This window comes from Planctomycetota bacterium, from assembly GCA_016235865.1.
Classification (GTDB): Bacteria; Planctomycetota; MHYJ01; order JACQXL01; family JACQXL01; genus JACRIK01.
The window spans coordinates 173,015-288,357 of sequence record JACRIK010000003.1; the positions used below are offsets into that span (position 1 = coordinate 173,015).

Annotated in this window: 105 protein-coding genes, 4 tRNA genes and 3 rRNA genes (2 of these 112 running past the window's edge); 70 read left to right on the plus strand and 42 right to left on the minus strand. The window is 50.4% G+C overall.

Translation table 11 applies throughout. From position 1 onward, the window contains the following. A protein-coding gene (locus HZA49_02200) for an anthranilate synthase component I family protein (protein MBI5778253.1) crosses the window boundary here: on the minus strand, nucleotides 1-533 show its start. The gene continues 790 nt to the left of window position 1, outside the view; the window shows 533 of its 1,323 coding nt (coding positions 1-533); the start codon lies at nucleotides 531-533; the stop codon falls past the left edge of the window. Nucleotides 534-905: 372 nt separating this feature from the next. Here HZA49_02200 and HZA49_02205 point away from each other — a divergent pair, with 372 nt between their 5' ends. Continuing rightward, complete coding sequence (locus HZA49_02205; protein MBI5778254.1) at nucleotides 906-1,889, plus strand: D-glycerate dehydrogenase; 984 nt, start codon at nucleotides 906-908, stop codon at nucleotides 1,887-1,889. A 32-nt stretch (nucleotides 1,890-1,921) separates the two neighbouring features. After that, nucleotides 1,922-2,236, plus strand: a complete 315-nt coding sequence (locus HZA49_02210) for a helix-hairpin-helix domain-containing protein (protein ID MBI5778255.1) — start codon at nucleotides 1,922-1,924, stop codon at nucleotides 2,234-2,236. Here the strand turns inward: HZA49_02210 and HZA49_02215 are convergent. From HZA49_02215 to yajC, 4 genes are all read right to left on the minus strand, one after another. Further along, entirely contained in the window at nucleotides 2,233-3,702 is a 1,470-nt protein-coding gene (locus HZA49_02215) for an acetyl-CoA carboxylase biotin carboxylase subunit (GenBank protein MBI5778256.1), read from the minus strand. The genes HZA49_02210 and HZA49_02215 overlap by 4 nt on opposite strands. A 93-nt stretch (nucleotides 3,703-3,795) precedes the next feature. Then, nucleotides 3,796-4,626 carry a LysM peptidoglycan-binding domain-containing protein gene (locus tag HZA49_02220; GenBank protein MBI5778257.1) on the minus strand — a complete coding sequence of 277 codons (831 nt, stop codon included), beginning with the start codon at nucleotides 4,624-4,626 and terminating at the stop codon, nucleotides 3,796-3,798. A gap of 66 nt (nucleotides 4,627-4,692) precedes the next feature. Further along, entirely contained in the window at nucleotides 4,693-7,404 is a 2,712-nt protein-coding gene (gene secD / locus HZA49_02225; protein MBI5778258.1) for a protein translocase subunit SecD, read from the minus strand. A gap of 189 nt (nucleotides 7,405-7,593) precedes the next feature. Next, nucleotides 7,594-7,866, minus strand: a complete 273-nt coding sequence (yajC, locus tag HZA49_02230) for a preprotein translocase subunit YajC (GenBank protein MBI5778259.1) — start codon at nucleotides 7,864-7,866, stop codon at nucleotides 7,594-7,596. 459 nt (nucleotides 7,867-8,325) lie between these two features. Here yajC and HZA49_02235 point away from each other — a divergent pair, with 459 nt between their 5' ends. From HZA49_02235 to HZA49_02260, 6 genes are all read left to right on the plus strand, one after another. Beyond that, complete coding sequence (locus HZA49_02235; GenBank protein ID MBI5778260.1) at nucleotides 8,326-8,739, plus strand: prepilin-type N-terminal cleavage/methylation domain-containing protein; 414 nt, start codon at nucleotides 8,326-8,328, stop codon at nucleotides 8,737-8,739. Between the two features lie 48 nt (nucleotides 8,740-8,787). After that, a complete protein-coding gene (locus HZA49_02240) occupies nucleotides 8,788-9,591 on the plus strand; it encodes a prepilin-type N-terminal cleavage/methylation domain-containing protein (GenBank protein MBI5778261.1) in 804 nt (267 codons plus the stop codon). A gap of 15 nt (nucleotides 9,592-9,606) precedes the next feature. After that, nucleotides 9,607-10,992, plus strand: coding sequence for a polymer-forming cytoskeletal protein (locus tag HZA49_02245; GenBank protein MBI5778262.1), 1,386 nt, complete (start codon nucleotides 9,607-9,609; stop codon nucleotides 10,990-10,992). A 146-nt stretch (nucleotides 10,993-11,138) separates the two neighbouring features. Beyond that, nucleotides 11,139-12,641, plus strand: coding sequence for a hypothetical protein (locus tag HZA49_02250; protein ID MBI5778263.1), 1,503 nt, complete (start codon nucleotides 11,139-11,141; stop codon nucleotides 12,639-12,641). 6 nt (nucleotides 12,642-12,647) lie between these two features. Next, nucleotides 12,648-13,982 (plus strand): HEAT repeat domain-containing protein, encoded by a 1,335-nt coding sequence (locus tag HZA49_02255; GenBank protein ID MBI5778264.1) that lies wholly within the window; start codon nucleotides 12,648-12,650, stop codon nucleotides 13,980-13,982. Nucleotides 13,983-14,041: 59 nt separating this feature from the next. Next, nucleotides 14,042-14,251, plus strand: a complete 210-nt coding sequence (locus tag HZA49_02260; GenBank protein ID MBI5778265.1) for a hypothetical protein — start codon at nucleotides 14,042-14,044, stop codon at nucleotides 14,249-14,251. A gap of 463 nt (nucleotides 14,252-14,714) precedes the next feature. On the opposite strand, the gene HZA49_02265 is transcribed toward HZA49_02260, so the two are convergent. The 5 genes from HZA49_02265 to HZA49_02285 form a co-directional block, all read right to left on the minus strand. Beyond that, nucleotides 14,715-14,933 (minus strand): helix-turn-helix domain-containing protein, encoded by a 219-nt coding sequence (locus HZA49_02265; protein ID MBI5778266.1) that lies wholly within the window; start codon nucleotides 14,931-14,933, stop codon nucleotides 14,715-14,717. Between the two features lie 82 nt (nucleotides 14,934-15,015). Next, nucleotides 15,016-15,720 carry a 16S rRNA (cytidine(1402)-2'-O)-methyltransferase gene (gene rsmI, locus HZA49_02270; GenBank protein ID MBI5778267.1) on the minus strand — a complete coding sequence of 235 codons (705 nt, stop codon included), beginning with the start codon at nucleotides 15,718-15,720 and terminating at the stop codon, nucleotides 15,016-15,018. A gap of 111 nt (nucleotides 15,721-15,831) precedes the next feature. Then, on the minus strand, nucleotides 15,832-16,113 hold the full coding sequence (gene rpsT, locus HZA49_02275) for a 30S ribosomal protein S20 (protein ID MBI5778268.1): 282 nt from the start codon (nucleotides 16,111-16,113) through the stop codon (nucleotides 15,832-15,834). Nucleotides 16,114-16,210: 97 nt separating this feature from the next. After that, complete coding sequence (locus tag HZA49_02280; GenBank protein MBI5778269.1) at nucleotides 16,211-17,182, minus strand: hypothetical protein; 972 nt, start codon at nucleotides 17,180-17,182, stop codon at nucleotides 16,211-16,213. 110 nt (nucleotides 17,183-17,292) lie between these two features. Then, entirely contained in the window at nucleotides 17,293-17,769 is a 477-nt protein-coding gene (locus HZA49_02285) for a hypothetical protein (protein ID MBI5778270.1), read from the minus strand. Nucleotides 17,770-17,949: 180 nt separating this feature from the next. On the opposite strand from HZA49_02285, the gene mutL reads away from it, so the two are divergent. Together mutL and HZA49_02295 are read left to right on the plus strand one after the other, a co-directional pair. Beyond that, nucleotides 17,950-19,872: a DNA mismatch repair endonuclease MutL gene (gene mutL, locus HZA49_02290; GenBank protein MBI5778271.1), complete on the plus strand. Its 1,923-nt coding sequence runs from the start codon at nucleotides 17,950-17,952 to the stop codon at nucleotides 19,870-19,872. Beyond that, nucleotides 19,873-21,150: an insulinase family protein gene (locus HZA49_02295; protein ID MBI5778272.1), complete on the plus strand. Its 1,278-nt coding sequence runs from the start codon at nucleotides 19,873-19,875 to the stop codon at nucleotides 21,148-21,150. Nucleotides 21,151-21,305: 155 nt separating this feature from the next. On the opposite strand, the gene HZA49_02300 is transcribed toward HZA49_02295, so the two are convergent. Together HZA49_02300 and HZA49_02305 are read right to left on the minus strand one after the other, a co-directional pair. After that, nucleotides 21,306-21,989: a flavodoxin family protein gene (locus tag HZA49_02300; GenBank protein MBI5778273.1), complete on the minus strand. Its 684-nt coding sequence runs from the start codon at nucleotides 21,987-21,989 to the stop codon at nucleotides 21,306-21,308. Between the two features lie 24 nt (nucleotides 21,990-22,013). Beyond that, a complete protein-coding gene (locus tag HZA49_02305; protein ID MBI5778274.1) occupies nucleotides 22,014-23,324 on the minus strand; it encodes an MFS transporter in 1,311 nt (436 codons plus the stop codon). Between the two features lie 166 nt (nucleotides 23,325-23,490). Between HZA49_02305 and ftcD the strand changes: the two genes are divergently transcribed. The 6 genes from ftcD to HZA49_02335 all read left to right on the plus strand — a co-directional run bounded on the left by ftcD (nucleotide 23,491) and on the right by HZA49_02335 (nucleotide 30,692). Beyond that, on the plus strand, nucleotides 23,491-24,387 hold the full coding sequence (gene ftcD / locus HZA49_02310) for a glutamate formimidoyltransferase (protein ID MBI5778275.1): 897 nt from the start codon (nucleotides 23,491-23,493) through the stop codon (nucleotides 24,385-24,387). 13 nt (nucleotides 24,388-24,400) lie between these two features. Then, nucleotides 24,401-25,786: a hypothetical protein gene (locus HZA49_02315; protein ID MBI5778276.1), complete on the plus strand. Its 1,386-nt coding sequence runs from the start codon at nucleotides 24,401-24,403 to the stop codon at nucleotides 25,784-25,786. A 1,093-nt stretch (nucleotides 25,787-26,879) separates the two neighbouring features. Then, the gene (locus tag HZA49_02320) at nucleotides 26,880-27,863 is read left to right on the plus strand and encodes a KpsF/GutQ family sugar-phosphate isomerase (GenBank protein MBI5778277.1); all 984 of its coding nucleotides are present in this window, start codon (nucleotides 26,880-26,882) and stop codon (nucleotides 27,861-27,863) included. Between the two features lie 25 nt (nucleotides 27,864-27,888). Further along, nucleotides 27,889-28,410 (plus strand): HAD hydrolase family protein, encoded by a 522-nt coding sequence (locus tag HZA49_02325; GenBank protein MBI5778278.1) that lies wholly within the window; start codon nucleotides 27,889-27,891, stop codon nucleotides 28,408-28,410. Between the two features lie 44 nt (nucleotides 28,411-28,454). Next, a complete protein-coding gene (gene lptC, locus HZA49_02330) occupies nucleotides 28,455-30,134 on the plus strand; it encodes an LPS export ABC transporter periplasmic protein LptC (protein ID MBI5778279.1) in 1,680 nt (559 codons plus the stop codon). A 15-nt stretch (nucleotides 30,135-30,149) separates the two neighbouring features. Beyond that, nucleotides 30,150-30,692, plus strand: a complete 543-nt coding sequence (locus tag HZA49_02335; GenBank protein ID MBI5778280.1) for an HDIG domain-containing protein — start codon at nucleotides 30,150-30,152, stop codon at nucleotides 30,690-30,692. Nucleotides 30,693-30,975: 283 nt separating this feature from the next. Here HZA49_02335 and rrf read toward each other — a convergent pair. The 9 genes from rrf to HZA49_02380 form a co-directional block, all read right to left on the minus strand. Next, nucleotides 30,976-31,095 (minus strand): 5S ribosomal RNA (gene rrf, locus HZA49_02340). Between the two features lie 100 nt (nucleotides 31,096-31,195). Next, nucleotides 31,196-34,228, minus strand: a 23S ribosomal RNA gene (locus tag HZA49_02345). Nucleotides 34,229-34,429: 201 nt separating this feature from the next. Continuing rightward, nucleotides 34,430-34,505, minus strand: a tRNA-Ala gene (locus tag HZA49_02350). A gap of 71 nt (nucleotides 34,506-34,576) precedes the next feature. Further along, a tRNA-Ile gene (locus tag HZA49_02355) sits at nucleotides 34,577-34,650 on the minus strand. Between the two features lie 187 nt (nucleotides 34,651-34,837). Continuing rightward, nucleotides 34,838-36,392 (minus strand): 16S ribosomal RNA (locus tag HZA49_02360). Together the 16S, 23S and 5S rRNA genes with 2 tRNA genes alongside form the textbook arrangement of a ribosomal RNA operon. A 509-nt stretch (nucleotides 36,393-36,901) precedes the next feature. Next, complete coding sequence (locus HZA49_02365; GenBank protein ID MBI5778281.1) at nucleotides 36,902-37,993, minus strand: aminotransferase class I/II-fold pyridoxal phosphate-dependent enzyme; 1,092 nt, start codon at nucleotides 37,991-37,993, stop codon at nucleotides 36,902-36,904. 67 nt (nucleotides 37,994-38,060) lie between these two features. Beyond that, nucleotides 38,061-38,138 (minus strand) — tRNA-Asp (locus HZA49_02370). Nucleotides 38,139-38,201: 63 nt separating this feature from the next. Beyond that, the gene (gene rsmD, locus HZA49_02375) at nucleotides 38,202-38,789 is read right to left on the minus strand and encodes a 16S rRNA (guanine(966)-N(2))-methyltransferase RsmD (GenBank protein MBI5778282.1); all 588 of its coding nucleotides are present in this window, start codon (nucleotides 38,787-38,789) and stop codon (nucleotides 38,202-38,204) included. Continuing rightward, nucleotides 38,786-40,066, minus strand: a complete 1,281-nt coding sequence (locus tag HZA49_02380) for a UvrB/UvrC motif-containing protein (GenBank protein MBI5778283.1) — start codon at nucleotides 40,064-40,066, stop codon at nucleotides 38,786-38,788. The genes rsmD and HZA49_02380 overlap by 4 nt, the downstream gene beginning before the upstream one ends. 185 nt (nucleotides 40,067-40,251) lie before the next feature. On the opposite strand from HZA49_02380, the gene HZA49_02385 reads away from it, so the two are divergent. Both HZA49_02385 and HZA49_02390 read left to right on the plus strand, forming a co-directional pair. Further along, nucleotides 40,252-41,703 carry a diguanylate cyclase gene (locus tag HZA49_02385; protein ID MBI5778284.1) on the plus strand — a complete coding sequence of 484 codons (1,452 nt, stop codon included), beginning with the start codon at nucleotides 40,252-40,254 and terminating at the stop codon, nucleotides 41,701-41,703. Then, a complete protein-coding gene (locus tag HZA49_02390; GenBank protein ID MBI5778285.1) occupies nucleotides 41,657-42,529 on the plus strand; it encodes a radical SAM protein in 873 nt (290 codons plus the stop codon). Before HZA49_02385 ends, HZA49_02390 begins: the two co-directional genes overlap by 47 nt. A 13-nt stretch (nucleotides 42,530-42,542) precedes the next feature. On the opposite strand, the gene aroC is transcribed toward HZA49_02390, so the two are convergent. Next, nucleotides 42,543-43,667, minus strand: a complete 1,125-nt coding sequence (aroC, locus tag HZA49_02395; GenBank protein ID MBI5778286.1) for a chorismate synthase — start codon at nucleotides 43,665-43,667, stop codon at nucleotides 42,543-42,545. Between the two features lie 3 nt (nucleotides 43,668-43,670). Further along, nucleotides 43,671-45,938 (minus strand): HEAT repeat domain-containing protein, encoded by a 2,268-nt coding sequence (locus tag HZA49_02400; protein MBI5778287.1) that lies wholly within the window; start codon nucleotides 45,936-45,938, stop codon nucleotides 43,671-43,673. A 307-nt stretch (nucleotides 45,939-46,245) separates the two neighbouring features. Here HZA49_02400 and HZA49_02405 point away from each other — a divergent pair, with 307 nt between their 5' ends. From HZA49_02405 to HZA49_02420, 4 genes are all read left to right on the plus strand, one after another. Further along, nucleotides 46,246-47,208: a GGDEF domain-containing protein gene (locus tag HZA49_02405; GenBank protein MBI5778288.1), complete on the plus strand. Its 963-nt coding sequence runs from the start codon at nucleotides 46,246-46,248 to the stop codon at nucleotides 47,206-47,208. Between the two features lie 22 nt (nucleotides 47,209-47,230). Next, the gene (locus tag HZA49_02410; GenBank protein MBI5778289.1) at nucleotides 47,231-48,409 is read left to right on the plus strand and encodes a phosphoglycerate kinase; all 1,179 of its coding nucleotides are present in this window, start codon (nucleotides 47,231-47,233) and stop codon (nucleotides 48,407-48,409) included. 158 nt (nucleotides 48,410-48,567) lie between these two features. Further along, nucleotides 48,568-49,224 carry a hypothetical protein gene (locus HZA49_02415; protein MBI5778290.1) on the plus strand — a complete coding sequence of 219 codons (657 nt, stop codon included), beginning with the start codon at nucleotides 48,568-48,570 and terminating at the stop codon, nucleotides 49,222-49,224. A gap of 168 nt (nucleotides 49,225-49,392) precedes the next feature. After that, nucleotides 49,393-49,965, plus strand: coding sequence for a hypothetical protein (locus HZA49_02420; protein ID MBI5778291.1), 573 nt, complete (start codon nucleotides 49,393-49,395; stop codon nucleotides 49,963-49,965). Between the two features lie 131 nt (nucleotides 49,966-50,096). On the opposite strand, the gene HZA49_02425 is transcribed toward HZA49_02420, so the two are convergent. Then, nucleotides 50,097-50,864: a hypothetical protein gene (locus HZA49_02425; protein MBI5778292.1), complete on the minus strand. Its 768-nt coding sequence runs from the start codon at nucleotides 50,862-50,864 to the stop codon at nucleotides 50,097-50,099. A gap of 503 nt (nucleotides 50,865-51,367) precedes the next feature. Here HZA49_02425 and HZA49_02430 point away from each other — a divergent pair. From HZA49_02430 to HZA49_02455, 6 genes are all read left to right on the plus strand, one after another. Further along, nucleotides 51,368-52,945: a terpene cyclase/mutase family protein gene (locus HZA49_02430; GenBank protein MBI5778293.1), complete on the plus strand. Its 1,578-nt coding sequence runs from the start codon at nucleotides 51,368-51,370 to the stop codon at nucleotides 52,943-52,945. 44 nt (nucleotides 52,946-52,989) lie between these two features. Further along, nucleotides 52,990-55,152 (plus strand): chromosome condensation regulator RCC1, encoded by a 2,163-nt coding sequence (locus HZA49_02435; protein MBI5778294.1) that lies wholly within the window; start codon nucleotides 52,990-52,992, stop codon nucleotides 55,150-55,152. Nucleotides 55,153-55,590: 438 nt separating this feature from the next. Continuing rightward, nucleotides 55,591-55,752 carry a hypothetical protein gene (locus HZA49_02440; GenBank protein ID MBI5778295.1) on the plus strand — a complete coding sequence of 54 codons (162 nt, stop codon included), beginning with the start codon at nucleotides 55,591-55,593 and terminating at the stop codon, nucleotides 55,750-55,752. Further along, nucleotides 55,749-56,165 (plus strand): hypothetical protein, encoded by a 417-nt coding sequence (locus HZA49_02445; protein MBI5778296.1) that lies wholly within the window; start codon nucleotides 55,749-55,751, stop codon nucleotides 56,163-56,165. Before HZA49_02440 ends, HZA49_02445 begins: the two co-directional genes overlap by 4 nt. A 45-nt stretch (nucleotides 56,166-56,210) precedes the next feature. Continuing rightward, on the plus strand, nucleotides 56,211-56,906 hold the full coding sequence (locus HZA49_02450; protein ID MBI5778297.1) for a DUF3800 domain-containing protein: 696 nt from the start codon (nucleotides 56,211-56,213) through the stop codon (nucleotides 56,904-56,906). A 435-nt stretch (nucleotides 56,907-57,341) separates the two neighbouring features. After that, nucleotides 57,342-58,346 carry a DUF1016 domain-containing protein gene (locus tag HZA49_02455; GenBank protein ID MBI5778298.1) on the plus strand — a complete coding sequence of 335 codons (1,005 nt, stop codon included), beginning with the start codon at nucleotides 57,342-57,344 and terminating at the stop codon, nucleotides 58,344-58,346. Nucleotides 58,347-58,523: 177 nt separating this feature from the next. On the opposite strand, the gene HZA49_02460 is transcribed toward HZA49_02455, so the two are convergent. From HZA49_02460 to HZA49_02485, 6 genes are all read right to left on the minus strand, one after another. After that, nucleotides 58,524-59,504 (minus strand): hypothetical protein, encoded by a 981-nt coding sequence (locus HZA49_02460; protein MBI5778299.1) that lies wholly within the window; start codon nucleotides 59,502-59,504, stop codon nucleotides 58,524-58,526. Beyond that, the gene (locus HZA49_02465) at nucleotides 59,483-60,328 is read right to left on the minus strand and encodes a ThiF family adenylyltransferase (protein ID MBI5778300.1); all 846 of its coding nucleotides are present in this window, start codon (nucleotides 60,326-60,328) and stop codon (nucleotides 59,483-59,485) included. The genes HZA49_02460 and HZA49_02465 overlap by 22 nt, the downstream gene beginning before the upstream one ends. 23 nt (nucleotides 60,329-60,351) lie before the next feature. Next, nucleotides 60,352-60,858 (minus strand): hypothetical protein, encoded by a 507-nt coding sequence (locus HZA49_02470; GenBank protein MBI5778301.1) that lies wholly within the window; start codon nucleotides 60,856-60,858, stop codon nucleotides 60,352-60,354. A gap of 9 nt (nucleotides 60,859-60,867) precedes the next feature. Next, the gene (locus tag HZA49_02475; protein ID MBI5778302.1) at nucleotides 60,868-61,242 is read right to left on the minus strand and encodes a hypothetical protein; all 375 of its coding nucleotides are present in this window, start codon (nucleotides 61,240-61,242) and stop codon (nucleotides 60,868-60,870) included. 2 nt (nucleotides 61,243-61,244) lie between these two features. Further along, nucleotides 61,245-61,427 carry a hypothetical protein gene (locus tag HZA49_02480; protein ID MBI5778303.1) on the minus strand — a complete coding sequence of 61 codons (183 nt, stop codon included), beginning with the start codon at nucleotides 61,425-61,427 and terminating at the stop codon, nucleotides 61,245-61,247. 148 nt (nucleotides 61,428-61,575) lie between these two features. Continuing rightward, nucleotides 61,576-64,437: a hypothetical protein gene (locus HZA49_02485; protein MBI5778304.1), complete on the minus strand. Its 2,862-nt coding sequence runs from the start codon at nucleotides 64,435-64,437 to the stop codon at nucleotides 61,576-61,578. Between the two features lie 771 nt (nucleotides 64,438-65,208). On the opposite strand from HZA49_02485, the gene HZA49_02490 reads away from it, so the two are divergent. The 4 genes from HZA49_02490 to HZA49_02505 all read left to right on the plus strand — a co-directional run bounded on the left by HZA49_02490 (nucleotide 65,209) and on the right by HZA49_02505 (nucleotide 68,741). Next, a complete protein-coding gene (locus HZA49_02490) occupies nucleotides 65,209-66,081 on the plus strand; it encodes a trypsin-like peptidase domain-containing protein (GenBank protein ID MBI5778305.1) in 873 nt (290 codons plus the stop codon). 51 nt (nucleotides 66,082-66,132) lie between these two features. Continuing rightward, a complete protein-coding gene (locus HZA49_02495) occupies nucleotides 66,133-66,522 on the plus strand; it encodes a hypothetical protein (protein ID MBI5778306.1) in 390 nt (129 codons plus the stop codon). 271 nt (nucleotides 66,523-66,793) lie between these two features. Further along, entirely contained in the window at nucleotides 66,794-67,597 is an 804-nt protein-coding gene (locus HZA49_02500) for a hypothetical protein (protein ID MBI5778307.1), read from the plus strand. 157 nt (nucleotides 67,598-67,754) lie between these two features. After that, nucleotides 67,755-68,741 (plus strand): hypothetical protein, encoded by a 987-nt coding sequence (locus HZA49_02505; protein ID MBI5778308.1) that lies wholly within the window; start codon nucleotides 67,755-67,757, stop codon nucleotides 68,739-68,741. Between the two features lie 303 nt (nucleotides 68,742-69,044). Here HZA49_02505 and HZA49_02510 read toward each other — a convergent pair whose 3' ends face one another. From HZA49_02510 to HZA49_02525, 4 genes are all read right to left on the minus strand, one after another. After that, nucleotides 69,045-70,598, minus strand: coding sequence for a tetratricopeptide repeat protein (locus HZA49_02510; protein ID MBI5778309.1), 1,554 nt, complete (start codon nucleotides 70,596-70,598; stop codon nucleotides 69,045-69,047). After that, nucleotides 70,595-71,422: a trypsin-like peptidase domain-containing protein gene (locus tag HZA49_02515; protein MBI5778310.1), complete on the minus strand. Its 828-nt coding sequence runs from the start codon at nucleotides 71,420-71,422 to the stop codon at nucleotides 70,595-70,597. The genes HZA49_02510 and HZA49_02515 overlap by 4 nt, the downstream gene beginning before the upstream one ends. A 4-nt stretch (nucleotides 71,423-71,426) precedes the next feature. Further along, the gene (locus tag HZA49_02520; GenBank protein ID MBI5778311.1) at nucleotides 71,427-72,356 is read right to left on the minus strand and encodes a DUF2007 domain-containing protein; all 930 of its coding nucleotides are present in this window, start codon (nucleotides 72,354-72,356) and stop codon (nucleotides 71,427-71,429) included. Nucleotides 72,357-72,461: 105 nt separating this feature from the next. Continuing rightward, nucleotides 72,462-73,034, minus strand: coding sequence for an adenine phosphoribosyltransferase (locus HZA49_02525; protein MBI5778312.1), 573 nt, complete (start codon nucleotides 73,032-73,034; stop codon nucleotides 72,462-72,464). A gap of 249 nt (nucleotides 73,035-73,283) precedes the next feature. Between HZA49_02525 and HZA49_02530 the strand changes: the two genes are divergently transcribed. From HZA49_02530 to HZA49_02580, 11 genes are all read left to right on the plus strand, one after another. Further along, on the plus strand, nucleotides 73,284-74,711 hold the full coding sequence (locus HZA49_02530; protein MBI5778313.1) for a TolC family protein: 1,428 nt from the start codon (nucleotides 73,284-73,286) through the stop codon (nucleotides 74,709-74,711). A 4-nt stretch (nucleotides 74,712-74,715) separates the two neighbouring features. Continuing rightward, a complete protein-coding gene (locus HZA49_02535) occupies nucleotides 74,716-76,029 on the plus strand; it encodes an efflux RND transporter periplasmic adaptor subunit (protein ID MBI5778314.1) in 1,314 nt (437 codons plus the stop codon). 130 nt (nucleotides 76,030-76,159) lie between these two features. Next, nucleotides 76,160-76,831: an ABC transporter ATP-binding protein gene (locus HZA49_02540; protein ID MBI5778315.1), complete on the plus strand. Its 672-nt coding sequence runs from the start codon at nucleotides 76,160-76,162 to the stop codon at nucleotides 76,829-76,831. Next, the gene (locus HZA49_02545; GenBank protein MBI5778316.1) at nucleotides 76,828-78,069 is read left to right on the plus strand and encodes an ABC transporter permease; all 1,242 of its coding nucleotides are present in this window, start codon (nucleotides 76,828-76,830) and stop codon (nucleotides 78,067-78,069) included. The genes HZA49_02540 and HZA49_02545 overlap by 4 nt, the downstream gene beginning before the upstream one ends. Further along, a complete protein-coding gene (locus HZA49_02550) occupies nucleotides 78,062-78,943 on the plus strand; it encodes a hypothetical protein (GenBank protein MBI5778317.1) in 882 nt (293 codons plus the stop codon). Before HZA49_02545 ends, HZA49_02550 begins: the two co-directional genes overlap by 8 nt. 3 nt (nucleotides 78,944-78,946) lie before the next feature. Beyond that, on the plus strand, nucleotides 78,947-79,279 hold the full coding sequence (locus tag HZA49_02555; protein MBI5778318.1) for a hypothetical protein: 333 nt from the start codon (nucleotides 78,947-78,949) through the stop codon (nucleotides 79,277-79,279). A gap of 60 nt (nucleotides 79,280-79,339) precedes the next feature. After that, nucleotides 79,340-80,257 carry a hypothetical protein gene (locus HZA49_02560; GenBank protein ID MBI5778319.1) on the plus strand — a complete coding sequence of 306 codons (918 nt, stop codon included), beginning with the start codon at nucleotides 79,340-79,342 and terminating at the stop codon, nucleotides 80,255-80,257. Nucleotides 80,258-80,483: 226 nt separating this feature from the next. Continuing rightward, nucleotides 80,484-81,230 (plus strand): nucleoside phosphorylase, encoded by a 747-nt coding sequence (locus HZA49_02565; GenBank protein MBI5778320.1) that lies wholly within the window; start codon nucleotides 80,484-80,486, stop codon nucleotides 81,228-81,230. A gap of 12 nt (nucleotides 81,231-81,242) precedes the next feature. Next, nucleotides 81,243-81,314 (plus strand) — tRNA-Phe (locus HZA49_02570). Between the two features lie 103 nt (nucleotides 81,315-81,417). Further along, nucleotides 81,418-82,245 (plus strand): transketolase, encoded by an 828-nt coding sequence (locus HZA49_02575; protein ID MBI5778321.1) that lies wholly within the window; start codon nucleotides 81,418-81,420, stop codon nucleotides 82,243-82,245. A 12-nt stretch (nucleotides 82,246-82,257) separates the two neighbouring features. Continuing rightward, the gene (locus HZA49_02580; protein ID MBI5778322.1) at nucleotides 82,258-83,196 is read left to right on the plus strand and encodes a transketolase family protein; all 939 of its coding nucleotides are present in this window, start codon (nucleotides 82,258-82,260) and stop codon (nucleotides 83,194-83,196) included. 42 nt (nucleotides 83,197-83,238) lie between these two features. On the opposite strand, the gene HZA49_02585 is transcribed toward HZA49_02580, so the two are convergent. Next, nucleotides 83,239-84,297 (minus strand): hypothetical protein, encoded by a 1,059-nt coding sequence (locus HZA49_02585; protein MBI5778323.1) that lies wholly within the window; start codon nucleotides 84,295-84,297, stop codon nucleotides 83,239-83,241. 225 nt (nucleotides 84,298-84,522) lie between these two features. Here HZA49_02585 and rpsJ point away from each other — a divergent pair, with 225 nt between their 5' ends. From rpsJ to HZA49_02650, 13 genes are all read left to right on the plus strand, one after another. After that, nucleotides 84,523-84,825 carry a 30S ribosomal protein S10 gene (gene rpsJ, locus HZA49_02590; GenBank protein MBI5778324.1) on the plus strand — a complete coding sequence of 101 codons (303 nt, stop codon included), beginning with the start codon at nucleotides 84,523-84,525 and terminating at the stop codon, nucleotides 84,823-84,825. A 90-nt stretch (nucleotides 84,826-84,915) separates the two neighbouring features. Then, complete coding sequence (gene rplC / locus HZA49_02595; GenBank protein MBI5778325.1) at nucleotides 84,916-85,629, plus strand: 50S ribosomal protein L3; 714 nt, start codon at nucleotides 84,916-84,918, stop codon at nucleotides 85,627-85,629. A 2-nt stretch (nucleotides 85,630-85,631) separates the two neighbouring features. Further along, the gene (gene rplD / locus HZA49_02600; protein MBI5778326.1) at nucleotides 85,632-86,276 is read left to right on the plus strand and encodes a 50S ribosomal protein L4; all 645 of its coding nucleotides are present in this window, start codon (nucleotides 85,632-85,634) and stop codon (nucleotides 86,274-86,276) included. Between the two features lie 2 nt (nucleotides 86,277-86,278). Next, on the plus strand, nucleotides 86,279-86,557 hold the full coding sequence (gene rplW / locus HZA49_02605) for a 50S ribosomal protein L23 (protein MBI5778327.1): 279 nt from the start codon (nucleotides 86,279-86,281) through the stop codon (nucleotides 86,555-86,557). 3 nt (nucleotides 86,558-86,560) lie between these two features. Continuing rightward, the gene (gene rplB / locus HZA49_02610; GenBank protein ID MBI5778328.1) at nucleotides 86,561-87,385 is read left to right on the plus strand and encodes a 50S ribosomal protein L2; all 825 of its coding nucleotides are present in this window, start codon (nucleotides 86,561-86,563) and stop codon (nucleotides 87,383-87,385) included. A gap of 8 nt (nucleotides 87,386-87,393) precedes the next feature. Beyond that, on the plus strand, nucleotides 87,394-87,675 hold the full coding sequence (gene rpsS, locus HZA49_02615; protein ID MBI5778329.1) for a 30S ribosomal protein S19: 282 nt from the start codon (nucleotides 87,394-87,396) through the stop codon (nucleotides 87,673-87,675). Next, nucleotides 87,675-88,130: a 50S ribosomal protein L22 gene (rplV, locus tag HZA49_02620; GenBank protein ID MBI5778330.1), complete on the plus strand. Its 456-nt coding sequence runs from the start codon at nucleotides 87,675-87,677 to the stop codon at nucleotides 88,128-88,130. Before rpsS ends, rplV begins: the two co-directional genes overlap by 1 nt. Before the next feature lie 2 nt (nucleotides 88,131-88,132). Continuing rightward, nucleotides 88,133-88,918 carry a 30S ribosomal protein S3 gene (gene rpsC / locus HZA49_02625; protein MBI5778331.1) on the plus strand — a complete coding sequence of 262 codons (786 nt, stop codon included), beginning with the start codon at nucleotides 88,133-88,135 and terminating at the stop codon, nucleotides 88,916-88,918. Between the two features lie 12 nt (nucleotides 88,919-88,930). Then, complete coding sequence (gene rplP / locus HZA49_02630) at nucleotides 88,931-89,341, plus strand: 50S ribosomal protein L16 (protein ID MBI5778332.1); 411 nt, start codon at nucleotides 88,931-88,933, stop codon at nucleotides 89,339-89,341. Between the two features lie 32 nt (nucleotides 89,342-89,373). Further along, a complete protein-coding gene (gene rpmC / locus HZA49_02635) occupies nucleotides 89,374-89,589 on the plus strand; it encodes a 50S ribosomal protein L29 (GenBank protein ID MBI5778333.1) in 216 nt (71 codons plus the stop codon). After that, the gene (locus HZA49_02640; GenBank protein ID MBI5778334.1) at nucleotides 89,564-90,052 is read left to right on the plus strand and encodes a TraR/DksA C4-type zinc finger protein; all 489 of its coding nucleotides are present in this window, start codon (nucleotides 89,564-89,566) and stop codon (nucleotides 90,050-90,052) included. The genes rpmC and HZA49_02640 overlap by 26 nt, the downstream gene beginning before the upstream one ends. Before the next feature lie 203 nt (nucleotides 90,053-90,255). Then, entirely contained in the window at nucleotides 90,256-90,831 is a 576-nt protein-coding gene (lspA, locus tag HZA49_02645) for a signal peptidase II (GenBank protein ID MBI5778335.1), read from the plus strand. Continuing rightward, the gene (locus tag HZA49_02650; GenBank protein MBI5778336.1) at nucleotides 90,828-91,799 is read left to right on the plus strand and encodes a hypothetical protein; all 972 of its coding nucleotides are present in this window, start codon (nucleotides 90,828-90,830) and stop codon (nucleotides 91,797-91,799) included. The genes lspA and HZA49_02650 overlap by 4 nt, the downstream gene beginning before the upstream one ends. Here the strand turns inward: HZA49_02650 and bioA are convergent. Beyond that, nucleotides 91,784-93,151 (minus strand): adenosylmethionine--8-amino-7-oxononanoate transaminase, encoded by a 1,368-nt coding sequence (gene bioA, locus HZA49_02655; protein ID MBI5778337.1) that lies wholly within the window; start codon nucleotides 93,149-93,151, stop codon nucleotides 91,784-91,786. The two genes, HZA49_02650 and bioA, sit on opposite strands and share 16 nt — an antisense overlap. Nucleotides 93,152-93,233: 82 nt before the next feature. Here bioA and HZA49_02660 point away from each other — a divergent pair, with 82 nt between their 5' ends. Together HZA49_02660 and guaB are read left to right on the plus strand one after the other, a co-directional pair. Further along, nucleotides 93,234-94,022 carry a hypothetical protein gene (locus HZA49_02660; protein MBI5778338.1) on the plus strand — a complete coding sequence of 263 codons (789 nt, stop codon included), beginning with the start codon at nucleotides 93,234-93,236 and terminating at the stop codon, nucleotides 94,020-94,022. 39 nt (nucleotides 94,023-94,061) lie between these two features. Continuing rightward, nucleotides 94,062-95,567 (plus strand): IMP dehydrogenase, encoded by a 1,506-nt coding sequence (guaB, locus tag HZA49_02665; GenBank protein ID MBI5778339.1) that lies wholly within the window; start codon nucleotides 94,062-94,064, stop codon nucleotides 95,565-95,567. A gap of 138 nt (nucleotides 95,568-95,705) precedes the next feature. On the opposite strand, the gene HZA49_02670 is transcribed toward guaB, so the two are convergent. Beyond that, nucleotides 95,706-96,554, minus strand: a complete 849-nt coding sequence (locus HZA49_02670) for a hypothetical protein (protein MBI5778340.1) — start codon at nucleotides 96,552-96,554, stop codon at nucleotides 95,706-95,708. Between the two features lie 1,068 nt (nucleotides 96,555-97,622). Between HZA49_02670 and HZA49_02675 the strand changes: the two genes are divergently transcribed. Then, the gene (locus HZA49_02675; protein ID MBI5778341.1) at nucleotides 97,623-98,009 is read left to right on the plus strand and encodes a hypothetical protein; all 387 of its coding nucleotides are present in this window, start codon (nucleotides 97,623-97,625) and stop codon (nucleotides 98,007-98,009) included. Between the two features lie 245 nt (nucleotides 98,010-98,254). Here HZA49_02675 and HZA49_02680 read toward each other — a convergent pair whose 3' ends face one another. Both HZA49_02680 and HZA49_02685 read right to left on the minus strand, forming a co-directional pair. Continuing rightward, the gene (locus tag HZA49_02680) at nucleotides 98,255-99,169 is read right to left on the minus strand and encodes a hypothetical protein (protein ID MBI5778342.1); all 915 of its coding nucleotides are present in this window, start codon (nucleotides 99,167-99,169) and stop codon (nucleotides 98,255-98,257) included. Nucleotides 99,170-99,172: 3 nt separating this feature from the next. Then, the gene (locus tag HZA49_02685) at nucleotides 99,173-99,610 is read right to left on the minus strand and encodes a MerR family transcriptional regulator (protein MBI5778343.1); all 438 of its coding nucleotides are present in this window, start codon (nucleotides 99,608-99,610) and stop codon (nucleotides 99,173-99,175) included. A gap of 109 nt (nucleotides 99,611-99,719) precedes the next feature. Here HZA49_02685 and HZA49_02690 point away from each other — a divergent pair, with 109 nt between their 5' ends. The 4 genes from HZA49_02690 (at nucleotide 99,720) to HZA49_02705 (ending at nucleotide 104,793) form a co-directional block, all read left to right on the plus strand. Further along, nucleotides 99,720-101,159, plus strand: coding sequence for an HD domain-containing protein (locus HZA49_02690; protein ID MBI5778344.1), 1,440 nt, complete (start codon nucleotides 99,720-99,722; stop codon nucleotides 101,157-101,159). Between the two features lie 147 nt (nucleotides 101,160-101,306). Further along, a complete protein-coding gene (gene der / locus HZA49_02695; protein MBI5778345.1) occupies nucleotides 101,307-102,656 on the plus strand; it encodes a ribosome biogenesis GTPase Der in 1,350 nt (449 codons plus the stop codon). Between the two features lie 90 nt (nucleotides 102,657-102,746). Further along, on the plus strand, nucleotides 102,747-103,634 hold the full coding sequence (locus HZA49_02700; protein ID MBI5778346.1) for a decaprenyl-phosphate phosphoribosyltransferase: 888 nt from the start codon (nucleotides 102,747-102,749) through the stop codon (nucleotides 103,632-103,634). An 85-nt stretch (nucleotides 103,635-103,719) separates the two neighbouring features. Then, on the plus strand, nucleotides 103,720-104,793 hold the full coding sequence (locus tag HZA49_02705; protein MBI5778347.1) for a DUF362 domain-containing protein: 1,074 nt from the start codon (nucleotides 103,720-103,722) through the stop codon (nucleotides 104,791-104,793). Between the two features lie 81 nt (nucleotides 104,794-104,874). On the opposite strand, the gene murJ is transcribed toward HZA49_02705, so the two are convergent. Further along, nucleotides 104,875-106,470, minus strand: a complete 1,596-nt coding sequence (murJ, locus tag HZA49_02710; GenBank protein MBI5778348.1) for a murein biosynthesis integral membrane protein MurJ — start codon at nucleotides 106,468-106,470, stop codon at nucleotides 104,875-104,877. A gap of 152 nt (nucleotides 106,471-106,622) precedes the next feature. Between murJ and HZA49_02715 the strand changes: the two genes are divergently transcribed. Next, on the plus strand, nucleotides 106,623-107,264 hold the full coding sequence (locus HZA49_02715; GenBank protein ID MBI5778349.1) for a hypothetical protein: 642 nt from the start codon (nucleotides 106,623-106,625) through the stop codon (nucleotides 107,262-107,264). A 5-nt stretch (nucleotides 107,265-107,269) separates the two neighbouring features. On the opposite strand, the gene HZA49_02720 is transcribed toward HZA49_02715, so the two are convergent. Beyond that, nucleotides 107,270-109,483 carry a cation-translocating P-type ATPase gene (locus tag HZA49_02720; protein ID MBI5778350.1) on the minus strand — a complete coding sequence of 738 codons (2,214 nt, stop codon included), beginning with the start codon at nucleotides 109,481-109,483 and terminating at the stop codon, nucleotides 107,270-107,272. Nucleotides 109,484-109,522: 39 nt separating this feature from the next. Beyond that, entirely contained in the window at nucleotides 109,523-110,182 is a 660-nt protein-coding gene (locus tag HZA49_02725; protein MBI5778351.1) for a DUF3786 domain-containing protein, read from the minus strand. A 124-nt stretch (nucleotides 110,183-110,306) separates the two neighbouring features. On the opposite strand from HZA49_02725, the gene HZA49_02730 reads away from it, so the two are divergent. The 6 genes from HZA49_02730 to HZA49_02755 form a co-directional block, all read left to right on the plus strand. Then, nucleotides 110,307-110,933, plus strand: coding sequence for an RluA family pseudouridine synthase (locus tag HZA49_02730; protein ID MBI5778352.1), 627 nt, complete (start codon nucleotides 110,307-110,309; stop codon nucleotides 110,931-110,933). Further along, a complete protein-coding gene (locus HZA49_02735; GenBank protein ID MBI5778353.1) occupies nucleotides 110,930-112,039 on the plus strand; it encodes an LptF/LptG family permease in 1,110 nt (369 codons plus the stop codon). Before HZA49_02730 ends, HZA49_02735 begins: the two co-directional genes overlap by 4 nt. Next, the gene (locus HZA49_02740) at nucleotides 112,029-113,171 is read left to right on the plus strand and encodes an LptF/LptG family permease (protein ID MBI5778354.1); all 1,143 of its coding nucleotides are present in this window, start codon (nucleotides 112,029-112,031) and stop codon (nucleotides 113,169-113,171) included. The genes HZA49_02735 and HZA49_02740 overlap by 11 nt, the downstream gene beginning before the upstream one ends. A 48-nt stretch (nucleotides 113,172-113,219) precedes the next feature. Continuing rightward, nucleotides 113,220-114,068, plus strand: a complete 849-nt coding sequence (locus HZA49_02745) for a HesA/MoeB/ThiF family protein (protein ID MBI5778355.1) — start codon at nucleotides 113,220-113,222, stop codon at nucleotides 114,066-114,068. A 39-nt stretch (nucleotides 114,069-114,107) separates the two neighbouring features. Continuing rightward, the gene (locus HZA49_02750; GenBank protein ID MBI5778356.1) at nucleotides 114,108-115,079 is read left to right on the plus strand and encodes a histone deacetylase; all 972 of its coding nucleotides are present in this window, start codon (nucleotides 114,108-114,110) and stop codon (nucleotides 115,077-115,079) included. Nucleotides 115,080-115,201: 122 nt separating this feature from the next. Beyond that, a protein-coding gene (locus HZA49_02755; protein MBI5778357.1) for an ABC transporter permease crosses the window boundary here: on the plus strand, nucleotides 115,202-115,343 show its 5' portion. It continues 713 nt past the right edge of the window; 142 of the gene's 855 nt are visible here — the first part of the coding sequence; the start codon lies at nucleotides 115,202-115,204; its stop codon lies beyond the right edge, outside the window.

Sequence of the window (115,343 nt, forward strand, 5' to 3'; positions counted from 1 at the left end):
ATCTGCCGGTATTTTGCCGCGGATACGTTTACCACCGGCTTGACTGATAACTTGTTTTTCTTATTATTTCCAGCTGGCAAGGCAGCCCGCAGGGCATAATTTATTTCAGCAAGCCGGCCAGCGGAAATACTGGATACCCTGATTTTACGCTGATAGTGGTCAAAATCTATCAGGGTTTCAGGCCGTATCATATAGACATCGGGCAGGCCGGTATAATTATGGATTAGGGGCTTGAGCCCTTCAAACGAATTCGCCACTTCATAACTGATATAACCCACCAATCCGCCCAGTAGGGCGTGGATATTCTTGGGCTGGGGCTTGACCACACTCCGCAAGCGGGCCAGACAATCCGGCTTATCATCCAACCGGACTGTCAGGACTGGATTAAGCCCGATGAATGAATGCCGGCCTAGGCGTTCATTGTTCTCAGCGCTTTCCAGCAGAAAACAGGCGCCCAGCCGTTTCAGTTTCAGGTATGCCGAGACCGGCGTTTCTAGGTCAGCCGGTATCTCAACGGAAAATATCTTGGACATAAATTAACTCTTTCTGGTTGCGACTTTAACCCCGCCCCGATGGTATATCGAGGCGGGGTAAGTGCCAGTAAGTCGCGGAGTTTATCCCGCTTAAGCGGGGCTCCTAACTGACACTAATAAAAAAACCCACCCCGATTTCAGGTCGGGATGGGTTTATCAGCTTTATAGCAGTCGGCAGAATATATCACCCACCCCGACCATTGATGTAATACCACCACCAATGGTTGAGACGGGTAAATCCATTAAACCGACTGCTATTAATATTCATACCATCATATTATCAACCAATAATATATTGTCAATAAAAATTTATCTATTTAGCAAAATATGTATATTCAGAACCAACCAGAGGTCAACCAGTAAAGGTGTCATATGAAACCACTCGTATATCTTACCCGCCGGATACCGGAACCAGGAATAAGCATCCTGCGTCAACAGGATTATAAACTGGTAATCAATACTCTTGACAAACCGGCTGCCCGCCAAACTTTGCTGCGTGAAGTAGCACAGGCGGATGCGTTATTATGCATGCTCTCGGACCGGATTGACCGTGAGGTAATAGATGCCGGAAAACGCTTAAAGGTCATTTCCACTTACGCAGTCGGGGTTGATAATATTGATGTAGCCTATGCCACTAAAAAGTGTATCATCGTCACTAATACGCCGGGCGTCTTAACCGAGGCCACGGCCGAGGTAACCTGGGCTCTGCTCTTTGCCTGCGCCCGCCGGGTGGCTGAAGCAGACCGCTATGTCCGGGCCGGCAGATTCGCTGGACGCAGTCCCTTCGGGTTCAAGGGTTGGGGCCCGACCCTCTTGCTGGGACGGCTGATGGGCGGCAAAACATTGGGCATCATCGGAGCCGGCAGAATCGGCCAGTCCGTGGCCAGAAAGGCCCGCGCCTTCGGGATGAAGGTTCTGTATTTCAACCGCTCTAAAGAGCCATCCTTTGAGCGAGCCACCTCAGCCCAAAAGGTATCGCTTAAAACACTGCTCAGGAAATCTGATTTCATCACCCTGCACCTGCCATTAACCAAGTATACCAGATACTTTATCGGGCTGAAGGAATTGCGGCAGATGAAACAGACGGCATACTTTGTCAACGTGGCCCGAGGGCCGATTGTCCGGGAGGCGGATTTGGTCTATGCCCTGAAGCATAATCTCATTGCCGGCGCTGGTCTGGATGTCTATGAGCACGAGCCCAAGGTCCATCCGGGCCTGCTCAAGCTGGATAATGTGACTCTGCTGCCCCATCTGGGCAGCGCCACCGTGGAATCGCGCACCAGGATGGCCGAGATTGCGGCAGATAATATCGTAGCGGTACTAAAGGGCAGAAAACCGCTGTTCAGGGTTAAATAGCAACCACAGATTACGCAGATTTCACAGATTAAATGTATAGTTATTCAGAAAAGGTCGTTTTGGGATTGGTGATAACTATCCTGTTTATTGTCGGGCTGTTATTTAGTTTAAGCAACAAACCGGTATCAGGGATTCTGGCGCAGGAGCGCAAGTTTTTCCTGATAAACATCAACCAGGCCAGCGCAGAGGAATTACGCCTGCTTCCTTATGTCTCGGACAGTATGGCCGAAGAGATTATCAGATACCGCACGGAAAAAGGATTATTCGAAAACATAGACGAGTTGTCTGAAATAAATGGAATCGGCCCGATCAAACTGAAACGGATGAAGAAATACCTGCGCCTCTAACCATCCATTCTTGATGTATCAAATGCCACGTTAGAAGCGGCAGTAGTCTTGTCAACATCATCCCGGATTTTGTCTTCCAGAAGTATCTTCTTGTCTTTTATCTGCTTAGTTTCACCGATGAGATATTCCAATTTCTTCTGGATAAATGTGGTGTCATATTTACCGTCCTGGAAATCCCGGTCGTTCATCATGGCTAAATGGAAAGGGATATTGGAATTGATGCCCACGATGACATATTCATAAAGCGCCCGTTTCATCCGCTCCAACGCCTCGTTCCGGTCCCGGCCCCAGGCAATGACCTTGGAAACCAGCGAGTCGTAATCCGTGGTAATAAGCGAATTGCTGTAGATACCGCTGTCAATTCGGACGCCGATGCCGCCCGGCGCCCGGTAGGCCTTTAAGCGCCCCACGCTGGGATAGAAATTATTGAGCGGGTCCTCGGCATTTATCCGGCATTCAATCGCCCAGCCCCGGTGATTGATCTCCGATTGCTTGAAACTCAAAGGATTGCCGGCGGCCACCAGAATTTGTTCCTTAACCAGGTCTATCCGGGTATGAATTTCGGTGATGGTATGTTCCACCTGCAGACGGGTATTTATCTCGATGAAGTAAAATTCGCCGTTGTGATACAGGAATTCGGCTGTGCCGGTGTTCTGATAGCCCACCTGTTTGGCCATCGCCTGGATAAGATTGACCATTTTATCCCGTTCCGGCTCGGTTATGGCCGGCGAAGGCGACTCCTCAATGAGCTTGCGGTGCCTCATCTGAATGGAACATTCGCGCTCGTCAAAGCAAACCACGTTACCAAATTTATCAGCCATGAACTGGAATTCAATGTGCTTGGGGCCGGCAATAAATTTCTCTATAAATATTTCATTATTCCCAAAGGTTGATTGGGCGGTTGACTGCGCCAGTTCAAACATCCGGGTCATCTGATTTTCCTCTTCCACGATATACATGCCCCGGCCGCCGCCGCCGCCCGCCGCCTTAAGGATGACCGGATAACCTATCAGTGATGCGGCCTTGATCGCATCCGGCGGATTCTGAATTGCGCCTTCGCTGGTAGGAATGATATTCACCCCGCACTTTTTGACGATGAACTTGGCGTTGATTTTATTGCCCAGCATCTCCATTACGATGCTCTGGGGCCCGATGAAGGCGATACCGGCCGATTCGCAAGCCGCGGCGAATTTGGGATTCTCGGACAGAAATCCGTAGCCCGGATGAATCGCATCGACCCCAGCCTTACCGGCCACTTCCATAATCTTGCCAATATTGAGGTAACTCTGGGATACCTCAGCCGGTCCAAGAAAGTAACTTTCATCGGCGTATTTGGTGAAAAGCGAGTCCCGATCTGCTTCGGAATAGACGGCCACGCTCCTGATGCCCAGTTCCCGGCAGGCCCGCATCACCCGGATGGCAATCTCGCCGCGATTGGCCACCAAAATCTTCTTGAATAAATTCATGTATTTTCAGATTGCCTGCTGACAGGCAAACAATGAACAGATTCCCGCCTTCGCGGGAATGACATCACTAAGGGGATTTTTCAACAGTATCACCTAGTCGCCAACGCCGGTCGGGGTATTGTCCCCGCTTGAGGGGATAGCGGGTGTCGGGGTTGTCGGGACAGTAGCCGGCGCCGGTGTAGTATTGCTGCTTGACTCGCTTGGCGTCGTCGTGGTTTTCTTGGGCGCTGTCTTCTTGGTGCTGGTCTTGGGTTTAGATTCCTTTTTGGGCGCGTCGGGAATAAGGAGTTTCCAGCCCGGCTGCAAGCTTGTTTCACGGGTGGCCATCTTATCGCGGTTGGCCTCGAATATCAAATCGGTCTTGGTATTATCGTTGTAATACTTACGGGCCAGTTTCCAGAGCGTATCACCCTTGACCACCTTGTGGTATTTAGTTCCGGTGGTTGCCGGGGTATAAGTGCCGGTCATGGTATCAGTGGCCGCCGGCGCGGTAGTCCGGTAGGACGTGTCAGAGGCATCCGGAATGGTCAGCACCATGCCGACTTTGAGTTTACTGGGATTCTGGAGTTTGTTGGCATCCTGAATCATCTTCCATTTGGTGCCATCGTTGTAGAAATGCTGGGCGATTATCCAGAGGGTATCGCCCGGCTTTACGGTATACGAGGTTGAAGTGGGCTGGACCGGCGTCATCGCGGTATAAAACGGGTCCAATCCGCCGGTTGAAGAAATCGAATCGTAATAGGTCGGAACGCCGGCCAGACCGGTGGATGTTAGGCCAGCCAGATCGGTCGGGCTAATGGGTTCAATAAGAGAGGATGTGGTCTCAGGCGTGGTGCCGTTAAATAATCCCAGTTGCCAGAAGACAATGCCCAGGATGACCAAAAAGACAACAACGATGACTGCTAAAGCGGTTACTGGTTTCATATTTACTCCTTTTCATATAGCGTAGAGTGTAGAGCGTAAATCAACATCGGCTTTACGCTCCAGGCTCTATGCCTGCTTTACTTCTACTTTATCCCTGTCCCGCTTGCCGATCAGCAAGGCGGAGGCGATAAAGATACTGGAATAGGTTCCGACCACCGCGCCGATCATCATCGGGAAGGCGAAGGAAGCAATGCCCCCACCGCTACGCGCCGTGATGCCAAAGAGTATCGTCACGGTCAGGAACACGGTCAACGAGGTCCAGATAGTCCGGCCCAGGGTCTCGTTGATACTCCGGTTTACGATATTAAAAAGCGTCTCCCCTTTCAATAGTTTAATGTTCTCCCGGATGCGGTCAAAAACCACGATGGTATCATTAACAGAATAACCGATGATTGTCAAGAAAGCGGCCACGGACGAAAGATTTATTTCCAGCGACATTCCGGCTGATTTGGGCACCAGCATATTAAAGACGATAATCGCGCCCAGGGAAATCAGGACGTCGTGCACCAGGGCAATAACCGCGGCCAGGCCGAACTTGAATTCGAACCTTACCGCTAAATAAAGAATCATCCCCAGCCAGGACAGGATGATGGCAATGACCGCATTGCGCTGGATTTCCCGGGCCACCATGCCGCCGATATTCTCCACCCGGGAGAACGGGCCGGCCGAAAAACCCATTTCCTCGCGGACAATCTTTTCCAAGGCCATATCGTTATCTTCCTTAAAATAGATGTAGTGTTTCTTGGTTTCTGCGGTGGCGGTCGGCGTAACGCCGAGCGCCGACTCTTCTTCCGCCACCATAGACGGCTCAGAGAACCCGTCTTTGACGCAGCGGTTTTTAAGCTTTTCCTTAACGGCATTAATATCACTGTTAGCCGGCAGCTCCACGGTTATCCGATAGCGGTAGTCCCTGATTTTGGTAACCGAGGTTGATGAGACGATGCGGTCCGGGGCAATCTTGTCAGCGAATGATTTCTGCAGGTCGGCCTTAAATTCCTGGACCTTATCCGCCGTAGTGACAAACTTGGTCCGAATCTGGAATTCATTGGAGGAGTACTGGGCCTGGTTAAAGACGGACGTGACTGACGACTTGACATCGCCCTTGATCTGGGTCAAGACGCTCTGGACCTCGGCATCCGGGTATTTAGATACTTTGGCGTTGGTGGCCGGGTCAAGCGCGGTAATCCCGCGGATGGTATCCCGAATCTGGCCGATATCAGCCGACTTGGCAAGATTAATATTCACCACCGTCCCGCCGGTAAAGTCAATACCGTAATTCTCCTGTCCTTTTGAGAAAAAGAGCGCCACCGCTAATATAACCAGAATGATGGAAACGACTTTGAATATTCCGGCCTTCTGCATAAACGGCACATTGGCCTTGGCGAATATCTGCAACATGGAGAAATTCTTGAGCAAACCGGCTTCAATAAACGCCTTAAGCATTACCTTGGAGGCGAAATAGCCGGTGAACAGCGTGGTGATGATGCCGACGCACAGAACGATGGCAAAACCCTTAAGCGGCCCGGTGCCGAAGTAATAAAGGATAATACCGGCCAAAAGCGTGGTCAGGTTGGCGTCAAAGACGGTGACCAAGGCCCGGTTAAAACCGGATTCAAAGGCGGCATTGGTGTCTTTGCCTTTCTTGACCTCCTCCCTAATACGCTCATAGAAAATGATATTGGAATCAACCGCCATGCCCAAGGTCAGGACCAGGGCGGCAATGCCCGGCAGGGTCATGGTGGCGCTGAAGAATGAAAGAATGCCCACCAGCAGGATAAAGTTCATGGCCATGGCCATAATGGCGATGAGCCCGGAAAGGTGATAGTAAATCAGCATAAAGAGAATCACCGCGCCGACCGCCAGGATGAATGAAATGATGCCCCGATTGACCGCGTCCTCGCCCAACGACGGACCGACGTAATTCTCGCTGACAATCTCCAGGGAGGCCGGCAAACTGCCGGAACGAAGAACGGTGGCCAGGTCCAGCGACTGCTGGGCCGTGAAGCGCCCGGTGATGATGCCCTCGCCGCCGGTAATCGGGGTGTTTATCAGGGGCGCCGAAACCAGTTTATTATCCAGGATAATGGCCAGGCGCCGGGCATTGTCCTCGCCCACCACACTCTTGGCGTGATCCTGGGTGACCTTGCCAAATACCCTGGTCCCATATTGGTCAAACTTGAATTCGACCACCAGCCCTTCCATCTGGACAAAGCGGGTGCCGGCGCTGACAATATGCTCGCCGGTCAACTCGACCTTACTGCTGACCAGAACCCGCATGCCGTGTTCTGACGAATCCTTGGCATCCTCTTTTTCATACCAGGCATATCCCGGAGGCGCGGTCGGGAATTTTTCCTTGTAATCATCGACGATTTTGGGGTCGGCCTCTAATTTGAATTCCAGCCGCCCGCTGGAACTGACAATCTTCTTGACCCGTTCCGCCTCGGCCATATCCATCCCGGGCAGCTGAATCAGGATCTGGTCGGTGCCGTATTTCTGGATGCGCGGCTCTTTTAAGCCGTAAAGATTGATACGGCGTTCAATGATTTCCTTGGCCTTATCGGTATATTCGCCGATCTTTCCCTCGGGCACCCCCTCCTTTTTAAGGGCCAGGCGCAGTTCCGAACCGCCCCGGAGGTCAAGCCCGGGCTGGATCTGCTTGCCCTCAAACATCTCGCCCGGCCCGAAGAGCGGTTTTTCATTGCTGGGATAGGCAATATAGCCGGCAATGCCGACAATAATCAGAATCAGGAATAATTGCCATTTTGATGTTTCACTCATTGATAAATCTCCTTAAACACGAATCACACGAATAAAAGCGAATATAACGAATGATAACCACATCCGCGTCGCTCGTGGCGCCAGCAGGCGCTATATTTTTCTCCCATGTTATTTTATTCAAGCCTTAAAATCCGGGTAATCTGTTTACCCCGCACATAAATTATGTGCGGGGCGGGTCTGCGTCCTATATTATTCAGCTGGAGCTGTTTTTTCCACGCCGATAATGGCGCTCTTGGCCAGTTTTACCCTGGTATTATTGGAATCGTCTATCTTCAGGGTGACCTCGTTATCCTTGACCCCTATCACGGTGCCATAGATGCCACCGGTGGTCAGGACATAATCGTTCTTCTTGACATTCTGAATCATACCCAACCGTTCCTGTTCCTTCTTTCTCTGCGGGCGGAGCACTAGAAAATAAAATATGACCATTATCGGAAGTATAAAGAAAAGAAACATTGACATGATATCGCCACCAGGACTTTTAGTTGCCTGGGCTATTTGTTCACAGTGAACGTAGTGAACCTGAAAGACATTCATCCTAAATCCTTTCGCTTGCGTTCAGCCGCTGGCTGAGCCGCGCGGTCACGCAGTAGCGTGTTCGCTTCATTATGATAGTACGGCTGTTAGAAGCCGGCTCTAACGGGCAGTAATAACACTGTCCGTATAAAACGATGTATTATATACACCAACGGCAGGCAGGCAAGAAATTTATATAAAATTGCGAGATTATTTATTTTTGCCTTGACCCGGCATATAAATAATGTTTTAATGTCCTCCGACAGACTCACTCACCCTCTGTGCGCAGGAGAAGGATTTACCCAGCCCTTACACGCAGGGGCTGAGTTTACCTAATATTTTTATGCTTGGGGTTGACAAAAGCGGTTTAATGTGTATATTATATAGGGAGAAGATATGAAGCCAATGCCTGTACAAAAAGCTGGGTTTACCCTAATAGAAGTGGTTATCGCCATGATTCTGCTATCCGTGGGATTATTAACCCTGCTCTCGGTGACGATGAGCGGGATGCTCCAGCGGGAGGTCACCAGGGAATACGACGTGGCCCGCGAAGCCGCCTTTGCCAAGATAGAGGAAATCAGGACCCAGGATTTTCCTGATTTACTTTCCGCTCCTTACAGCGGCACCTATTTTGCGGTGGCCGGCTTAATTACACCAACTGGCTGGGCAAACCCGGGTTTTATATCCGTTAATAATACCACCTCCAGCCTGTACGATATCACCGTTACCATCAGATGGCAAATCCAGGGCAATACCAGCGCTTTGGTCTATAATGAATATGTAACCAGGACCCTTATGACCAGGAGGTCAAAGGAGTGATTATAAGTTATGAATTATAAATCAAATTTGGGGTTTACCCCCACACCTATGCATCGGTGTGAAGGGTTTACCCTGGTTGAGGTCATTATCGTGATGTCCATACTGACAGTCATGATAGGCGGGGCAATGTATGTCCTGTTCAGCGGCCAGGAAATCTTTGACGAGGGTTCAACGACCTCCTTCCTGGAATCCCAGGCGGCCCGCCTGATAGATAAAATAAAGGATGATATCAGCGAGGGACTGGTTATTACCACCAGCAAGACCATTAATCCAATGTTTGGTGATTGGGAGATTTTTCCCTGTATCACCACTTCTTATGTAAGTCTTGCCATACGCGTCCCTGTCCAGGTTGGCGGGAATTACTGGGACCCGGCCACCGGCGCGGTTTACTGGGGCGCCTATGACAGTATTAACACCCCCCAGCAAAATTATTTTGTGTGGTATACTTTTTGGTTAAGAACACCTCTCAACGAATCAATTGACCGGAAGGACTACAATCAAGACGGAGACCTGAATGATACCTTTTTTCTGTGCGACCTGTATGAAACGTTATATACCGAATGGTGGGGGTGGCCGGCTAATCCTCGTTGGAACTGTATAATGAGTAATATTATAATAACCTGGTGGCCGGACCCAAAACCTTATTATGGCGATATCAACGGCGACGGGATAGACGACCCGGTCTTTACCCTGCTGGATAAAGACGGCAATGTTATCCAAGACCTCGCTACTACCGGCTCTGCTAAACGGCTCCGGCTCAATTTCTGGTTGGGCGGCAAGCTCGGCGCCAAGGGTAATCCAATACTGGTCAATACAAAAACCGAGATAACCCTGATAAATCCGCAACAGTAAACGAAAAGGCAAAAGATGCTATCTAACAGATTGTCCAAAAAAGACGGGTCGGCCATATTGGCCATACTTTTTATCATCGCCATTATCGCCGGACTGGGCATTGCGTATATAACCATTACCAGCGGCCAGCAAAGACAGGTGCAATCATCTATTGAAGACATAGAATATAACCAGGCCGTAGCCAGCGGTTTTGAGGTATCAAAGGCATTTCTGCTGGCCAAATATACCGCCGGCACGACCGGCTGGGACAATGAACTGGCTGCGAGCATCGCTAATTATTCCACTTATACGCCGGCCGCGTCTTCTATCATACCGCCGTCGCCATATACGCCCAATTACCAGTCCTGGTTTCAGTGGTGCCGGAACATTGATTATCATGGCAATACCTATTTTGTCCGGCTGGAAAACAATAATGACGGCGGCGGCCCGGCCAATGATGCGGATAACATCCTGAAGGTCACGGCTGAGGGCTGGGGCCAGGGAAACGACCCGCAGGACCGTTCGCAGCAAATAGTTCTGGAGGCAATGGTTACTTACCGGACCGACCCCTACAGGCCGACCAGCGCGGTGGTGGTGGGCGGCTCGCTCCAGATTTCCGGCAATGCCGCTATCAACGGAACCAACGGCTCGGTCCAGGCAAATGGCCCGGTCACCCTGACCGGCAGCGCCACGGTCGCCGGCGACGTCACCTCAACCGGCTCAATCTCAGCCCCGGGCGGAAGTATCGGCGGCTCAAGCAATCCCAATTCAGAAGAAACCGAAATACCCCCCATCAACCCAACCCAATATTCTTATCTGGCCACCCATACATTCAAGACCGACGGCAAGGTGTATGATAATTTAGGAGTTCAGATAGCCACCCCGGCCGGCTGGTCATACAGCGCCGGAACCCCCGTTTCCAGCGCGGCGCTGGGCGTCTGGACCAAGACCGGTAATGACACCTCGACTGCCGGCGTATTCTTCTTTGAGAACAGCGCGGTAAATATATCCGGCTCGCCCGGTTCGGCGGCCAGCCCCTGGCCGGTGACAATGATAGCCACCGGATATATCGACGTCTCGGGTACCCCTTCGCTGAAGCCAAATGCCGGCGGCGGCGGGATTGCCCTGATGTCCGGAGAGGATCTGAAGATGCGGGGCGGCGGAGGTAATCTCTACGATGTCGGACTCTATGCGGCCCACGAACAGATAAGCCTGAGGGGAACTCCGACCATTAAAGGGGTCGTGCTGGCTGAGGATTTCACAGATAGTTGTTCCCTGATTTCCACCACCAGCCAGGTGGATGTGGATATCAGCGGCAATACCGAGATTACCTATAACGGCGATTTGACCACTGTCCTGATTGACGGTAACCCGTATATTAAGGTGCTGGGGTTAAAGAAAAGTATCAAGGCAAAATATTAATAGATGATAAGTAGATAAAATGATAAGTTGATGGCGCCAGAAGCGCCATCAACTTATTAACACGCTACTGCGTGACCGTGAGCAATCGTCCGGTGGACGATGCGGAGCGAACTTATCACCTTATAAGCCAAATAAGGAGGTGTGTTATGAAATACCTAAATAATAAAGTGACTCCCGCCATTGGCGCCGAAGCGCCATGGCGCCCTAATGGCACTCATCGGCGGGACATAAGAGCCAGTAACGCTCCTCCGTCGCTAACTGGCTCTAATGACGGCACGGTAATGGTCCTGGTGATGATTATCACGGCAATAATAGCCGGATTGGGGGTGGCCTACATTACTACCACCACCGCGCAGCAAGAAATGGTTCATTCTTCCATTGACAATATCGGCTATGAAGAGGCCGCTTTCAGCGGTTTTGAGATTGCCAAGGCCTATTTGATATCCAAATACTCTTCGGGTTGGGATACCCAACTTGGCAACAGCAACACCTACTCGGGCACGTATACTGCCAATTCTGCATCCATCCAAAATGGGGCTTCTATTACTTACACCACCAATTATACCACCTGGTTTCAATGGTGCCGCAATGTTGATTACTACGGCAATACATATTTCGCTAAAATAGAAAATAATAACGATGGGGGCGGGGCAACGAATGATACGGATGGCATCCTGAAACTAACGGTTGAGGCCTGGGGCAACGGGAACAACCCCGATAACCGTTCACAGCAAATACTTCTGGAAGGAATGGTGAATTACACAGCCGAGATGATACCATACGAGCCGACCAGCGCCTTGGTGGTGGGCGGTTCATTAGAAATGACCGGAAACCCCACGATTACCGGGACTATGGGGTCTGTCCAGTCAAACGGTTCGGTTACTGTTACCGGCAGTTCCTACATCAACGGCGATGTCACGGCCGTGGGTTCGGTCTCTGCCCCGCCTGGCACTGTCAACGGAAGCAGCAATCCGAATTCAGAAGAAACAAACATACCGCCTATCAATCCTCCTGATTATAAGTATCTGGCAAACTATATATTTAAATCGGACGGCAATGTTTATGATGCCTCCAATAATCCCATAGCGACTCCGGCCGGCTGGGCTTACACGGCCGGCACCCCGGTTACCAGCACCGCGTCAGGCGTCTGGAAAAAGACCGGCAATACTAAAAACGACGGCGTATTTTACTTTGAGGATACCGCGGTAGATGTATCCAGTTCCCCGGGCTCAGCCGCTGACCCCTGGCTAGTAACCATGATAGCCACAGGGTATATTGACGTATCCGGCAGCCCGTCTATAAGCCCCAATCCGGCTGGCGGCGGAATCGGACTGCTGACCGGAGAAGACCTGAAGATGCGCGGTTCCGGCGGCAGTGTCTATGGCACCGGGCTTTATGCAGCGCACGAACAGGTATCACTGGTTGGCACCCCAAAAATTATCGGCACCGTATTGGCTGAAGACGCCATAGACACCTGCCAAAAGGTTTCCAGCGTAAATAATATCGACCTTTTTGGCACGATAACAGAAATAGCCGGAAACACTCTCCTTACCTATAACGGTGATTTAATCACCGTCTTGCAAACAATAGACGGCCATCCATATATCAAGGTGCTGGGGTTTAAGAAAAGGATTAAAGCGAGGTATTAAATAATTATGAAGTTAGAAATTAGAACTAAGCGAAGTGTGGGCAGCAAAGGAGCGGAACGAAGCTGGCAGTTAATTATTCTTTGTGCCCTTTGTGTCTTTGTGGTTAATTCTCTGCTCCTGCCTGCCGATGCGATTTATCTCAAAAACGGCCGGACCGTGGAAGGCAAAATCATCAGCGAGAACGATAAAGGGGTTACCCTGGAAATCGGCTACGGAACCGTCACCATAAACCGCGAATACATAAAAGAGGTGGTGGCCGAGGAATGGGTTCCGCCACAAGTGGCGCCGAAGCGCCATGGCGACCTTATGGCGCCACCGTCACCCGGGGAGGCAAAGCCGGCTACTAATACGCCGGTCAGCAATATCCAGGCGCTACTGGATTCATACGCCAAAACCCCTAAACAGAAAGAGCTTAACAAGGTTCTCGCGCAAATAATAAACCTGCCGGAAGACAAGGAACCCTGGGCGCTGTTTGAGGAACTGACCACCCAGAGCACCGATGAAACCGAATACCTCTTGCTCATCCTGAAAGAAGTCAAGGAACCGGTTATACTTAAATGGGTAATATTGTTATCAGGCAAACTCCAGATTCTGGCTGCGGTCAAGCCCTTATTTGAGTTATTGAACGGAAACAATGAGATGTTAAAGCTGGCCGTGCTGGACGCCCTGCGCTATATGAAAGACGTATCCACCGTTCATCTTTTGCGCGCTCAATTAGCCAAGGAAAAGTCGCCTAAAGTCAAGACCGCGATTATAAACAGCTTGTTTACGTCCGAAGACAAGGAATCACTCTCAATACTGGCGGATTATCTTGACGATACTGATAACGGGGTGCGCAAGGCCACGACCAATGCCATTGTTACTATTACCCGGAAATGCACGCCGGATGAATTGCGCTCGTATGATTTGCTGGGCCGGCTTAAGGACAAAGTATTATTTACCAGGCAAAAAGAAACCCGGCAGGAGATAATCAATATCTTCGGGCAACTCAAGAGCCCTGAAGCCGTGGAAACCCTGATGTCTTTCCTGACGGATGAGAACGCCGAGATCCGCAGCGAGTCAGCCATGGCGCTGGGCAGCATCGGCGACAAGAAAGCCACGGCCTTCCTGGTAGAACGTCTCCAGAAAGAGGAAGACGAATGGACCAAGATGCAGCTTATCGGCGCCTTGCAGAAGACCAATGACCAGTTGGCTATCCCGGCGATTATTGAAATGCTCCGCGACGACAAGGAAAAGGTCCGGCTCTGCGCCGCCCGGGCCCTGCGTAACATCACCCCTCATAACTTCGCCGAGGACTATAATAAATGGAAGGAATGGTGGGAGAAGGAACAGAAAAAATAGCTATTTTTCTTGACCCGGTATATAAATCTGGTATGTTGCGGACTAAAAGGAGTTCAGCTATGCTAAAAAAAATGTTATTCGTTTTAATCGCCCTGATCGGCTTGAGCGGTTGTATCGGCTACAATTACAAATGGGAACCGTCCTATACCGACGGCATGGAACACGAGAAATCGCATTTCCGCGCCTGGTGGCAGGATATGGGCAGTATCCACAAATTCTTTGACAAGCACCTGTTCAATCTGGACGAAGACGACCCGACCAGGTATTAGTGTGGTTCGCGGGATAGTCACCGGTTTTATAACTCATTTTCTGCAGTGTAGGTCCAATATCAAATTTTCCGTTTTCACCATTCCATCTCTCTTCCATAATGGACTTCAGGAGATTCCAACCAAAGGCAAGGATGGTTTTATATAAGCCCCATTCTGGTTTTATATAGCCCCAACCACAGAAGGAAGCCGCCCCGGCTTCCCGTCGTGCCAGCCCGAGAGGTCAAAAGACATAGCCGCATAGTAATCCGAAGATACTCCGAACCAAGAAAGCAAATAGGAGCCAAGAAGTTATCTGATAGGCGGATAGTTGCGGGATGTGCAACCGGAAGATCAAAGGGGTGGGAGGGCAGGGTAATGGGGGGTAGACCTATTGATTTATAATGAGTTATAGAAACGAAGGTGTGCATTTATGGGGTTTTTAGGGGTATCAAAAACAGGTCAAAAAGTGCATATATGCACACCTTCAGGGTCTCTTCCCTTTTCCGAAACCAGGTCGATTTAGCCATCTAATAAAGCCCTCTAATCCATCTTTTCGGTAGCGATAGACCCATCGGCGCACCGTGTCAAATGATTTACCCAAACAGTTGGCGATATCTTTAAAGGTTTTCTTCTGGTCAGAGAGCCAGAGTACCTGGAGTGGTTTACGTTTCTGGTACTTACCGGCTAATAGTAATCGTTTCAACTCCTTGCTTATCTGTTCTCTTTCCTCAGTTGTAAGATGGATGTAAACGTGCGGATAAGGCATAAGATTGATAAAGCTCTAATTAATCGTGTTCTGCTCCCTGGATAACCAGCGTGAATTCTCCCTTTATTTTCTTGTTCCCAAGCTGTTTTATTACACCTTCAATATCTCCCCTAATTACCTCCTCGTAGAACTTGGTCAACTCACGGGATAGGACAATCTTGCGGTTTCCCAGGGTGTCCTTTAATTCCGATAATGTCTTGAAAATACGATAAGGTGACTCATATATGACAATCGTACGGGAGTCCGAGGCGATTTCCTGGAGGCGCTTTCGCCGCTTGGACGGTTTCTTGGGCAGAAAGCCCTCAAAGATAAATTTATCAGATGGCAATCCGGCCAGCGCCAAGGCCGAAACAAACGCCGAGGCGCCCGGTACAACCTTTACCGGAATGTCATTGTCAACGCACAGGTTAACCAATTCATAGCCCGGGTCTGAAATCAGCGGAGTACCGGCATTGCTGACCAGCGCAATATTACTGCCGGCCAGAAGCCTGTCAATTATAACCCTGGCTTGCTTGTTCTTGTTATAACTGCCCCGCTGCCAGGCCGGCTCAAAATATCTGGCCAGCGGCTTTTTAACCTGGTAATGATTCAGCAGATTTGCGGTAACTCGCGTGTCCTCGCAGGCAATCAGGTCAACCTCTTTAAGAACCCGCAATGCCCTTAAGGTGATATCCTCTAAATTGCCGATAGGCGTGGATACCAGATAAAGTGTTCCTGTATTCATTGAGAATGAGGGGATTAATTTTACTCCCCCTTAGTAAAGGGGGCAGCGGGGTTGTTACAACCTCTTTATCCTCCTTTGTTAAAGGGGACTTCAGACGGTTAAATAATCACCTTATTTCTGTCCGACCTTATTAGCCGCCCTGGTCAGCCGCGATTTAAGCCGGGCTGCCTTGTTTTTATGGATTACGCCTTTGCTGACGGCCTGGTCAATCAGCTTGTAAGACTCTTTAATCTTGCCTGTTAAATTGTCTTTATCCGTTTTCTTATCCGTTGCGGTTAACATCAACCGTAACTTTTTGACATGCGTCTTTATCTGCGACTTAACCGTTTGGTTCCTTATCTTCCTTTTAACGCCCTGCCGGGCCCTTTTCCGGGCTGATAAACTATGCGCCATTATTAATCCTCCTCTTAGAGGCTGTTAGCAACGCAGGATCGTTACAGCCTCTTATCCCGACGAACGTCGGGATTTCTTCATCTATTAATCTTTTTATCTATTTCTTAAGCGTCACCCGGGATTTTATTTTCAGGTTCCCGCTGGCAGACGATAATATCTTTTTTTCGTCATGGGTAACCGACGGCTTGGTTATCGTAAACGGCCCGGCGATTTCCAGTTCCAAGGAAGGATTGTCGCCGCCGGCCACCAGCTTGCAGAAACCGATTAGTTCCACGCTTGATTCGGTGTCTTTTGTCTTCTGTTTAATTTTAACGTTAATCAATATCCTGGAGGACAGTGTTTTTCTTGATTTGATTACCTCTTCCAGCACACCGTTGCCGATAACCACGCATGATTTTTCGTTATAATACTCTTTAAAAATCACCCTGGCTAATTCGTTGCTTTTTATCGGGTAAGACGATCCAATCGCGACCGCATTTTCGACTCCGGGCAGGCAGGTATAAAACCAATTCAAAGAATTAACATAGGTGTAGTCATCACTGATAATGACGGCTTCCTTAGGCGCTGTCTTTTCGTATGAGATAATCTGGTAGTTCTTGGACTCCAGTGCCAGTGTCTTGCCCTCAAGCGAGGTGGTCATTGTCTTTTTACCGTCATCAGGCATATTGGACTTTATAACCGACGATAAATAAGCGCGTTCGGACTTGAAACTGAGCTGGTCGGTCGTAATAAGGGCTATTTTCTCCGTGTATTGCTGGGATATCACCTTGGAATAAGGATATGACTGCGGCGTTTCATCAGTCCTTATGACCACGACCCCGTCCCATTTTTGCTCTTCCTCTATCTTTAATTCATCGCCCATCTTGAAAATCGGCAATACCTGATGGGTCGGTGTAATTATTTCCACCGGTAATGTTTCGGGGTCTGAATTACTGCTTTTTCCCGTGGGAGTCGGAGTAGCGATATCCGCCGGATCCTGGTTTATCGGCTTTCCTTGCGCCCAGGATAAAACCGCCCCGAACGCAAACAACAATAACAAAACTACCGCTAACTTATATTCTTTTTTCATAATCACCTCCCTGCTTATTTGCTCCCGGACGGGTCTTCGCGGCGAGCATCCAATCCGTTTTCTCCATTAAAATAAAGAGGCTGCCGCTAATCAAGGCCATCCTCATAATCTTACCGGCCATCCGACGGAGCAGGCATCTGCGTGCCGCTATCCATGACCCCTGCCGGACCTCTTAAGTAATTAATCTTCCAATCGCCGTCTTCTTTGCTGAATTCTAAAAGAGCGCTCTCGTCGGTTCCCCAAACTACTAAGGCTGACGCCTTCTTCTCTTCCGGCGCAATATGCTTGAGGACCGCTCCGTTAAATAGTTCCAGCCAGGATTTTCTGTTCGCCTCGTATTCACCGGCAAACTCTTCATAGGTCTGGAGCTTTTGGGCGCCCCGGCTCAGATACCGGTCATAAACTGTTTTGGCGTCGCCATTCAGCATCAATTTACAGATGCTGTTGAAAGCCACATTAATGGAATTCTGCTCTCTAATAACAGCGCTGCCAAGCACCGGAGTACCCTGCTGGACCTCGGATGATACGCATCCGGCCAGGCAGCCCATCGCGCAGACACCTATTAATAAGATAAAACGCTGTAACATATCCGTCTTATTGCCGATAACTGCCACTCCCGCATATAAAAGTATTTATAGTCCCGGAACAATTCGCGGCAATCAATATTGACTTATAGCATTTTTTATATGCGGGGTCAATTTATTTGATGCCTTTCTATAGTAAATTTTTATTAGACAAGTCGTGAAACTTTGGTAAACTCCGCCTATATGAATAGTCCTCCCCAAATCCGGATACGGACCCTGCCGGCCTGGCTGGTGAACAAGATAGCGGCCGGTGAAGTCATCGAACGCCCGGCAGCCTGCGTCAAGGAACTGATTGAAAACGGACTTGATGCCGGCGCGACCGATATCCAGGTTACGGTCAAGGAGGGCGGTAAGAAACTCATCCGGGTGGTGGATAACGGACACGGCATCCTGCCGGCTGACCTGCCCCTGGTCTTCAAAAGCCATTCCACCAGTAAACTAACCGAGGAAAAAGACCTGTATGATATAAACACCTTTGGATTCCGGGGCGAGGCGCTGGCCAGTATGGCATCCGTGGCCCAGGTCCGGCTTATTTCCAAAACCGCCGCCCAATCGGATGGCTACGCCATCTCGGTTGATAACGACAAAATAACGTCGCCCCAGCCGGTGGCCGGAGTCAACGGCACGACCATTGAGATAGCCAATCTCTTTTACCGGACACCGGCCCGCCGGAAATTCCTCAAGAGCGACGGCGTGGAGCTCTCTCATATCACCGAAACCGTCACCCGTTTTGCCATCGCCTATCCGGAGATTTCATTCAAACTTGCTAATCTGACGGACAATTTATCAGACAAGGATGCGCCAGCTTCCGCCAGGCAACCCCTGATTAACCTTGCCTCTGTTAAAGACGATTCATCGCAGGGCATTCTCCAGCGGCTGGAATTCTTCTACAGCCCCGCTGTCTCCAGTGAACTGCTCTGGGCCACCGAGGAAAAAGACAATCTCAAACTAAGCGCCTATTTTTCGGTTCCGACCCAGACCAGGCCGAATTCAAAACAGCAGTTCTTTTATCTCAATCGCCGTTTTATCCGCGACCGCGTCCTGAGCCGGGCCATTTATCAAGCCTACCATAATCTGATTCCCTCAGGCCGGTATCCCTTTGTGGCGCTCTTTATCCGGATGCCGACCAGCGCATTTGATGTTAATGTCCATCCGACCAAGATCGAGGTCAGGTTCCGCGATGCCTGGCGGGTCCACGACCGGATTGTCTCGCTTATTCGGGGCGCGCTGGCCCAAAAGGTATTAAGCGAGCCGGCCGCTATGCCGGAATTATCCCCGAATCAACCCGAGACGCCTGAAAACCAGCGGGTCATGCAGGCGCTGGTGGATTTCTTTGCCAATCAGGGTAATGCGGCCCAATTTAGCCCCAGCGCTCAGCGGCCGGGTCATTTTACCAGCCATTATTCAGACGGCGCATCGGCTCCGGCAAATACCGGCGCGCCAGCCGCAGCTCTTGCGCCGGCGCCCGGGGATTTACACCCGAATATCCACCGGCCAACCGGCCGAATCTTTCAGATACACAACAGTTATATTATTGAAGAAGTGGCTGACGGCATCCTGATGATAGACCAACACGCCCTGCATGAGCGGATTCTTTACAACCGTTTCAGCCAACAGCTCGCCTCGTCCGAAATATACCGCCAAAAGTTCCTCATCCCGACCGTGGTTGAAATACCCAAATCTAAGTCAATGATTTTACCCGAGGTCATTCCCTACCTAAAAAAAGTCGGGATAGAGGCGGAGGAATTCGGTGAAAACACCCTGGCAATCCAATCCGCTCCGTCACTGTTAAATAACGTCAACTTCAACGAATTCATCCTGGAATTCATAGACGCCTTCGCGGACTTGCCTGCCGAAACCCCTGTTCAGGCAGGTGACTTACCGGCCGGCTCTCAAATAAATGAAACTAACATCAAGCCTATCGATAAACTGATAAAAATGATGGCCTGCAAGGCGGCCATCAAGGCCGGCCAGCCGTTAACCCCGGAGGAAATAAAGTCCTTGCTGGCTGATGCCGGTGAAACGGATTTCGTCACCTGCCCGCATGGCCGGCCGGCGGTTCGTAAAATAACGCTCTCGGAACTGGAGGGATATTTTCAAAGATAAATGATAAACAATGTAGAAACCATCACGCTCTATCCGGGTTTGCGCCTGCACCTGTTCCAAACCGACGCTTTCAAGACCACGACCATCAAGGCATTTATCCACCTGCCGCTGGATAAAAACGCCACGGCAAATGCCCTACTGGTGCGCGTCCTGGCCCGGGGCTGCCGGAAATACCCGACCATGCGGAAAATCAGCTCCTTCCTTGATTCGCTCTACGGCGCCATATTCGGAGCCGATATCACCAAAATCGGCGAACGCCATGTCATAGAACTCTATTTCGAATTCATCAGCCGCCGGTTCCTGCCCAAGAATGCTGATAACACCCGCTACGCCCTTAATTTCCTCCAGCAGATTATCTTCAACCCGCTCCTGCCCAAAGGTTCTTTCCGGCCAGATTACTTCTCCCAGGAACAGGCCAAACTCAAGGACATGATTAAAAGCGTCTATGACGACAAGATTTCCTATGCCGACGAACGCTGCACCCAGGAAATGTGTCAGGGCGAACCCTATCGCATCTATGAATACGGCGAAATCGAACGGGTGGATAAACTCTCGCCAGAAGAAGTCCTGAATCAATACCGCAATACAGTCCTCAGGTCGCCCATAGATATCTTTATCTGCGGACCAAGCGGGGTTGACCGGATAAAACGGACGGTGTCCGATATCTTCAAGCCGCGACTGGGCAAAACGAAGCTCCAGCCGCCGGTTATTCCCGAAACCATCATTAATAAAAAAGTGGTCAAGGAACGGCTGGTCCGGGAAGCAGAACAGATTGACCAGGCCAAACTGGTCATGGGCTACCGCACCTATACGTCCTGGAGCAACAAGGAGATTTTCGGATTGATGATGGCATCCGGCATCCTGGGCGGATTCCCGCATTCCAAACTATTCCGCTATGTCCGGGAAAAGGCCGGACTGGCTTACTATGCCGGTTCCCTGCTGGAGAAAAGCAAGGGGCTGATGTTCATCCGGGCCGGTATCAATCACGACAAGTTCGACGACGCCCTGAAGATTATCAAGAAACAAGTGGCGGCCATCCAAGCAGGCGATATCACCGATTCGGAAATCAATGACACGCGTTCCGGCATCCTCAACCGGCTCAGGGCGATTGAAGACAATGCCTCATCCTTCATAGACTATAGCCTGGAATTGAGCATCAATAACCGGACCGATTCGCTTAAGGAGCTAAAACGGCAATTCCTGGCGGTCAGGAAAGAAGACGTCGTCCGGGCCGCGCAGAAACTGAAACTGGATACGATCTATTTCCTGACGAAGTAAAACAACCACAGATTTCGCTAACGCGGTCTCTGCGGAGTTCACAGATAAACACAAATTATATTTACTGTTAGCCAAGAATTATCATAGTGCAAATAAAATCCCCCTATTTCCCCCTTTGCCAAAGGGGGATTTATAAGAACTTTCTGGTAATAATTCTATAGGTAACCCTTGGATTTGTAATACTCGTGCAGGAACGGATACTTGGATTTGTTATTCTCCACCATCCTGGCCACCTGCGGATAAATGAATTGCTTTCTGATAAAATGCTGCCATTGGAATTTCTCCTTGTTCTGAATGGTTGAATACAGTTTTTCAGCCAGTTGTCCGGCCTTTTTAATCATCTGGACTTCATTTTGCAGGGCCAGTTCATCGCGGTTGACCGAGGCGACTCCCAAGAAACCCGCATAATACCCGCCGCAGAGCCAGATGCCCTGGGCCACGGTCTTGGCAATCTTGCCGGTCATGTACGGATGCCCGCCCACACAAACACCCAGTGCGTATTTACCAACCAACCGGCGGGTATAATATAGAAGAGAGTGGCTCCGGTCATAAATCGCCTTGAGTTGCGCCGACATCTGGAAGGCGTAATTGGGCGTGCCTAAAATCACCCCGTCGGCCTTGAGCATCTTCTGCCTGATTTCCTCGTAATCATCCTTGATTACACAGGTATCTTCCCGCATACAATGTTCGCAGGCGCGGCAGAATTCTATCCTCTTATTGCCGGTCCAGATGAATTCGGTCTGAGCGCCCAAAGAGGATATTTCATCCAGCATTATCTTGAGAATCCGGCTGGTATTGCCATTAAGACGCCCGGATGTGCTAATGCCTATAATATTCATTTGCTCTTGGCTATCTGCTCTACGCTATTTCCTCGGCAGCACGAATATGGCCGCAACCGGAAACAGAGCCATAACAAATAATGCCGCTCCGCTTCCTATCGCGCTCCAGATTCCGCCGAATATTACCGGGCAGAGGAATGAAGTAAGCCCGTAGAGGGCCGAAAAATTACCCAAGGTTGCCCCAAGCGTTTCCTCCCTGGCTAAATCAGCGACCGCGGCCCGGCGGTTGGCTATCCAGATGGATTCAAAGGTGGCGTATAATACCAGAGGAATTATCAGGAACATAGGCGTCCGGGCAAAAATGGTTATCAGCAGGGCCAGAACCAACAGCCCGTTGGCAACCGCCTGCGCCCTGAATCTGCCCAGCCGGTCCGAAAGCCAGCCGGCCGAATACGAGGTGGCAAAATGGGTGGTGGCGTAACAAATAAACAGGATTATCGCATCTACAGGGCCGGCTTTAAGTTTTTGGGTTCCATAAAGCAGTATCATTGACACAGGAACACACCCAATAGCCAGTATCATATGAGATAAAGTGGTCCAACCTAATTTCCTTAACGGAGACCCCGGCTTTAGGGAAGACATAAAAGTCGCTATGGAAAAACCCGGATGTTTCGGCTTGGGCGTCTTGGCGAATAACGGGGTCGGCATACGGGTTTCAAAAAGGAAGAAATAGATAATCCAGGCGCTGATAATGGTCGGCAAACCGGCCCACAAGAAAAGCCAGATGTATGATTCCCTGGGAAATTCGGTCTTGATTCCCATCCAAACCTTTTTCGTTATTCCCTCTGAAAGTGATGCTCCAACTATAGACGAAGCGGCAATATAAAGAATAAGCAGCCCGATAGCCGGTCCCAATATCGAGCCGATGGTATCAACCGCATTAAGAATCCCGAAAGCCCGGCCGCGCTTGGCCGATGGAAATGATTCGGCAATGGACGCCTCGCGGGCCGGATCGCGCATGGCCCGGCCTACCTGACGCAGGCCCCGGAACGGAAGAAATCCGGCCCAGCCGGCAACCAGCGGAAGCCCTAACCTGGACAGGGAAATAAGAATATATGACAATATCACCGGCACCTTGCGGCCCACTTTATCCGTGAAATAGCCGGTAAATAACTTCAGAATGCGGTTAACCGCCTCACTGAAACTATCAATAAAACCATATTGCCACGGGGTAATCCCTAAAAACGTTGTAGCAAAATAAGGCAGTAACGGCGCATACATCTCCTCGCCGATGTCGTTCAAGGCCGCGCCGGCGCAGAATGTCTTCAGGTTACGCCTACCGACAGATTCATCCTGACTGTTCTGCATCGGCAGGGATTCGGTATCATTATTCATACGCTAATTTGATAACTTTTATCTTTACCCCGTTAGAGGTATTTAGTATCAAAATAGATAGTAGCAGTCAATTTATATAAGAGGCAATAAATAGGGGTTGTGATTGTTATCACGGTCGTCAGAAAAGGACGACCTACCTCTAACGGGGTTTACCCAGTCAATTCATATGAAGTTAATAGAATGCGTTCCGAATTTCAGCGAAGGCAAACGGCCCGAGGTCATTGACCAAATCGTATCAGCCATCACCTCTGTAAAAGGCATCAAATTATTGGGCCAGGAAAGCGATGCCAGCCATAACCGCTCGGTCATCACCTTTATCGGCCCGGCCGAATCAGTCGGACAGGCCGCATTCAAGGCAATTGAAAAGGCCGGCCAGTTGATTGATATGACCAAACATAAGGGCGAGCATCCGCGCATCGGCGCCACTGATGTCGTTCCTTTCATCCCCTTAAGAGGCGCGACAATGGATGACTGCATTCGGCTAGCCAAAGAGGTCGGCAAGCAGGTCGGCGAGCAACTCAAGATACCGGTTTATTTATACGAGAACGCGGCGACCCGGCCCGAATGCCGGAATCTGGCTGATGTGCGCAAGGGACAGTTCGAGGGACTGTGCGAGGAATTAGGCCAGAACCCTGCCCGCAACCCTGACTTTGGCCCGAATAAGATTCATCCTACAGCCGGCGCTACGGTCATCGGCGCCCGGGAAATCCTCATTGCCTATAACGTCAATCTGGATACTGATTATCTGGACGTGGCCAAACGGATTGCCAAGAAGATACGGCAATCCAGCGGCGGAATGCCCTTTGTCAAGGCACTGGGCATCCTGATTAATAAATACAATCGCCAGATTGCCCAGGTCTCAATGAATCTGACCAACTACAAGGTCACTCCTGTAAAGAAGGTCTTTGACGCTATCAAGGAATTAGCTCTATGTGAGAATATCCGTGTCCTGGAAAGCGAGTTGATTGGCCTGGCGCCCCAGGATGCCTTTGAAGATACCTCACCCAAAGAACTCCAGATTGCCGGCTTCAGTTCGGAACAGATTATTGAAAATAGGTTGTAGAAACTATTATCAAATGAAAAAAATATTATGTTTAGGGCTGGGACTGTGGATATTAGGTATTATTGGGTGTGATAAATTTGCAACAGACGAAGAAATTTCGTGTGCCATAAAAGAAATTGAGAAAGAAAATACCGTTATGGGAGAACGGGTTGGGCTGGGAGATGAAGAACCACCTCAAGCATACCTGACTTTCAGAAATAAAATATCTAACAATAAACTAAAAGAACTTACTAAACATCCAAATGCAGTTGTTCGCTGTTGCGCCATCCAAGCATTATCCGCCAAGGACAAAATAAACCTCCTTCCCCTTATTTTAGAGCATTTGGACGATACCACTACAGTTACAACATTCTTCGGATGTATTCGAGACAAGCAAAAAGTCGGCGATTTATTTATTGACATGTCTTGGAACAAACTCGATAAAAAGCAATGCGAGAAACTAATACACACTCTTTTATTTACACCTAATGAACTAAACGCCGCATCTTGGGTATTATTAGTGGTAGAACCCAAAGAAGGTTACTACCCAAGAATCAAGGAATTGGTTGCGAAAAACCAATATCAAACAGCTATTGTTGCCCTAGCCAAATTTAAGAGGGAACAGGACTTAAAAACTATATTAGATAATCAGAAAAACTCTTTACTTTACACCTATGGAGCTATTTATTATTTTCCTCATCCATTTTTTATGGGTTTTTTAAAAGAACAATTGCCGAAACATTTGGCAGAAGAAAGATGGGACCAGGAAATACGGCAATATTACAAGGCCGTTGCTGCTTACCAAAACACAGGATCATTAGATATCCTTCGCGCACCACTAACCCAGCTTATACCTATGAGGCAGTATCATATCGACTTCGTTTTCGAAGCCGTATCAGAATACCAAATTGATTTATACGACCCTCTACTTTTCGATATATGGAATTCAGAAAATAAGATTAACCTGAAAGCCTTTGATTACTTATGGAAAAAGTATCCGGATAAAAGTTTAAAGATATTGCCCTCAAGCCTACGCAAAGCTGATTTATTGCAACCTTATATTCATCGTACTGATGTGATTGAAAAAATGTTGGACATGCTGGCAGAAAAAGACAAGAAATCAGCAATCGGAATAATTAATCAGAATTTATTGGATGTTAACGTTAACGTCTTTCCTGTCTTTTCCCAAAAAGCCGCATTAATCCAAGATAAAAGTTTCATAGAACCATTATTCGAAAGATTAGAAAAAGAATGGAATGCCCATGTTTATCTTGAAGTAGTTAAAACAATTTTATCGTATAACAGAAAAGATTTAAACGAACGAATCCTTCAAATAATGGAGAAAAATCAATCTCTCAAAAATGACTGGGGCGGAAAAGAATTAGATAAGTTGCTGCGCGAAAAAGGCGTCTTAAAATAATCCCGGGTTCCAGGGACGTAATACATAGTTATTTTAAATAGTCACCGGTAGGCAATGACCAACGGACGTTTTACTGAGGGCAACGAAGGATTCGTAGAGGGCAATGAACGGTTCACTGACGTCTCTGAACGGTTCGTTCAGAGTAAATGAAGCAGTAATGCATGTATTCCTAGCCCACTTCCGGTAATCTCTAAAACTCAAAATCGCCAAAAAACCGACCCCACTATTCGGATGGCCACTCCCCACTTCGGCACTTTGGCCTACCCTCTAAGACGCCAAGAGCCACCGGTTCAGGCGCCAAGGGCTACCCATTAAGACGTCAAGAGCCACCCCTTAATATTCTTTTCACCACTCATTGATAGATAATTAACCGCCCGTTTATAGCCCTTTCACCACCCAGTGCCAGTAGTTTAGCCACTCCCTGAGACGCCAAGAGCCAGCCATTCAGACGCCAAAAGCCACCCATTCAGACGCCAAAACCCCCTCATCGCCATTATGGCAAGGGGGGAGGGGGTAGTACCCCCTGGGTGGGGGGTAGTAGGGTCTGAGCGTTTTTGGGCCGACCAGTGTTGGATTTTACGACATTTTCACCGATTTCGCATGATCCGACCGGATAAAGTATGGCTATTTAAGGAATTTTCACCAATTTATGCCTTAAGAGGATGGGAGATGATATTATATGTATTTTATGCTTAATTATGCAGTAAATATGACAATCAGAGTTGACAGTCAACCCTGTTTGTCATAATATAATGCCGAATTTGAGTAGTAATAACTATGTCAAAATGCCAGATTTTTATCAAAATCAACCCATAGGATAAATGAGTGGTCTCGCCATAGACGGGAAGAAAAGACCGCAAATAAGACGAATACGGCAAATCCCACTAATCTGAATGAACCACGCATAGCGAATAATTAGTGCTATTCGTTCCATTCGTATGATTCGTGTTTATCTTAAGTATATAATTTAAGGCATTATTTATTTGTGTCTTAATGCCTTGCGTAGCCGCAGCGGAGTCCCGATTATTTCGGGAGTGTCTTCATGGCTACTCTTTTTCTTGACTCCCTAAGGCAAATGAAATATACTTCCTGCATGCAAAACTATGCCAAACAGGTCCTGGATGCCGAAATCTGCGCCTTAAAATCGCTCAAGACCAGAATCAACGGCGATTTCCAGAAGGCCTTCTCCGAAATCCTGAAATGCCAAGGTCGGCTGGTGGTCACCGGCATGGGCAAGGCCGGCATCATCGGAGAGAAAATATCCGCCACATTCGCCTCGACCGGCACGCCCTCGCTGTTCCTGCATCCGGCTGAGGCATACCACGGCGACCTGGGCCGGGTAGCCAGGAATGACGTCATCCTGATGCTCTCCAACAGCGGCGAGACCGAGGAAATCGTCCGGCTTCTGCCCAAACTCAAGGAAATCGGTATCAAGATAATATCCATCACCGCCTCCAGAAAATCCACGCTGGGTAAATACAGCGATATCGTGCTGGAGATAGGTAAAATCAAAGAGCCCTGCCCTTTCGGCATCGTGCCTTCGGCATCAACTACGGCTATGCTGGCCCTGGGAGATTGCCTGGCGTTATCCGTATTTAAGAAACACTCGTTCACCAGAGAGCAATTCGCATTCTATCATCCGGGCGGAGACCTGGGCCAAAAGCTGCTCAAGATAAAAGAGGTGATGCGCATTGGTTCGGCTAATCCGATTATCACTGAGAATAAAACGGTCCGGGAGGCATTGATGGTGATTACCAAATGCCGGGCCGGGGCGGTCAATATCGTGGATAAGAAACGGCGGCTGGTCGGCATCTTTACGGACGGCGACCTGAGGCGCCATATGCGCGAGGATATCCGCATACTGTCCGAACCCATCAGAAACTATATGACCAGGAATCCGCGCACCATCTCTCCGGACAGTTTGGTGGCCGAGGGCCTGAGAATCCTGCGCGATAAGAAGATAGACGAATTGCCGGTGGTGGATAAAAATCGTCGCCCGGTCGGAATGCTTGATGTCCAGGATATACTGGATATTGCTTCGGATATTAATCCATACCGTAAAGGCGCAAAGAAATAATTACTTCTCTGTGGCTAAACTTATTATGACCGAGATGCAAAGATTAAAGAAGCTCAAGATGGTGATAATGGACGTGGACGGCGTGCTGTCGGATGGCGGCATCATTCTGGACAGCAGAGGCAACGAGAATAAGGTTTTCAATGTCTACGACGGCGCGGCTATTGCCTATCTCCATTATGCCGGCATCAAGACGGCTATCATCACCGGCCGGCTGTCCAAGACCGTCACCTACCGGGCTAAAGAACTTGGTATCTTAGAAGTGCACCAGGACACCCTGCAGAAGGTTAAATCCCTGAATAAGATTCTCATCAAGTATGAACTCTCGCCGGACGAGATTTGTTATATCGGCGACGACCTGCCTGATATCCCGGTTATGAAGCAGGCCGGCTGGGCCGTGGCCGTGCGTAACGCCCGGCCTGAGGTGCTGAAATACGCCCATTATGTCACCCGCACCAACGGCGGCAATGGCGCTGTCCGGGAAGTGGCTGAAAAGATTCTCAAAGCCCAGAACAAGTGGAAACTGATTCTGGAAAAATACGATACGTAGCCATAAATTACACGGGCTGAAAAACCAGAAGAAATATTGCTGCTATGAAACTATCAACGGTTTATATTTTATTTATTATCATTGCGATTGTATCAACTGCATACTCCGAAGGGAAAACCATCATAAACTGGTCATATCCGCATTATGACCAAAATAATCTTTTAGACTGGGAGGCTAAAGGCGAAACTGCCGTGATTCGCGAAGACGAAATTATTGTCACCCTGATAGAATTAACATATTATCTGCAACCCGTATCAAATACCGATTCAGTGGGGCCGGGCAAAAAAGTAATCGTTCATATAAAAGCCAATTCAGGAACTCTCAACGAAAAGCAAAATACAGTTTTACTACACGATAGGATTATTATTAACAAGGTTTCTGAGCCGCCTGATGAATTTGACGAAACAATGCAGACAGATCTGCTCTATATAAATCTGGCCGACCGGACGTTTTCCACCGAATCCCTGATAACCCTCAACCGGAGCGATATCACCATTAAAAGCAAGGGTTGCAAGGGCGGGCTGGACTTTGCGAATGTTGCATTCCTAGGCAATGTGGAAACCATCATCCAGGGCTGTAATTCCAAATCAATCTGCCTGGGAGACATCTTCTCTCCCAAGCCCAATATTGACGATGAAGAAGTGAACAAAACACCGTCGGTCATCACCATTACCTCCGAAGGGCCGATGAGCATAGAAAAGATTAACGGCAATCCGGCCAAGAGAATCTCCCAGCAGATTTCCTTCCGAGGCAAGGTTGCGTTCACCTCATACTCCCGGCCGCCCAATCTGCCGCCCCGGCAAACCAATCTCCGGGCAGAGAATCTCGATATCCTTTTAGAGCGCAGAGAAAATCCGGTCACCAAGCGCAACAATTTCTATCTGGCCAGGGCTTCGGCAACCGTCAACGTCAGGATAGACGATACCTTCCACCGCGCCGCCTGTTCCGCCTTGACCGCGGATGAAACCACCGGGATTATCACCCTTAAAGGCGACGAGAAATCATTGGCCGCCATCACCCGGCCACTGAAATCCAATAACGGACACTCGCAGGCAAAGACCGATTCTTATATCAATATCGCGGCCCAGACCTTGAAAGTCCAGGCCGAAAAGGACAACCTCCTGCTTTTGGGCCGGAAAGAAATCACCTTTTCCAACGGAAGCATCTATACTTCCGGGCCAATTTCATCATCCGATTCAATAAGCCCGACCGAAATAGCACCGCCGGCAAACCAAACACCCGACCTTTCAACTAAAATACAAATTACGGCTGATAACGATGGACTGGTCTCTCTGCGGGAAAACCAGATTTACCTGGAAAACAATGTCCGGATTACACAGATGGCAAAAACAATCACGGCTTCAACCCAGACGGAATTAACCTCAGAAATTAAATGCAGCAAGCTGACCATCGGCTGGAATTCGACCAAAAACCTATTAGAAAAAATGCGGGCTGAAAATGACGTGCTGATTTCAACCACTGATGGCGGCCAGGCCTGGTGCGAAATACTGGAATGGACTCCAATCCTCTCGCAGATAAACCTGAAATCACCCCGAAAGGTTATAATATTTGATAAGAACAGCAAGATTGATGGAGATGAAATCGTGATTACCACCAATCCGCAAACCGCCGGATATATCGGCAGTTGGTCTAAAATAGAGATAAAAAACAAAAGCAACGGCTCTATTCAAATATCTCCTAAAGAAAAAGAGGAGCCAAAATAAAAGGGGGAACCGGCAATGACAAGAACTGAAGCAGTAGAGATGATGCAGACGAGAATAAACAACGTCAACCTGCGCAAGCATATCCTGGCGGTTGAGACGGTGATGAAACACCTGGCCCGCGAGCTAAAAGCAGACGAGGAGAAATGGGGACTGGTCGGGCTGTTGCACGACCTGGATTACGAGGAAACCAAGGATGCTCCGGACCGACACACCCTGGTTACCGCTGAACTACTTAAGGACAAGGTTACGCCGGAAATCATCGACGGCATCAAAGCGCACACGGACAAGAAGGAACGCGTTTCGTTAATGGAGCACGCTATCTATTGCGCCGACCCGGTGACCGGATTCCTGGTGGCCTGCGCCTTAATCCGTCCGGAAAAGAAATTATCCGTCGTGGATGTAGCATTTGCCAAGAGCCGGATGAAGGAAAAACGCTTTGCCGCCGGAGCCAATCGCGATGCCATAAACAGTTGCACCAACCTGGGCCTGGATTTGGACAAGTTCCTGCAAATCTCACTTGATGCGATGAAATCAATCAGCGGGGAATTGGGATTGTAACCAACCACTGATTACACCGATTCCTAACCATCCACAATCCCGACATTCGTCGGGATAACGGGCTGTAACGGTCAGAATTCAAATAGCCATAAATCCAGCAATTCTGCGGGATAACGCCCAGTAAATCGCGGAGTTTACACTGAGTGCAACGAATGTGTTCCTAACTGGTCAACCCCTCCGCTATGCTACGGGATAAGTGGCAGTAATTCGCTACACTTAAACTGCCACTAATAAAAAAATCCCGCACCTGCCCTTTTGGGACAAGTGCGGGATGGTGTTTTAAGCCCGGCAATAACCTACTTTCCCGCCGAACATATCGCCAGCAGTATCATGGGCCTCAAGGGCTTAACGGCCGTATTCGGAATGGGAACGGGTGTTACACCTTGAGAATTAGGTCACCGGGCATTTTTATAGATTAGCGTGTTATCCCGCCTGTGGCGGGATTTAAGAGCCAGTAAGTCGTTGCACTCCAACTGGCTCTAAAAGAGGCGATAGAATAAAAAGTGGCCAAGCCGCCCGACCGATTAGTATCCCTCGGCTGAAACCCTTACGGGTCTTACACCTGGGACCTATCAACCTGGTAGTCTACCAGGGGTCTTCGTATCCCTTACGGGATGGGAGGTCTTATCTTGAGAGGGGTTTCCCACTTAGATGCTTTCAGCGGTTACCCCCCCGGACATAGATACCCAGCAAATACCCCTAGCGGGATAACTGGTACACCAGAGGTCCGTCCATCCTGATCCTCTCGTACTAAGGACAGCGTCTCTCAAACCTCCTACGCCCACACTAGATAGGGACCGACCTGGCTCACGCCGGTCTGAACCCAGCTCACGTACCGCTTTAATCGGCGAACAGCCGAACCCTTGGGACCTTCTCCAGCCCCAGGATGCGATGAGCCGACATCGAGGTGCCAAACGGCGTCGTCGATATGGACTCTTGGACGCCATAAGCCTGTTATCCCTAGAGTACCTTTTATCTGATGAGCGATGGCCCTTCCATTCGGTACCACCGGATCACTAGGTCCTGCTTTCACACCGGCTCGACTTATATGTCTTGCCGTCAAGCATCCTTATACCCTTATGCTCGTCGCGCGATTGCCAAACGCGCTGAGGATGCCTTGGAACTCCTCCGTTACTCTTTCGGAGGAAACCGCCCCAGTTAAACTGCCCGCCTCACAATGTCTCCCGGCTTGCACAGCCGGAATTAGAGTTCTAATTTAATCAGAGTGGTATTTCACTGTTGACTCAGCCCGACCCGGAAGCCGGACTTCAAAGTCTCCCACCTATGCTACGCAAATTAAAACAAAATCCAATATGAGGTTACAGTAAAGGTTCATAGGGTCTTTCCGTCTTAGTGCGGGCAGGCGGTATCTTCACCGCCGCTGCAATTTCGCCGAGTCCCTCGTTGAGACACCGGCCAAGTGATTACGCTATTCATGCGCGTCGGAACTTACCCGACAAGGAACTTCGCTACCTTAGGACCGTCATAGTTACGGCCGCCTTTTACTGGGGCTTCGGTTAGGAGCTACACAGCCTTGCGGCCGATGACTCCACCCCTTAACCTTCCAGCACTGGGCAAGCGTCGGTCTGTATACAGCGTCTTACGGCTTAGCACAGACCTGTGTTTTTGCTAAACAGTTCCCCGGCCCGCTTTACTGAGATCCCAAAATGCTTCGCCCGGTAAACGGACTAACAAATCAGGACACACCTTGTCCCGAAGTTACGGTGCCATTTTGCCTAGTTCCTTAACGAGGGGTCTCTCGAGCGCCTTAGGATTCTCTCCTCACCTACCTGTGTTGGTTTTAGTACGGTTACCTTACATACTCCTAAACGAAGATTTTCTCGCGAGCATGGCGTTTGTCACTTCACCCTTGCGGGCTCCCCTTATCTCCTCAGAGTTAACGGAATCGCGGATTTACCTACGACTCCCTCCTAAAGACAGGCCCTATAGTTCTAATCACAGGGATGACATAGCCTCCTCTACCTCTCCGGATAGTTCTTAATCGCATATAAGGCAGTAGCCGAATATTAACGGCATTCCCATCAGTTACGCCTTTCGGCCTCACCTTAGGGGCCGACTAACCCTGGGCGGAGTTACCTTCCCCAGGAAACCTTAGGTTTTCGGCGAACCGACTTCTCATCGGTTTTAGCGCGCTACTTATGTCCGGATAATCACTTCTAAACAGTCCATCACAGCTCACGCCATAACTTCTGTCCGTTTAGAACGCTTCCCTACCACTCCTCTCCCGCCGAAGCGGGAAAAGAATCCACGGCGTCGGTAATAGACTTAGGCCCGATCATTTTCGGCGCAAAAATACTCGGCCAGTAAGCTGTTACGCACTTTTTAAATGGTGGCTGCTTCTAAGCCAACATCCTGGCTGTCTTAGTATCCTTACTTCCTTTTACACTTAGTCTATTTTAGGGACCTTAGCCGATGGTCTGGGCTGTTTCCCTCTTGACGACGAAGCTTATCCCCCGCCGTCTGACTCCCGTGCTTTACCACAACGGTATTCGGAGTTTGATTGGATTAGGTAGCCTGGTGGGCCCCTTAAATCCATTCAGTGTCTCTACCCCCGCTGTTTACACACGAGGCTAGCCCCAAAGCTATTTCGGGAAGAACCAGCTATTAGCCAGTTTGATTAGCCTTTTACTCCTACCCTCAGATCACGGGATAACTTTTCAACGTTATACCCTAACGGACCTCCATGTCGATATTATCAACACTTCATCCTGCCCAAGGGTAGATCACTGGCTTTCGGGTCTACTCCGATGAACTTATCGCCCTTTTAAGACTTGGTTTCCCTTCGCCTATTCCCGACACTTTCATGCCGGACTTAAGCTTGCTCATCAGAATAACTCCCGGACTCATTATCCAAAAGGCACGCGGTCACCCAATCCCAATTACTCAGGACCAGGCTTCCACAGTTTGTAAGTACATAGTTTCAGGTTCTATTTCACTCCCCTTCCGGGGTTCTTTTCAACGTTCGCTCGCGCTACTTGTTCACTATCGGTTATCAGAGAGTTTTTAGTCTTAGGCCATGGTCGGCCCGGATTCGCACTCGTTTTCCCGTGGCGGGTGCTACTTGGCAAATACCCAGAAAAGAGTTTACCCTTTCACCTACAGGACTATCACCTTCTATGGCCCGCTGTTCCAAGACGGTTTGGTTAAGATAAACTTTTGTAACTTTTCCTCCTGTCCGTACAACAGAAACGGATATTTCCCGCAACCTCGCATAAGCAACGGCATACGGCCTTGGCACCTATGCGATTTAGACTGTTTCCCGTTCGCTCGCCGCTACTGAGGAAATCAATGGCTTTTTCTTTTCCTGGAGGTACTGAGATGTTTCACTTCCCTCCGTTTGCTCTCCGGCTTGCGCCGGAATATCCTGCCTCACGGCAGGATGGGTTACCCCATTCGGAAATCCCCGGATCGAAACCTGCTTGGCGGCTCCCCGGGGCTTATCGCAGCCTGCTACGTCCTTCGTCGCCTTCTGATACCAGGTCATTCACTATGTACCCTTAGTAGCTTGACCACATTTTTATCCTAAAGCCTCTTTTTGTCTACACTATCTACACTAATCTTATTTATCAAAGAACAACCAGGAGCTGCCAGACCCAATGGGACCGGCAGTTTTACACTTTCTTATCCCGTCAGGAATTAGAAAGCGCGATTTATCAGTATGCCAAAAATAATTTATCCTGTCAAGGATTTCACCAAAATTATCAGTAAATATTTAATGGTGGACTCGACCGGATTCGAACCGGTGACCTCCTGCTTGCAAAGCAGGCGTTCTCCCAATTGAACTACGAGCCCAGCACCCCGATGTAACATCGGGGTGCTGGGCACGCCCGAAAAACAAATACAGGATAAAACCAGTTTCTAAATGGGCGTGGACAGACTCGAACTGTCGACCACACGCTTATCAAGCGTGTGCTCTAACCAACTGAGCTACACGCCCATGTTACAGACGCTAAACTACTCCAAAAGGATATATTATATCGGTATTATAATAAAGTAAAATTAGCCCTAAAAATTGCTTCTAACCGGATACGTCCTTCTTAAATGTTCTGCAACAGAGAAAAAAAAAGACAGGGCCAAGGAAGTGAGGACTGGAAGAAAATTAGCCATTTAGAAAAAGTCACCTTAGAAAGGAGGTGATCCAGCCGCAGATTCCCCTACGGCTACCTTGTTACGACTTAGCCCTCCTCACGCGTTTTACCTTGGGTGTTGCCATCCCTTGCGGGTTAAGCAAACAACTTCAGGTACCCCACGCTTGGCTGGCTTGACGGGCGGTGTGTACAAGGCTCGGGAACATATTCACCGCGGCATAGCTGATCCGCGATTACTAGCGATTCCGACTTCACGAGGGCGAATTGCAGCCCTCGATCTGAACTGGGGCCGGCTTTAAGGGATTAGCTCCGCCTTACGGCTTGGCAACCCTCTGTACCGGCCATTGTAGCACGTGTGTGGCCCAGGGCATAAAGGCCATGATGACTTGACGTCATCCCCACCTTCCTCCTCGTTACCGAGGCAGTCTCTTTAGAGGGCCCCTTGCGGGGCAACTAAAGACAAGGGTTTCGCTCGTTAAAGGACTTAACCTGACACCTCACGGCACGAGCTGACGACAGCCATGCAACACCTGTGCTGGCTTTCCCTTACGGGACTCGTTGCGCTTTCGCACTTCTACTACCAGCATGTCAAACCCTGGTAAGGTTCTTCGCGTTGCATCGAATTGAACCACATGCTCCACCGCTTGTGCGAGCCCCCGTCAATTCCTTTGAGTTTTAGCCTTGCGACCGTACTCCCCAGGCGGGATACTTAACGCGTTTGCTACATCACGGACTTCTTAACGAAGCCCACGACTAGTATCCATCGTTTACGGCTAGGACTACCAGGGTATCTAATCCTGTTTGATCCCCTAGCTTTCGTTCCTCAGCGTCAGTAATGAACTAGAGAGCCGCCTTCGCCTCCGGTATTCTGGTAGATATCTACGCATTTCACCGCTCCACCTACCATTCTACTCTCCCCTTTCATACTCAAGTCGGGTAATATTAGATGCAATTCTTTGGGTAAGCCAAAGTATTTCACGTCTAATTAATCCCAACCGCCTACGAACTCTTTACGCCCAGTAAATCCGAACAACGTTTGCAGCCTCCGTATTACCGCCGCTGCTGGCACGGAGTTAGCGGCTGCTTCCTTTGAAGGTTAAGTCATCTCCCGTGATTAGCGGGAGAGTTCGTCCCCTCTGACAGTGGTTTACAACCCGAAGGCCTTCATCCCACACGCGGCGTCGCTGCGTCAGGGTTTCCCCCATTGCGCAATATTCCCTACTGCTGCCTCCCGTAGGAGTCTGGACAGTGTCTCAGTTCCAGTGTGGCCGTACACCCGCTAAGGCCGGCTACCCGTCAAAGCCTTGGTGGGCCGTTACCCCGCCAACTAGCTGATAGGAAATAGACCTCTCCCAGAGTGTCACCTCTTGCGAAGCAACTTTCATCGCAACACCTTATGGCACTGCGATAATATCCGGTATTAGCCCCGCTTTCGCGGGGTTATCCCAAACTCAGGGGTAAGTTATCTATTCATTACTCACCCTTACGCCACTGTACTGTTCCGTATTGCTACGAAATTTCTCGTTCGACTTGCATGTATTAGGCACGCCGCCAACGTTCGTTCTGAACCAGGATCAAATTCTCCAATCAAAATTTAATTTAATTTTCAAATCTGACCTGAATGTAAATTGTGTGGCTAAAATCTCAATTCTCAGCCTCACTCCTTGGCTGTCTATTTTTCAAAGAACATGCGAAGCATGACCGGGAGCGCCAACCGGCGCGCACCGAACACGCAGTAATCGCAACCCAAAACGGGGCTTCCCCATCGGAATAGAAAACTAAACCAAATAGGGTTTGTTACTATATTAAATATATTTCATCCTGTCAAGCATTTTGGAAAAATTGTGTGAAATAATTACTTACAGTTAAGTGTTCAGACACGAAGTGGCTAAAGACCGCATGAGCTATCCAGCAAGGGTAACAATGGTTACTCAAACACAAAAATTATTTTGCCACAAATATACCAACTAACTTTTATCACCTGAGTAAAACTAAAAACCTCGTAATAATTATATTCTTCTCATACGGTTCAGAACGACGTCTTAGCGCTTTAACGGCTAATTCCTTATCAAGCGAAACAATTCACGAAATGGGGCAAAGTCAAACTATATTAAGGAGGATCTCCAGTCCCTTTCGGAGTTTCGGCTCGGTCACGGCATATGAAATTCTGAAGTGGGTATTCTGCTCTGAAAACGCTAGGCCGGGAACAATCAGGACGTTATTCTGGGCGGCCTTCTTGACGAATTCCGAGGCGTTGTTTCCCGGCGCCTCGGGAAATATGTAAAAAGCGCCCTGGGGTTTAACCATCTTAAACTTGGGCTTCAGGGTTTCGTAAACGATGTCACGGCGCCGGTGGAATTCCCTGATAATCGGCGACATATCCGTGTCCAGGGCAACCACCCCGGCCTTCTGGAACGGTCCGGGCGCGCAGATAAACGACCACTGCTGGAGGATGGCCATCCGCTCTATCAATTCAGCCGGTCCGGCCGCATAGCCCATGCGCCAGCCGGGCATTCCGTAGGACTTGGAGAACCCATCGGCCAGGAGCACTTTGTCGTAATACTTCACCGCGCTGGCCACCTCGGTGTCAAAGACAAAGGTCCGATAAACCTCATCCGAGATGAGGAGAAGATTATTCTTTTTGCAGATATCCACCACCATCATTATTTCTTCCCTGGAATAAATTATGCCGGTGGGATTGCAGGGCGTGGTGATAATGATGGCCTTGGTGCGGGGCGTAATGACCTTTTCAAAGGCCTCGCGCTTGAGTTTAAAGTCCGGATAGGTATTGGCATACCGGGCCAGGCCGCCGGTGATGTGGATGATGTGCTTATACATGGCAAAGTACGGGTCGGTAATAATCACCTCATCGCCGTCTTCCAGGATGACCATCAGGCAGAGCACAATGGCGCCGGCCACGCCTGAGGTGACCATCAGCCCGCCGGGCGCGAATCCGAACCGTTGGGTGAATTTCTGGATAAGTTTGTCGCGCAGTTCAGGGATGCCCTGGGTGGTGACATAGCGGTTAAATCCCTGCTTGATGGAATCAATGGCCGCATTCTTGACGGCATCCGGTACCTCGAAATCTGGCTGTCCGATGGAGAGGTCAATCGGGTCTTTAAGGGAGCGGGCCAGGTCAAATGCCTTGCGGATTTCAGATGCCTCTATTTTCAGCGCGCGCTTAGAAAGCATATTGTATCGAATGTAACAATTCGCCACGTTAGAAACAATGGTTATTTCTGTCAACCTGTTTCTAACGTGGCGAGGGCGACGGGACTCGAACCCGCAACATCCAGCGTGACAAGCTGGTACTCTAGCCAAGTTGAGCTACGCCCCCGTTCGGAAACCAGACCTTATTATATCCGTTGACTGAAGTCAAGAAATTTCGCTACCTTTGTTGTCAGGCTTTCTTCATCTTCAGGAATGACAACGACGTCTGTCCGTAGTTCCTCAGGTCAAACCTTTCCATCTGTCCAGGGTTATTCAGGGCATCCTCGTCCCTCTTATTGCTCCGATGCTCTACTATTATCATACCGTCTTTGGCTAGAATATCCTTTTCAACCATATCCTCAATGACCCCAAACAGTTTTTTCCGTTCCGAGCCTTCATCGTAATATTTATAAGGCGGATCAATAAAAATATAGTCAAATCTTTCCTTGGCATTCAAGACATACGAAACTATGTAAAAAGAATCTGTTAACGCTACTTTTGTCTGGCTTTCCAGATGGAGTTTGGCAATATTTTTCTGGATGGCGTCGATACAGGCGCGTTGGTTATCAACAAAAAGACAGTATTTAGCGCCCCGGCTGAGCGCCTCAAAGCCTAAACTGCCTGTCCCGGCAAAGAGATCTAAAACGGTTTTACCTTCAATCTGCCAAGCCAGTATGTTAAACAATGAATTTCTCATCCGGGCCAAAGCCGGGCGGAGGTCCACACCAACCGGCGAGAATAGATTAGCGCCTTTATAAAGACCGGCGATTATTTTCATTTCAACGCTTCCTTGCTTCTTCTTAGATGATGGTATTTCTGGGCGAAGCGATGGGCCTCGTCACGGACATAGCCCAGCAATCTCAATTTATTGTTCATCCTTAATTTACTAATTACTCCCTGTTTCAGCAAATAAACTGTCTCTCTTTTTTTACCCTTGGTTAATCCAATAATAACCGGAGGCGCTATATCAAGAAAGACAAATACGCCAGCCGCGGCATTGACATGACCCTTGCCACCGTCAATCAGAAGCATGTCCACATTGACATTTTCCTTGCTCAGTCCGTAAAATCTGCGTCGAACTATTTCCCTGATGCGGCTGTAATCATCAGCCATGCCTTCAGTAGTCTGTTTTATCTTAAATCTGCGGTAGAAATTTTTATCCGGCTCGCCGTCAATGAAAACTACTACCGAACCAACAGCCTGCATTCCCTTGATATCAGAAATATCAACGCCTTCTATTCGGACCGGCTCGGCTGCCAGCCCGAGAGTTTCTTTTAGAGATTGCAGTTTCTGTAGTGGCGTTTCGACCAGAAACGCCTCCTCGTAAAACGGTCCTAATTTACCGGTCTCTGATATATTGTCCAGCGCCTTAATTTGATCCCGGCAGAATGCAGCGTTCTCATAATCAAGGCTCTGGCTGGCCTCTTTCATCAGCCGTTTTAATCTCTTATTTAAAGATACCTTGTCGCCCTTGAGAAAACCCTCCAGTGAGATTATAGTCTCGTGATAGTAATTCTGGTTGATTTTGCCCAGGCAAGGCGCCAGACATAGATTGATATGAGCCAGCAGACAACTTTTCCCGTTGCCTATCTTATGCTTGCATACCCTGAACCTGAAAATCCGCTGCAGGGTCCTAAAGGCTTTTCTAAGATCTGTGCTACTGATAAATGGCCCGTAGTAGGCGATGTTCTTTTTACCGCGTTCGCGGGTAACAAAAACTCGGGGGAACTCCTCTCCGGTCACGGCCAGTAAGGGGAAGCTTTTGTCATCGGTAAGCTGGATGTTATACTTCGGTTTACGTTCTCGAACCAGCCGGGCTTCCAGCAAAAGTGCATCTAGATCGCTGGTCGTCTTGCGATAGGTGATATCCTTCACTTCCTGCATCAGAGACCGTGTCTTGACATCCAAAACGCCGTGAAAATAACTTGCGACTCGCGAATGGAGATTGTTGGCCTTGCCGATATATATTATTTTGCCTGCGGCGTTCTTCATAAAATAGACGCCGCTGGTCTTGGGGAATCGTTTTATCTTGTCTTTTAACTTATTTTGGTTCATATAGCACACCTATTTTGCCCCTTCAGGGCTATGCATACAGCTTCAATTAAAGGTGGCATTTTACCAAAATAATGCTTGACAATGAATTTATATTTGATAATATTTGGAACTTTTGCGGCTCTTATCGGGATTGCTAATTTGCTCCTTTTGATGTGCTTCTTATGATGTTAGCCCCGGAAACGCTTATGAAAAATCTGTATAAAATCGCCTTTGACGACTGTAACGATTCGCAGTATATCATCAATATTGATACCCTGCGATTTATTGCGGTTAACCGGGCTTTCGTGAATATGTCCGGCTATTCCGAAAAAGAATTATTAGGCGGGTTAACATACAGCGACCTGGTCCCGGATGATGACTTACCCAAATTCAAAGAGGTTATCAAGAGGCGCAAAACCGGCGTAAGTTCGGAAAGGTATTCTTTCAGGATACAGACCAGGTTCGGTAAAATTATACCGGTTGAGGTCAGCGCCCACATGGTTAAACTGGACGAGTATTATGTAATTATCGGCTCCTGGAGAGATGTCACGGAAAGGCAGGCATGGGAAAAAACCACTCGGGAAAAGGTCTCGGAAGTCGCCCTGGCCAATAACCGGATTCTGTTACTGACCGAGAAAATTAAGGATGTGCCGAAGCTGACCTCTTCGTTTCTGAAGATGCCGACCGAAGAACACCTAATTAAAAATATATGTTTGACACTCTGCGACCGCCAACAGCTTAATTACGAATCCTGTGCGGTTTATCTTCTGAATGAACACTGTCTCAACTATAGTTACGGCAAAGGTGTCAAGCCGCGAGCCTCCAATAACGGCTTAACCCTCCATCCCAAAATAGATATCCGGAAAAACCATGCCCTGGCCAGGGCATTCAGAAATTTCCTTTCTAACCGAAGCATATTCTGGGACAGCGCCAAGGGTTATATTATTATGCCTCTGGCCGGACGGGAAAAGATTCTCGGATTAATATTGCTCAGAATAAATCCCAAGGAACAAGAACTGATGGAATCCAATCCAACCACCAAAAAGGGTTATTATGACGTCCTGAAAACCCTAACCAATTCCATCGGCCTGGCCATAGAAAACATCCGCCTGTCTGAGGCCTTGAAAATCCAATCCGTCCGTGACGGATTGACCGGTGTTTATAACCGTCGGTATTTTGAAAGCGCCTTTACCGAAGAGTTCCTACGCGCCAAAAGATACAAGCGCCGGCTGGCCCTGCTTTTTATCGACCTGGATAAGTTTAAAGCTATCAATGACACCTACGGCCATAAACAAGGCGATATTATTTTAAAAGAAGTAGCCGCACTGCTACAACGGAATTCCCGCAAGATTGACTCGGTGTGCAGATACGGCGGAGATGAATTTGCCACCATCCTGCCAGAGACCGACTGGAAAGGCGCCTCGCTTAAAGCAAGAAATATATCCCATCAGGTGCAGATATACCGCTTCACCAATATCACCAAACCCAACACTCCGTTCAGAATAGAAATCAGCATAGGCATCAGCGTTTTATCCGATTCCATTAATACAGCCGATGATATGGTTATCGAAGCAGATAAATTGCTGTTTAAAGCTAAGAAAAGAAATCCTCATGCGCTACGAAGATCCGGTTTATCGCCCGCCGTCCGAAGCCGATAGCCTCCTGATTCAGGCCACCATCGGATGCCCCCATAATAAATGCGCATTCTGCGGGATGTATAAAGGCAAGAAATTCCGCATCAGGCCGGTTGAGGAGATTAAAGAGGATATCCTGGCGGCCCGGAAATTATATGGCGATGGCTTCGAAAGCGCCTTTTTCCCGGATGGCAATACCATTATAATGAAGACAGCCCAATTGGAGGAGATCTTTGTCTTCGCGCATCGGACATTTCCTCATCTCAAACGAATTACCCTCTATGCCTCGGCCAAATTCCTGAAACTGAAGACATTGGAAGACCTCAAGCGGTTAAAGAAATCCGGCCTCAACCGGCTTCATCAAGGACTGGAAAGCGGCAATGACGAAATCCTGAAAAGTATCCAAAAAGGCGCGGACGCTAAATTGATGATTGAAACCGGGCAAAGGGTCAAAAAAGCCGGCATAGAACTCAGCGAATATGTCCTGGTCGGCATCGGCGGACTGGAATTATGGCGATCCCACGCTACAGACACAGCCAAAGTATTGAACGCCATCAATCCTGATTTCATCCGCCTGCGCACCTGGGTGCCGGTACCGACCGCACCGTTATACAAGGATTATCAAAACGGTAAGTTCCATCTACTTTCACCGCACCAGGCGCTAAAAGAAACGCGACTCTTGCTGGAAAATCTTGAGACGACAAGTTTATTCCTGAGCGACCATATCTCCAACTTTGTTAATATCTCGGGACATCTGCCCAGGGATAAGCAGGGTATGATTGACAAGATCAACCGGGCATTAAAAACGGATAAATCATCATTCAGGACGGAAATAATTGAACATCTGTAATTATCCGATAAACCTAACTGAATCTCTTCCTCAACTCTTTCTGATAAACTTTAAAGCGTCGTGATATTTCCGAGAGAGTTTTGCCTGAGAATCTATCGGTAAAGGCGTGGGCTATCTCAAAAGCAACTACAGCTTCGCCGATGACTGAGGCTGCCGGAACCGCGCAGATATCGCTGGATTCCACCTGCGCCTTGGCCGGATGCCCGGTCTTCAGATCTATGGTTGGTAGCGGCCTTTTTAGGGTTGGAATTGGTTTTACCGCGGCTCTTACTATTATATTCTCTCCATTGGTCAGTCCGCCTTCAATACCGCCGGCATAATTGGTCTTTCTCTTCCATCCTCCATATTTGTGCAAAATGGGGCGGTTATTTTTAGTGGCAAACAAATCCATTGCCTGCGAGCCCGGCCTGCCGGCATAACCAAACCCCAAACCAATTTCCACTCCCTTGACTGCCGGAATAGCCATAATTGCCTGGGCCAGCCGGGCATCAAAACGTTCCGCCCAATGAGCATGATTGCCTAAGCCAACCGGGATGTTTAAACCAACCACCTCAAAACATCCGCCTAATGTATCGCCCTCTTTTTCCGCCGAGCTTAAGAGAGTTTTCCATTCAGGAACAACCTTATTATCTAATGTGTAGAACAAATTGTCTCTTTTACGCCCAATAACATTCCGCCCTGTCCTGCTATGACCGATTTGGGTCGTATAGCCAAGCACCTTTATATCAAAGCAGTCCAGGAATGATTTGGCAATCGTGCCGGCGATGACGCGGCCGACGGTTTCCCGGGCGCTGGCCCGCTCAGCCCCGACGCGGCCATCCGCGGTCAGGAACTTCATTGCCGCAGCCATGTCAATATGCCCGGGCCGGGCTTTGCTCAGGGGCGGCAGGTCAATATTCCTTTTGTTCCGGACCAGGATGGTGATAGGCGCGCCAATAGTCTTGCCGTTTCTGATACCGCTTAAGATTTCTATCTTATCGTCCTCCACGGACATCCTTGGACCGCGTCCGGCGCAGGCCCGTCGGCGCTTGAGCTCTGAATTAATAAAATCCTCTTTTATCAAAACGCCGGATGGAAACCCTTGAATTGTCGTGATAATCGCCGGTCCGTGCGATTTGCCGGTTGTAATATATTCCATGGTTTATTTGGGGCTGGACGGGTTATTGGGCGGAGCGGCTGGAGCCAACTCTTTTTGGGCATCGCCCTTTATCTTTTCTAGTTTTTCCTTTATCTCCGGCGTAAGATTATTTCTGGAGAGCAGCTTGGTGATTTCATCTGTTATTTTAGCGTATTCTTTCTGGAGTGCATACAGCGAAAACTGCTGGAGTTTTATTGACCACCATTCCGGCGAATATTCCTGCTGTTTCTCCAGCAGGCTGGCGGCGCCTTTCACGGCCTGGTCATATTTCTGGAGTTTAGTGTAACAATCAATCAAAGCCGGCAGGTATTTCGGGTCGCCGGAAAAATCTTTCAGGTATTGTTCCGCTTCATTGTATTCCCCCAATTCCGCCAAAAGCAATCCTAGTTTCCCTTTATCAGATACCAACCTCGGTTCCAATTCCTTATTGCCCTGGAATTGTGGATTCTTGATTATCTGCCTGAGCATCTGCACTGCATGATAAGTTAGTTTCAATTCGCTGAGTTTTACCGATGTTTCCTCCATTAAATCCAGGTTGTCCAGCGTAATCGACAGAATTGCATTCCAGGCCGACCCAACTAATTTCTCATCCTTCTCGTTCAATAAGGCAATCAGGGAAGACAGAGTCGTGGCATCCTTTATTTTACCCAGGGCTTCGGCCGAAAGCTGTCTGGTACGCTGGTCCTTGTCATTGAGCAGCTTGATAATATCCGGACAAACCGTCTTGCTGCCCAGCTTGCCTAATGATTCTATGGTAATCTGCCTGATATCCATAAATTCATCGGCCAGCAGTTTGACCAGTTGCGGCGCAATGTCAGAAACGCCGATTTTACCTAAACTGTTTGAGGTGGACCAGCGGACCCGGGGACGGGCGTCGTTTATAAAAGGCAGAATCTCCGGCACGCTTGACGGGTCTTTGATATCGCCTAAAGCATCAATAAACGACTTGATGATTTTCTCGTCAGTCTGGTATTTAACCGACTTAAGACTCTCGTGGAATTTGACAACCGCCTGTTTGCTTTCCGTGCCGAATGTACCGATGGTTTCTACCAGCACAACCACGGTTTCCGGCGATTCCCGGTCCACCAATTCAATCAAAACCGGAATAACCCTGGGATTCTTGATGCGTCTCAGGGCAATCACCACCTTGTTCTTGAGGACGGTCGACTCCTTGGAATTATTGAGAATACTCAGGAGGGGGTCAATCGATAATTCATCGCCTAAATCACCCAGAATATCAAAAAGCAGAGTGCGGAGTTCATCAACCGCCGCATCTGCCCCCGCTTCGCGGGGCTTGTATGCGGTTATTTCATCCCTTAACCGGGGAAGTATCTGTTTAACCTTCTCCTTATCCAGTGTTTTTATCTGCTCCAAGACGTATTTCTTCAACATGATGGCCTTGTCGTCCAAGGCATTGGTCAACAAACTGATTTCCGCCGCGGCATCAGCCAGCCGCCGCGCCTGCTCCAGGCGTATCTTCAGGATATCTATCTTTAACGCCGTTATGGTGTCGCCATACTGCTTGATTAGTTTATCCTTCTCCTGCATCTGGTTTTTATATTCAACAATGGACTGTTCCAGCCATTTCTCCCGCGATTGCTTGCTGTTGGCCTTCCACCAGGCAATCCATTCCTCTTTGGTGGCAAAGTTCTGCCTGGTCAGGACATTCAGGGTGTTGATGATTTCGGTATTAAGTTCGCTTTTCCGGTTAGTCAACAAACCGATTAAAAACGGGATGCTCCGGATGCTCGGAACGAATGACAAGCCCTTGACCAGGTTCTGGCGGACCGGCTCGGGTTTTTCGGGCTGGTTCAACTCCTTCAGTATGGCCTTGGCCACCGTCTCCGCATCGGCCGTGCCGAACACGGCAAATATATAAGGATGCAAAGCCGGCTTACCCGTTTCCAGGAGGGCAATCATCTCATCAACGAATAAGGAATCGCTCTTATGCTTGGCCAACGCCTTGAGCAATGATTTAATCGCCTCTTCATTATCTTCCTTCAGAACCTGGGCTATTATTTTATTGGCCTTTCTGGTGCGCAAGACCGCCAGCCGCTCGGCCGCGACATCGCGCTCCGGGCCGGCGGAATCATAAAGCCGCGATTTGAGATGCTCCGGCTCGTTGTAGACCTCAGTTTCTTTTATCTTATCGTCGGCCAGCAGCAACCCCTCGCGGTCCGGCGATGGTATCCTGACGCCGCCGCTTCCCCAGCAGGAAATAATCAGGCAGGAAAATGCAATCACACCAACTGCGAATAATCTTTTCAGCATATCAAACAGTCACCGTTACTTCTTATATATCGGCCAGAAAGACCCGGATATTTATATCTATCTAATGGGATGCCGGAGTCAACCCCGCATATACTTTCGTATTACGAACTTATTTCCAATTGATAAGACCTTAACACAAAGCAGGCACCGGGTCAACTCAAAATATACAAAAATTATTGCTAAAAAGAGAATTATTGTTATAATATTATTAACATCGTTAATTGCCGGAAGGCCCAAAGAGCCCGCTTGACCGGTGCCGCTAGGAAGTCCTGATAATGCGCGCCGGGCAGACGAGAAAGAGCACCTTATGAATCAGAAAACCAAGCGCTCCTTGAAATCCCAAGGCATGAAACACAAGTTATGGATTGCCTATTTCCTCCTGTCCATTATCCCGGCGCTGTTTCTGGCTTATATCGTCAGCAAGGGACTGATGGGAAAAACCTCCATGCCCGCCGCGCAGCTGGTTCCGCTGCTAATCGGCACCGGCGCGCTGGTTCTGATGTCCATATCGGCCCTCATCCTGCTTTACCGCTCCATCACCTCGCTCGAGGAAATCACCCAAAAGACCGTCCGCTTTGTCAAGGAAAACGCTAATGTCACCCTGCTCATGGACACCGACGACGAAACCGAGAAACTCAATTCCTGCTTTATGGAAATGGTCAAGGAAATCCAGCATAAGATAAGCGAAGTCAATAAATACGCCGTGGCCCTGGGCGAGACCAACAAAAAACTATCCCAGATGGCCATCAAGGACGGGCTGACCCAATTGTATAATCAAATCTACATCAAGGAACGGCTGGAAAACGAAATCAAGCGGGCCGAGCAGTTCAACCAGCCCCTGTCAATTATGATGCTGGACATCGACGACTTCAAGAAGTATAACGACTTCTACGGCCATCTGGCCGGCGACAACTGCCTGGCCGAGATAAGCAATCTAATCAGGCAGAATATCCGCGAGATTGACATCCCGGCCCGGTACGGCGGCGAGGAATTCCTGATCATCCTGCCCGGCGCCCAGAGCAGCGAGGCCTCCCAGGTAGCCGAGAAAATCCGCCAGGGCGTGGCCAAATACCAGTTCCCGGTCAGCGGCTCGCCTAAAGGCGCCGCGCCGGGTGAAAAAATGACCTCGCTTACCGTCAGCATCGGATTGTCCAGTTACTACAAGGAATCCGGGATAAAAACCGCTAACGAATTAATCAAGGCGGCTGATAATGTCCTGCTTCACCAAGCCAAGAAGAAGGGCAAAAACCAGATCGCCTTATATGTATAAATAATATTAGAAAGAGATTGCCATGCCCAAACTCACCGTTAAAGATATGCAGTTAGCCGGCCAGCGCGTCCTGGTCCGGGTCGATTATAACGTCCCGACGGACAACCAGGGCAACATCACCGACGATACCCGCATCCGGGCCACCCTGCCTACCCTCAATTATATTCTGGACAACCAGGGCAAAATCGTGCTGATGACCCACCTGGGCCGGCCTAAGGGCTGGGACGAGAAACTCAAACTGGACAAGGTGGCCGCCCGCTTGTCCGAACTGCTCAAACGGCCGGTCAAGAAAATGGACGACTCCATCGGCTCATTGGTCGAGAAAACCGTTTCCAATATGGCTGAAGGTGAGGTGGTGCTGCTGGAAAACCTCAGGTTCTATCCCGAAGAGGAAGCCAACAACGACAAATTCGCCAAGAAACTGGCCTTGCTGGGCGATTTATATATCGATGACGCCTTTGCCTGCTCGCACCGGGCGCACGCCTCCATCGTCGGCGTGACCAAATACCTCAAGTCCGGCGCCGGTCTGCTCCTGGCCAGGGAAATCGAATACCTGGACAAACTAACCGAATCTCCGGCCGCGCCCTATGTAGCCATCCTGGGCGGCGCCAAGGTGTCGGATAAAATCACCGTCATCGAAAATCTGCTCAACAAGGTCAATACTATTCTCATCGGCGGCGGCATGGCCTATACCTTCCTCAAGGCACAGGGCAAGTCCATCGGTTCCTCCAAACTGGACCAGGACCATATTGAAACCGCATCCAAGATACTTACCCACGCCAAAAAGAAGAACGTGGAAATCGTCCTGCCGGCCGACCACCTGGTTACCGACAACGTCGACAACAAAGGCCGGATAAAGATTGAGACCAACGACATCTCGGACGGATTCAGCGGCGTGGATATCGGGCCGGCCACCATCAAGCTGTTTACCTCCAAGCTCCCGAACGCCCAGACCATCATCTGGAACGGGCCGCTGGGCATATTCGAAAAGGATAAATTCTCCGAAGGCACCCGCTCGATCGCCACCACCCTGGCCGGGCTGAAATCCACCCGGGTCATCGGCGGCGGCGAGACCGTGGCCGCGGTGGATAAATTCAAGGTGGCTGACAAGATGTCCCACATCTCCACGGGCGGCGGCGCGTTCCTGGAATTCATGGAAGGCAAGGAACTGCCCGGCATCGCGGCCCTGACCAATAAATAATACCCGCCCGTCTGAACAGACGGGACTTATTACTTCTAAATGTCATTCCTGCGAAAGCAGGAATCCAGGCTTCGAAAGACTTTCTGGATTCCGTGTCAAGCACGGAATGACACAAAAAGGGTGGCCTTGACAGAACCAACCCTGACCATTCAATGATAATGAAAGCAGACCAAAAGGTTATTGTTGTTATTGCCTTACTCCCCTTTCTCGTTGGCGTGGCTGCTGCATATCTGTTACCCCGCTTCATTAATACACAAAGGCCCTTTATCACCGATGCGGCCATCGTCAGATTCACCCAGCCCCAGGCCAATCCAACCGATGCCACCCGGGAATACCACCTCTGGCTCAGGCTGGAAATGCCGCCATCTGCCTTTGACCGCGTCTTCGTGAACGAACGAAACAGCTCTTCCGCAGATGCGCCGGCCACAAAGAAAGACCAGCTGGTCGGCGGACGGCTGGACAGTGAAACCATGTTTCAGGATATGCTGTTTATTAAGGGCTATGTTAATGAAGGGGCCATAACCAATACCGGCCTGCCCTTGAAAATCAATAAGCTCATCACCCTGGCCAAGAAAAATATCCGTTCGCTGGATGACGAGCAATCGCTGGCCAACCCCCAGGCTGTTCCCGGTCAGCGCTTCCAGCCGCTGACCGACATCTACCAAACCTTTGCCGGTGACAGAATCCGGCTCTATATCCATCTCGAATCCGGCATCAAGGCGCAGAAAACATCCGATACCCTCTCGCTCACCCTGACCTATCTCAAAGACAACCAGGCCGTCCAATCCAATACCCTGCCGCTGTTTTCGTATTAGAATTCTGTAACCACAGATACACACAGATTAACACAGATGTCATTCCGTGCTTGACACGGAATCCAGAAGACCCGGATAATGGCGGATAACCATTGACGAATCCGTAAAATAATATACGGTTATGGTAAGGAAGCCGAGGCGCTGCGGAATCGGAAGGCCAAAATTAATATGCTCAATATTTTATCTTACAGAATACTTGATAATAACACTCGACGTACAGAAGAACAGCAAATACTCAGCGGCTTAAAAGAAGCCCGCATTCGTGAAAAGATACTATCGGCCGCCCGGGCGCACGGGGAAAACGTTAAAGACGACTTGGAGCAGGCAAAGTCTCAGGTAACAGATTTAACCAAACGCATACCACGCGGCGACAACCTGTCATTTTATTCTTTTTGTATTTTGTATACTCTATGCGTTCTGCTTTTTGTCTACGTTTACAGAAGCACTCATCCCTACTTAATGATGGCGTGGGATTCTCTAGACAACTGGTATCTTCAAAGATTTCGGCCCGGTGGCGTTCAAATTTACCAGGTAGGCTATTTCATTGCTTCATCAATCTGGTTTCCCGTATTAGCGGTCTTACTTTTGATTCTATTGTGGCGTATCCAAAAAAGACTTCAATACAGCCGGGCACGGCGTTTAATCGCAATTATTACTATTTTAGGAGCAATCGCCGGATTAATTCTATTCTTTGGTTTGTTTCAATTAATTAGTTCACCTCTCACACGTGGTGGGCCATAACAATCCCATCTATTCTTCTCAGCATTCCGCATCCATATCTCGCATCCTGAATCCCGCTCCTATCCGTGTAATCGGTGTCATCTGTGGTTACACTTCGCCTGCCCTGGATAAAACCCGCGCCAGCCCAGCCACTATCTCTTGGAATTATCCTTGCCTTCGGGCTGCTTGTCTTTTTCCTGGTGCTGTTCCTTGCACTGCTCTTTGCGCTGTTCTTTCTTGCCATCTTTGTATCCCGGGCATTCAAAGATTCCCTGGGACAGGTGTGAATCATCCTGGCAGTATTTGACATAAGCGCCCTCGTTCTTCACGTTATCCTTGCGGTAATAAGGGCAGCTCGGGCTGTGTTTGGGTTTGCACAGCTCCCGGTGTTCTTTCTCGGCCTTTTGCCGGGCCTCGAACTTCTGGCGCTGTTCGGCGTTCAATATCTGGTTCTTGAAGGTATCGTTAAATTCCTTATGGCCGGCCTCGATGCCGGTATTGATTCGTTTCAGTTCCGCCCGGGCCTTTTCGATTTCGCTCTTGCCGGCCTTCTTGTCTTTCTTAAGCTCGGCCAGGCGATGCTGGGCCGCGGTCCGGGTGCACCAGTTCATCCCGACCGTCTTCTTGTTAATCCGTTCCCGCAATTCCTTGGCCTGTTTCTCCTGCTCCGGGGTCAGGTTTAATTTGTATTGGGACCAGCCGTGGATGCACTTGGGCATCTTGCAGCCCAGGCCCTGGCATCTCTTCCGGTTCGCCTCCTGGTCATGCTTCTTTTCACCGGATGTCTCATCGGGGCCTTTTATTCCGATGCTGCCGCCCGGATTATCCGCATCGTTCCCGGCCCGGGCCGTCAGGGCCAAACCGGCCAGCAGGGCAAAACCCAGCGCCCCGGCCGTCAGATTCATTAATATCCTACTCATACTCATCTGTCCTTTCTGTTTATTCCCGGTTATTATGAACCATCAAACACCCGGGCGCCAATAAAGTTCCGCTGAATTTATGGAACCGCCGGATCTTAGAGCCAGTTAGAGAGTATCGAATTACTGGCTCTTAGATGGCGCCAAAGACGCCATTTTCCCTCCGCGCCCGTCTGCGTTATCTGCGTCTTCCGTGGTTAATATTTTCCATCCTGCCTTTATTCGTGTGATTCGTCGTATTCGTCCAATTCGTGTTAATAAATTCCCAGATTTATTAGTCCGTAACCGTTTTCTCTCGTTTATATAGATGGGCCCCGTTAGAAGCGAACGCAATCGCGGGGTAAGGTTATAAATGAGTTTAATATTTTGCGCTTGAACGCTTCTAACGGGGTGGGAATAAAGCCCCTACCGGTCCCGCACCTGTCCATTGGATGGGTGCGGGATCTAACTCGCTGATAACGCCCCGACATTACGTCGGGACTAACAGCGAGTAAGAGAGGCAGTTTATGACAACTCAAATAATCGTTATCCGGGAGGGCTCGCTGGCCGAACACGCCCTGGCGCACCGGTTCGACTTCAACCTCTGGTTCCAGCAACAGCTCCACAGCACCCCCTGGTGGCTGGCTTCATTAATATTCCACGCCCTGCTCATCCTGATGCTGGCATCGCTGCCGGACATGGAACCGCCTCCGGCGCCGCCACCAATAGACATAATCAAACCTGTCCCGGATGTGGAAAAACCTATCGACCGGGTCGTCGATGACATCCCTCCGGTCCCGCTTGACCCGGAAAAGTATGTGACCAAAGAAACTCCGTTACCACCCACGGATAACCCGGTTGACAACCCCTCGGAAAATCCCGATATATTCCCTAACCCAAATACCCTGGCCGGAGAAGGTGTTTATAACACGATTGGAATCGGACCGGGATTTGGGAACAAAGGCAACCGGCCACCCGGCGGCCTGAAACCCACCGGCACTTTAGAAGACAGCGCGGTCCTGGCCGGACTGCTCTGGCTGGCCCGGCACCAGAACCCGGACGGCTCCTGGGGCGCCAAAACCTTCCAGCACCAGTGCCGCATCACCCGCTGCGCCGGCGCCGGAGACGCGCAATTCGACACCGGACTGACCGGGCTGGCGTTACTCGCCTTTACCGGCGCCGGATTCACCACCTCCGGCACGCGCAACATCTTTGACGGCATCGACTTCAACGAAGTGGTGCGCCGGGCGGTAAAATTCCTGATTGACCACCAGCTCTCGGACGGCTCGTTCTCCGCAGTCAAGGACAGCAAATTCATGTATAACCAGGCCATCTGCGCCTATGCCCTGGCCGACCTCTACGGCCAGGTCAAAGACCGACCGGCCGGACTGCTCTTCCGGGAACCGGCGGAACGGGCGGTGAAGTTCCTGCTGGAATGCCGGAATCCGGGCCAGGCCTGGCGCTACGAGCCGCGCAACGGGCAGAACGACACCTCGGTCACCGGCTGGGTCATGATGGCCCTCAAGACCGCCGAACACTCCGGCATCTCCGTGTCGGCCGAGACCTTCGCCGGCATCAGGTCGTTCTATGACGACGTGACCGACCCGACCTACGGACTGGTCGGCTACACCGAAAAGGGCTCCAAGGCCGTCATGTCCCACGAGGACGTCCGGAACATCATGATTCAGCCCTCGCTGACCGCCATCGGCATCATGACCCGCATCTTCATCGACAAAAAGGCGTCCGACCCGCTGGTCAGATTGGGCGTGTCCGAGGTTCTGAAAAACCTGCCGGCCTGGGACACCTCCAAATCCGGCGTCATTGATTACTACTACTGGTTCTACGCCACCTATTGCCTGAACCAGTATGACGGCCCGGACGGGGCGAACTGGAAGTCCTGGAACGAAAAGATGAAGGACGTCCTGCTCAAGAACCAATGCGCCAAGAAGGGAGCTTGTAGTGAGCGGAGCGAATCTATCTGCGCGGACGGAAGTTGGGAGCCGCTGGACCGCTGGAGCGCCGAAGGCGGACGGGTCTATGCCACGGCCATCAACGTCCTGACCTTAGAGGTCTATTACCGGCTGGAGATTGTCCGGGTGAAATAAGAAACTGATTGACATTCAGAGCGTACTTTGGTAAGATGCCTATTATGAACAAAACCTTGATAACTCTCGCGGTTTTGGTAATTGTTCTTTCCGTTAACATCTCCCTTAAAGCCACCAACGACTCTGATGCCCAATGGGTCACGGTCGGACCCGGCGCCTGGCATACGGCCGCCATAAAATCAGACGGCACCCTTTGGTTCTGGGGCTATGATATCCCCACTCCGGTGCAAGTAGGTAAGAATAAGGACTGGGTCAAGGTCACCGGCGGCTGGCAGCACGCCCTGGCCATAAAAAAAGATGGCTCATTATGGGCCGCCGGTTATAATATGCACGGTGAATTGGGCCTGGGCGACGACAAAATCACCGGCACCCTCATTTCCACTCCCACCCGGGTCGGCGCCGACAATGACTGGGCTGATGTCAAGGGCGGGATGTACTATACAGCGGCCTTAAAGACCAACGGCACGCTCTGGGCCTGGGGCCAAAATAAAGAAGGTCAATTCGGAACCGGCGACACGGAAAACAGAAACAGCCCGTTCCAAATCGGCACGAACAGCGATTGGAAATCCATTAATATTGCCCCAGGCAGCAGCAATCTGCTGGTGGTCAAGGCTGACGGCACGCTCTGGGGATTCAATTGGGCCGGACACTGGCCGAAAAAGGCCAACCGGCACATTCAAATAAATCCGGATACTGATTGGGCTTTGGCCGTGGCCGGCCGCAACCATAGTGCCGGCATAAAGAATAACGGCACCCTCTGGATTTGGGGTTCCGACACCCTCGGTTCTTTGGGATTAGGCGACCGCAAATACGAAAAAGGATTCTCGCCTTGGGTGCCCACCCAATTAGGAACGGACTATGATTGGGAGCAGGTTGCGGTAGGCGAAGGATATACCGTGGCGCTGAAGACCAACGGCACGCTCTGGGCCTGGGGCGGCAACGCCTGGGGCCAGCTGGGCTTCGGCGACCAGGACGCCTGTAAAAAACCCACTCAGTTGGGCATTGACAGGGACTGGCAAGCTATATTTATCGGCAACCGGCACACCATAGGATTGAAGACCAACGGCACACTTTGGGCCTGGGGCTTTAATCGGAGCAATCAGCTGGGAATTGGGGAGGTATGCCAGGTCAGATACCCGACGCAGGTGGGACAGGACCGGTATTGGGCCGACATATCCATCTCAGCCGGCGGCTATCACGCCATTGGCCTGAGGGACGACGGCGCCATGCTCGGCAGCGGTTTTAACCTGAGCGGCCAGACCGGCGCACCCAGGTCTCAAACCAACCTGACCTCATTCACCGAAATCAACTCCGGCCGCGGCTGGAAAAGCATCTCGGCCGGCTGGTTCCATACCTCGGTTATCAAATCCGATGGTACGCTCTGGACCTTCGGCGCCGGTTTTACTGACTACAAAGAATCCGGTGAGATACCGCGTCAGATAGGCGCGGATACGGATTGGCTGTCAGTCGCCTCCGGCGGACATTACGACATTGCCCTAAAAACCAACCGCACGCTCTGGGGTTGGGGGCACAATCAAAAAGGCCAGTTGGGATTGGGTGATACGGCCAACCGGACCGTGCCCATGCTCATCAGCCCGGACAGTAACTGGAAAATGGTGTCCGTCGGCCACAGCCATACCCTGGCCATCAAGGCCAACAACACGCTCTGGGCCTGGGGCGAAAATCGCTTCGGGCAATTAGGCCTGGGCGATACCGAAGGCAGACTGTTTCCTACCCAGGTCGGAACCAACACTGACTGGGCTTCTGTCTCAGCCGGCTGGAATCATACCCTGGCCATCAAGACCGACGGCACACTCTGGGCCTGGGGCGCCGGCATACATAATCAGACCCAAGAAGCCGGGGCATCTGACGGCCCTGCAACCACCCCCATCCGGATCGGAAGCGACAAAAATTGGGCCTTTGTCTCGGCCGGCTGGAACCATAATATGGCCATCAAAACCGACGGCACACTCTGGGCCTGGGGCGACAACTCCCTGGGCCAGCTGGGCCTGGGCGACATTGCCCGGGTAGCTATGCCCACCCAGATTGGCAACGAAACCTATTGGTCAAAAGTCGAATGCGGGCAGAGTTCCACCCTGGCCTTAAAAACCGACCGCACCCTCTGGGCCTGGGGTAACAAGGACGAAGGGCAATTGGGATTAAGTGAAACCACCCACGTCAAAACGCCAATCAAAATCGCAAAATAAAATAACGGTTCGGCGGCCTCAGTGGCTAATCCCAGAAAATTCCTAAATAAAGTGAACCGGATGCCTGTTTCTTCGTTTATATAATAGGAAGGAAGTAGTCAGTAGGCAGAAAACGGTAGTCAGCTATACTGGAAAAACGAGTGCTCGGGAGGGTTTGATTTTACTGGGAATTTTAGGGTTTGATGCAGTAAAATGGTGGTCTGGAACATTCTATATTACGGAGGGAAGTGTATGTATGTATCCCGCTAAAGCGGGATCTAAGTGCCAGTACGTCGCTTCGCTTCTACTGGCTCTAAGACAAGGGGGTAGAGGCCCCATAGGGTGCGCCATAAACCGGGCGCGCCGGGTTTTGGGGCTGAGGCCTTGGGGAAGGATAAAGGCGATTTATATGAGGCCGTCGCGCCACGCCGGATAACAACTTTGAGGAACCGGAGAAAGATGACAGGGATTTTAAAGATGAAAGCCATCAACCTGAAAATCCGGATTGCCACGGGCAGGGAAGTAATACACGCCGAAGAGCATCGGATAAGAAAAATGCCTTTGACATCACCCTGCTCAAGAACGACTTCCAGACCCTGGCCGATTTGCAGGGCCATTTGACCTTCGAATCCTTCATCAGCCTGTTCCTGGACATCCGTTCACGGCTGGAATGCCCGACCGGCTGGGCCCTGGAACTGCTCCGGAAATTCGTCAATTTCCAGGGTAATATCAGGCGGATGGCCGAATCCTTGGGCATCCCGGCTAAGGCCGACAAGGTCAAATGCCGGATGCGGTATCTGGCGCGCCGGTACGGCACCCGGTCGCTCAAGTCCTTTCTCAAGGCGGCTCAGGTCTATGTCTATGTCTGCCGGAAACTCCGCTGGCGCATGGACTATCACTGCGACCGGCTGGGCGCCTGGTGCGATTGCGGGTTCAATTGTAAGCAGGCGGCCCGGCTGTCCGGCATGTGCGCGGCCAAGACCTTCCAGCGCTATATCAAACGGCTCAAGGCCCGGTTCGGGTTTGGCGGATAAGAAAGATTGACAGAAAGAATGGTTCTGATAGAATCAACTTAAGATATGAGAAGCCATTTTATCTATCAGGATGAAAGTGGAGTGGTGGGCACAACCGGCAACTTCATTGTCGGCCTTTTATTTGTCAAGGAACGGCCGCCGTTATACGAAATCATTCAAAAGACAAGGGAAAAGCACAAATACTGGAAGGAATTACATTTTTCGGAGATATTCTATTTCTCGTCAAAACGCTCGCGGGTGGCTTGTGAGGTTCTGGATAACATCTTAAGAGAACATATCTATTTCCGGGCTTTGGCCGTATCGAATGAAAAGTTGGAGTTAAAATATTTTGATGGCGCTATGAGAAAGCCCGGGGATTTAACCGAGGAGCAAGTCCGGAAGGCGAAATCCCGGGGGATGTTCCGCGCCTATAACTACTTTACCAAAGAGCTGCTTTTGGAAAACGCCGGTATCCTAACCGAGGCGGTGGTTTATCTGGACAAGAAAATCAGGATGCGGGACGACAATATCTGCGAATACATCAAACGGGAAATAAACCTGGCCACCAATAAAACGGCCATAAAAGTCGTTGAGCCGCGCGATTCCAAGCAGGACGATTTAATCGGCATTGCGGACCTGGTGTTGGGTGCAATAAATTATAAAATGAAACAAGGCCAGAACCCGATGAAACTGGCCGTGGTAAAAGTAGTCGAGCAGTATATCGGCAAAAAGATACGTTTCCGGGAATGGGTCTTTAAATAAAAATGGCCGTACTTCCTAATTTTATTAGGGCCTCGAAAAGAGAGCCCGTTTCGGTCATACAGCCAAAACACTATATAGCGGATAACGGCGAATCTGTCAAGTAAAATATTTTATTATTGGTAAAATAATGTTTACCATCGGGATTAAGCAACATAATAGGCCCGACCGCCCGAATTAACCCGCCGTTAAATCCGTATCTATCTGCGTAGCGACAGCGGAGTCCCGCCCTAGCGGGGTGGTTGCCTTTCTCCTTACCCGGCTCAAGGCCCGGTTCGGGGTTGGCAGCTAAGCCACAGAAAAATGTTGACAGAACCAGGTATACTGGTAAAATCATATCCAAACAAAAACACAAATGAAGCTACACCAGAACAATTACGCATTTATTGACAGCCAGAACCTTAATATGGCTCCGGCTAATCCTATGGAGTATCAGTAATGAAATTGATGAAACGATTTAATAAGCAGTTTGCTGAGGTCGTAAATATTATCCATAAAGCGCGGTTTAACGCCATAAAAAGCGTAAATACCGAACTGGTGAAACTATACTGGAACATCGGCGAATATATCAGCGGAAAAATCGCATCCGCCGAGTGGGGTGATGCCGTCGTTGACCAACTGGCTGACTACATACAAACCAACCATCCGGAATTCAAAGGATTTAACCGCAGAGGATTGTACCGAATGAGGCAGTTTTATGAGGTTTATCCGGACAATAAGATTGTGTCGGCACTGCTGACACAAATCAGTTGGACAAATCACCTGCTGATTCTTTCTAAAACCAGGTCAAAAGAAGAGCGTAAATTTTATTTAATGCTTTCAATTAGGGAAAGATACAGTTCGCGCGAACTGGAACGGCAAATAGACAGCGGTTACTATGAACGGGCAATGATTTCAAGGAAAAAAGTGCCGTCACTGATGGCGCAAACCCATAAAGATATTACTGCGGTATTTAAAGACACCTATATTTTGGACTTTTTACGCCTTCCGGAAAGCCACAGCGAAAAAGAATTACAGAAAAGCATTGTCTCAAACTTAAAGGATTTTATCATTGAGTTCGGGAAAGATTTCGCCTTCATCGGCCAGGAATACCGGATTCAGGTCGGCAACAATGATTATTTCATTGACCTTCTTTTCTTCCATCGCGGTCTTAAGTGTCTGGTTATGGTGGAACTGAAAATAGACGACTTTAAGCCGGAATATCTGGGCAAGATGAATTTCTACCTTGAAGCATTGGACCGGGATGTTCGGAAAGAAGAAGAAAACCCCAGCGTGGGTATTATCCTATGCAAATCCAAGGACGATGAGGTTGTAGAATATGCCCTCAGCCGCCATCTTTCTCCGACACTGGTAGCAGAATACAAGACGAAATTAATACCCAAGAAAATATTGCAGAAAAAGCTACACGAACTATTTATGTTAGAAGGAAAGGTTAGGCGCTAACCGGGCAAAAGAGGTACAATCCGAATGGCGTTAAAGGCGAGGGCGCTATGACCGTTAGGTTCGCAAGCCCGTTCAAGAACGGGCGAGAACCTTACGGCGGATTATCCCGTTACTCAGAGGGATAGTGCCAAGAGAAATTGGTATGTGCCCCTTGATTACAGATTACGAATTAAACGGTTAAGAAAAAGGTTCAGGTTCACCTGATTTGATCTTAGGCGAGTTTTCTATTCCTTTAAATATTTCACGATTTAAATCACGCTCGAATAAGTATAATGCTTTCCAAGCTGAATCAAAACTGCGCTCCATATACAATTTATTACATTTAAAAAATTGTCCATTTGGACTGCTAACCACTATATAATATAATGGCTTATCTTCAAGTATTGATTCCGCAATTAGAATTTCTACAAGCGAATCATCAATTAATTTAATATTCCCCCTCCATAAAATGCTATTAGTTTGCTTTGAAAGGAAAGTCTCGATATCTGGATACATTTTGGAAATAATCTCTTTGTCTCGAGTGCGGATTTGCTTAATCGCTATTTGGCTTGTAGCTGTAGTATCAGTCAGAACTTCTTTATTAGGTCTTTCATCTGCGTCCTCTCCTCGATCAATAAAAATCGCTGGCTCTTTAATAATTTTTATTTTGGAATGGGGGATTTCAAAGCCTGCCACAGCTCCTTTTTTAAATAAAAAGTGCTTAACTATATATCTTCCATGTTTAAAAAACGCGTCATTCTTAGATGTAACTAAAAGCGCGTAAAAGAAGTCTATATTATGTTTAGTATGATTAACGGTCCTAGTATATGTTTCAATGTCTCCTCGACTTAAGGCATCCAAACCATTAACATGATGTGTATGCCAATTACCAAGAGCTTCGATTTCTGGATATGACGATTCTATCTTCCTAAAAATCATTTCTTGATATTCGCCGTCCTGAAAAAAACTAACCGGCGACTTGCGTGCATTTGGCCCCGGGGCAATTAATGCGCAAACTTTTATTTCTACTTTATTATCCTGTTGAGCAAAGAATCCAACAATACGTCCGCCAGTTTCATTTATTTTATTTTTATCGCACTCATCAAAGATAGCTTCCAGCACATCCTTGCAAATCGATATCTTAATTTGCATTGTTTCTATCTTCTTTCGTTCGAACATACCTGACATCCTTCCTGAGGTTTTAAATCAATGCGCTGAATCTGGAAATGTTTTTTAAATGGTGGCGTTGGACGATTACCCCAAACAATATAATTATCCGGGAGTGCCTGCATATATTTAGGCCGTTCCGGCAACGTTTCTGCAATCGCATCAAGAATGAATCTGGTATGAAATGCCGTAATAAAAGATATATCGACATTGAGCCCCGGCGAGTCTTTTATTTCTGCTATTTCCATCCCATACATTAATTCTCTTTCTTTCTCAGAAACAAGGTCTATCTCCCTTGTGCCCTGGCGGAAATTAGTTCTTGCAAGAACTCCTTCAAGGCATGCTAAGCATCCCCCTTTACCTGGGCGGTAGATAAATACCTCGCCTCCAATTCCCCTGGTGAAAACTCGGGCTACCACAAATGGAATTTTATTCCGTACACAAAGCTGATTAACTAAATATCGTGTCGGTTCATTGTCGGTGGCTAAAGCGACTATTGTATGACTTTTTATCTCTGACTCAAGATTGTCGTAATGCATTATATCTACGTCTAATTTCCCGACTTTAATTGCGGGGTTGCGATCCAAAAGAATTTCCTCAAGCGCGTCAACTTTTTTCTTGCCGACAAATCTAATTCCACACACATGCCGGATAACATTTTCTAATCCAAGGATGTCTTTGTCTATAAGAGTAAAATTTCGAATACCTGACATTGCCAGTTGTAAAGCAAGACTTCCACCGCCGGAACCACAACCAGCGATAAGCACCTTGGCATCACCCAATAAACCGACATCAAAAAGTTTTTTTATTCTTTCGAATATTTTATTGTTATTCATCTATTATTCTGCGTTTGATTGAGTCACTTGCCTTTTCCGCGCCATTCTTTATAGTTAGAAAGCCATTTCCTAGCCAATTCTAAAACAAAGGCAATATTGTGCTTACCAGGATTCCAATTAGTCATTGCGCCAAAAATACAGAGCGCGCCATTCTTCCAACGATGTGGCGCGTTATTCTCAATAGGTTGAGCATATACCATTGGAGCATTATTGGGGTATCCGTGAGGAAGTACAATTTTCAGAGTGATTTTATCTTTGCCATTAATTTCTCTAAAAATTATTTCTAACTCCTTGTTTTCTGAAAGGGTTAATATTGGTTCCTCCCCATTTTTGCGCAATTCGTCTATTTCTTTGTCGACTTTTTCTTTTGGTATAGCCGGCAAAAAATACCAAATAGGTACTAAACACGCTTTTTGGTTCCCGCTCCTCTCGATAATAAATGCTTCACCCTTTTCATACACCCGGTCAAGAATTTCTCCGGGCGAACTCCGCAATTCCATCATTGTCAGAGTTTTAAAATCTAATTCCATAGTTTTTCTTTAATGTGCGATTGATCTTCCCGGCCAAACCCCACTATTTTTCCAGACTTCATATTTATTAATCCATTTGGCTGTACGTTGAATAACGAATGAGAGATTATGTTGACCAGGATTCCACATACTTGGATGCAAGTAACAAATATTCCCTGTATTATAACGATGAGGCCCAGATAAAACGTCTGGTTTATCAATATTAACTGAGGGCATTTCGTATGGATAACTGTCAGGAAAAAGTATAGAAATAACATAAATCTGGTATGACGGCTGAAGTGCGACCTTAACACAAATCTTGCCATTTCTTGTTTGGTACAAATCCATATTCTGAAAATATGCCTTTGCATCGTTAAATTGCCGCTGAACAAGATATAAATCCATATTTATCCCTCTATATAATATTCACCACCAAGGTCTTCTTTATATGTTATAGGTCTCTTGCCAATTTCAAGACTATTGGTTGGGTTGCGAGGACGGATTTCTCCATTTGGCATAATCTCGATTGGAACCTCGTCTTCTGTATCAAGGATTCTCTTCAGGTCATCAACTGTTGGTTTTGGTGCCATATAATCCTCCCGACTGTTATAATTACACGGTTATCATAATTGTATAGTTATCATATTTCTTCAGGTTGTCAAGAAAAATATAAAGATTTATTGATATTTATTATAATGTGTTTACTCACTGGCGACCATTGGTTTGCACTCGGTATCTCTATCCAACACCATATCTATTTTTTAATCTCTTTATTTCGTCTCTTGTCTCTGTAGTTATTGCATTTTCTGGTACAAGCATGCCAACTAGGTTTTTAGCAAATTTCTTGCCACTGCGCCAAAAAGCTCCATCCGTAGAGATGGGAACAAAGGGTAAGAATGTTTTCAATTGATGAATACAGAAAAAACCGTGCTTATAAAGATAGGAGAGTTTGTTTGCCTCATCAAAATGCATAACACAACAGCCGATTTTATTAATATTATGCTCGGCGTGTATTTTCCCGACAACCAACGGAATCAATTCATTAGCAGTTTCGTGGCTTGCTTTATAGATCGAAGAGATACACATACCGATTTTTTCAATATCTGGCTCGGCTTGTATTTTGGTTTTAAGGCCATTGAAATCAATTAACTTTTTAGCAACATCCTGGCTTGTGTCTACAATAATACTAATAAGCCATCCGATTTTTCCAATATCCGCTTCAGCACCTATCTTTACCTTTAAGTTATTCGTATCTAATTCTTCAATCAACTCTTTAATAATTTCTTTATCTGCCCAAGCGTTGATACATAGGCTTATTTTTGCAATATCTGCTTCAGATTCTATTTTATCGCGCAAGTTACTAACTTCTAATCCTTTCATTAACTCTTTAGCAATTCCTGCCCTCACATCGTTAATTTGATTTACGCATCGAGCTATTTTCTCAATATCTATCTCTGCTTTTATTTTCGCTTTTAGATTATCGGAATCAATTAACTTTCTAGCGTCCCCCAGACTTATCCTCATAATAATACTAATAAACCAACCTATTTTTTCAATATCCGGCTCGGACTCCATCTTTACCTTCAAGTTGCCCATATCTAATTCTTTGATTAATTTCTTAGCAAGCTCTTTATTCGCATCAACAATCCCTTTTAGGCAGGAAAAAACATTATTTGCATCTCGCTCAGTACCTATTTTTAAAGCAATCACTGGGATTAATGTTGAAGCAACTTTTTTGTTTGCCTTTGAAATATTGCATATATACCAACCTATTTTCTCAATATCCGGCTCATACTCTATCTTTTCCTTTAGTCTTTTTGCATCTAATTTTCCAATTAACTTTTTAGCAATTCTTTGGTTGATATTGAAGGAAACACTAAAGCAAGAGCTTATCTTATTAATGTCTGATTCAGATTCTATTTTTGAAGCAATTGCCGGAATCATTTTCTCTGCAACCTCATCACTTGCGGGAAAGATACGTCCAACAAACCAGGTAATTTGATTAATATCTGGTTCGCATTGTATTCCATATACAATTGATTCGTGATTTGAATTTGATTTGACTATTTCATTAATGAGACTACGATGGAATTCCTTTTCCCGAGAATCATTTGCCCACCTATCCAATCCTCTGATGATACCCCCAGAAGCTAATGGATGACTCTGAATATAGGTATGAAATAGTCCCCCGAACCAATCGCCATTCCCAATTTTTTCTCTTATTTTCTTTTTAACCTCTTTTCCTAGAGAATCATACTGTTTAATTGCCTGAAAATATAAATCAGCAAGAGCTGAATGATGGAGCGAAAGCATTACCCCATTCTTCTCTGTAGTTGCAACAACTTCATTTATGCTGACTAAAGCATCAATATCATCATTTTTTATTTCTAATATCCTAGTAAGGAGTTCTTTATTCACTGGGATCTCATATCTATTGAAAACACAAAGTGGCAATAATACATCGGGGGCGTTTATTAATTGGTTCTTGTATTTGGGATGATCATTTATTAATTCTTTCTGCATCCACTTAACTACTTTTTGAAGGACTTTATCTTTGTCAACGCTTTTGAAGTTTTCATCTTGAAGAGTCCCCAATGTCCAGCCTAAAATCCATAAGTTGTTTCGGTATTGTTTTAATAGGGCTTTAGTCTCAGGCGTGGTTTTTTGGCCATGTTGACTAAGAAATAATTCTATAATATTATCAGCAACTGATTCTGGTTTTAGTTCAATCCCTTCCCCAAGACGCTCGTCTATTTCACCAAATCTTTGACCTTCTGCCTGACCTTTGATACTTCTTAAAGCAATAAGAATTTTATGCGTTTCTATCGTTCTTATTATATCGCTAACATAAGATAAGTTAAAGTGCGCGTCGTCAATCAAGAAATATGCAGGTTCATTATTGTATAACTTTTTAAGCTCACTGGGTGGAATGACCTCCGTTTTCATCCTTAATTCAATCAAGGAAACATTCTTTCCAGCTTTGGCGAGTTCATAACCAACCCATTTCAGCACGACTGATTTTCCACATGCTGGCTGACCTTTAATAAATACAATCCGCTTGGATTCAAGTTGCTGCAATATTTTATCTACTTCTTCTGCCCTCTTGGCAACAAAGCCTTGCTCAAAATCAATCCATTTGGGTCCGGCAGAGCGGAAGAATTTAGCTTTCTTTTCTCCATCTTTATCAAGGATATTTTCTATTCGCAGTTCAGAAAAGCTGATTAAGTTTTCCTCTTGGTCTAATTTGCATGCGCTTCCTTCAACTTCTTTGAGCGCTACTTCTTCGGTACTCTTTTTCCATTGTAACAACAAATCGCAGGGATATCTTTTTTCATCATTATCAACTAATTTTCCACAATTCTGGCAAAGCCAAATTCCGTTTTCTATCGATTTTCTCTGTTCTTCCGTAAGAGATGCATTATATCGTTTCCCACCAGGGGAAGCTGCGGTAATGTGAGAGGCAACACCGATATTAAGAGCCTTATCAACAGATTCTTGTGGCCCGCTAGTTAATTTCGCACACTTTGGATTGGAGCACTTGTAGCCCACACGTTTGGCTAAAATCTCTTTTGTTGATTTATCAAAATCATCTCTGCTCATAATGCTAGACTATTTCTCGTGTAATCTCGTTAGTTATTTAACGTAATTATTGAGTTCAATTTTATACGTCCAAATCTACCATACCACTACCGAAAAGTCAACAAGTTCTATTTATATAGAAGTTCAAGCCGATAACATAAATTCTAGAGACACTATATTTAATTTCCGACCCGGCACCCCACCTAAGCCCTGGACTACCCCTGCCTACGCTCTTATATACCACTACCGAAAGGGGCTACCTATACTACCTAAGCCCTTGACTACTACTACCTATGCTGTCCAGTATGGCTTCCTATACCCTTGGCTATGACTACCTAAGCGGGCCACTATGGCTACCTATGCCCTTGGCTATGACTACCTAAGCGGGCCACTATGACTACCTATACCCCTGACTACTACTACCTAAGCTGGCTACTATGCCTACCTATGCCCGTGACTACTACTACCTAAGCTGGCCACTATGCCTACCTATGCCCCTGACTACTACTACCTAAGCCCGTGACTATGACTACCTATGGGGTAGTATACCCACCCCCTGCCCCCTCCGGTGGCTTTTTTTCGACCCCGGTTCCAGATTGACGAAGATTTTTCCATCTTACCTATCCCTGAGTGATTTAAATGGGTTACGGCTGTTCAGACCGTCCGACGCACAAGAAAAAAGGCGACATAGGGGTACCTTCCTGACCCTTACGTGAGAATCAAAGGCAACCACAGATTTCGCTATCGCGGTCTCTGCGGAGTTCACAGATTCCACAGATTAAGGGGGAACTTATGATTAAGAGATTGGTTGTTTATGGGGTGCTGGGGATGGCGTTAGCTTTGAGTACATTCACTTCGTTCAGTATAAACTCCGAGCGTGAAGAAACGGAAATAATAATCGTTAATCCGATTAATCCGCTAAATCCTGTTGTTAGAAACCCGTACCAGGAGGAATACGAGCGGATGCTTTACCCGACGGTCCGAATCACATCGGATAGCGGAACGGGTAGCGGGGTAGTGATAAGCGTGCCTCCCGGTGCGCCGCCTTCGGCGTGCTCCCGACCATCGCTTTGCTCAGGGGAGCGTGGAGCGTATAGCGTAGAGGGAATAGCAATACTGACCGCCGCGCATGTGGTGGAAGACCAGAGCATAGTTGATGTAGAACTTTATAACTTAACAGTTATCACAGGGACAGTAGTAATTACGGATACGGCCAGGGATTTGGCACTGATAAGCATAGAGCATAGAGCCAAGAGCATAGAGGATAAAATATTCACCGCTCAGTTAGCAGGTAAGGATTATATCCCGTATCTCTTTGCTCCCGTCTGGGCCGTGGGGTGTTCTCTCGGTCTTAAACCAAGGCCTTCTTTTGGACATATCACGAGTATAGAGGATTCCACGCTCAACGCTATACGCTCTACGCTTCACTGGGAAGTTTCCTGTCCCATCCTGCCCGGTAACTCCGGCGGACCGGTGTACGCGAAGTCGCAACGGAGTCCCGATGATTTCGGGAACGCCTACGAATATGAGGTAATCGGAATCGCTGTCTGGGTCAAGGTCTATGACGGACAGTTGGTGACTACGATGGCAGGTGTGGTGCCAATAGGAGAGATTTATAAATTCTTAGATAACCACAAGATTTCACCAGATGCCCACAAGAAATAATCATGTGCAAATCTCGTGTTAATCTCGTGGTTCCAGAAAGGATGGTGCCCTATGTTAGCAGAGACATCGTACGAGTTCATCACGGAGAATGTCTGGGAAAGGCCCGGACTGTACAAACGGAGTTTTGACAGCGTCAAGGGCTACGTCAAATTCCTGCAGAGTTTCGAGGACCTGCGCCATCTGTCCAGTTTCCTGTGCCGCCAACAGCCGGAATCTGACCGGATACGCACCCGGCTCATCCGCCGGCTCTATACCCTGGCCCGGAAAATGCCGCACCTGCGTAATGCCGTGCTGGAAATACTGCTCTTCGCCCGCCGGGACCAGATTACCCCGCCGGATATTTATTGGGACGACCCGGAACGGTTCGACGAGGTGTTCCATCGGAACCTGATGAAATATCTGTTCCTGGATATGGAGAAATGCAACCGCGAAACAGATTAGCCATCCCGCTAGGGCGGGACTGCGCTGTCGCTTCGCAGATTAAGAAAAATCACCCTCTCCTTAATCCTCTCCCCTCGAGGGAGAGGGTAGGGTGAGGGGGCTAATTAATAAGAAATCGTTACCAGCCGGACCATCCTCCGGGGTGTGGGACGGGATGGCCGATGCCCCGGCTCCGGTTGGTGATGAAGTAAACATTATTAACCATAGCCACTGATTTCACGGATTAGTGTTAATTCGTGTTTATTCGTGGTTCCAAGAATTGGAGCTTAACATGGCTACAAGAGCAAAGGCGTTCTTTATCGTGCCGATAAGGATTACGCCGATGGAGGAGACGACCGCGGACTGGCGCGATACCACCAAGTCCAAGTCGGCCAAGGCCGATAGCCACCGGAAACTGAAACTGGCCAACGACGGCGACTACCAGTCCAAACTGGCCCAGGCCTCGGCCCAGAAATACCGGAAACTGGCCGACGCCCTGTCGGCCGGCGGTTACGTCTCGGAACACGGCCGTTCGGGCAAGGAAATCCGTTATATGCAGGAGAGCAAGATAATGGAGTCCTTCGACAAGTACCAGACCGGCTGGGACTTCCAGTTCGAGACGATAGACGGCGTGGATGCCAAGCGCTATAAGGACGGCGTGGACAAGGGCATAGATGCCTACGGCGACGGCGTGGCCAAGACCACCCTGCGGTTCACCGGCGACGTGCGCCAGATCGGCGTGGCCGCGCTGACCGTGCTGTTCCTGACCGGGGACGAGCAGACGGTCGGTCTGCTGCGCGAAGGCGACCAGATAATTGCCGGCGGTCCGGTGGACGTGACCCGTCCGGGACTGCGGCAGTTGTTCAAGTCGGGCTTGCTGGCCAAACTGGTTCAGGCCGGAATCCTGATTGTCAAAAGCAATTTTGACACGGACGTGATGCTGGCCCAGAACACGGTCATTAATGATTTCATTAATGGCCTGCAGAACGCGGCCTACACGGCCTTCCAGCCGACGGTTGACCCGCTTAAGTCGTATTGCCTGTTCATCCGGGACGGCGCGACCTTCAAGCTGGAAATCAACGTGGCAATGCCGTAAGACAGCAACCACAGATGAACACAGATGGACACGGATGGCGTACGACTCTGTGCCCTCTGTGCCTCTGTGGCAAAGATTAATTAACCACGAATTAACACGAATACACACTAACTTCTTCGTGTCTTGGTGTCTTCGTGGCAAAGATTGCGAGAATTATATGTTGAAACCTTTTGAAGTCACAACGCCCAAGATTGCCACCAAGGCAGTCACGGGCGAGAAAATCGCGGATAACACCATCGAGACCCGGAGTTTTAAGGACGGCTCAATCACGCCGGATAAGCTGACCTTTGGCGCCGTGGCCCGGCCTCTGTCGCCCGGGGTTGCTACCGCGGAAATAAAGGATGCGGCCGTGACCTCGACCAAGATTGCGCCTAATGCCGTGACATCAGACCACATCGCGGCTGATGCCGTGGCTACGGACGACATCAAGGACGGGGCCATTACCACGGAAAAAATCCGGGACGGGGCCATTACCCGGGATAAGGTGGCGGACCGCTCGGTCAACACGGCTGATATCGTGGACGGGGCAGTGACCAATGCCAAAATTGCGGTTGGCGCAGTAGGAGCGAGTCAGTTGGCAGTAGACAGTGTCGAAACGGTCAAGATAAAAGACGGCGCAATAACCAATGCCAAACTGGCCACCAATTCTGTAACCGCCAGCAAGATAGCGGCTGGCGCAGTAGCCAGTAGCGAGTTGGCAGTAGACAGTGTAATAACCGCTAAGATAGCTAACGGCGCAGTGACCGCCGAGAAACTGGCCCCGGGCGTGGGCGGCGGGGATACCCTGACTATGTTCCCAACGCCACAGACCGCGCTGGACCAGGGCGGGATTACCTCAACGACCGTTCCGGCCAGCGTTGACCTTTCCGCAATCATCCCGGTCGGCACCAAAGGGGTTATCGTCTCAATCGCCTGTATCACCCAGAGTTATACGGATGGCGGAATGATGGCCTACATTTTTCGCCAGTTGGGCGCGGAATATGCCTTGCAGGTCATGGCTCCGCCGGTTAACGCGCCGGGGATATCGAACGGGGCATCAGTCCTGATGCCGGTGGCGGACAACCGAACATTGCTCTGGCAGGCATATGTATCAGGAATAAACTCAACTGAGCTGGTAATCTATATATTAGGATACGTTGTGTAGCCCCGGCAAAGACTGCCGGGATCTAAGAGTCAGTAAGTCACTTCGTTCCAACTGGCTCTAAGACAGGCCTATGTAGCTGGTACTAACTCGACGGAATTGGTGATATACATCTTAGGTTATATAATGTAACAGAATGTTCCCCTCACCCAACCTCTCCCCAAGGGGGAGAGGAGAAAGGTGAGGGGGATTTATTCGCTTCCCGGTCTCTGCGGAGTGTGCTTCGCGCCTGTCCCGGCAGTATTTGTCGGGAGTCTCTGCGGAGTTCTCGACCATTACTGCGTAAAGGGCAGTGAAATCTGTGGCTTACTTCCCCTCCTTGGCCGGCTGGGTTTTATGGATGTATTTTTTAATCTCGCCGGGCAGGTTGGGGTTTTCTTTAAGCGCGCAGGTCAGCACGCCGGCCTTGTTTTCGATCCGGACCTGCCCTAATTCAGCGATAAAATCGCCGCCATAAGCGGATTCGCCGGACGGCCTGCGAATCTCAATCGCGACTGTCTGTTGGTCCTGCTTCCGGGCAAATAAATCGTCGCCCTGGGGCGAGCTGTAGTAAAATGAAGCCGTGGATTTCCTGATGGAAGCCCCGTCCTTATAACAGATGCCGACGGTGCTGGCGTGGATGCCGGAGCCGCCGGACACGGTGAATATCATTTCGGGCTGACCGTTGCCGTCGATATCGGCCGCGCACATCGACCTGATGCCGTCCAGAAAGTCAAAGACCCGCTTCCGATATATGATGTATGACCAGCCATATCTGACCTCAGAGGTGATGACAAATACCTGGAAGCCCATTTCCTCGAATATTTCGGGCGTGGTGGATTCAATAAACGCAAACCGGGCGGCCGGATTCATCCGGGGGTTGCCCTTAAAGATATGCGCGATAATCAGCTCCGAGGCTTTATTGATATCTATCTTGTCCGATTCCTCCTTGGCTTCCGCTATCTCTTTTTCCGGCACGCCCAGTGTTTTCAGGGCCGATTCGGCGGCGGCCCGGACATCCTTATCCTTGTCGTTGAGCAGTTCTTTCAGCCCGGGAATGGATTGTTCGACGGGATGCTCGAGCAGATAGTATTTGAACGGGGTGACATAATCAACGCATTCAATTTCCGGCGCCCCGTCATGGGATTCGGTCGCGCCGGGCTGGCTGAACAGAACGCCTTTTTTCAGCTGCAACAGGTTGTCGGCAATCATCTTCCCCAGGGGGTCGTCGCCGGCCAGTTGTTTCCTGAGAAACCCCTCCGCATACGGATATAAATAAACCTGTTCTATTTCCCGGGGAACGAAAATGTGGTAGCCGGTTTTGTTTGCCGGCCCGCCATCGGTAAACCTGGCCCCAACCGCCAGATTGCGAAAGCTGGTCTTGGGGAATTTTTTGCGGTAAAAGTCGGTGATAGTTTTGAAATTCTCGGCATCGGTTTTTTCCACTCTGGCCTGCCTGGCCCGGTCAATCTCCGGCCTTAATTCCTTTTCAAATGACGGGTTCAGCCGGATGGCCTGTTCCCAGTCGGCGATGGCGCCGTCGAAATCGGTTTTATCGAACCTGACAAGTCCCCGGTCCTGGTAGGCCTGGTCATAATCCGGGTTGAGCTCGATGGCTTTATCCAGGTCTTTTAGGGCGTTGTCGTATTCTTTCCTGCCGGATAAAACCACGCCCCGGGCATAATAGCCCCGGTAATCATCAGGCGACAGTTCGATTACCCTGGTAGAATCCTCAATCGCCTTGTCAGACTCTTTGGGTTGCCAGACGGCATCCCCTTTGTCGACCCGTGGGTTGCCGTCCGCGATCTGCGTTGTGCCGCAGCCAACCGCCGCGGCCAGGCAGGCGGCCAGCCCGAAGATGAATCCAAGCTCAGGTCTCATTTTATCGTCTCCGCGGTTACTTTATTTATTTTGCCGAGCCAGTCCCGGATGGTCCGGTAATTGGCCGGCATGATTTTCAAGCCGCCTTCGACCGCGCCTTTGCAGAGTCCGACCAGCTGGCCCTGGAGGTTGACGATCGGGCCGCCGCTGGAGCCGCTGCCGGCCGAGGCGTTGTAAATAATGCCGTCTGCGGTGATATCAATCACGTCGCCCAGGGGAAATATCAATTCTTTGCCGTGTTTGTAGCTGGGCGCCATGACCTTTTGGCCGATGGAGCAGTCCTGGGCCAGGCCCAGCGGCTGGCGTCCGGTCGGCGTAATGGCCAGAATCGCCAGGTCGATTTCCTGATTGAGCAGGATTAAGCTGGCCGTGGTCCGGGAGATGCCCATGAAGACATCGGGGAACGGCTTGGCCGAGGCCCGGTCATCCGGCAGAGGCATGAACAGTACCGCGATGGGCGTATAGCTGGTCGGCGTAACGGGATGGTCAATAATTGGCCGGCCTTCGAAGAGATGGGCGGCGGTGATGACCAGGTCATCCCGGATAAGCGAGCCGGTGCCGGCAAAGCGGCCGCTGACATAGACCCGACAGGTGGCCTGTTTCATCAGGGCCTCGGTGGTGGATATCTGCTGCCGGTTAAGCGCATCCGATAATGCCGGTTCAGGAGCTTGGGACGGGACGGTCGACTGGCATCCAACCGCGGCCAGGCATACCAGCAGACAGACAATCACGGCGCTCCGATGCCTACGGATGCGGAGCGCCCCGAACTCGTAGAGCATCGGGGCGCAGACCAGGCCGAAGATGATTAACAGGGTTTTAGTCATAATTCTATTCAGTTATCTTCTTGAATTCTTCATCGGCCCAGAGCCATTTAAAATCGTTGTCCTTTTGCGCGTATGTTTTCCAGTTTGAGTCTCTGCTTATAGCCATGAATAGTTCACTGAGGGCCATTTTTTTGTCTTTCTTAAGTGCGTAACAACAAGCTCGATTGTATTGGGCTATGCTATCCTCTGCGATAACCTTGGTATAATCCGCAATACCACCGTCATAGTCGCCTTTTTCCGTTTTGGCGTAACCCCGGTTAAAATACACCCAGGATTCTCTATACCAGCGGCTTATGGCCCTGTCATAATATTCTATGGCCTTATCATATTCGTTATTAAGCGAGCAATAATATCCTTCATTGGCCAGTTTCCGGCCGGATTCCCGGTAGGCCGAGAACAGGGCTATAACGGCAAGTGCCGATACGCCGAGCAGTATAATCAACGCCGCGGCAGAGATGATTCTGGATAATACGGGCCGGTCAGCCGGGATAGGCGTTGCCTGGGACATCTCATCGGGCACCTGTTCTTTGGCTTCGAGAAAGGCGTCTATCAGGTCTTCGGCCTTGGCCGTGTCTTTGGCCAGCACCTTGAGGACGCCCCAGCCCTTTTGCGCCTGCCACAGGCCGTCATAGGCGGAATCATAGAATGAATGGACCATGCAGTCGATGCCGTTTTCTTCCAGCAGGGCTTTTAGCGTTTCGGCCTCGGCGATATTGCTGAGTTTGTAGATGGGAATGGTGGTCTCGTTGGGGTCGTGCGTCTCTTCGGGAGACGCGTGGCTGATGGGACTGCCGGCGATGTCAACGTCCTCTGGTTCTTCAGGCGGCGCGGCCGGTTTATCGGCGTAGAAGCGCTGGCGGATAAGGATTACCACCAGCGCCAGGCCGAGGATAATCGTTATAATTACGACAAACTGCATTAAGGCGTCGTCCATATACTGGCTTTCTACCAAATTAAACCGGCGGTGTCAAAGGAATCTCAATAGCTTTGCGCCGTTGCGGCAGGAACTTGTTTTCCTCTCCCCGGCCGGACGGTTCAGTTACAATTCCACCAGGCTCTTTACATTTGAATGCAGTTTAAACCCGGCCAGCCGGGGCACGTAGGTCAGGTTTATCAGGAATCTTATTCCAACCACCCGGCCGCCCCGGGACTCAACCAGCTCGCTGACCGCCTGGATTGTCCCGCCGGTGGCCAGGACGTCGTCAATGATCAGAATTCTTTCTCCTTTTTTTACGCAGTCCTGCTGGAGCTCCAGGCAGGCGGTGCCGTATTCCAGCCCGTATTCCCGGGCGATGACCTTACCGGGCAGTTTTCCCTTTTTCCGGGCCATGACAAATCCCACCCCCAGCTTTTGGGCCACCATGGCGCCCAGGATAAATCCCCGCGATTCGATTCCGACCACCTTGTCCACCGCTATCCGGCCGGCCACGCCGGGCCGGGCAAATCCCCGGCACATCAGTTCCACCATCCGCCGGGTCAGGGCCGGATTGGCCAGCAACGGGGCGATATCCCGGAACTTGATGCCCTTTTTCGGGAAGTCGTTTATGGTCCGGATGGCCGCCTTAATCCCGCGGTCCGCCCGGCTCTTGCTGTGCCTGGCTGTCTTTATCATAATATATCTCCTTCAATACAAACACGAATCACACTAATAGGACGAATCCCACGAACATAAATCTCATTCGTACGATTCGCTTTAATTCGTCCGTATTCGTGTTCCTCTTTTTCTTGTCCGTTACCTGGTTATATTCTATAATAATAAACGGCGGCGCGCCATTATTTTCGGCTGTAATAAATATTATAAAAAATCGCCGAAACTATTGACACGCAAAAGTGTATTATATAACATGAAACAGACGGACTGATGAGTCCGTCCAGTTACCGGCTGTTAGAACGAAGTGATTTACAGCCGGTTATCCCGATGACCATCGGGGCTACTATGAATCAGAATTATCCGATAAAGTTTATCTGGCTGCTATGCGCGGGCCTGTTGCTGGCCGGCTGTTCCACGGTAACCGAGGCGCGCCGGGTCCAGCAGGCCGAGGCCCTGCCGCCGGGCCAGCGGACCGTCAAAGCATCGGAAATCGGGCTGACCCGGGATACCGTCCTGACGCTGGACAAGACCGTGGGTATTGCCCTGCAATACAATCCGGCGGTGGCCCAGTCCAGGGAGCGACTGGCCTCGGCCCAATCACAGCTGGCCGGCAAGAAAGGCGGTTATTACCCACAGGTGTCGGGCAGCATCAGTTCCCAAAAGAGCACCAACGACACCCTGAACAGCAATTCCTATTCCACCGGCCTATCCTTAAGCCAGTATGTCTATGATTTTGACAAGACCGATTCCCAGGTGCGGCTGTATTATCACGATGCCCTGGCGGCTGAATACGATTTGGCGCAGGCCCGGAACAGCGTCATCTACTCGGTCAAGGAGGCGTATTATAATGTATTGCGCCAGGTCTCGGCGGTGCGGCTGGCCGAGGAGACGGTGCGTCAGAACGAGAAATATCTGGAACAGGCCCGGACCTTTTTCGAGGTCGGCACCAAGATAAGATACGACATCACCAAGGCCGAGGTCAACCTGGGCAACGCCCAGTTGAGCCTGATTAACGCCCGCAATGCCCTGTTCGTCAACCGCCAGATTCTCAACAACGTCCTGGGCCTGGCCGAGAATCCGGAATACCGGCTGGATGAATCACCGGTGGCTATTTCAGGCGCCGGGACACCCGCCGAACCGACCGAGACATTATTCCAAACAGCCACAGCCAATAACCCTGAGCTAAAGGCCCAGCACTCCCGGGTCGAATCAGCCGGCGCCGGAGTGGATAATGCGGTGGCCGCGCTCTGGCCCTCACTGTCGCTGTCCGCCTCGTATAGCTTCAGTGGGAACAGCTTTCCGCTGGACTGGACCCGGGCGGTCACGGCATTATTAGCCATGGACCTGTTCAAGAGCGGGCAGAAGATGGAGTCCATAAAGAGCGCCACGGCCAATCTCAAGTCGGCCCGGACGGCCTTGAGTTCACTGGAACAACGCATCTTCCTGGATATCACCCGGGCCAAGACCCAGATGCTCGACGCCACCCAGAAACTGGAGGTGAACCGGAAGATACTCCAGCAGGCCGAGGAGAACCTGAATTTCATCGAACAGCGCTACCGGACCGGCAAGGCCTCGGCCATCGAACTGACCGACGCCCAGGTGTCGCTGACCAAGGCGCGGGAGAATATCATCCAAGCCCAGTTTGACTACCTGATTGCCAGTTCGGCGCTGGAGAAAATAGTTGGAGGATATAAATAAGATTATGAAAAAGATTATTATTGTAATTGCGGTCCTGGGCGCGGCCGCGGCCCTGTATTTCATACTGGGCGGCGGAGGCAGTAACGGCGCGGTGTCATACAAGACGGCCAAGGCGGACAAGGGCACGGTGATTAAGATAGTCACCTCGAGCGGCGTGGTCCAGCCCCTGCAGCAGGTCCAGGTGGGCACCCAGGTAACCGGCCCGGTCAAGAAGTTATACGTGGACTTCAATTCCCGGGTCAAGGAAGGCGATATCATCGCCCAGATCGACCCGGCGTCGTATGAGGCGCGGGTGGCCCAGGACCGGGCCAGCCTGGCACGGAGCATCGCCGAGGCCGAACGGGTCGAGGCCAACCTGACCCAGGCCGAGAATGAATTCAAACGGGCCCAGGAATTGGCCCAGAAAGAACTGATTTCACAGTCGGAACTGGACACAGCCGTGGCATCATACGATTCGCTGATAGCCCAGTTGAAACTGGCCAAGGCCGGCATCGAGCAGTCCCAGGCCGCCCTGAAGATGTCCGAGATAAACCTGGCCTATACCACCATCAAATCCCCGATTGACGGCATCGTGGTCTCCCGCAACGTGGATGAAGGCCAGACCGTGGCCGCTTCGCTCTCGGCCCCGACCCTGTTCGTGATTGCCAATAATCTCAATAAAATCCAGATCCAGGCCAGCGTAGCCGAGGCCGATATCGGAAAGATTTCGCTGGACCAGGCGGTTAATTTTACCGTGGACGCCTATCCGGAACAGAGGTTCAGCGGCCGGGTGGCCCAGATCAGATTATCGCCCACCACCACCCAGAATGTGGTCACCTATACGGTAATTATCTATGCGGATAATCCCGAGGAGAAACTCCTGCCCGGCATGACCGCCAACCTGTCGTTCGAGGTTGATAAACATGCTAACGTCCTGCGGGTGCCCAATGCGGCCCTGCGCTTTGTGCCCCAGGATGCGGATAAATATAAGACCACCGAGACGGCTGAGGCCAATAAGGAACAGGCCGGCGCAAATACCGAGTCTCGCCCGCAGGGTGACCCGGCGGGCCGGTCACCTGATTCCCAGCATCAACCTGGAATGGGCCGAAGGACAAAAGAGAAAACCGAGACCTCAGTTCGGAAACAAATCTGGACGCTGAGCGATGGAACACTCAAACCCATTAGCGTCAAGGTTGGCATCACAGACGGTTCTTTTACCGAGATACTGAACGGCGATATCAAGGAAGGCCAGGAAGTGGTGACCGGCACAATAACCAAAGAAGAATCCGCGGCTACCAATCCGTTTATGCCGCAGCGAACCGGATTCGGACGGCGTTAATTTGCCGTATGTAATTTCAAAGAGATTGCTTCGCTGACGCTCGCAATGACAAGCAGAAAGTATGCCACTGCGAGGAGCCCCGCTGGGAAGCGGGATAAACTCCGCGACGAAGCAATCTAAATTTGCCATTATGCAGACTTTTATCTCACTGGAGAATATCACCAAGACCTACCGGTTGGGCGAGGTGGATATCCCGGCCTTGAGGGGCGTTTCGCTTACTATTAAAGAAGGTGATTTTATCGCTATCATGGGCGCTTCGGGCTCGGGCAAGACCACCCTGATGAATATCATCGGTTGCCTGGACAAGCCGACCAACGGCCGATATCTAATAGAAGGCACGGATATCGCCACGCTCAGCCGGGACGAACTGGCCCGCATCCGCAACAAGAAAATCGGGTTCGTATTCCAGAACTTCAATCTCCTGGCCCGGACCTCGGCCTTGGAGAACGTGGAACTGCCCCTGTTTTACGGCAGTTCATTAACCGGCAAGGAAAGGCACAGGCGGGCCAAGGCCATACTGGAGCAGCTGGGCTTGGGCGACCGGATCAGGCACTATTCCAGCCAGTTGTCCGGCGGCCAGCAGCAGCGGGTAGCCATTGCCCGGGCCCTGGTCAACCAACCCAAATTCCTGCTGGCCGACGAACCGACCGGGAATCTCGACTCCAAGTCCAGCAAGGAAATAATGGAGATAGTCCGCACCCTAAACGAACAGGGACTGACGATAGTGATGATTACCCACGAACCTGATATCGCGGAATTCGCCAGAAAGAGATTCCAGATGAAGGACGGCGTGATAATATGAATATATTTATTTCCCAGCGTATTGCATTAAGGGCGTTGATGCGCAACAAGGCCCGCTCGGTGCTGACCATCATCGGCATCATCATCGGGATTGCCGCGGTAATTACGGTGATTGCGGTGGGCCAGGGCGCAACCACGATGATTAAAGAGCAGATAAAAAGCATGGGCAACAACGTCCTGATGATATTCCCGGGCAGCGCCACCAGCGGCGGACTCCATTATGGAGCCGGAAGCCGGTCCACCCTGACCATCAAGGATTGCGAGGCCATCGCCCGGGAATGCGGTTCGGCCCTGGCGGTTTCTCCGATGATCAGGGTGGGCGGGCCGCGCGGCCAGATTGTCTACAAGGAAAAAAACTGGCGCACCAGCGTTCAGGGTATCGGTATGGATTACCTGACCATCCGGAGTTTGTCCATGGCGCAGGGCGAATTCTTTACCGAATCGGATATCAATAATGCGGTCAAGAACTGCATACTCGGCCAGGGCGTGGCGGAGAACCTGTTCAGCGAAGAAGAAAGAGAAAATGTGGTCGGGAAAATAATTCGGATATCCAACACGCCTTTCAAGGTCGTCGGGATGCTGGAAAAAAAGGGCGCCTCGGCCTTCGGCCAGGACCAGGACGACGTAATTCTGGTGCCCTGGACCACGGCCAGTCGGATTCTCCAGGGCTCCTCATTCAATAATGTCGACCATATCCTGGTCAGTTCCACCTCCACCGAGATGATACCCAAGACCAAGAAAGAGGTAACGGAGCTCCTGCGCCAGCGCCATAACATTATGGAAGGCGCCGAGGATGATTTCACTATCCGCGACATGACCGAACTGACCGAGATGGTTACCTCAACGTCAAGATTGATGACGATTTTGCTGGCGATTATCGCATCCATTTCTTTAATTGTTGGTGGAATCGGGATAATGAATATTATGCTCGTTTCGGTGACCGAACGGACCAGGGAAATCGGCATCCGGATGGCCATCGGCGCCCGGGCCAAGGATATCCTGCTCCAGTTCCTGGTTGAGTCGGCCATCCTCTCGTCCATCGGGGGAATCTTCGGGATAATTCTGGGCGCGTCGGCGGCCAAGATTATCTCAGGTTTTACTAACTGGCCGGTTTCGGTCTCGCTGGCTTCGGTCATCATTGCGGTCTTGTTCTCGGCCAGTGTCGGAATCTTCTTCGGATTCTGGCCGGCCTGGAAGGCCTCGCGACTGGATCCGATTGAGGCGTTGCGCTATGAATAGATTAATTTTGGCTTTACTGTTTCTGACCGGCATCCTGTTGTCGCCGGTAAACGGCGATACAACTGACACCCTTCTCGACACCGAGGAAACGCCTGACCTGACCACGCCTGATTCGGTGATTCGCTCTCAGATTTATATGATGGACCGCAAGGTCCAGGCCGTCCAGATTGAGATTCAGACTATTAAGGCGCAACTGATGCAGGCGCTCAAGGATAATAAACTAGAGCAGGTCAAGGAACTCACGGACAAAACCAATCAGCTGGAAAAGAATCTCAAGGACACCCGAATAGAACTGGATATTCTCATCAGCAACCACCAGCGCGACTTTGCCAACCGACCCTGGTGGCGCAAACTGATGATAGAAATCGGTCCGCAATATACCTACTTTGACAACGACCTCAAGATTAACGACGTGGCCGGCGCGCGACTGCGGATTCATTTGCGCCAGGATACCTTCGGCCGTTACCATTCTTATCCTTTTATCGGAACGTCCGATTCGCCTATCCGCGATATCACCAGCTCGCCGTTCATATTTGAATACCGCAATTCCATCCACGAGGTGGACGGACAAACCAAGAAAGGCCGGGTGGATACCTACCTGGCCGGCTTCGGCTTGAGCGGGCAGCTGACCAAAAAATCGTTCATCCATTTAAGCATCCTGGGCGGCGTGCAGGACTATTCCAATATGGAGCCGGAAGATCTCGGGCTGATACTTTCTTATTCAATGGGACTTCAGCGACGGGTTTCCGATTCGGTCGCCCTGGGACTAATCGCCACCGAAGATTGGGTCATGACCAAGGCCACTCAATCCGACGGCCAGACGAATTCGTTCTTTAATTTCAGTTTAAACCTTTTAGGCCGGGTTAAGTTTTAATATATGAAACAGCTCCCCATGATCCAACACAGCGGCCACGGAATCACGGCCACGGTCCTGGGATCTCTGGCTATCTGCATCTTCCTGCTTAATACCTCGCTTTGGCTTTTCTTCCGGGTTGATAATCAACTGGAGTATCCGCATCAAGTCTTGCTGGCGTCTCTGGCCGGATTTAACCTGATAATTATTTTCTTCGGATTAGCCAGCAGCTTCAAGGGAATTCTCCAGTCCGGACGAAACAAAACCCTGCCGCTGATTGGGCTGGGATTGAATGCATTTACCCTAGTATTGTATCTCATCGTGATTATCACCTATCTGAGCCGGAAATATTTTTAGAGCCTGCAGGAACGTAGTGACGTACAGGCTCTTATCCTGAGTAGAACGAAGAGTTAATGTATGTCCTTTCACTTGGTCGGGATTGACGAAGCCGGCTACGGCCCACAGTTAGGGCCGCTGGTAGTCAGCGCGGTCGTCCTGGAACTTCCTAATGACCTGCTGATAAAGCACCCCTTACCAAGAATTAAATGCCTTTGGAAAATCCTGTCCAATATAATCTCAGAGCGTAAATGCCCTGCTAAAATAACCGTCTGCGACAGCAAGGCGCTCTACACTCCGGCCCGGGGATTAAAGGAGCTGGAAAAAACCGCCCTTGTCTTCCGGCGACTGATAAAACCTAATTATCGATGCCATGGCAAACTAAATCTTCCGCTGTCAGCGGACAATACTGAAATAAAAAGTCTCACTAAACTGCTTCGGACAGAATTCAATCATAATTCCATCCGATTCCGCGATGCCCAGGTCAGCATTATTGAACCGGCTGATTTCAATGACGGCATCCAGCGCCTTCAGAACAAGGCGGATTTTCTCTGGGAGATTTCGGGTAATCTAATTAAGCATTGCATAGATAAATACAGCCATGATAATATACTCGTCGTCCGGGCCGGCAAGCAAGGCGGACGGAATTATTACTTTCCCCATCTCCAGAGATTATTCACTGATAAAACAGTCCGCCCGGTAATGCAAGGATTCAACAACTCATCGTATACCATCGGATCAAAGTCGCAAGTTACCGCCGTTGTCAGTTTTATCAAGGATGGCGATGCGTCCGAATTCGTTATTGCCTTGGCTTCTATCTTTTCTAAGTATTATCGGGAGCTGGCAATGTTCCAACTCAACCGGTTGTTCCAATCACATATCCCATCGCTCAAGCCCACCAGCGGATATCACACGGACAGCCGCAGATTCATCCAGGCCGTCAACCCGTTGTTCAACCAGCTCAATTTAGACCGGAATAATTTCATCAGGATAAGATAATTCCAGGTTGTTTCCGCACGCCATTTTTATCAGGTCCAAGATAAAAGAATGCGACGGGAAACAAATACAACATCTGGTAGTGCACAATAATTATCCCTCCGGACGATATTTCCCATAAAATATTTATTTTTGATTGACTAATACCTTTAGAATGTATTTAATGCGAATTCTCCGTTTCGCCAAAAACCAATAAGATACTTTGTAAGAGAGAAGGGATAAGTGTTTTATGGCTCGCCAATATCATATCGCCTTAAGCAGAGGCGAGGTGGCACCCAATGTCCTGCTCTGCGGCGATTATTCCCGGGCAGAAAAGACATCCAAGCTCTTTGACCGGATTAAACTCACCAGGCACAACCGCGAGTTCGTCACTTATACCGGCTCGTATAAAGGATTACCGGTTTCGGTTATGGCCACCGGCATCGGCCCGGCTAATACCGAAATCGCCCTGATAGAGCTTTCACAGATTGCCAAAGACCTGACGATTTTAAGGGTTGGCTCTTGCGGCGGACTGCAGAAACACACAGCGGTGGGTGATTTGATTATCTCCTCGGCGGCCTTGCGGCTGGAAAACACCTCGCTGTTCTTTGTGCCGGAAGGATATCCGGCCGTGGCGCATCATCAGGTCATCCAAGCGCTGGAAGACACCGCAGGCGAGATGAAACACAAGTATCACACGGGATTGACCGCCACAGCTCCGGGATTCTATGCGGCCCAGGGTCGTTCAGTGGGTGGATTCCCGGTTCTGACTCCGGATATTGCCAAGTATTTTGGCAAAATCGGAATTCTTAACTTTGAAATGGAGACCAGCACGCTTCTGACTCTAGCCAGTTTGAAGAATTACCGGGCTGGCAGTATCTGCACGGTTTTTATCAACCGGGTTAAGTATAGTATAATTAACGAAGCACTCAAGAAGCAGGCGGAATTGAAGTGTATTAAGACCGCCTTGGGCGCGCTCCAGAAATTGAATACGTAAAATAAACTAAACGGGTAGGTAGCTCAGCGGTAGAGCAGTGGACTGAAAATCCACGTGTCGGCGGTTCGATCCCGCCCCTGCCCATTTAGAGCCTGTTAGACCGCAGGTCGTTACAGGCTCTTATCCCGCCGCGGCGGGACTTCAAACACAGATTATACAGATAGTACAAAAATAAAATACATTGATCATGTCTGCACTTTCTGTTGACAAGTTAGAATCGCTCAAGGCCAAGGCCAGGACTATCCGCCAGCATATCATCCGGATGATAGGGAAGGCCGGGTCGGGTCATCCGGGCGGCTCGCTCTCGGCTGTAGAAATCCTGGTAACGTTATATTTCCATAAACTCAAGGTAAACCCCAAAGACCCCAGGTGGCTCGAACGGGACCGTTTCTTGCTCTCCAAAGGCCACGCCGCGCCGGTCTGGTATGCCGCGCTGGCCGAAGCCGGATTCTTTCCCATCAGCCAACTTGATTCCCTGCGCAAGATGGGGAGCATACTCCAGGGCCATCCGGATATGAAACGCACACCCGGCGTGGAGATGTCCAGCGGTTCTTTGGGCCAGGGATTGTCCATTGCCAACGGGATTGCCATTGCCGGAAAACTGGATAAGAAATCCTATCGGGTCCATGTCCTCTTAGGCGACGGTGAATGCCAGGAAGGTCAGGTCTGGGAGGCAGCCATGGCCGCGGCACATTACAAACTGGATAATCTGGTCGGGCTGATTGATTACAACGGGCTGCAGATTGACGGGCCGATTGAGAAAATAATGTCGCCCCTGCCGCTGGCTGAAAAATGGGCCGCTTTCGGCTGGAACGTGATTAATGTGGACGGACATAAAGTGGAAAAAATCATCGCGGCGCTGGACCATGCCGAGACCGCCAAGGGCAAGCCGACCATGATTATCTGCCGGACCGTCAAAGGCAAGGGCGTGTCCTTTATGGAAAACAAGCACGAATGGCACGGCAAGGCGCCCAATGCCCAGCAGATAGAAGCCGCGCTGAAAGAATTGGGGTAAATTTATTATTTTATGGCAGAACTAAGATGCACCCGTGAATCCTGCGGTAACGCCCTGGTGGAACTGGGCAAGGCCAATAAGGACATCGTGGTCCTCTCGGCTGACCTGGCCGGCTCGACCAAGACCGACGATTTTGCTAAGGCCTTCCCGGAACGGTTCTTCAATATGGGCATTGCCGAGGCCAATATGATGAATACAGCCGCCGGTCTGGCCGTGGCCGGTAAGATTCCCTTTGCCACCACCTTCGCCATCTTCGCCTCGGGCCGGGCCTGGGAGCAAATTCGGAACACCATTGCCTACGGTAATCTTAATGTTAAGATTGTTGCCACGCACGGCGGGATTTCAGTCGGTCCAGATGGCGCCTCTCACCAGGGCATCGAGGATATGGCCCTGATGCGGATGATTCCTGGGATGACGGTGCTGGTGCCGTGTGATGCCGTAGAAACGCCCAAGGCGCTCTTTGCCGCCTCGGAATACAAAGGGCCGGTCTATGTCCGGCTGGCCCGACTCAAGATTCCGGTTATCACCCAGCTGACCGACTCATTCATTATCGGCAAGTCCAATATCCTCCGCGAAGGGAGTAACGTAACTATCATTGCCTGCGGAGTAATGGTCGCCGCGGCGCTGACTGCGGCCGAGGCGCTCCTCAAGGAAAATATCAAAGCCACGGTCATCAATGCCTACAGCATCAAACCACTGGATACGGAAATGATTCTTACCTGCGCCAAGAAGACTGGAGCGCTTGTCACGGTGGAAGAACATCTGGCCATTGGCGGCCTGGGCAGTGCCGTCGCCGATGTCCTGGCTCAGAATCATCCCACGCCCTTGGAAATGGTGGCGATTAACGACCGCTTCGGCCAATCCGGCGAGCCGGATGAACTGATGAAGGAATATCACCTGACCGCAGACGACATCATCCAAGCGGTCAAGAAGGTTATCAGCCGAAAATAGGAACGCTGTTCTCGGAATCACGCCCAGTGTTGTACGCTCCCACTAGCGTTTACCGCCCTTATTACCACCATCTGACTTGGGCTTATCAGACTCTTTTGACTTGTCCTTACCCTTGTCTTTAGATGGTTTGTTCTTATCGGTTTTAGGCTTGTCGTCTACCTTTGGTTTATCCTCTAGCTTAGGTTTTTCGCCTGCCTTGGGTTGTTCGTCCCTGCCGCCGGTAATATCGCCTGCGCCAGAACGTAATCCGGGTTTACCCTTGTCTGAGCCAGATTCTTTATTGTCTTCAATCTTGCCTTCTGCCCCTGATATAATGGGTTTACCTTTGTATCTATCATGACCTGGTTTATTCCTGTCATTTTCATGCTCAACCGGCCTCATCTTTATCTTAGCCGGTGGTTCCCTGACATCCCGGCCTTTAGTCGTCTTGATATGCCGGCCTTCGCTCCGGTGGACCCAGATAATCTGGTTAAAATCACGGCCCTGCTCGCGAAGTTTAATCACCTCAACCGGAGAGGCGTTGTAAGCTAAACACGTGGTCTTCAAATAAACTAAATTAACCATTTCGCTGTCGGTCAAAACCACGGTCTTGGGGTTTTTCCAGTATCTGCCATAGGCATTGCCGTAAGGCGGGCCGAATCTGTAGGCCGGCGAGACCGGCACGAAGAAGATGTCCGGCTGTAATCTCAAGTTGTAGGTGGTTATGGTCATCCAAGGTATGCCGGACTGGCGCCACTGGACTATCTGAATCGGCTGGCAATGCCCGTAATACGCCAAAAAGAGTATCAGAGCCACCTCGTCATCCGAGTATTTGTACCGGTAATGGAGGTTGTATACCACGTCATAGTCCCAGTCGTAATATTCCCAGAGTACCCATTCGATATCCGAGTGGACAAATTCAACCCGGACCGGCTGGGGCGGCTGGGTATAATGTATGGCCGGGCTGTAGAAATCCGGGCCGTCTGGGTCCGGCGGGGTGTAGATGATGCATCCACCTAAGAGAGTGGCGATTACCAGCGCAACCATAATTATTATTGACCTGCGCCCCCCGAATGCTTTTGGGGTGCTCGGATTCACGCTACGCTTAGTTCTGGTTTTCATGACTTGCCTCCTTTTAATATAATCAGGTTACAGGTTTAATATAACAATACCCCGGCAAAAAGCAAATAAATAATCATTGTCAGCTGATTTAACTGATTAAGCGGATATTTTAACAAAAAATATCAAATTATATTGACAGTTGATACGATTTCGAGTATAAGAGAAAACTCTTTTCGTCCCGTCAAGGCGGGACTGGCAGGGTAACCCCTTTAGAAATAGGAGTCTATGTTAGTGCGAATTAAATTGCGTTCTTATGACCATACGGTCCTGGACCAGACCGTGGGCGAAATTATCAATACGGTCAAGAAGGGCGGGACTAAAATCGCCGGACCCATCCCCCTGCCGACCCATATTGAGCGTTATACGGTTCTGAGGTCGCCGCACGTGGATAAAAAGGCCCGGGAACAGTTCGAAATCCGCACTCATAAGCGACTGATTGAACTGATAGACCCGACAGCCCAGACCACCGAGGCGCTTAAGAACCTGAACGTGCCCAGCGGCGTGGATATCCAAATAAAATTGATATAATAACCCTGAATATTCAGGGTCCAGAGGGATGCTGAAATAAATAGGGACATTACCTATAGTGTTCAGCATGACAGTGCCTATATGTTACCAATGCCCGGATTATTAGCAACGAAGCTGGGAATGACCCAGGTCTTCAAGGAAGACGGCAATGTGGTGCCGGTGACCGTGCTCAAGGCCGGTCCCTGTCCGGTGTTGCAGGTCAAGACCATTAAGACGGACGGCTATAATGCGGTCCAAGTCGGATTTGACGCCAAGAAGAAGCAGAATACCACCAAGGCCATTCTGGGGCATCTGAAGCATTCCAAGGTTGAGACCCCGCCCCGTTTTATCCGGGAATTCAGATTAGCTAATGGCCCGGCCGGAGAAAAGGAAGCCGAGTCGTTCAAGCCGGGCGACGAGGTCAAGGTGGATATTTTTGAAGGCGTATATAAGGTCTGCGTGACCGGCACAACCAGAGGCCGGGGATTTACCGGTATGGTCCGGAGATGGAACAAGAAACGCGGCCCGGAAAGTCACGGCTCAATGAACATGCGCGGTCCGGGCGGACTTTCGGGCGATTCGCGCCTGACCCATATCAGGCCCAACCGACATATGTGCGGGCATTACGGGGTGGAAACCGTGACGGTAGATAATTTAGAGGTGGTTCGGGTAGATAAAAACCGCAACCTGCTTTTTGTGTACGGCGCAGTACCCGGGCACAAGAACGGGTTTGTGACGATTTATAAGACGAACCTGGTCAAGAAGGCGCCGGTGGTTTCCGGCAAGGCCAAGAAGAAGATAGAGCCAAAGACGGCTAAGAAATAGATATGTTAGAGTTAAAAGTATACGACAACGAGGGCAAAGAGATCGATAAGGTTTCGGTTGACGAGGCCCTGTTCGGCGGCACGGTCAACAAGAAACTGCTCCAGGAAGTTGTGGTGATGTACCAGTCCAACCAGCGCAAGGGCAACGCCTCGACCAAGGACAGAGGCGAGGTAGAAGGCAGCACCAAGAAACCCTGGAAGCAGAAGCACACCGGCCGGGCCCGGGCCGGCACCATCCGCTCTCCGCTTTGGAGGCACGGCGGCGTGGTCTTCGGTCCTCATCCCAGGAGTTACTATTATTCAATCCCCCACCAGTTAAAGATTAAAGCCCTGGATTCGGCGTTGCTGTCCAAATTCAAGGGTAACGAGACCTATATCGTCAATTCGTTTAATATTGAAATCCCCCGGACCAAGGATTTTTCCGCTATCATCAAAAAACTGGGGATTGACCCGAAAAAGGAAAGGCCCAAGCATAAATGCCTGCTGGGCATAAAAGACCCCAAGCGTTCCCTGCATCTGTCTTCCCGCAATATCCCGGGCATTAAATTGATGCCGATTACGGACCTGAATGCTTATGATGTAATAAAATACCAGCGGCTGATGCTGACCAAAGAGGCTCTGGAACACCTTATTTCGTTAAGAAAATAATTATGAATAAATCCCCGTACGATGTTATAAAAAAACCCTTGCTGACCGAGAAGACCGAGTTTGCCAAGCAAAAAATGGTCTATTCTTTCATGGTTGACAATGACGCCACCAAGGATATTATTAAACATTCGGTGGAAAGCATTTTCCCGGTCAAGGTGGACAGCGTCCGGACCATTAACGTCAAGGGAAAAGTCAAGAGATATAAATTCCGTCCGGGGCAAAGGAAGGACTGGAAAAAAGCAATGGTAACCTTAAAAGAGGGTTACCGGATAGAGATATAAAATATGGCATTAAGATTATACAAACCAACCAGCCCGGGCCGCAGATCGGCATCAGTAGTGGATTATTCCATCCTGACCAAGAAAGATCCGGAGAAGCGTTTATTGGTATCGCTCCGGAAAACCGGCGGGCGGAATAACCAGGGCGAGATTACCTGCCGTCATATCGGCGGCGGTAACCGGCACCAATACCGTATTATAGATTTCAAGAGAGACAAAGACAACATCCCGGCCCGGGTGCTGTCCGTAGAATACGACCCCAACCGCACGGCTTTCATCGCCCTGCTCTGCTATAAGGATGGCGAGAAACGCTATATCATCGCGCCCAAGGATATCCAGACCGGCGAGGTTCTGATGTCCGGTGAAAAGGTGGAGCCGAAAAACGGCAACACCATGCCTATCAAGAATATCCCGTTAGGATTATTGATACACAATGTTGAATTATACCGGGGCCGGGGCGGCCAGATGGTGCGCAGCGCCGGCTCGTTTGCCAAATTGATGGCCCGGGAAGGCGAGTACGCCCATCTCCAACTGCCCAGCGGTGAAATCCGCAAGGTCCATGTGGAATGCCGCGCCACCATCGGGCAGGTCAGCAACCCGGAATACGCCACGATCTGGTGGGGTAAGGCCGGACGCAAGCGCTGGCTGGGAATAAAGCCGACCGTCCGGGGCACGGCCCAGAACCCGGTTTCCCACCCGATGGGCGGCGGCGAAGGCCGGTCCGGCGGCGGACGCCACCCGTGTTCGCCTTGGGGTAAACTGGCCAAGGGCGGCAAGACCCGCAAGCGCCGTAACCCAAGCAGCTCTTTTATTATTAGGAGAAGGAAATAACATATTATATGAGCCGTTCAGTTAAAAAAGGCCCGTTTGTGGATGAAAAACTGCTGAAAAAGGTAAACAAGCAGAAAGAAAACAGGGGTCACGACCCGATAAAGACCTGGTCCAGGCGCTCGACCGTGGTGCCGGAATTCGTTTCCCACACTTTTATGGTGCATAACGGAAATAAATTCATCAAGGTCTTTGTGACCGAAGATATGGTCGGCCATAAATTGGGCGAATTCGCGCCGACCCGGATGTTCCGCGGCCACCCGGGCCTGAAAAAAGCAGAGGTTGAAGAATAATGGAATATAAGACGCTGTTAAGATATGCCAGAAGCACGCCGCGTAAGATGCGTTACGTGGTGGATATGATACGCAATAAACCTATTCCCGAGGCACAGCGGATTTTGAGATACACCCCGAAAAGGGTATCGTATTTCCTGCATAAGCTCGTTAATTCGGCGGTGGCTAACGCCACGACCAGGGATGCTAATCTGGCGCCGGAGAATTTATATATCAGTACGATAACAGTGGGTGACGGGCCGGCATTCAAGCGATGGCGTTCCGGGTCTATGGGCCGGGCCACCCAGGTGAAGAAGCGGACCTCTCATATTACCCTGGTATTAAAAACCATACAGCAGGTTGTCAAAACACCGGTCAGTGCCCGCCCTGAAGCGGCTCCGAAACGCCATAAGGCGGCGGACGGACACACCAACCAGCCTGCGGCAGTAAAAGAGAAAGAACATAAGGCCAAATAACTATGGGACAAAAAGTATCGCCTTTCGCATTAAGACTCGGCATTAACAAGGATTGGATTTCCCGCTGGTACGCCGATAAAAAGAACTACGGCAAATACGCCGTGGAGGACCAGAAAATCCGTAAGTTCGTCAAGAAGGAATACAATTTTGCCGGTCTCCAGAAGATAGAGATCGAACGCAATACGGAAAAGACCATCGTGATTGTCTACTGCGCCAAGCCGTCGTTTATTATCGGCCGGCGCGGTATTAAGGCGGATAAACTGACCGAAGACCTGGTTAAACTCTGCGGCGGCCGGGTCGTGGACCTGAAGGTAATCGAGGTGCTGAAACCGGAATTAAGCGCCCAGTTGGTGGGCGACTCCATTGCCCAGCAGTTGGAAAAGCAATCCCATCACCGCCGGATAATGCACAAGGTCATCGAGACGGTAATGGAAGCCGGCGCTCTGGGTATAAAGATACGGATTTCCGGCCGCATCGGCGGCGCGGAAATCGCCCGGGCCGAATCCTTAAGCAAAGGGTCGGTCCCGCTGCATACCCTTAAGGCGGACATAGATTACGCCCGTTCTACCGCCACTTTGAGCAAAGGAACAGTCGGCGTTAAGGTCTGGATTTATAAGGGCATCATTGAAAAAACTAAGAAGCCACATGGTGTTGCAGCGGTTGCCGCGCCGGCCACTTCCAGGCTTCAGCCCAGGCGCGAGGAAAAACCGGCCGGACAGCCCGGTATTACAGCCGCAACACCGGCGCCGGCATTAAATGCCGCGAGCGAACCGAAGTTAACTACATAAGGAAAAACGTTTATGTTAATGCCCAAAAGGATAAAATACCGCAAATGGCAGCGCGGCCGGATGAAGGGCGACGCCCAAAGAGGCAATTATGTTGCCTTCGGCGAATACGGCTTGATGTCCATGGAAATGGGCTGGCTGTCCGCCCAGCAGATCGAGGCCGGCCGGGTGGCCATTACGCACCAGATGCCGCCGACCGGCAAATTCTGGCTGCGGGTATTCCCCCATAAACCGATTACCGCCAAGCCGGCCGAGACCAGAATGGGCACCGGCAAAGGCGAACCGGAATATTATGCGGCGGAAGTCAAAAAAGGCACCATCCTTTACGAGGTAGACGGCGTGAGCGAGGATATCGCCCGCAAGGTCTTTAACAGCGTGGCCCATAAGATGCCTTTTGTCACTAAATTAGTTAAACGAATACATTAGAAGCTCCCCCGGAGGGATTAGGATACAATCTTATGTTGACCTTAAAAGAGATGAAACAGAAGGACATGGCTGAACTGGCTACGGAACTCGAGAATACCAAAAAGGAATACTTCCGCCTGCGTTGCCGCCAGGTTACCGATGTTGTCCAGAACCATACGGAAATACGAAACCTGCGGAAAAATGTTGCCCGTTTAAATACCATTATAAAAGAAAAGCAGGCCAATGAAAAGAAAGAAAAAGGTAGTTAAGCGCAAGCGGACAGCGTCCCGGAAGATAAAACAGCAAAAACTGCGTATCGTGGCGAACCTGAAGGATGTCTCTATGGAAGCAAAAACCCCGTTTACTAAACCCAAGCTGAAGGAATTCGAGCAGCGGCTCCTCAAGATAAAAACCATGTTGCGCGCAGGCATGGAGCACCTTGAGGACAATTCCCTGAAGAAATCCGGACGCGATGCCAGCGGCGACCTTTCCAACCTGCCCATCCACCTGGCTGACACCGGCAGCGACACCTTTGAACAGGATTTTTCCCTGGGACTCCTGGAAGGCGAGGATATTGAACTAAAGGAAATAGACGAAGCCCTGGAACGGATAGAAAACAAAATTTACGGCATCTGCGAAGAATGCTCCAGCCCGATAGCCGAAAACCGGCTAAAAGTTATTCCCTATGCCCGTCTCTGCGTCAAATGCCAGGAATCTGCGGAGAAACACTAATCCGATTATTCATACGATGCTCAAAATGATAACAAGGTGTGTTAGATATTCGTGCTTATACCATAAAGTAGCCCCGCACATAACCTCTATGTCGGGACGCCCAAGTTTAAGGTTATGTGCGGGATTGCCCTTGCAATATAACAATTATCAGACGGTCTTTTGTGGAATTTTATAGAAACTTACGAATGATGCGGGCTAATTTCATGAGATGGCTCGTTTTTTTCCTCATTGCCATCCTGGGAGCCATCGGTGATTTAGTCACCAAGCATCTTACCGCCACCATGATACCCCGGGATATCATCTCCGACGTGCTCCGCTTTAACCCGGTTCTTAATAAAGGAATCATCTGGGGATTATTCCAGCAGGGTTCTATTCTGTTCCTGGTCATCCCGGCGCTGGCCGTCCCGCTTATCATTATAATGTTCAAATATGTCAACCTGTTCAGCGGAGAAGGAAATAAAGACGAGTCTGCCGGCGGGCAGTCCGCGCGATTACACCTTTGGCTGACCATTGCCTTTGGCCTGATTCTGGCCGGCGCGCTGGGTAATTTATACGACCGGATTGCCTATCGGGCCGTGCGCGATTTCATTGATTTCTATGTAATTAACTGGCCTATTTTTAATCTGGCTGATACCTATATTACCGTCGGCGCCGGGCTGATTGTCATCTCCCTGTTTACCCCTAAACGAAAACCCGGCCTGGCAGACAGCCCGGCCGCCGCGACAGGGACAGAACCCGCTATTCAGCCGGACAGCACTGCCCGGGAGAATAATATATGAACCCCGTTAGAAGCGAACACGAGCGTGAAAATAGCATTTTAACCAGGTCTGACTCCTCGTTATTGGACGCTTCTAACGGGGTGAGCAAGAAATTATTATTCGGATTGCCCTTGTTAATAATCGGCTTGTTCGCCGCCATATCTTTAACCTGGCTGGAATCGGCCGACAACCCAAAATCATATTCCCTGAAATATCTCATGAAAGAGGGCGATAAAGAGGTCATTATCTATAAGCTAGAGGCGACTGCTAACGTGAAAGTCCCGTCCATGCCCACCCATCCGGGCATGCCCTTGTATTCCAAACTCCAGCAGGAGATAGAGCAGAAAATATTAAAAATAACCGACGGGCAGGTTACCCGGCTGGAGCGCAATTACCGCTCATCCAAATATTTTGTCAGCAAATCATCCCAGACCCCTAAAGCCGAACCGCTGGATACCAAGAAAATAATTATAGATTCCGACGGGACCATCACCCCGGTGGGCCAAGGACCAACCAATCAGATTACCGACTCAATCAAGGCGTTCATTTCCATAGACGAGCACCGGTTTGCCCCGATTCTCCCGGCGGAAGAGGTTCAGGCCAAGTCGGAATGGGAAGTGCCTTCGGAATCCGTGCCGCGCATATTTAATTTCAGCAACCATAAAAGGCGGACCGTGTCGCACGGCTGCACCGAGGTCTGCATCAACGCCCGGTTTAACAGCGGCTCGCTTAAATGCCTGCTTAAAGAAGTTAAGTCAGATAATGCCGTAATCGAACTCAACGGGACATTAAAAGGCGAGGATAACGGAATGAATCTTGAAGCGACCATCAAAGGCACCGCAACCTTTGCCATAAAAAAGGGGCGGTTTACCAAGGTTGAAATATCAGGAGATATAACGCTTGACGGAAATCAACCCTGCACCAAAGGGAATACCATGGGCCAGGCCACCGGCGAGGGTAAAATTAACATCTCTTACGAGTTCAAATAATTCATTACCGTCCGGATGGATTGATAGGTTGCATCTAATAACAACTTCAATTCCTTAAGTGTAATACTTAGCGGCGGCATCAGCACGATGACATTGCCAAGCGGCCTTAGGATTACGCCATGCTTACGCGCCTCAAGGATTACCTGATGCCCTATCCGCGCCTCGTGCGGAAACGGCTTTTTAGCCGCCTTGTCCATAACCAATTCTATACCTATCATAAACCCGCGCTGGCGGATATCGCCCACGTTCTTCAATTCATAGAAACTCTGCAATCCCTCTTTAAGCATCCCTACCTTTGGTTGGAGTTTCTCAAGCGTCTTGTTCCTTCGGAACATCTTCAGGTTGGCCAGTGCCGCGGCGCAGGCCAGCGGGTTGCCTGTATAGGTATGCCCGTGGAAAAAGGTCTTATTATCCTTAAACTCGCCCAGGAATCCCTTGAATATCTTTTCTGGCGTCAACGTGGCCGCCAAAGGCAGGTAACCTCCGGTAATGCCCTTGGCCACGGCCATAATATCCGGCGTAACCTTCTCGTGCTCGCAGGCAAACATCCGACCGGTCCGGCCGAATCCGGTCGCCACCTCGTCGGCTATCATCAAAACATCATATTTGGTGCAGAGCTGCCTGATGCGCCTGATGAATCCCCTGGGCTGGGTAATCATCCCGGCCGCGCCCTGGACCAGCGGCTCAATTACCACCCCGGCTAATTCCCTGTGGTGATGTTTTATCAGCCGCTCTGCTTCAGCCAGGCATTCCAGCTTACATCGCTCCCTTTCCTTGTTCATCGGACAGCGATAGCAATACGGCGCCGGCGCCTGAATCGTCTTAAACAGCAGCGGCTTGTAGGTTTTATGGAATAAATCCATCCCGCCCAGACTCACCGAGCCGATGGTGTCACCGTGATAGGCGTTAACGAAGGTGAGGAAACGCGTCTTGCGTCGTGTGTCTTGCGTCATGCGTTGTGACACCTGCTGCCAATACTGGAACGCCATCTTGAGGGCAATCTCCACGGCGGTTGAGCCGCTGTCCGAATAAAATACCCGCTGTAAACCATTGGGGGCGATCCTGATAAGTTCCTCAGCCAGCTCTATAGCCGGGACATTGGACAGCCCCAGCATCGTGGAGTGCGCCACCCGGCCCAGTTGCGCCTTGATGGCCCGGTCAATATCCCTAACCTGATGCCCGTGGACATTGCACCAGAGCGAGGAAATCCCGTCCAGGTATCTCCGGCCCCGGGTGTCGTAAAGATAATTTCCCTTGGCCCGTTCAATAATCACGATATCGTCGGCCATCCAGTCCTTCATCTGGGTAAATGGATGCCAGAGGTATTTCTTATCTTTGCTTTCTAAGCTCATAGGCAAATAATATAATTGTATTTCTCTAATGCGTCAAGAATCCTTGACAGTAGATGATGAAATGACTAAGGTCTAATACCGAATGACTAAAAAACTCACTATTGTCCTGGGCACCAAAAATCCGCACAAGGTCAGGGAGATTATGGCCATCTGGCGCCTGACCGGAAGAAAACCGGACATCAGATTCATCCCCCTATCCAAATTCAAGAATACGCCGGAAGTCAAAGAGACCGGGCGAACCTATCTGGCCAATGCCGCCCAGAAAGCAATTGCCTGGGCCAGATTCACCGGCCTGCCGGTCCTGGCCGAGGATTCCGGCATAGAGGTCAAGGCGCTGAACTGGCAGCCGGGCATATATTCAGCCAGATTCGCTTCGCTCACTACAAGCCGTTACGCTTCAACCGGAAACAGGAAAAACGCCGCCTACAAAGACAATAACCAGAAACTCCTGGCCAAACTCAAAGGCCTGCCCATGTCCCAAAGAACCGCCCGGTACAGATGCTCAGCCGTGCTGGCATCGTCAACAGGCCGGATTATTGCCCGCACCGAAGGCGTCTGCTGGGGCCGGATTACATTTAAACCGTCCGGCCGAAACGGATTCGGCTACGACCCGATATTCACCCCCACACCAATCCCGATAACAAAACTTCTTACTATCAGGCGGAAAAGGAATGTGAGGGACGCAAAATCTATTATACCGATACACCCTCACACCAAAATCGTTGGTGTGGGGGTGAACACCGGATTGGTGTGGGGGTTAATCCCCCGTTCCGCGTTTGGCAAGACCTTCGGCCGGCTCCCGGCCGGCTTGAAACACCGCATCAGCCACCGGTCCATCGCCCTGCGGAAAATATTCAAGAAAATACACTAAATTGTTGACATCTTCCCGGTTCCCTGCTATATAGTCCCTATGGATAGCAAGTTTTTTACCGAAGCCTTTACCTTTGACGACCTCCTGCTGGTGCCCCAGAAGTCCGAAATCATCCCCACTGAAGTAAATACCCAGACCTTCTTCTCGCGCCATATTCCGCTCAATATCCCGATTATCTCATCGCCCATGGATACGGTCACCGAGGCTCATCTGGCCATTGCCCTGGCCCAGGAAGGCGGCATCGGCATCATCCACCGCAACCTGTCCGTCGAGGAACAGGTCCGGGAAGTCACCAAGGTGAAGCGTTCGGCCAGCGGCGTCATCGCCGACCCGGTCTGCCTGTCGCCGGACGAGACCATCAAAACCGCCAAGAAGATTATGGCCGACCACCACATCTCCGGCATACCCATCGTGGTGGAAGCCAACCCCGAAGGAATTCGGGATGGCAAAGGAAGCGTATCGTCTGGCGCCAAAAAGCTGGTCGGCATCCTGACCATCCGTGACCTGCGCTTCCAGAAATCCGATGACAAGAAAATCTCCGAGGTCATGACCAAGGAGCACCTGGTTACCGCCGCGCCCAATACCACCCTGGAGCAGGCCAAGCAGATTCTCCACAAGAACAAGGTGGAAAAACTCCTGCTGGTGGACAAGGACCATTTCCTCAAGGGTATGATTACCATTAAAGACATCAACAAGACGCTGCAATTCCCGAACGCCTGCCGTGACAAACAGGGCCGGCTGGTGGTCGGCGCGGCGGTCGGCGTCAATGACATGGCCCGGGTGGAAAAACTCATTGCCGCCAATGTGGATGTCCTGGTGGTGGACACGGCGCACGGCCATTCGGCCAACGTGATTAATACGGTCCGGAACATCAAGAAGCATTTCAAGATAGACGTGGTGGCCGGCAACGTGGCCACGGCTGAAGGGACCCATGATTTAATCAAGGCCGGGGCGGACGGCGTCAAGGTCGGCATCGGGCCCGGCTCCATCTGCACCACCAGAATCATTGCCGGCGTGGGCGTGCCCCAGGGCACGGCGGTTTATGAATGCGCCAAGGCCGCGGCCAAATACAAGGTCCCGATCATCGCGGACGGCGGCATCAGGCATTCCGGCGACATCACCAAGGCCCTGGCGCTGGGCGCCTCGTCCGTCATGATTGGCGGCCTGTTCGCCGCGGTCAACGAAAGCCCGGGCGAGGTCTTCCTGTTCAAAGGCCGGCCTTACAAGGTCTATCGCGGCATGGGCTCCGAAGGCGCCATGATTAAGGGCTCCAAGGAACGCTACGGCCAGGCCGAAATCACCGAAAAATCCAAGTTAGTCCCCGAAGGCATCGAGGGCCAGACCCCGTCGCGCGGCTCCTTAAGCGACCTGGTCTATCAGCTGGTGGGCGGAATAAAATCAGGCATGGGCTACTGCGGCGCCAGGGATTTAAATACCCTGCGCAGCAAATCCAGGTTTGTCAGGATTTCGCCGGCCTCGCTCAAGGAAAGCCACCCGCACGACATCGTCATCACCAAGGAAGCGCCCAACTACTGGGTGGAGTAGGAATATCTCCGCATTTTATACCCTACATCTAATCAGCGCAAACTTGTAGTGAGCCGTTCGGCCCTGAGTTCGCTGCCGAATCTAGCTGTGTAAATTGCCTGCGCTAAACCCTTCGCTGTCTCTTAGCGAACGTGTGGATTACACCCGGGCCACCTGAATATCTAAGGCCAGTGATTTGCGTATCCCGCCCGGTTTGGTTGAATCAGGCGTTGAAATGACCATAAAATCAATCCGGGAGTCACCGCCTGAGGTGAATGGGACAATCCCTTCTTTGCGATATTCATTAATCAGTTGATTTAATTCCTCATTGGCACGCTCGATGATGTGCCCTGCAAAATCAAGGGTGATTATCTCGCTGCCCCAATGAACAATCCGGCTGTCTAATATGCGTTTGAACTTATTAAGTTTCTCAGGGGTGGTGATGATTGCGGGTTCACCCACAACCGGGGTCTTTTGCGCTCTCAAATAATCAACCAAACTCCTCACGCCGGCCAGGGCCATTATGGCCATCCGGGCCAGCCCCAGGATATGGCCGGCCTTATATCCATTAAGCGGCCCGGTATAGGCGCACCATTTCTTGTCATATTCCTTTTGACCGGATGCCAACCCCTTCTCATATCCCCCACTTTCAAAAGCCGCCTGGCGTGCCTGGAAATAACGCTTTCCCGCATGCGCCAAACTATCGTGCGTTTTATTCATCACATCCTCGTAGGTCAGGCCGTGTTTTGAGACCCATTTCGGGTTGAGAAAAGAGGCAATTTCATTCTCCAGTGGTTTGGCTATTTTTTCCTTGAAATCCTTCTGGGTCTTGATGGCCTTTTGGATGCCCTGATAGGTCTTGGAAGCGGCCTTTTTGGCGCCGCTCAGCCATTTAGCGCTGATTTCCGGCGGAATTTCTGTAAAATAGGGCGCGACCAATTGCGCCTTGAATTCTATTTGGTTCACCCCGTTAGAAATATCTCCATTTAGTAATTTATCGTTTTTCATATGTTTTATCTTATGTCTGGGAAATTTCTAACGGGGCAAGTTTTATAACTCCTTATTATTATATAGTTAGATGAAAATGGGGTGCCCCCACCCCACTCCAATACCATACCCCATACCACCCTGTTAGATTACCCATACTACCTTGTTAGGTCACTCATACTACCATTTTAGGTTATTCATACCACCTTTTTAGGTCGCTTATACCACCTTTTTAGGCCACCCATACTACCTTATAAGGTTATGTATACTGCCTTCTGAGGTTCTCCATACTACCTTGCAAGGTTATCCATACTACTTTGTTAGCTTACTCATACCACCTTGTTAGGTCATTCATACCATCTTATTAGGTTACCTATACTACCTTGCTAGATTACTCATACCATCTTGTCAGGTTACTTATACCACCTTGTTAGCTTACCCATACCATCTTGTAAGATGACTTATACTACCCTGTCTGGTTAGCTATATTCTCTTGTTAAGCTACCTCTCCTACCTTGTTAGGCCAGCCATAGTCTAAAATCAGGGCATCCCTGCCGGATCCTGTATATATAAACGAACTCGCAACTCGAACTACTGCGAACTCCGCAGAGACCCTGCCTGCGGCAGGCAGGCGCATCCAGCGAAGAGACCGGAAATAACGCCCCTTGCGCCCCTGTGCGCAGCACTGGTCGAGAGCACGCCAAAGGCGACGCATCGGGTACACTGCGAGCCTACGAGTACCTACGGAACGGAGTGAATAAACACCCCTGACGGTTCAATTTATTTTGGAATTTGTGCAGTTCTTGGCCGGCCGCCAAAGATTGACAAGGGAGATAAGGAACTGGTATTATATCCCCGGATTATTACTAAAAGGTCTGTTTTAGAAAAACAGCGCCCGGTAATCCGTGATAATAAAGGAAAAGGAGCCAAGGTGTGTGTCACCGGCCCCTGTCACCGGCCCCACCGGCCCTCCTTTAGGCAGTGTGATTCCTGGACCAGGCGATCCGGCATCCACAAGTAAAGACTGTAAATAAAAAATGAGGAATAAAAATGACCAGACACTATAAGATTTGTTTCAATATCTTTACGATGATTATCTTTCCAGTAATGCTAATTTCATGCAGCTTTTTATCTCCATCAGCTGAAGATGTTTGGCAGAGGAACGAAACTGATTTCCGTAAAGATTTGGATGTTTTATATCCCCCAGGAACGTTACGAGATAAAATACTTGAACGAGAGTGGAAACCAAAGGAAACTTGTTATGTTAACCAAGAAAGTATGGGAAATTGGTATATTAATAAATGCGTCCGTACGATTACTGCTGAATTAATGGTTACGCCTGTGCGGTATGATTTTTACTGGGTGCCAAGAATGGGGTATCTTCCAATACCCATAGGGGCAGGATTATGGGGCGATTATATCTTTTATGATAAAAACGATAAAGTTATTAAATCATATCGGCGGTTTTTAGATTAATATTTAATGTATAACTCATCCGATAATATAGAAAAGATAACAGACGCTAACGGCACGCAGATAACGCAGCTTTATGATGATATTAACCGGCTGACCCGCAAGGATATTATTGTCCGGTATTGTCCGGTGACACACACCTTTCCGTGTAACTATTGAATCACTTGACATTCAGGGCACGACTTTTATAGATTCGTTTTACTCACTACAAGTAAAATAGCCATTATGCCTCGACCAGCCCGGACCTCTTAATCCGGTATGCTGTCCTTGGTCTTGAACCACCAGTCCTCCCAGTCCTTCTGGCAGTCCCGGCGCATGTCCCGGTTTAACATCTGGGTTACCCGGGTTGTGTCGTCCTTATTCCGCTTGGTCATCTTCAGGAGTATGTCGTAGGCATACATGGCCGCCCATTCATCAGCCCCGCCGACGGCTTCAATCAAAACCGGGATGGCCTTCTTGCCCTTGGCCATAATCTGTTCCTTAAGCGGCTCAATCTCACGCTGGTTTTTTATGTCCTTGAGAATCGGCTCTATCTCGGCCTTGATTACCTCGTCAATGTCGTCCTTGAGCTTGGGCTTGGATGACTTCTTGGGTTCAGGCGGCGGTGATTTCCGCATCTCCGGAGCCGGTTTTTCCTCGGCCGTCTTTTCCCCGGCCGTCTTCTTGTCCGTCTCGGACTTTTTGGCCGCCTCGGCCTTGGCCTCGGCCTCGGCTTTGGCTTCCGCCTCCACCTTTTTGAGCATGGCCGCTTCCTCGTTGTCCGTTCCGCCGCCTGAGGACAGGGCGATGACAATTACCACTAAAACAACCACGCCTATCCCGATGCCAATAAAAAGAGGCGCCTTGCTCTTCTTCTTTACCGCAACGCCGCCCAGGTCTTCCTCGTCCATATCGCCGGCCGGTTTTCTGGTGGGCAAGCCCTTTCTCAATCCGGATGTCTTTATGCCCATGCCCTTAGCCGGAGGCATCAACCTGGTGGGCGGCTTGGCTCCTCTAATCACGGGCCGGGCCGGCATGGCCGGCGCCGGAGCGGCCGGAACCGGCACGGAATTTATCGTGCCGCACTTCTGGCACTTGAACCTGGCGCCCGGCTGCAGGGTGGCCACGTTATATTGGGCGGCGCAGGATGAACAAACAACAATAACTTTTTGTCCGTCTGGCATAGATTATTCCTCCGGATAAGCCATTGGGCTTATCGCATTGGCGTCTTTGTTATTTTTTTCACCGGTCTTGATAATAAAAATCGGGCAGAACGGGCAGATTTCCGGGCTGCAGCCTTTATGATTCTTGACCACCTGCCAGCAATGTTTGCGGATATTGCCGTAGGCCGGGCATTTGGGGCGCCGGCAGCGCTTAATCTCCCAGCAGCCGGCCCGCAGGTAGAACTCCTTCAGGCCGCTGATGGTCATCCGCCGCTCGGTCAGGTAATACCTGATGTCCTTGACAAATCCCACCTCGCAGCCGGTGTACATCCGGCGGTTGTTGATTTTCTTGGGCCTGATTAATCCCTGTTTTTCGTATTCCCGGAGCATGCGAATCGGCGTGCCGGTTAACTGCGCCACCACCGCGATACTGAAAGCCGGTATGTTGTCAGCCACTTTCATAATAATTATCCAGCCATATTTTTGTAATATTGTCAAGTAAAATAATCGCATCTGAATTTATAGTCCAGTTTACTTGATTCCCGCTGCTAAATAAGATATACACATTTTTATGGATAAATGTAATATTGACCGGGCGGTTTCCTCGACCATCAGGATTGACAAGCTGACCATGCTGCTGCAGGTCAGCAGCGCCCTGATGCGGGAAAAGGACATCGACCGCCTGCTTAAGCTGATAATCGAAAACGCCACGGTCATCCTGGGCGCCGAACGCAGTTCCATCTTCCTGATGGATTACGATACCAACGAGCTCTATACCAAAGTGGCCCAGCTGAAAGAGGCCTCGGAAATCAGGTTCCCGGCCGACAAGGGCATCGCCGGTTACGCGGTCAAGAATTCCTCGCTGGTCAATATCCCGGACGCCTACAAGGATGCGCGTTTTAATCCGGCCGTGGACAAGCAGACCGGATTCAAAACCCGGAACATCCTGACCGCCCCAATGCTCAACCACAAGAACGAAACGGTCGGGGTCTTGCAGGTGCTGAATAAAAGGCGGGGCGTTTTCCTGGCCGAAGACGAGGCGCTGATAATGGCCTTGGCCGCCCAGGCCGCGGTAGCCGTGGAAAACGCCCAGTTATACCAGGAACAGGAACTGACCCTGAAGAGTTTCCTCAAGACCATGGGCTCGGCCATCGATGCCCGGGACCCGACCACGGCCGGCCACTCGGAACGGGTAGCCCGCTTTGCCATCAACCTGGGCAAGGCTTTGGGCTTTAACGAAACCGAATTGAAGATGCTGGACTATTCCGCGGCCCTGCACGACGTGGGCAAGATCGGCGTGCCGGACCGGGTGCTGCTTAAACCCGACAAGCTCACGCCCGAGGAATTCGACGAGATGAAGCGCCATGCCAGCCGGACCAAGGAAATACTGGATAACATGTTCTTTGCCCGGGAACTCCGCGAGATTCCCCACATCGCCTCGACCCATCACGAGAAACTGGACGGTTCCGGTTATCCCTCTGGCCTGAAGTCGGAACAGATGACCGTCTCGGCCAAGATTCTGGCCATTGCCGACGTCTATGACGCCCTGGTGGCCCAGGACCGGCCGTATAAAAAGGCCATGACTCACGAACAGGCCATTGCCATACTGGAACAGGGCCGGGACGCCAAATTCGACGGCAAGCTCCTGGACCTGTTCAAGGAAAAGAAACTCTACCTGATTGAACGGCGTCGATTGCCCAGGTTTGCCGTTAAACTTCCCTTTGAATACCGGCCGGTAAAGACCGCCGGGATTGACAAACTCACGGCCGAGACCGTCAATATCAGCGCCACCGGCCTGTTGCTGGGCAGCCGGAAATTATTGCCGCTGGGCGCCGAACTGGAGATATTCATGCGCCTGGCGGAACGGGATTATCATTTCATCGGCAAGGTGGTCCGGTCCGAGCAGAAATTCGCCATGCAGGTATATTATATGGGCGTGGCATTCTTCGGCATAACCGAACCCGAACAGAATGACTTATCCGCGGTCCTGGCACAGTATAAGAAAGTATAAAAAGGCAACCACGCACTAAGCGAAGCGTGACCACGGAGTGAATTAACACTAATACACACGAAAAATACTCGGGTAAAATAAATCCCCAATTATTGGTGTTCATTCGTGTCTATTCGTGGTTACGAAGTTTTCCTGATTAGGTAATATATGCATAATATCGTCGCAATCGTCGGCCGGCCCAATGTCGGCAAATCCACTCTCTTTAACGCCCTGACCCGGCGCCGGGTGGCCATCGTGGACGCCATTGCCGGCACCACCCGGGACCGCATCTCGGCCGAGGTCACCCGGAATAATCTCACCGTGGAATTGATTGACACGGGCGGATTCGAACCCAACTCGCAACAGGCGCTCTGGGCCGAGATTCGCCAGCAGATAAATGCCGCCCTGGATTCCGCCGACCTGATTATCTTCCTGGCCGATATCCGGACCGGAGTGACCGACCTGGACCTGGAAATCAGCAAGACCCTGCACCGCCAGACCAAGCCCGTGTTCCTGTGCATCAACAAGGCCGATACCATGCAATTGGAGGCCAGGCTCGGGGAATTCCGCAAGCTCGGTTGGGGCGAACCCCTGGCCGTCTCAGCCCTGCAGAAACGGGGCCTGGACGAGCTCTGGGAAAAACTAAGGGGTTATACGCCTGAAACGCCCAAAGTTTACACTGATGGCGCCGAGGCGCCAGAATGTGCAAGACCCGCGCCGCACGACGCCTTGAAAATCGCCATTGCCGGCAAGCGCAACGTGGGCAAATCCACCCTGGTCAATAACCTGGCCCAGGAGGAACGCACCATTGTCAGCCCGATTCCCGGCACCACCCGGGACGCTATTGACGTCCTGTTCGAAAAGGACGGACAGAAATTTATCGCCATCGACACAGCCGGCGTCCTGAAAAAGAAGAAACTCAAAGATGCGGTGGAAATCTACAGCCAGCAACGGACCGACTCGGCCATCCAGCGGGCCGACGTGGTGCTCTTTATGCTGGACGCCCGCGATAAAATCTCAGAGGTGGATAAGAAAATCGCCCATTCCATCGTGGAAAATTACAAGCCCTGCATTATCGCGGTCAATAAATGGGACCTGGTAAAAGACCGGAAATCAGGCGAATACCAGGAATACCTGGACGGGGTGCTGCCGGCGCTGTCGTTCGCGCCGATTGTCTTCATCTCGGCCAAGACCGGATTTAATGTTGACTCCATCGTCCAGATGAGCCGGGAACTCTACCAACAGGCCGGCATAAAAATCCCGACTCCGGGCCTGAACAAGGTGGCCGAGAAGATAAAGTCGCTTCTGCCGGTGGCGCACCGGGGCGCCCCGATTCCCAAGATATACTATGTGGCCCAGACCGGCTCATTCCCGCCCACTATTACCCTGATGATAAACAACAGCGCCCTGTTCAGCAAGCAGGCTATCCGCTATATCCAGCAGCAATTGCGCAAGGAACTATCCATCAGCGAAGTGCCGATCAAGGTCCTGCTCAAGAATAAGAGCCGGAAAAAATAGCCGGTTCAGCCACCCATTTTTATTCAATGTCAGCAGGATTGAATTTAATAGACATGTCTTGAGCGTCTCTGTTATAATAAATTACATATTATGCTTATCCCGATTATTGAATCGCTCCGGCCCAAGCAATGGCTGAAGAACCTGTTCGTCTTTGCCGCCCTGGCCTTCTCGCGTAATTTCACCGAGATGCCTTTGCTGCTGAAAACCCTGGAGGCCTCCGTAGTCTTCTGCCTGTTAAGCAGCGCCTGCTATATCATCAACGACATTCTGGATGCCAAGGCTGACCGGCTTCACCCCATCAAGTCCCGGCGCCCGATTGCCTCAGGCCGGCTGCCCATCCTGCCCGCCCTGATTGTGGCCACCATATTATTGGCCGTCTCGCTGGGCTGGGCCGCAAAATTATCCCTGCCCATCAATAACCAGACCGGTCTGCCGTTCTTCCATATCGTCATGGCGTATGCGCTATTGCAGATATTGTATTCGCTGGCCCTGAAGAAAGTCATCATCCTGGATGCGCTGGTGATTGCCACCGGATTCGTCCTGCGGATGGTGGCCGGGGCTGTAGCTATCAATATCGCCATCTCCAGCTGGCTCTATATCTGCACCATTTCGCTGTCACTGTTCATCGCCTTCTCCAAGCGCCGGGCTGAGATGACCGTAATGGAGACACCTGAAAGCCACCGTCCGGTCTTGGGTGAGTATTCGCCCTATCTGTTGGACCAGATGATTTCGTCCTTGACTGCCTCAACCATTATGGCCTATACGCTCTATACCCTGGCCGAGGAGACGGTCGCCAAACTCGGCTCCCAAAATATGCTCCTGACCATCCCCTTTGTAGTCTACGGAATCTTCCGGTATCTGTATTTAGTACATCATAAGCAGCAAGGAGGAGAACCAGAGAATATCATCCTGGCGGACAAGCCTCTGCTGATTGATATATTAGCGTGGGTAACGGTGGTGATAATAATTTTGTATTAGCCACTAAGGCACAAAACCAATAAAGCAATAAAGAGTAAATGATATCTTGTTCCTAGTGACTTCGTGTCTTTGTGGCAAAGCATTTATGCGTTCTAAAATAGCAGTTCTTAAGACCACGCCAGCCACGGTGCTGGATGATTACCGGAAACTGATGCGCCTGGCGGACTACAAAAACACCCTGTCACCGGACCAGGACACGATTATCAAACTCAATCTCTCCTGGACCCGTTATTTCCCGGCCTGTTCCTCGCAACCCTGGCAACTGGCTGGCGTGGTCCAGACCCTGCTGGCGGACGGCTTTGCCCGCGAGCGCCTGTTCCCGCTGGAGAATAAGACCGTGGTAACCGACCCGATTAAGGGCGCGCAGAATAACCGCTGGCTACCAGTACTGGATAAATACAACCTGGCCTTCACGCCGTTGACGGAGGTTAAGTGGGTCAAATACCAGTTCAAACATAATCTCCTGATGCTGGATAAGATATTCCCGGATGGCATTGAGATTCCGGAGATGTTTATCGGGAAGAACATCATCCATCTGCCGACCGTCAAGACGCACGGGCATACGGTCACGACCGGCGCTATCAAGAACTCCTTCGGCGGCCTGCTGAAAGAGGCGCGCCACTATGCCCACAAACATATCCATGAGGTGCTGGTGGATTTGATGATAATGCAGCAGGAACTGCATCCCGGTATATTCAGCGTGATGGACGGCACGGTCTGCGGAGACGGGGCCGGTCCGCGCACCATGGTGCCGGTCATCAAGGACTACATCCTGGCCGGCGCTGATTCGGTGGCGCTGGATGCCGTGGCCGCTAAGATGATGGGCTTTGACCCGCTCAAGATAGATTACCTCCGAATCTGCAACGAGATGGGACTGGGCAATGCCGAGATGAAGAACATCGAGATAGTCGGCGCGGATATCTCTGGCGTGGATTTCGGATTCCGGACCAGGAAGAGTTTGGTCATCTGGGGCGACCAGCTGCTGCGCCAGGGCGGGCTAAAGACCATCGGCAAGATTGCTTTGCATCCGGCGCTGATGGGCTGGGCGCCGCTGGCCTCTAATCTCTATCACGATTTCCTCTGGTATCCGCTGATAGGTAAACACAGAATCAGTAAATTTATGGAAACGGAATGGGGGAAACTGTTCCGGGAATATTAGCCACAGAGATTAGCCACCAAGTCACGAAGGCACGAAAAGGAAAAACAAACCCGTGCGAACTTAGTGTCTTCATGGCAGGAATTACGATGTCTTCTTGGGGTGAATAACCTCAGTCATTAAATGTGGCTGGAATATCTTGGAAAACCCCAGGTATGAACCGATGCCTAACACGACCAGGCCGAGGACCCGGACGGTCTCCCACAAAAGATTCGGCGCCGGAGGCAGATACCTGAATCCCAGGTAACACACCATGCCCATCAGCAAACTGCAGAAGAGCGGCAGAATCAGGCTTTTCATAAACGCGCTTAATATTCCACCGGCTTCCGGAGCAATCGTCCGGCTTTTCCGCCCCAGGATATAAAGCAGTATCACCAGATTCAGGATGGATGAAACCGTGGTGGCCAGGGCGATGCCGCTTTCCCTGAACGGGAAGACCAGAATGATATTGAGAATGAAGTTGGTGATAACCATATAAATCCCGACCTTGACCGGCGTGACCATATCCTTCAGGGAATAGAAGGCCCGGTTGGTAATCTGGACCGCGCCATAAGACCAGATGCCGATGGAGTAGAATATCAGGACAAAGGTGGTCCGGGACACCGCGTCCAAGGAAAAGGACTTGATATGAAACAACGCGGACGGCAGCGAATAAAAAGACCAGTGGATAACCGGCTCGGCCAGGACCATCAGGCCGACTGAAGCCGGAAACCCCACGAACAGGGCAATCCTGAGCGCCTTGTTCAGCTCCTTGAACATCCCGCTGATGTCGTTCCTGGCCACATACTCGGCCAGGAACGGAAAGACCGCGGTGGCCAGCGAGATGCCGATTAAGGCAAAGGGGAATTGCATCAGCCGGTTGCCGTAATAGAGCGCCGAAACCGCGCCTTTTTCCGGAATCAGCGCGTAAGCAATCAGGTTATCTATAAAAAGGTTGACCTGGAACACCGCCAGACCGATTACGACCGGTCCCATCAGGCGCAGGATTTCCTTTAGGCCCGGATGCCGGAAATCTACGGCCGGCCGGTAGATGATATTACGCTTGAACAGCGGCGGCAGTTGAATCAACACCTCAAGGATGCCGCCGGCCAGGATAGCCCAGGCAATAATCGCCACCTTATTCTCATCGCTGGTATTGATCTGCCCGGCTATGATAAACCCGCCGATCCAGCAGATATTCAGGACCACCGAGGCCAGGGCCGGCATCAGGAAGTGCTTGAACGAATTCAGGACAGCCTGGAGCAGCGCCACCAGGCAGATCAGCGGCATATAGGGAATCATTATGCGCAGTAATTTCAGGAATACCGGTGAAAATACCTTGGTCGGCTGAACCAGCGAAGGCGTGATAAACGGGATAACAAAGGTGGTTAATATGACCAGCCCGGCAATCAGGGCCAGGAACCCGAAGAGCATGGTGATAATAACATTGATCAACCGCACTACCTCGGAAAACGGTTTTTGGTTGATGTAGGATGACAGGGTGGGTATGAACGCGGCCGAGAGCGCGCCCTCGCCAAACAGCCGGCGGAAGAGATTGGGAATCTGGAAAGCAAAGATGAAGGCGTCCCAGACCGGGCCGAAGAAGCCGGTGCAGAGCACATCGCGCAGGAATCCCAGAATCCGGCTCAACAGGATACAGGCGCTGATAAGACCGGCCGAACCAAGAATGCTCTTTTTCATATTATAATGCCCTTTTATATTATCGGACAGGGGCAGTGCCAGATTAAACTAATTTAATCTTATACACAATAAAATAACTTGACTAAAACCGCGGGGATATTAATAATAATCGTCAATTAACTTCGCATCATGATTAGATAAGGAGCCAAAATATGAATAAGGTTATAAAAATGGGTTTTGTATTGTTTTTAGGGTTATTGATTACCGGCTGCGCCATGCCCGCGGGGGGAATGATGAAGGAGCGGGTTTCGTCATATAACACCGATAGTACACAAGTGGTTTATTCCAATCAGGTCAGCCAGGAATTTATTGACGGGGTCGGGGATATGGCCTTGGGCCTGCTGACCTCAGACGCCATTGCCAAGGCGTCAACACCGCCGTTAATCGTCATCAGGCCGCTGGAAACCGAAGGCGAGGTGCCTTTTGACACCGCGAAATATGCGGAAGCCGAACGGAGCCTGTTAATCGGCAAGGCCGGAGACAAGGTCAGATTTATCGATAAAGAGACGACCGTGGAGGCGAATTATTATCTGTACGGGGTGATTTCCATAGCCGCAGCCGCCACCCCGCCATCCAATACCCCCGGCAGGAGACGATACTCGACTCAATCCGCCACAAATTATTTACAGCAAGCAGCTAAGAGCAACCAAGAAACGACGAGCGACAATAGGGCGTATAAGTTTACCATGATGCTGGTTGACCCGCATGCCAATGCCACGCTTTGGAAGGATGAATGCGGTTTCACGCCAACAGAAATGCCGCAAACCTCTCCCAAGAAGAAGCGTTCCAAATAATACTCCTATCTTAACAGGCGCAGGGAGTTAGCGATAACCAGGAGCGAGGAAAGCTGGTGCGCCACCGCGCCCCAGATCATATTGTGCTGGTGCTGGACGAACCAGGTCACCACGACCATCATTACGATATTATATAAAATAGAAAAGGAGAAGTTCTGCCTGATGACGCCCAGGACCCGGCGGGACAGCGCAATGGCCTGCGGGATTTTGGACAGGTCATCGCTCATCAGCGAGACGTCCGCCGCTTCAATGGCCACGTCAGAGCCGAAGGCGCCCATGGCCAAGCCGACATCCGCGGCGGCCAGGGCCGGGGCGTCATTGACCCCGTCGCCCACCATCCCGACCTTAAAACCCTGGGCCTTGAGTTCCTTGAGTTTGTTGACCTTGTCTTCGGGCAGCATACCGGCATAGAATTCCGGAGCGCCCACCTGTTGGGCAACGGCGGACGCCACCCGTAGGTTATCGCCGGTAATGATGGCTATCTTTTTTATCCCGGCCTGTTTTAGTTTCTGTATGGCTTCCGGCGCCTGGGACTTGAGGGTGTCGGTCACGCCGATAATGCCGACGATGTTTTTATCGCGCACTACTACTAAGGTGGTCTTGCCCTGGCCCTCCAGGCGAGCGATTGTCTCATTCACGGCCGGTGTAATATTAATCTTTTCTTCACTAATCAGCCGGCTGTTGCCGACTATGATGATTTTATCCCGGCAGGTTGCCTTGATACCCGAGCCCTTGAATATTTCGCAGGTCTCGGGCTCCGGAACCGGTATTTTAAATTCCGCTGCTTTATTCAACACAGCCCGGGCAATCGGGTGTTCGGAACTTCGCTCAGCCAGCCCGGCTAATGATAAGACGTCTGATTCGGTATTGTTGCCTACAGGAACGATATCGGTCACGGCCAGTTTGCCGGTAGTGAGCGTGCCGGTCTTGTCTATCAAGAGCGCATTCAGCCCGCCTAATGCCTCCAGGTATTGACCGCCCTTGATAAGAATGCCCTTGCGCGAGGCATTGGCCAGACCGGTGATTACCGCGGTGGGCGTGGCCAGAACCAGGGCGCAAGGACAGGCCACGATAAGCAAGGTTATGGCTGTATAGATATTGAGAGTCAGGACAAACACTATAACGCTGATGGCCAGGACCAGAGGGATAAAATATTTGGCATAGCGGTCCGCCACCCGCTGGATAGGCGCCTTCTGCGATTCGGCTTCCAGAATCAGCCGCTTAATCAGGGCGAATTTGGTGTCGTCTCCGGTCTTGGTGGCCTTCATCTCAAAGGCATTGCCTTCGTTAATAGTGCCACTGTAAACCGTATCGGATTGTTTTCCGCCAGAGGCGGATCCGCCGTTATCTTTGGCGGACTTCTCCACCGGCAGCGATTCGCCGGTCAGCATTGATTCATTAAGCGTGCCCTGGCCTTTGACAATGACGCCGTCTACCGGGATTCTGGCGCCCGGCTTGATTATCAGAATATCGTCAACCTTGACGCTTTCAGAAGGGACTTCCAGTTCAATGCTTATTTCGTCGGTGCCCCGTTTGACCAGCGTCGAAACCGGCGCCAGATTGAGAAGTTTAGTGGTGGCCTTGCGGCTCTGGCGCAGAGCGAATCGCTCCAGGGTCTCGCCGATGAGCATAATCAGGATGACCATGGCGGCTTCTTTATAGGCGCCGACAATAACCGCGGCAATAGAGGCGATAGAGACCAGGGTAAACACGGTCAGGTCCCGGACCAGCAGCGCCTGGATAGCGCCTTTTAATATGGTGTAACCGCCGATGATGATAACGCCTAATGACAACAAATTGGATAGGGTCAATTCCCAAGCCAGCGGATGAGGCGCCAGATGCAGTAGGTCGACCAGATTGGCGGCAATGACCAGAACCGCGCAGAGCGCCATCTGGGCAAAGAATATCCGTTCCGCCCAATAAGCCCGGGTCTTTTCCCAGACGGTTTCCCGGACAATATATCCGGGTCGGGTAATGGCTTTTTTGATGTGCTCAATATCGGTCCGATACGGGTCGTAACGCACCGCCACCTTCTCGCCGATGAAGTTAACGCTGGCCTCCATCACGCCGTTGACGCAGAGCAGTGATTTTTCTATATTCAGGGCGCAGGCCGGACAGTGCATTCCGGCAATTGGAATAGTCACCCGGCTGCTGTTTATATCTTTGCGTGCCGGCGGGGTATCTTTTTTCGGCTGATGGTCACAACAAGCAATGGACATATATAATAATGTATCTTACCTCAAAGGTTAAGTCAACCATTATTTCAGATAGCTGACCTCAGCGCCTGACTTGATTATCCGGTGGGCAATAATTTCGGTAATGATAATTATGTCTTCCAAAGGCAGGTAATGGGTAATGCCGGTGTCGTAGAGCACCTTAAGAGTCTCGATTGCCGGCTCTGGTGAGTTATCCGATTCCCAGAGCACAAAAGACAGTGGCACATTGGGCAGGACCAGTGACTTAAACCGATATTGCCGCCCTTCCCGGGTCAGGTTAAATCCGATACTCTGCACAGCCTTGATGAATCCGGCCGGCGCTGCGGCAAATCTCCTGACAATCAGGTCGATACTGCGCGCCTTGTAGGTGGGATAATAGAATGCCGCGCCCGGGATATGTTCCAGGGTGGCCTCCTCCCGGGTGAGCGGTGAGCCGTCGGCCGTAACCAGATAATGCAGGAGCAGGATCTTCTCGCTGATTTTTGGCTCCCGGCCGGAAGAAGTAACTATGTTTTTGCCCCGGTCTTTTCCGCCAGAGGCGGATCCGCTTTCGGCGGAAATTATAAAGGTCTCGCCCAGCAGTTCAATAGATAATATGCCGTCAGCCAGCCTGGCGCTGCTGTTAAAGGCCACGTCAGCCAAATCCAGCTGGGCCAGCTTTTCGCAGGCCAGTTTGTATGACGTTTCGTAGGGATTCTGCATAATATTCAGTAAGCGGATTTAGCAGATTCTGCCGATTTAGCAGATTTATTCCGTCATTCTGCTTAATCAGTTTTATCTGCTTAATCTGTTTACACAACGGCTGTACAAATTATAATTAATCATTATGAAATATTCCATCGCCTTTGAAGACGATTACCTGCTGGTCGTGGACAAATCATCCGGGCTGCTGGTCATCCCCACGCCCAAGGGTGAAACGAACACCCTAACCGACCTGTTAAATAACTATCTGGCGTCCAAATACCCGGGGCAGAATATCAAGGCCCATCCCTGCCACCGCCTGGACCGGGAAACCTCAGGCCTGATATTATACGCCAAAGGCAAGGCAATGCAACAAAAAGTGATGGACCAGTTCCACCAGAAACAGGTGGGCAAGAAATATCTGGCCTTTGTCCAGGGCCGCCCCAAGAAACAAACCGGATTCATCAATTACAGGCTGGAAGGCAACGAGGCCGGCACCAAATATCAGGTGGTAAAATATTACCCGGCCGGATATTCACTGCTGGAAGTGGAGCCGGTTACCGGCCGAACCAACCAAATTCGCCTGCATTTCAAGATGATCGGCCATCCGGTGGTGGGCGAGCGCAAGTTTGCCTTTGCCAAGGATTATCCGGTCAAGGCCAAGCGGCTGATGCTCCACTCATCCTTTATTTCCCTGGTTCATCCGAACACCAATGAACCGGTGAGTTTTAGTAGCAATCTGCCGGCCGATATGCTATCATTCAACGCATGATTATTCAGAGATACGTTATCCGGGAATGGCTGATAAATCTCATGATAGTTACCACGGTCCTGCTGGCTGTGATTCTGCTGATAGTCCCGTTCTTCCAGTTCCAGAAGTATACGGCTCTGGATGAGGAATTCGTCTTCAAGGTCCTGCCGTATTTTGTGCCTATTTCGCTGGTCTATATCATTCCGCTGGCCGTATTGCTGGCCAGTTTATTCGTCTTCGGCCGGCTGGCCGAGGACAATGAATTGCTGGCCATGAAATCATCCGGCATTTCGCTGGGCCGGATAACCCGGCCAATATTATACCTGACCGTTATCCTATCCATCGGGGTAATCCTGATAAACACCCGGCTCATCCCCTACTGCCATTCCCAGACCAGGCAGTTGACTATTTCGGTGTTTGAGAAACGGCTGTTCTCCGGTTCCCGCGGGGCGGACGAGATAAAACTGCCGGACGGCAAGATTACCTATGCGAACTATGATAACGGGATTTTCGAGTCGGTCCGCCTGCTCAAGTTCGGCCAGAAAAAAGAGGATTTGACCGAGGAGCTCTCGGCCCAAAAAGGCAAGTTCAAAATTGACGAAGACAAGGCCGAACTCGCGCTGGACCTAGACAAAGTCTATATCACCCGCTGGGAAAAAGGCGCCGCGACAGGCAAAGAACGAACCATACCGCATCTGGTGCCGGCCGACCGGATGATTTACAAGATGGACGTCTCCACCCTGTTTGCCCCGTCCCGCCGAAACCTGGCCAGTTTAACCGACAGCGAGCTGGATGAAATGCTCATCCAGTATAAAGACAATCCCACCAAAACCCGGCAGGTCCTGTTCAGCAAATACCAGCGCTATGCCAGCGGCCTGACGCCGCTGATCTTCGCCCTGATCGGCATTCCCATCGGCGTGTTAATCCGCAAGGGCTCCAAAGTAGCCGGCATCGGCATCAGCATGCTGGTCGTCTTTGTCGGCTATTATCCGCTGACCATGTTTTCCAACCTGCTGGGCGTGAAAAAAACCGTTATTCCGGTCATAGCCTCGGTCTGGCTGGGCAATATTATTATCGGACTGGCCGCCCTGGCTTTGGTTTACTACATAATCAAGAATGATAAATAAACTGCTGCTGTCCGGGCCTTATTCATACATCCGGAAACTGGATTATTATGTCCTGAAAGCTTTCCTGTTCGCGCTGACCATCTCCATCCTGGCCCTGCTGGGCTTATATATCGTGATTCACTTTTTCACCAATATCAGCGACTTCATCGAGATTACCCAACAGGAGGTTTTTATCTTCATTCCCAGGTATTATCTCATCCGGCTGCCGATAATCCTGTATAAACTCATCCCGATAATGATGCTCATTGCGGTGATGATCGCCGTTTCCCGCCTGATGAAAACCCGGGAACTGATCGCCATGCTCTCGGCCGGCATCGGCATCCACCGTATCGTCCTGCCCATCTTTATCGCCGTGTTGTTTATCATCGGCATAATGTATTTTGTCAACGAGGTGGTCACGCCGTATCTGGGCAAGTACCTGACCATCACGGAAAAGATTCTCAAGTCCGAAGGCTCGGACCGGTTCCTCATCCGCCAGGCCCGCTCGGCCGCCTCATCAGAAGGGCCGGCATCAACCTACCAGTTTACCATAAAGAAATACGACTATGTAAAACAAACGATGCATTCCATCTGGGTGAATCAGTATGACCCGGAGAGCAACCTGATGGCCCAGATTATCGCGGAACGGGCCGAGTGGACGGAAAAGAAGCTCCCGGGCTGGATGTTTTACCACGGGACGTTTTATTCGTATGACAATACCGGGCGCCGCAAGTCGCTGCCCCGGTCCTTTCAGGGCGAGGGCTTCCTGCTTTCCTGCGACCTGACTCCGCGCTCCATAGAAAAGGTCGAGGAGACCTCGGCCTATATGAACTCTCGCCAGCTGGGCAATCTCATTACCCTGCAGCCCAACAACCGCGCCCTGCAGGTCCAGTATTACTCCAAGCTGACCGATCCGCTGATTGTCCTGATACTGATATTCCTGGGCCTGCCGTTTGCCCTGGCCCGGAAAAACCAGAATTTCTTTACCGGCATCGGCATCTGCCTGATGGCCAGCCTGGGATTCTTCATGGTGAAATTCCTGTTCGAGGGATTCGGCAACAAGGGCATCATGCCGCCCCTGTTGGCCGTAACATTACCCTTGATAATATTCGCCGCGCTTGGTATAATATTAGCCAGAAGGATTCGTACTTAGCAAAGCGTGACACGAAGCACCCCGATAGGGGAGCGCACGTAAACTTAAATGAATAACAGCGAACACCGCAGTGACCGTCCGCCCTCTGGACGGGACCTCGCCTCGGCGGGCGATAGCGACCAATTCAGCCGCCATATCCGGCTGCCCTATTTCGGCGTCGAGGGGCAGAAGAAAATCAGCCAGGCAAAAGTGTTTGTGGTCGGCGCCGGCGGACTGGGCTCGCCGGTGGCCACTTACCTGGCCGCGGCCGGGGTCGGCACGCTCGGGCTGATTGATAACGATACAGTGGAAATCTCCAACCTGCCCAGACAGATATTGCATCATCCGGGCACGGTCAGCGAACTCAAGACCGCCTCGGCCGAAAAACGCCTGGCCCAGGTCAATCCGAATATCAAACTCAATATCTACTCCGAACGGCTCAAGGCCGATAATATCGCCGGCCTAATCAAGGACTACGATGTGGTGGTGGACGGCAGCGATAATTTCGCCACCAAATTCCTGCTCAACGATGCCTGCGTGATGCAAAGTATCCCGCTGATTCACGCCGGCGTCCTGCGCTACGGCGGACAAGTAATAACCATCTTACCCCATAAAAGCGCCTGTTACCGATGCATCTTTCCGGAACCGCCGCCGGCCAACAGCGTCCCAACCTGCCAGGAGGCCGGCATCCTCAATACCGTGGCCGGAATCATCGGACTGATACAGGCCACCGATGCAATCAAACTTATCATCAAGGCCGGCCAGCCGCTGACAAATAAATTACTGGTCTTTGACGCACTGGATATGAGTTTCCGAACTATAGAAATACAGCGCAGCCGGAATTGCCCGGTTTGCTCCAAAAACCCCTCGATTAAGACGCTGAACGACTGTGATTCCACTTCATTGGAATGCAGATAACATGCTAAATACTGTATACTTTATACTACATACTTTACCATGACCACCTATTTAGTTTACTCTGACATCTATCTGGAACACGACACCGGACCGCATCCGGAAACCAGCCAGCGGCTGGCCGCCACCATGGCCTACCTCAAAAGAAAGGACTGGCTAAACAAGACAACCCTGCTTGAACCGCGCCAGGCATCCATTGACGAGATTGCCTATGTCCACAGCCGGGAACACATCGAATCGGTCCGGAAAGTGGCCGAGCAAGGCGGGGGCTATCTGGATGGCGATACCCCGGTGTCAGAAAAATCCTATGAGGTGGCGCTCTATGCCGCCGGCGGAGTCCTAACCGCGGTTGATAAGGTTATGAAATCTAATCCGGGAAATCCGCATTCCGCACTCCACACTCCGCAATTTAATAACGCCCTGTGCCTGGTCCGTCCGCCCGGGCATCACGCTATGCCTACGCACGGCATGGGATTCTGCCTGTTCAATAACGTCGCCATTGCCGCCCGCTACGCCCAGAAGAAGCACGGCCTGAAAAAGATTGCCATCATCGACTGGGACCTGCACCACGGCAACGGCACCCAAGAGGCGTTCTGGTTTGACGACACGGTCCTGTTCTGTTCCCTGCATCGTTACCCCTATTATCCGGGCAGCGGCTCGGAGGCGGAAACCGGCTCAGGCAAGGGCGCGGACTTCACAATCAATATCCCGGTCTCCGGATATACCTCCAGCCGGGAATACCTGGACAAATTCTCCCGCCTGATGACCGATGCGGTCCGGCCGTTCAAGCCGGATTTCATCTTCATCTCTGCCGGATTTGACAGTTACAAAAACGACCCGCTGGGCGGACTGGGCCTGGAAATAAGCGACTATGGTGAGATGACCCGTCTGGTCCGGGCCGTGGCCGATGAATGCTGCCAAGGCCGGATGGTCAGCGTCCTGGAAGGCGGTTATGACCTCCAGGGCCTGCCGCTCTGTATCGAGGCGCACCTGTCGGAATTAAGCGCTGGTTAGTTAGAGCCGATAGGAAGGTAGTGACGTACCGGCTCTTATCCCGTAGCTTACGTCCTCCCAAGCGGAGGGGTTAGAAATTATTTTATTTGACTTTTATCCCTCTTTTTGGATAATATTTCACAATGTCTAACATCTACAACATCGGCCGGATTACCTATCAGGAGGCGGTGCGCCAGACGCTGTTTTATATCGTGCTGGCCGTCTCGGCCGTCCTGCTCCTGATTTCGCCGCTGTTCTGCCTGTTTGCCTTTGGCGAGGAGGTCT

Coding starts and splice junctions, on each gene's coding strand:
- HZA49_02750 (MBI5778356.1), top strand. CDS start 114,108: ATGACCACCTATTTAGTTTACTCTGACATCTATCTGGAACACGACACC.
- HZA49_02440 (MBI5778295.1), top strand. CDS start 55,591: ATGACAGGGATTTTAAAGATGAAAGCCATCAACCTGAAAATCCGGATT.
- lspA (MBI5778335.1), top strand. CDS start 90,256: ATGAGATGGCTCGTTTTTTTCCTCATTGCCATCCTGGGAGCCATCGGT.
- HZA49_02705 (MBI5778347.1), top strand. CDS start 103,720: ATGCGTTCTAAAATAGCAGTTCTTAAGACCACGCCAGCCACGGTGCTG.
- HZA49_02220 (MBI5778257.1), bottom strand. CDS start 4,626: ATGAAACCAGTAACCGCTTTAGCAGTCATCGTTGTTGTCTTTTTGGTC.
- HZA49_02470 (MBI5778301.1), bottom strand. CDS start 60,858: ATGGAATTAGATTTTAAAACTCTGACAATGATGGAATTGCGGAGTTCG.
- HZA49_02210 (MBI5778255.1), top strand. CDS start 1,922: ATGTATAGTTATTCAGAAAAGGTCGTTTTGGGATTGGTGATAACTATC.
- rpsC (MBI5778331.1), top strand. CDS start 88,133: ATGGGACAAAAAGTATCGCCTTTCGCATTAAGACTCGGCATTAACAAG.
- rpmC (MBI5778333.1), top strand. CDS start 89,374: ATGTTGACCTTAAAAGAGATGAAACAGAAGGACATGGCTGAACTGGCT.
- rsmI (MBI5778267.1), bottom strand. CDS start 15,720: ATGAATACAGGAACACTTTATCTGGTATCCACGCCTATCGGCAATTTA.
- HZA49_02490 (MBI5778305.1), top strand. CDS start 65,209: ATGATTAAGAGATTGGTTGTTTATGGGGTGCTGGGGATGGCGTTAGCT.
- HZA49_02690 (MBI5778344.1), top strand. CDS start 99,720: ATGGATAAATGTAATATTGACCGGGCGGTTTCCTCGACCATCAGGATT.
- HZA49_02495 (MBI5778306.1), top strand. CDS start 66,133: ATGTTAGCAGAGACATCGTACGAGTTCATCACGGAGAATGTCTGGGAA.
- HZA49_02735 (MBI5778353.1), top strand. CDS start 110,930: ATGATTATTCAGAGATACGTTATCCGGGAATGGCTGATAAATCTCATG.
- HZA49_02740 (MBI5778354.1), top strand. CDS start 112,029: ATGATAAATAAACTGCTGCTGTCCGGGCCTTATTCATACATCCGGAAA.
- lptC (MBI5778279.1), top strand. CDS start 28,455: ATGAAACTATCAACGGTTTATATTTTATTTATTATCATTGCGATTGTA.
- HZA49_02450 (MBI5778297.1), top strand. CDS start 56,211: ATGAGAAGCCATTTTATCTATCAGGATGAAAGTGGAGTGGTGGGCACA.
- HZA49_02545 (MBI5778316.1), top strand. CDS start 76,828: ATGAATATATTTATTTCCCAGCGTATTGCATTAAGGGCGTTGATGCGC.
- HZA49_02565 (MBI5778320.1), top strand. CDS start 80,484: ATGGCTCGCCAATATCATATCGCCTTAAGCAGAGGCGAGGTGGCACCC.
- HZA49_02685 (MBI5778343.1), bottom strand. CDS start 99,610: ATGAAAGTGGCTGACAACATACCGGCTTTCAGTATCGCGGTGGTGGCG.
- HZA49_02580 (MBI5778322.1), top strand. CDS start 82,258: ATGGCAGAACTAAGATGCACCCGTGAATCCTGCGGTAACGCCCTGGTG.
- secD (MBI5778258.1), bottom strand. CDS start 7,404: ATGAGTGAAACATCAAAATGGCAATTATTCCTGATTCTGATTATTGTC.
- guaB (MBI5778339.1), top strand. CDS start 94,062: ATGGATAGCAAGTTTTTTACCGAAGCCTTTACCTTTGACGACCTCCTG.
- HZA49_02295 (MBI5778272.1), top strand. CDS start 19,873: ATGATAAACAATGTAGAAACCATCACGCTCTATCCGGGTTTGCGCCTG.
- rplC (MBI5778325.1), top strand. CDS start 84,916: ATGCCCGGATTATTAGCAACGAAGCTGGGAATGACCCAGGTCTTCAAG.
- HZA49_02480 (MBI5778303.1), bottom strand. CDS start 61,427: ATGGCACCAAAACCAACAGTTGATGACCTGAAGAGAATCCTTGATACA.
- HZA49_02405 (MBI5778288.1), top strand. CDS start 46,246: ATGAATCAGAAAACCAAGCGCTCCTTGAAATCCCAAGGCATGAAACAC.
- HZA49_02530 (MBI5778313.1), top strand. CDS start 73,284: ATGAGTCCGTCCAGTTACCGGCTGTTAGAACGAAGTGATTTACAGCCG.
- yajC (MBI5778259.1), bottom strand. CDS start 7,866: ATGTCAATGTTTCTTTTCTTTATACTTCCGATAATGGTCATATTTTAT.
- HZA49_02250 (MBI5778263.1), top strand. CDS start 11,139: ATGAAATACCTAAATAATAAAGTGACTCCCGCCATTGGCGCCGAAGCG.
- HZA49_02240 (MBI5778261.1), top strand. CDS start 8,788: ATGCATCGGTGTGAAGGGTTTACCCTGGTTGAGGTCATTATCGTGATG.
- rpsJ (MBI5778324.1), top strand. CDS start 84,523: ATGTTAGTGCGAATTAAATTGCGTTCTTATGACCATACGGTCCTGGAC.
- HZA49_02700 (MBI5778346.1), top strand. CDS start 102,747: ATGCTTATCCCGATTATTGAATCGCTCCGGCCCAAGCAATGGCTGAAG.
- HZA49_02425 (MBI5778292.1), bottom strand. CDS start 50,864: ATGAGTAGGATATTAATGAATCTGACGGCCGGGGCGCTGGGTTTTGCC.
- HZA49_02675 (MBI5778341.1), top strand. CDS start 97,623: ATGATTATCTTTCCAGTAATGCTAATTTCATGCAGCTTTTTATCTCCA.
- rsmD (MBI5778282.1), bottom strand. CDS start 38,789: ATGAAAATAATCGCCGGTCTTTATAAAGGCGCTAATCTATTCTCGCCG.
- HZA49_02380 (MBI5778283.1), bottom strand. CDS start 40,066: ATGAACCAAAATAAGTTAAAAGACAAGATAAAACGATTCCCCAAGACC.
- HZA49_02725 (MBI5778351.1), bottom strand. CDS start 110,182: ATGCAGAATCCCTACGAAACGTCATACAAACTGGCCTGCGAAAAGCTG.
- HZA49_02385 (MBI5778284.1), top strand. CDS start 40,252: ATGAAAAATCTGTATAAAATCGCCTTTGACGACTGTAACGATTCGCAG.
- HZA49_02500 (MBI5778307.1), top strand. CDS start 66,794: ATGGCTACAAGAGCAAAGGCGTTCTTTATCGTGCCGATAAGGATTACG.
- ftcD (MBI5778275.1), top strand. CDS start 23,491: ATGAAGTTAATAGAATGCGTTCCGAATTTCAGCGAAGGCAAACGGCCC.
- HZA49_02415 (MBI5778290.1), top strand. CDS start 48,568: ATGAAAGCAGACCAAAAGGTTATTGTTGTTATTGCCTTACTCCCCTTT.
- mutL (MBI5778271.1), top strand. CDS start 17,950: ATGAATAGTCCTCCCCAAATCCGGATACGGACCCTGCCGGCCTGGCTG.
- HZA49_02680 (MBI5778342.1), bottom strand. CDS start 99,169: ATGCCAGACGGACAAAAAGTTATTGTTGTTTGTTCATCCTGCGCCGCC.
- HZA49_02400 (MBI5778287.1), bottom strand. CDS start 45,938: ATGCTGAAAAGATTATTCGCAGTTGGTGTGATTGCATTTTCCTGCCTG.
- HZA49_02670 (MBI5778340.1), bottom strand. CDS start 96,554: ATGAAAAACGATAAATTACTAAATGGAGATATTTCTAACGGGGTGAAC.
- HZA49_02245 (MBI5778262.1), top strand. CDS start 9,607: ATGCTATCTAACAGATTGTCCAAAAAAGACGGGTCGGCCATATTGGCC.
- HZA49_02585 (MBI5778323.1), bottom strand. CDS start 84,297: ATGAAAACCAGAACTAAGCGTAGCGTGAATCCGAGCACCCCAAAAGCA.
- murJ (MBI5778348.1), bottom strand. CDS start 106,470: ATGAAAAAGAGCATTCTTGGTTCGGCCGGTCTTATCAGCGCCTGTATC.
- HZA49_02535 (MBI5778314.1), top strand. CDS start 74,716: ATGAAAAAGATTATTATTGTAATTGCGGTCCTGGGCGCGGCCGCGGCC.
- rplP (MBI5778332.1), top strand. CDS start 88,931: ATGTTAATGCCCAAAAGGATAAAATACCGCAAATGGCAGCGCGGCCGG.
- HZA49_02660 (MBI5778338.1), top strand. CDS start 93,234: ATGACTAAAAAACTCACTATTGTCCTGGGCACCAAAAATCCGCACAAG.
- HZA49_02505 (MBI5778308.1), top strand. CDS start 67,755: ATGTTGAAACCTTTTGAAGTCACAACGCCCAAGATTGCCACCAAGGCA.
- HZA49_02475 (MBI5778302.1), bottom strand. CDS start 61,242: ATGGATTTATATCTTGTTCAGCGGCAATTTAACGATGCAAAGGCATAT.
- rplB (MBI5778328.1), top strand. CDS start 86,561: ATGGCATTAAGATTATACAAACCAACCAGCCCGGGCCGCAGATCGGCA.
- HZA49_02215 (MBI5778256.1), bottom strand. CDS start 3,702: ATGAATTTATTCAAGAAGATTTTGGTGGCCAATCGCGGCGAGATTGCC.
- HZA49_02420 (MBI5778291.1), top strand. CDS start 49,393: ATGCTCAATATTTTATCTTACAGAATACTTGATAATAACACTCGACGT.
- der (MBI5778345.1), top strand. CDS start 101,307: ATGCATAATATCGTCGCAATCGTCGGCCGGCCCAATGTCGGCAAATCC.
- HZA49_02745 (MBI5778355.1), top strand. CDS start 113,220: ATGAATAACAGCGAACACCGCAGTGACCGTCCGCCCTCTGGACGGGAC.
- HZA49_02430 (MBI5778293.1), top strand. CDS start 51,368: ATGACAACTCAAATAATCGTTATCCGGGAGGGCTCGCTGGCCGAACAC.
- HZA49_02455 (MBI5778298.1), top strand. CDS start 57,342: ATGAAATTGATGAAACGATTTAATAAGCAGTTTGCTGAGGTCGTAAAT.
- HZA49_02365 (MBI5778281.1), bottom strand. CDS start 37,993: ATGCTTTCTAAGCGCGCGCTGAAAATAGAGGCATCTGAAATCCGCAAG.
- HZA49_02485 (MBI5778304.1), bottom strand. CDS start 64,437: ATGAGCAGAGATGATTTTGATAAATCAACAAAAGAGATTTTAGCCAAA.
- HZA49_02280 (MBI5778269.1), bottom strand. CDS start 17,182: ATGAAAAAAGAATATAAGTTAGCGGTAGTTTTGTTATTGTTGTTTGCG.
- HZA49_02335 (MBI5778280.1), top strand. CDS start 30,150: ATGACAAGAACTGAAGCAGTAGAGATGATGCAGACGAGAATAAACAAC.
- HZA49_02325 (MBI5778278.1), top strand. CDS start 27,889: ATGACCGAGATGCAAAGATTAAAGAAGCTCAAGATGGTGATAATGGAC.
- HZA49_02640 (MBI5778334.1), top strand. CDS start 89,564: ATGAAAAGAAAGAAAAAGGTAGTTAAGCGCAAGCGGACAGCGTCCCGG.
- HZA49_02465 (MBI5778300.1), bottom strand. CDS start 60,328: ATGAATAACAATAAAATATTCGAAAGAATAAAAAAACTTTTTGATGTC.
- HZA49_02550 (MBI5778317.1), top strand. CDS start 78,062: ATGAATAGATTAATTTTGGCTTTACTGTTTCTGACCGGCATCCTGTTG.
- rplD (MBI5778326.1), top strand. CDS start 85,632: ATGTTAGAGTTAAAAGTATACGACAACGAGGGCAAAGAGATCGATAAG.
- HZA49_02410 (MBI5778289.1), top strand. CDS start 47,231: ATGCCCAAACTCACCGTTAAAGATATGCAGTTAGCCGGCCAGCGCGTC.
- HZA49_02555 (MBI5778318.1), top strand. CDS start 78,947: ATGAAACAGCTCCCCATGATCCAACACAGCGGCCACGGAATCACGGCC.
- HZA49_02525 (MBI5778312.1), bottom strand. CDS start 73,034: ATGATAAAGACAGCCAGGCACAGCAAGAGCCGGGCGGACCGCGGGATT.
- HZA49_02235 (MBI5778260.1), top strand. CDS start 8,326: ATGCCTGTACAAAAAGCTGGGTTTACCCTAATAGAAGTGGTTATCGCC.
- HZA49_02540 (MBI5778315.1), top strand. CDS start 76,160: ATGCAGACTTTTATCTCACTGGAGAATATCACCAAGACCTACCGGTTG.
- HZA49_02320 (MBI5778277.1), top strand. CDS start 26,880: ATGCAAAACTATGCCAAACAGGTCCTGGATGCCGAAATCTGCGCCTTA.
- HZA49_02715 (MBI5778349.1), top strand. CDS start 106,623: ATGAATAAGGTTATAAAAATGGGTTTTGTATTGTTTTTAGGGTTATTG.
- HZA49_02260 (MBI5778265.1), top strand. CDS start 14,042: ATGCTAAAAAAAATGTTATTCGTTTTAATCGCCCTGATCGGCTTGAGC.
- HZA49_02435 (MBI5778294.1), top strand. CDS start 52,990: ATGAACAAAACCTTGATAACTCTCGCGGTTTTGGTAATTGTTCTTTCC.
- HZA49_02720 (MBI5778350.1), bottom strand. CDS start 109,483: ATGTCCATTGCTTGTTGTGACCATCAGCCGAAAAAAGATACCCCGCCG.
- HZA49_02510 (MBI5778309.1), bottom strand. CDS start 70,598: ATGAGACCTGAGCTTGGATTCATCTTCGGGCTGGCCGCCTGCCTGGCC.
- bioA (MBI5778337.1), bottom strand. CDS start 93,151: ATGAGCTTAGAAAGCAAAGATAAGAAATACCTCTGGCATCCATTTACC.
- HZA49_02285 (MBI5778270.1), bottom strand. CDS start 17,769: ATGTTACAGCGTTTTATCTTATTAATAGGTGTCTGCGCGATGGGCTGC.
- rplW (MBI5778327.1), top strand. CDS start 86,279: ATGAATAAATCCCCGTACGATGTTATAAAAAAACCCTTGCTGACCGAG.
- rpsS (MBI5778329.1), top strand. CDS start 87,394: ATGAGCCGTTCAGTTAAAAAAGGCCCGTTTGTGGATGAAAAACTGCTG.
- rplV (MBI5778330.1), top strand. CDS start 87,675: ATGGAATATAAGACGCTGTTAAGATATGCCAGAAGCACGCCGCGTAAG.
- HZA49_02460 (MBI5778299.1), bottom strand. CDS start 59,504: ATGTTCGAACGAAAGAAGATAGAAACAATGCAAATTAAGATATCGATT.
- HZA49_02315 (MBI5778276.1), top strand. CDS start 24,401: ATGAAAAAAATATTATGTTTAGGGCTGGGACTGTGGATATTAGGTATT.
- HZA49_02560 (MBI5778319.1), top strand. CDS start 79,340: ATGTCCTTTCACTTGGTCGGGATTGACGAAGCCGGCTACGGCCCACAG.
- HZA49_02205 (MBI5778254.1), top strand. CDS start 906: ATGAAACCACTCGTATATCTTACCCGCCGGATACCGGAACCAGGAATA.
- HZA49_02515 (MBI5778310.1), bottom strand. CDS start 71,422: ATGACTAAAACCCTGTTAATCATCTTCGGCCTGGTCTGCGCCCCGATG.
- rpsT (MBI5778268.1), bottom strand. CDS start 16,113: ATGGCGCATAGTTTATCAGCCCGGAAAAGGGCCCGGCAGGGCGTTAAA.
- aroC (MBI5778286.1), bottom strand. CDS start 43,667: ATGGAATATATTACAACCGGCAAATCGCACGGACCGGCGATTATCACG.
- HZA49_02255 (MBI5778264.1), top strand. CDS start 12,648: ATGAAGTTAGAAATTAGAACTAAGCGAAGTGTGGGCAGCAAAGGAGCG.
- HZA49_02730 (MBI5778352.1), top strand. CDS start 110,307: ATGAAATATTCCATCGCCTTTGAAGACGATTACCTGCTGGTCGTGGAC.
- HZA49_02305 (MBI5778274.1), bottom strand. CDS start 23,324: ATGAATAATGATACCGAATCCCTGCCGATGCAGAACAGTCAGGATGAA.
- HZA49_02520 (MBI5778311.1), bottom strand. CDS start 72,356: ATGGACGACGCCTTAATGCAGTTTGTCGTAATTATAACGATTATCCTC.
- HZA49_02390 (MBI5778285.1), top strand. CDS start 41,657: ATGCGCTACGAAGATCCGGTTTATCGCCCGCCGTCCGAAGCCGATAGC.
- HZA49_02300 (MBI5778273.1), bottom strand. CDS start 21,989: ATGAATATTATAGGCATTAGCACATCCGGGCGTCTTAATGGCAATACC.
- HZA49_02575 (MBI5778321.1), top strand. CDS start 81,418: ATGTCTGCACTTTCTGTTGACAAGTTAGAATCGCTCAAGGCCAAGGCC.
- HZA49_02650 (MBI5778336.1), top strand. CDS start 90,828: ATGAACCCCGTTAGAAGCGAACACGAGCGTGAAAATAGCATTTTAACC.